General features: G+C 70.1%; 107 protein-coding genes and 1 riboswitch (2 of these 108 running past the window's edge). Of the genes, 63 read left to right on the top strand and 44 right to left on the bottom strand.

The features are described from left to right. Positions 1-375 carry the 3' end of an FAD-dependent oxidoreductase gene (locus ACQEU1_RS10185; protein ID WP_433198675.1) on the top strand. The gene continues 804 nt to the left of window position 1, outside the view, so only the last 375 of its 1179 coding nucleotides appear in the window; the start codon falls outside the window, past its left edge; it ends in the stop codon at positions 373-375. Here the strand turns inward: ACQEU1_RS10185 and ACQEU1_RS10180 are convergent. Then, positions 341-886: a TetR/AcrR family transcriptional regulator gene (locus ACQEU1_RS10180; protein ID WP_433198673.1), complete on the bottom strand. Its 546-nt coding sequence runs from the start codon at positions 884-886 to the stop codon at positions 341-343. The two genes, ACQEU1_RS10185 and ACQEU1_RS10180, sit on opposite strands and share 35 nt — an antisense overlap. 58 nt (positions 887-944) lie before the next feature. Between ACQEU1_RS10180 and ACQEU1_RS10175 the strand changes: the two genes are divergently transcribed. Next, the gene (locus tag ACQEU1_RS10175; RefSeq protein WP_433198671.1) at positions 945-1853 is read left to right on the top strand and encodes an NAD-dependent epimerase/dehydratase family protein; all 909 of its coding nucleotides are present in this window, start codon (positions 945-947) and stop codon (positions 1851-1853) included. Here ACQEU1_RS10175 and ACQEU1_RS10170 read toward each other — a convergent pair. Next, on the bottom strand, positions 1850-2218 hold the full coding sequence (locus ACQEU1_RS10170) for a winged helix-turn-helix transcriptional regulator (protein WP_433198669.1): 369 nt from the start codon (positions 2216-2218) through the stop codon (positions 1850-1852). The two genes, ACQEU1_RS10175 and ACQEU1_RS10170, sit on opposite strands and share 4 nt — an antisense overlap. Positions 2219-2304: 86 nt before the next feature. Here ACQEU1_RS10170 and ACQEU1_RS10165 point away from each other — a divergent pair, with 86 nt between their 5' ends. The 5 genes from ACQEU1_RS10165 to ACQEU1_RS10145 all read left to right on the top strand — a co-directional run bounded on the left by ACQEU1_RS10165 (position 2305) and on the right by ACQEU1_RS10145 (position 5707). Continuing rightward, the gene (locus ACQEU1_RS10165; protein ID WP_433198667.1) at positions 2305-2700 is read left to right on the top strand and encodes a nuclear transport factor 2 family protein; all 396 of its coding nucleotides are present in this window, start codon (positions 2305-2307) and stop codon (positions 2698-2700) included. A 52-nt stretch (positions 2701-2752) separates the two neighbouring features. Further along, positions 2753-3892 carry an AI-2E family transporter gene (locus ACQEU1_RS10160; RefSeq protein WP_433198665.1) on the top strand — a complete coding sequence of 380 codons (1140 nt, stop codon included), beginning with the start codon at positions 2753-2755 and terminating at the stop codon, positions 3890-3892. A gap of 25 nt (positions 3893-3917) precedes the next feature. Continuing rightward, on the top strand, positions 3918-4415 hold the full coding sequence (gene msrA, locus ACQEU1_RS10155; RefSeq protein WP_433198663.1) for a peptide-methionine (S)-S-oxide reductase MsrA: 498 nt from the start codon (positions 3918-3920) through the stop codon (positions 4413-4415). A gap of 122 nt (positions 4416-4537) precedes the next feature. Continuing rightward, positions 4538-4885 carry an MOSC domain-containing protein gene (locus ACQEU1_RS10150; protein ID WP_433198661.1) on the top strand — a complete coding sequence of 116 codons (348 nt, stop codon included), beginning with the start codon at positions 4538-4540 and terminating at the stop codon, positions 4883-4885. Positions 4886-4987: 102 nt separating this feature from the next. Then, positions 4988-5707 (top strand): polysaccharide deacetylase family protein, encoded by a 720-nt coding sequence (locus ACQEU1_RS10145; RefSeq protein WP_433198659.1) that lies wholly within the window; start codon positions 4988-4990, stop codon positions 5705-5707. On the opposite strand, the gene ACQEU1_RS10140 is transcribed toward ACQEU1_RS10145, so the two are convergent. Both ACQEU1_RS10140 and ACQEU1_RS10135 read right to left on the bottom strand, forming a co-directional pair. Beyond that, the gene (locus ACQEU1_RS10140; protein WP_433198657.1) at positions 5704-6576 is read right to left on the bottom strand and encodes an SDR family NAD(P)-dependent oxidoreductase; all 873 of its coding nucleotides are present in this window, start codon (positions 6574-6576) and stop codon (positions 5704-5706) included. The two genes, ACQEU1_RS10145 and ACQEU1_RS10140, sit on opposite strands and share 4 nt — an antisense overlap. Further along, on the bottom strand, positions 6576-7301 hold the full coding sequence (locus tag ACQEU1_RS10135) for an SDR family oxidoreductase (protein ID WP_433198655.1): 726 nt from the start codon (positions 7299-7301) through the stop codon (positions 6576-6578). Before ACQEU1_RS10135 ends, ACQEU1_RS10140 begins: the two co-directional genes overlap by 1 nt. Before the next feature lie 93 nt (positions 7302-7394). Between ACQEU1_RS10135 and ACQEU1_RS10130 the strand changes: the two genes are divergently transcribed. Continuing rightward, positions 7395-8066, top strand: a complete 672-nt coding sequence (locus tag ACQEU1_RS10130) for a TetR/AcrR family transcriptional regulator (protein WP_394620467.1) — start codon at positions 7395-7397, stop codon at positions 8064-8066. A gap of 1 nt (position 8067) precedes the next feature. Here the strand turns inward: ACQEU1_RS10130 and ACQEU1_RS10125 are convergent, their stop codons facing one another. From ACQEU1_RS10125 to ACQEU1_RS10115, 3 genes are all read right to left on the bottom strand, one after another. Then, positions 8068-8817, bottom strand: a complete 750-nt coding sequence (locus ACQEU1_RS10125) for an NPP1 family protein (RefSeq protein WP_433198653.1) — start codon at positions 8815-8817, stop codon at positions 8068-8070. 160 nt (positions 8818-8977) lie between these two features. Next, positions 8978-11203 carry a 5-methyltetrahydropteroyltriglutamate--homocysteine S-methyltransferase gene (gene metE, locus ACQEU1_RS10120; RefSeq protein ID WP_433198651.1) on the bottom strand — a complete coding sequence of 742 codons (2226 nt, stop codon included), beginning with the start codon at positions 11201-11203 and terminating at the stop codon, positions 8978-8980. 107 nt (positions 11204-11310) lie between these two features. Beyond that, positions 11311-11516: riboswitch (cobalamin riboswitch) on the bottom strand. Beyond that, complete coding sequence (locus ACQEU1_RS10115) at positions 11515-12084, bottom strand: TetR/AcrR family transcriptional regulator (RefSeq protein WP_433198649.1); 570 nt, start codon at positions 12082-12084, stop codon at positions 11515-11517. It overlaps the preceding riboswitch by 2 nt. Before the next feature lie 73 nt (positions 12085-12157). On the opposite strand from ACQEU1_RS10115, the gene ACQEU1_RS10110 reads away from it, so the two are divergent. From ACQEU1_RS10110 to ACQEU1_RS10090, 5 genes are read left to right on the top strand one after another with little or no spacing between them, the layout of a single operon-like run. Then, the gene (locus ACQEU1_RS10110) at positions 12158-12895 is read left to right on the top strand and encodes an enoyl-CoA hydratase/isomerase family protein (RefSeq protein ID WP_433198647.1); all 738 of its coding nucleotides are present in this window, start codon (positions 12158-12160) and stop codon (positions 12893-12895) included. Further along, positions 12888-14264 carry an AMP-binding protein gene (locus ACQEU1_RS10105; protein ID WP_433198645.1) on the top strand — a complete coding sequence of 459 codons (1377 nt, stop codon included), beginning with the start codon at positions 12888-12890 and terminating at the stop codon, positions 14262-14264. The genes ACQEU1_RS10110 and ACQEU1_RS10105 overlap by 8 nt, the downstream gene beginning before the upstream one ends. Further along, the gene (locus tag ACQEU1_RS10100) at positions 14261-14650 is read left to right on the top strand and encodes an acyl-CoA thioesterase (RefSeq protein WP_433198643.1); all 390 of its coding nucleotides are present in this window, start codon (positions 14261-14263) and stop codon (positions 14648-14650) included. Before ACQEU1_RS10105 ends, ACQEU1_RS10100 begins: the two co-directional genes overlap by 4 nt. After that, entirely contained in the window at positions 14647-16197 is a 1551-nt protein-coding gene (locus tag ACQEU1_RS10095) for an amidohydrolase (RefSeq protein WP_433198641.1), read from the top strand. The genes ACQEU1_RS10100 and ACQEU1_RS10095 overlap by 4 nt, the downstream gene beginning before the upstream one ends. Further along, the gene (locus ACQEU1_RS10090) at positions 16185-16790 is read left to right on the top strand and encodes a hypothetical protein (RefSeq protein WP_433198639.1); all 606 of its coding nucleotides are present in this window, start codon (positions 16185-16187) and stop codon (positions 16788-16790) included. The genes ACQEU1_RS10095 and ACQEU1_RS10090 overlap by 13 nt, the downstream gene beginning before the upstream one ends. Here the strand turns inward: ACQEU1_RS10090 and ACQEU1_RS10085 are convergent. Next, positions 16776-17597, bottom strand: coding sequence for a siderophore-interacting protein (locus ACQEU1_RS10085; protein WP_433198637.1), 822 nt, complete (start codon positions 17595-17597; stop codon positions 16776-16778). The genes ACQEU1_RS10090 and ACQEU1_RS10085 overlap by 15 nt on opposite strands. A gap of 77 nt (positions 17598-17674) precedes the next feature. Here ACQEU1_RS10085 and ACQEU1_RS10080 point away from each other — a divergent pair, with 77 nt between their 5' ends. Together ACQEU1_RS10080 and argG are read left to right on the top strand one after the other, a co-directional pair. Beyond that, a complete protein-coding gene (locus ACQEU1_RS10080; RefSeq protein ID WP_433198635.1) occupies positions 17675-18154 on the top strand; it encodes a hypothetical protein in 480 nt (159 codons plus the stop codon). Between the two features lie 91 nt (positions 18155-18245). After that, positions 18246-19691, top strand: coding sequence for an argininosuccinate synthase (gene argG, locus ACQEU1_RS10075; protein WP_433198633.1), 1446 nt, complete (start codon positions 18246-18248; stop codon positions 19689-19691). Positions 19692-19737: 46 nt separating this feature from the next. Here the strand turns inward: argG and ACQEU1_RS10070 are convergent, their stop codons facing one another. Continuing rightward, on the bottom strand, positions 19738-20205 hold the full coding sequence (locus tag ACQEU1_RS10070) for a hypothetical protein (RefSeq protein ID WP_433198631.1): 468 nt from the start codon (positions 20203-20205) through the stop codon (positions 19738-19740). Positions 20206-20259: 54 nt separating this feature from the next. Between ACQEU1_RS10070 and ACQEU1_RS10065 the strand changes: the two genes are divergently transcribed. Continuing rightward, a complete protein-coding gene (locus ACQEU1_RS10065; protein WP_433198629.1) occupies positions 20260-20910 on the top strand; it encodes a hypothetical protein in 651 nt (216 codons plus the stop codon). On the opposite strand, the gene ACQEU1_RS10060 is transcribed toward ACQEU1_RS10065, so the two are convergent. Next, positions 20879-22111 (bottom strand): MFS transporter, encoded by a 1233-nt coding sequence (locus ACQEU1_RS10060; RefSeq protein ID WP_433198627.1) that lies wholly within the window; start codon positions 22109-22111, stop codon positions 20879-20881. The two genes, ACQEU1_RS10065 and ACQEU1_RS10060, sit on opposite strands and share 32 nt — an antisense overlap. Positions 22112-22193: 82 nt before the next feature. On the opposite strand from ACQEU1_RS10060, the gene ACQEU1_RS10055 reads away from it, so the two are divergent. After that, entirely contained in the window at positions 22194-23096 is a 903-nt protein-coding gene (locus ACQEU1_RS10055; protein WP_433198625.1) for a LysR family transcriptional regulator, read from the top strand. On the opposite strand, the gene ACQEU1_RS10050 is transcribed toward ACQEU1_RS10055, so the two are convergent. Both ACQEU1_RS10050 and ACQEU1_RS10045 read right to left on the bottom strand, forming a co-directional pair. Further along, a complete protein-coding gene (locus ACQEU1_RS10050; protein ID WP_433198623.1) occupies positions 23056-24672 on the bottom strand; it encodes a tannase/feruloyl esterase family alpha/beta hydrolase in 1617 nt (538 codons plus the stop codon). The genes ACQEU1_RS10055 and ACQEU1_RS10050 overlap by 41 nt on opposite strands. A gap of 10 nt (positions 24673-24682) precedes the next feature. Next, entirely contained in the window at positions 24683-26038 is a 1356-nt protein-coding gene (locus tag ACQEU1_RS10045; protein ID WP_433198620.1) for an MFS transporter, read from the bottom strand. A 144-nt stretch (positions 26039-26182) separates the two neighbouring features. Between ACQEU1_RS10045 and ACQEU1_RS10040 the strand changes: the two genes are divergently transcribed. Next, a complete protein-coding gene (locus ACQEU1_RS10040; protein WP_433198618.1) occupies positions 26183-27847 on the top strand; it encodes a helix-turn-helix domain-containing protein in 1665 nt (554 codons plus the stop codon). On the opposite strand, the gene ACQEU1_RS10035 is transcribed toward ACQEU1_RS10040, so the two are convergent. Together ACQEU1_RS10035 and ACQEU1_RS10030 are read right to left on the bottom strand one after the other, a co-directional pair. Then, complete coding sequence (locus tag ACQEU1_RS10035) at positions 27830-29419, bottom strand: long-chain fatty acid--CoA ligase (RefSeq protein ID WP_433198616.1); 1590 nt, start codon at positions 29417-29419, stop codon at positions 27830-27832. The two genes, ACQEU1_RS10040 and ACQEU1_RS10035, sit on opposite strands and share 18 nt — an antisense overlap. An 80-nt stretch (positions 29420-29499) precedes the next feature. Next, complete coding sequence (locus ACQEU1_RS10030; protein ID WP_433198614.1) at positions 29500-30348, bottom strand: LysR family transcriptional regulator; 849 nt, start codon at positions 30346-30348, stop codon at positions 29500-29502. A 91-nt stretch (positions 30349-30439) separates the two neighbouring features. Here ACQEU1_RS10030 and ACQEU1_RS10025 point away from each other — a divergent pair, with 91 nt between their 5' ends. From ACQEU1_RS10025 to ACQEU1_RS10015, 3 genes are all read left to right on the top strand, one after another. Beyond that, positions 30440-31300: an EamA family transporter gene (locus ACQEU1_RS10025; protein ID WP_433198612.1), complete on the top strand. Its 861-nt coding sequence runs from the start codon at positions 30440-30442 to the stop codon at positions 31298-31300. Positions 31301-31325: 25 nt separating this feature from the next. Continuing rightward, entirely contained in the window at positions 31326-33326 is a 2001-nt protein-coding gene (locus tag ACQEU1_RS10020; RefSeq protein ID WP_433198610.1) for a neutral/alkaline ceramidase, read from the top strand. A 138-nt stretch (positions 33327-33464) separates the two neighbouring features. Beyond that, entirely contained in the window at positions 33465-34400 is a 936-nt protein-coding gene (locus tag ACQEU1_RS10015) for an alpha/beta hydrolase (RefSeq protein ID WP_433198608.1), read from the top strand. A 54-nt stretch (positions 34401-34454) separates the two neighbouring features. Here ACQEU1_RS10015 and ACQEU1_RS10010 read toward each other — a convergent pair whose 3' ends face one another. The 6 genes from ACQEU1_RS10010 to ACQEU1_RS09985 all read right to left on the bottom strand — a co-directional run bounded on the left by ACQEU1_RS10010 (position 34455) and on the right by ACQEU1_RS09985 (position 47629). Then, the gene (locus ACQEU1_RS10010; protein ID WP_433198606.1) at positions 34455-34883 is read right to left on the bottom strand and encodes a hypothetical protein; all 429 of its coding nucleotides are present in this window, start codon (positions 34881-34883) and stop codon (positions 34455-34457) included. Positions 34884-34890: 7 nt separating this feature from the next. Further along, positions 34891-35742, bottom strand: a complete 852-nt coding sequence (locus tag ACQEU1_RS10005) for a universal stress protein (RefSeq protein ID WP_433198604.1) — start codon at positions 35740-35742, stop codon at positions 34891-34893. Positions 35743-35803: 61 nt separating this feature from the next. Next, positions 35804-39133 (bottom strand): CARDB domain-containing protein, encoded by a 3330-nt coding sequence (locus ACQEU1_RS10000; protein WP_433198602.1) that lies wholly within the window; start codon positions 39131-39133, stop codon positions 35804-35806. Between the two features lie 27 nt (positions 39134-39160). Beyond that, a complete protein-coding gene (locus ACQEU1_RS09995) occupies positions 39161-42970 on the bottom strand; it encodes a discoidin domain-containing protein (protein WP_433198600.1) in 3810 nt (1269 codons plus the stop codon). A 317-nt stretch (positions 42971-43287) separates the two neighbouring features. Then, positions 43288-43911: an alpha/beta hydrolase family protein gene (locus ACQEU1_RS09990; protein ID WP_433198598.1), complete on the bottom strand. Its 624-nt coding sequence runs from the start codon at positions 43909-43911 to the stop codon at positions 43288-43290. Between the two features lie 796 nt (positions 43912-44707). Beyond that, the gene (locus ACQEU1_RS09985; RefSeq protein WP_433198596.1) at positions 44708-47629 is read right to left on the bottom strand and encodes a S8 family peptidase; all 2922 of its coding nucleotides are present in this window, start codon (positions 47627-47629) and stop codon (positions 44708-44710) included. A 282-nt stretch (positions 47630-47911) separates the two neighbouring features. Between ACQEU1_RS09985 and ACQEU1_RS09980 the strand changes: the two genes are divergently transcribed. Further along, positions 47912-48502, top strand: coding sequence for a TetR/AcrR family transcriptional regulator (locus ACQEU1_RS09980; protein ID WP_433198594.1), 591 nt, complete (start codon positions 47912-47914; stop codon positions 48500-48502). Here ACQEU1_RS09980 and ACQEU1_RS09975 read toward each other — a convergent pair. Together ACQEU1_RS09975 and ACQEU1_RS09970 are read right to left on the bottom strand one after the other, a co-directional pair. Further along, positions 48492-49733: a cytochrome P450 gene (locus ACQEU1_RS09975; RefSeq protein ID WP_433198592.1), complete on the bottom strand. Its 1242-nt coding sequence runs from the start codon at positions 49731-49733 to the stop codon at positions 48492-48494. The two genes, ACQEU1_RS09980 and ACQEU1_RS09975, sit on opposite strands and share 11 nt — an antisense overlap. A gap of 1018 nt (positions 49734-50751) precedes the next feature. Further along, on the bottom strand, positions 50752-51168 hold the full coding sequence (locus ACQEU1_RS09970) for a VOC family protein (RefSeq protein WP_433198590.1): 417 nt from the start codon (positions 51166-51168) through the stop codon (positions 50752-50754). A gap of 57 nt (positions 51169-51225) precedes the next feature. Here ACQEU1_RS09970 and ACQEU1_RS09965 point away from each other — a divergent pair, with 57 nt between their 5' ends. Next, positions 51226-51870 carry a GntR family transcriptional regulator gene (locus ACQEU1_RS09965; RefSeq protein WP_433198588.1) on the top strand — a complete coding sequence of 215 codons (645 nt, stop codon included), beginning with the start codon at positions 51226-51228 and terminating at the stop codon, positions 51868-51870. On the opposite strand, the gene ACQEU1_RS09960 is transcribed toward ACQEU1_RS09965, so the two are convergent. From ACQEU1_RS09960 to ACQEU1_RS09945, 4 genes are all read right to left on the bottom strand, one after another. Next, complete coding sequence (locus ACQEU1_RS09960) at positions 51867-52472, bottom strand: response regulator transcription factor (RefSeq protein WP_433198586.1); 606 nt, start codon at positions 52470-52472, stop codon at positions 51867-51869. The two genes, ACQEU1_RS09965 and ACQEU1_RS09960, sit on opposite strands and share 4 nt — an antisense overlap. Further along, positions 52469-53527 (bottom strand): sensor histidine kinase, encoded by a 1059-nt coding sequence (locus tag ACQEU1_RS09955; protein WP_433198584.1) that lies wholly within the window; start codon positions 53525-53527, stop codon positions 52469-52471. The genes ACQEU1_RS09960 and ACQEU1_RS09955 overlap by 4 nt, the downstream gene beginning before the upstream one ends. Before the next feature lie 5 nt (positions 53528-53532). Further along, positions 53533-54270: a hypothetical protein gene (locus ACQEU1_RS09950; RefSeq protein ID WP_433198582.1), complete on the bottom strand. Its 738-nt coding sequence runs from the start codon at positions 54268-54270 to the stop codon at positions 53533-53535. Positions 54271-54340: 70 nt separating this feature from the next. Beyond that, the gene (locus tag ACQEU1_RS09945) at positions 54341-54745 is read right to left on the bottom strand and encodes an ATP-binding protein (protein ID WP_433198580.1); all 405 of its coding nucleotides are present in this window, start codon (positions 54743-54745) and stop codon (positions 54341-54343) included. A gap of 91 nt (positions 54746-54836) precedes the next feature. Here ACQEU1_RS09945 and ACQEU1_RS09940 point away from each other — a divergent pair, with 91 nt between their 5' ends. The 4 genes from ACQEU1_RS09940 to ACQEU1_RS09925 all read left to right on the top strand — a co-directional run bounded on the left by ACQEU1_RS09940 (position 54837) and on the right by ACQEU1_RS09925 (position 62031). Beyond that, positions 54837-56132 (top strand): hemolysin family protein, encoded by a 1296-nt coding sequence (locus ACQEU1_RS09940; RefSeq protein WP_433198578.1) that lies wholly within the window; start codon positions 54837-54839, stop codon positions 56130-56132. A gap of 78 nt (positions 56133-56210) precedes the next feature. Beyond that, complete coding sequence (locus ACQEU1_RS09935; protein ID WP_433198576.1) at positions 56211-57152, top strand: sigma-70 family RNA polymerase sigma factor; 942 nt, start codon at positions 56211-56213, stop codon at positions 57150-57152. A gap of 164 nt (positions 57153-57316) precedes the next feature. After that, complete coding sequence (locus ACQEU1_RS09930) at positions 57317-59131, top strand: S8 family peptidase (protein WP_433198574.1); 1815 nt, start codon at positions 57317-57319, stop codon at positions 59129-59131. Between the two features lie 26 nt (positions 59132-59157). Further along, on the top strand, positions 59158-62031 hold the full coding sequence (locus tag ACQEU1_RS09925; protein WP_433198572.1) for an AAA domain-containing protein: 2874 nt from the start codon (positions 59158-59160) through the stop codon (positions 62029-62031). Positions 62032-62416: 385 nt separating this feature from the next. Here ACQEU1_RS09925 and ACQEU1_RS09920 read toward each other — a convergent pair whose 3' ends face one another. Continuing rightward, the gene (locus ACQEU1_RS09920) at positions 62417-63904 is read right to left on the bottom strand and encodes an alpha/beta hydrolase (protein ID WP_433198570.1); all 1488 of its coding nucleotides are present in this window, start codon (positions 63902-63904) and stop codon (positions 62417-62419) included. Positions 63905-63998: 94 nt separating this feature from the next. Next, entirely contained in the window at positions 63999-64133 is a 135-nt protein-coding gene (locus ACQEU1_RS09915; protein ID WP_433198568.1) for a hypothetical protein, read from the bottom strand. Positions 64134-64404: 271 nt separating this feature from the next. Here ACQEU1_RS09915 and ACQEU1_RS09910 point away from each other — a divergent pair, with 271 nt between their 5' ends. The 7 genes from ACQEU1_RS09910 to ACQEU1_RS09880 all read left to right on the top strand — a co-directional run bounded on the left by ACQEU1_RS09910 (position 64405) and on the right by ACQEU1_RS09880 (position 71244). Further along, the gene (locus ACQEU1_RS09910; RefSeq protein ID WP_433198566.1) at positions 64405-65388 is read left to right on the top strand and encodes a ribose-phosphate diphosphokinase; all 984 of its coding nucleotides are present in this window, start codon (positions 64405-64407) and stop codon (positions 65386-65388) included. A 39-nt stretch (positions 65389-65427) separates the two neighbouring features. Further along, positions 65428-66153, top strand: a complete 726-nt coding sequence (locus tag ACQEU1_RS09905; protein ID WP_433198564.1) for a DUF427 domain-containing protein — start codon at positions 65428-65430, stop codon at positions 66151-66153. 53 nt (positions 66154-66206) lie between these two features. Beyond that, positions 66207-66830: a TetR/AcrR family transcriptional regulator gene (locus ACQEU1_RS09900; protein ID WP_433198562.1), complete on the top strand. Its 624-nt coding sequence runs from the start codon at positions 66207-66209 to the stop codon at positions 66828-66830. Next, the gene (locus ACQEU1_RS09895) at positions 66827-68377 is read left to right on the top strand and encodes an MDR family MFS transporter (protein WP_433198560.1); all 1551 of its coding nucleotides are present in this window, start codon (positions 66827-66829) and stop codon (positions 68375-68377) included. Before ACQEU1_RS09900 ends, ACQEU1_RS09895 begins: the two co-directional genes overlap by 4 nt. A 166-nt stretch (positions 68378-68543) precedes the next feature. After that, positions 68544-69752 (top strand): serine hydrolase domain-containing protein, encoded by a 1209-nt coding sequence (locus ACQEU1_RS09890; RefSeq protein ID WP_433198558.1) that lies wholly within the window; start codon positions 68544-68546, stop codon positions 69750-69752. Beyond that, complete coding sequence (locus tag ACQEU1_RS09885) at positions 69749-70612, top strand: sensor histidine kinase (protein WP_433198556.1); 864 nt, start codon at positions 69749-69751, stop codon at positions 70610-70612. The genes ACQEU1_RS09890 and ACQEU1_RS09885 overlap by 4 nt, the downstream gene beginning before the upstream one ends. Beyond that, complete coding sequence (locus ACQEU1_RS09880; RefSeq protein WP_433198554.1) at positions 70609-71244, top strand: response regulator; 636 nt, start codon at positions 70609-70611, stop codon at positions 71242-71244. The genes ACQEU1_RS09885 and ACQEU1_RS09880 overlap by 4 nt, the downstream gene beginning before the upstream one ends. A gap of 44 nt (positions 71245-71288) precedes the next feature. On the opposite strand, the gene ACQEU1_RS09875 is transcribed toward ACQEU1_RS09880, so the two are convergent. Further along, complete coding sequence (locus tag ACQEU1_RS09875; protein ID WP_433198552.1) at positions 71289-72734, bottom strand: aldehyde dehydrogenase family protein; 1446 nt, start codon at positions 72732-72734, stop codon at positions 71289-71291. A gap of 29 nt (positions 72735-72763) precedes the next feature. Beyond that, on the bottom strand, positions 72764-73525 hold the full coding sequence (locus ACQEU1_RS09870; RefSeq protein ID WP_433198550.1) for an IclR family transcriptional regulator: 762 nt from the start codon (positions 73523-73525) through the stop codon (positions 72764-72766). 31 nt (positions 73526-73556) lie between these two features. Between ACQEU1_RS09870 and ACQEU1_RS09865 the strand changes: the two genes are divergently transcribed. Genes ACQEU1_RS09865 through ACQEU1_RS09850 form a run of 4 tightly spaced genes read left to right on the top strand, consistent with a single transcriptional unit; the run spans position 73557 to position 75683 of the window. Then, complete coding sequence (locus tag ACQEU1_RS09865; protein ID WP_433198548.1) at positions 73557-74282, top strand: aminoglycoside phosphotransferase family protein; 726 nt, start codon at positions 73557-73559, stop codon at positions 74280-74282. Between the two features lie 37 nt (positions 74283-74319). Further along, positions 74320-74472, top strand: a complete 153-nt coding sequence (locus tag ACQEU1_RS09860) for a hypothetical protein (protein ID WP_382444792.1) — start codon at positions 74320-74322, stop codon at positions 74470-74472. A 16-nt stretch (positions 74473-74488) separates the two neighbouring features. Next, the gene (locus ACQEU1_RS09855) at positions 74489-74665 is read left to right on the top strand and encodes a hypothetical protein (RefSeq protein ID WP_382444793.1); all 177 of its coding nucleotides are present in this window, start codon (positions 74489-74491) and stop codon (positions 74663-74665) included. Between the two features lie 22 nt (positions 74666-74687). Next, positions 74688-75683, top strand: coding sequence for a YdcF family protein (locus tag ACQEU1_RS09850; protein ID WP_433198545.1), 996 nt, complete (start codon positions 74688-74690; stop codon positions 75681-75683). Here ACQEU1_RS09850 and ACQEU1_RS09845 read toward each other — a convergent pair whose 3' ends face one another. Together ACQEU1_RS09845 and ACQEU1_RS09840 are read right to left on the bottom strand one after the other, a co-directional pair. Beyond that, positions 75684-76205, bottom strand: a complete 522-nt coding sequence (locus ACQEU1_RS09845) for a DUF305 domain-containing protein (protein WP_433198543.1) — start codon at positions 76203-76205, stop codon at positions 75684-75686. A 54-nt stretch (positions 76206-76259) separates the two neighbouring features. Next, entirely contained in the window at positions 76260-76586 is a 327-nt protein-coding gene (locus ACQEU1_RS09840; RefSeq protein WP_433198541.1) for a hypothetical protein, read from the bottom strand. An 82-nt stretch (positions 76587-76668) separates the two neighbouring features. On the opposite strand from ACQEU1_RS09840, the gene ACQEU1_RS09835 reads away from it, so the two are divergent. Continuing rightward, positions 76669-77121: a DUF4396 domain-containing protein gene (locus ACQEU1_RS09835; protein WP_433198539.1), complete on the top strand. Its 453-nt coding sequence runs from the start codon at positions 76669-76671 to the stop codon at positions 77119-77121. A gap of 7 nt (positions 77122-77128) precedes the next feature. On the opposite strand, the gene ACQEU1_RS09830 is transcribed toward ACQEU1_RS09835, so the two are convergent. Further along, positions 77129-77575: a hypothetical protein gene (locus ACQEU1_RS09830; RefSeq protein WP_433198537.1), complete on the bottom strand. Its 447-nt coding sequence runs from the start codon at positions 77573-77575 to the stop codon at positions 77129-77131. A 253-nt stretch (positions 77576-77828) separates the two neighbouring features. Between ACQEU1_RS09830 and ACQEU1_RS09825 the strand changes: the two genes are divergently transcribed. Genes ACQEU1_RS09825 through ACQEU1_RS09815 form a run of 3 tightly spaced genes read left to right on the top strand, consistent with a single transcriptional unit; the run spans position 77829 to position 81051 of the window. Further along, positions 77829-80144 carry a glycosyl hydrolase family 18 protein gene (locus ACQEU1_RS09825; RefSeq protein WP_433211416.1) on the top strand — a complete coding sequence of 772 codons (2316 nt, stop codon included), beginning with the start codon at positions 77829-77831 and terminating at the stop codon, positions 80142-80144. Between the two features lie 40 nt (positions 80145-80184). After that, a complete protein-coding gene (locus ACQEU1_RS09820) occupies positions 80185-80619 on the top strand; it encodes a helix-turn-helix transcriptional regulator (RefSeq protein ID WP_433198535.1) in 435 nt (144 codons plus the stop codon). Between the two features lie 9 nt (positions 80620-80628). Further along, positions 80629-81051: a VOC family protein gene (locus tag ACQEU1_RS09815; RefSeq protein ID WP_382444800.1), complete on the top strand. Its 423-nt coding sequence runs from the start codon at positions 80629-80631 to the stop codon at positions 81049-81051. Between the two features lie 42 nt (positions 81052-81093). Here the strand turns inward: ACQEU1_RS09815 and ACQEU1_RS09810 are convergent, their stop codons facing one another. Beyond that, positions 81094-82293 (bottom strand): ABC transporter substrate-binding protein, encoded by a 1200-nt coding sequence (locus tag ACQEU1_RS09810; RefSeq protein WP_433211413.1) that lies wholly within the window; start codon positions 82291-82293, stop codon positions 81094-81096. Between the two features lie 187 nt (positions 82294-82480). Between ACQEU1_RS09810 and ACQEU1_RS09805 the strand changes: the two genes are divergently transcribed. The 3 genes from ACQEU1_RS09805 (at position 82481) to ACQEU1_RS09795 (ending at position 85051) form a co-directional block, all read left to right on the top strand. After that, positions 82481-83746: a sensor histidine kinase gene (locus ACQEU1_RS09805; protein ID WP_433198533.1), complete on the top strand. Its 1266-nt coding sequence runs from the start codon at positions 82481-82483 to the stop codon at positions 83744-83746. Further along, on the top strand, positions 83743-84390 hold the full coding sequence (locus ACQEU1_RS09800) for a response regulator (protein WP_433198531.1): 648 nt from the start codon (positions 83743-83745) through the stop codon (positions 84388-84390). Before ACQEU1_RS09805 ends, ACQEU1_RS09800 begins: the two co-directional genes overlap by 4 nt. 112 nt (positions 84391-84502) lie before the next feature. Further along, positions 84503-85051 (top strand): hypothetical protein, encoded by a 549-nt coding sequence (locus tag ACQEU1_RS09795; RefSeq protein WP_433198529.1) that lies wholly within the window; start codon positions 84503-84505, stop codon positions 85049-85051. Here ACQEU1_RS09795 and ACQEU1_RS09790 read toward each other — a convergent pair. The 3 genes from ACQEU1_RS09790 to ACQEU1_RS09780 are packed head-to-tail and all read right to left on the bottom strand — an operon-like array spanning position 85001 to position 87365. Then, positions 85001-85840, bottom strand: coding sequence for an alpha/beta fold hydrolase (locus ACQEU1_RS09790; protein WP_433198527.1), 840 nt, complete (start codon positions 85838-85840; stop codon positions 85001-85003). The two genes, ACQEU1_RS09795 and ACQEU1_RS09790, sit on opposite strands and share 51 nt — an antisense overlap. Continuing rightward, positions 85840-86406, bottom strand: coding sequence for a GNAT family N-acetyltransferase (locus tag ACQEU1_RS09785; RefSeq protein WP_433198525.1), 567 nt, complete (start codon positions 86404-86406; stop codon positions 85840-85842). The genes ACQEU1_RS09790 and ACQEU1_RS09785 overlap by 1 nt, the downstream gene beginning before the upstream one ends. Then, positions 86403-87365, bottom strand: a complete 963-nt coding sequence (locus tag ACQEU1_RS09780; protein WP_433211410.1) for an RNA polymerase subunit sigma-70 — start codon at positions 87363-87365, stop codon at positions 86403-86405. The genes ACQEU1_RS09785 and ACQEU1_RS09780 overlap by 4 nt, the downstream gene beginning before the upstream one ends. A gap of 93 nt (positions 87366-87458) precedes the next feature. Here ACQEU1_RS09780 and ACQEU1_RS09775 point away from each other — a divergent pair, with 93 nt between their 5' ends. From ACQEU1_RS09775 to ACQEU1_RS09755, 5 genes are all read left to right on the top strand, one after another. Then, positions 87459-88394: an oxidoreductase gene (locus tag ACQEU1_RS09775; protein ID WP_433198523.1), complete on the top strand. Its 936-nt coding sequence runs from the start codon at positions 87459-87461 to the stop codon at positions 88392-88394. Between the two features lie 19 nt (positions 88395-88413). Further along, positions 88414-89802 (top strand): alpha/beta hydrolase fold domain-containing protein, encoded by a 1389-nt coding sequence (locus tag ACQEU1_RS09770; RefSeq protein ID WP_433198521.1) that lies wholly within the window; start codon positions 88414-88416, stop codon positions 89800-89802. 24 nt (positions 89803-89826) lie between these two features. Continuing rightward, the gene (locus ACQEU1_RS09765; protein ID WP_433198519.1) at positions 89827-90390 is read left to right on the top strand and encodes a TetR family transcriptional regulator; all 564 of its coding nucleotides are present in this window, start codon (positions 89827-89829) and stop codon (positions 90388-90390) included. A 137-nt stretch (positions 90391-90527) separates the two neighbouring features. Then, positions 90528-91262, top strand: coding sequence for a D-Ala-D-Ala carboxypeptidase family metallohydrolase (locus ACQEU1_RS09760; RefSeq protein ID WP_433198517.1), 735 nt, complete (start codon positions 90528-90530; stop codon positions 91260-91262). A gap of 256 nt (positions 91263-91518) precedes the next feature. Continuing rightward, positions 91519-92091, top strand: coding sequence for a hypothetical protein (locus ACQEU1_RS09755; protein WP_433198515.1), 573 nt, complete (start codon positions 91519-91521; stop codon positions 92089-92091). On the opposite strand, the gene ACQEU1_RS09750 is transcribed toward ACQEU1_RS09755, so the two are convergent. After that, positions 92033-92695 carry an HAD family hydrolase gene (locus ACQEU1_RS09750; RefSeq protein WP_433198513.1) on the bottom strand — a complete coding sequence of 221 codons (663 nt, stop codon included), beginning with the start codon at positions 92693-92695 and terminating at the stop codon, positions 92033-92035. The two genes, ACQEU1_RS09755 and ACQEU1_RS09750, sit on opposite strands and share 59 nt — an antisense overlap. Before the next feature lie 170 nt (positions 92696-92865). Between ACQEU1_RS09750 and ACQEU1_RS09745 the strand changes: the two genes are divergently transcribed. Then, a complete protein-coding gene (locus tag ACQEU1_RS09745) occupies positions 92866-93339 on the top strand; it encodes a COG4315 family predicted lipoprotein (protein ID WP_433198511.1) in 474 nt (157 codons plus the stop codon). Between the two features lie 3 nt (positions 93340-93342). Here the strand turns inward: ACQEU1_RS09745 and ACQEU1_RS09740 are convergent, their stop codons facing one another. From ACQEU1_RS09740 to ACQEU1_RS09725, 4 genes are all read right to left on the bottom strand, one after another. Beyond that, the gene (locus tag ACQEU1_RS09740; protein ID WP_433198509.1) at positions 93343-93837 is read right to left on the bottom strand and encodes a methyltransferase family protein; all 495 of its coding nucleotides are present in this window, start codon (positions 93835-93837) and stop codon (positions 93343-93345) included. Positions 93838-93920: 83 nt separating this feature from the next. After that, a complete protein-coding gene (locus ACQEU1_RS09735) occupies positions 93921-94376 on the bottom strand; it encodes a peroxiredoxin (protein WP_433198507.1) in 456 nt (151 codons plus the stop codon). A 45-nt stretch (positions 94377-94421) separates the two neighbouring features. Beyond that, complete coding sequence (gene trxA, locus ACQEU1_RS09730; RefSeq protein ID WP_433198505.1) at positions 94422-94742, bottom strand: thioredoxin; 321 nt, start codon at positions 94740-94742, stop codon at positions 94422-94424. A gap of 14 nt (positions 94743-94756) precedes the next feature. After that, positions 94757-96478 carry a cytochrome c biogenesis protein DipZ gene (locus tag ACQEU1_RS09725; protein ID WP_433198503.1) on the bottom strand — a complete coding sequence of 574 codons (1722 nt, stop codon included), beginning with the start codon at positions 96476-96478 and terminating at the stop codon, positions 94757-94759. 267 nt (positions 96479-96745) lie between these two features. On the opposite strand from ACQEU1_RS09725, the gene ACQEU1_RS09720 reads away from it, so the two are divergent. Together ACQEU1_RS09720 and ACQEU1_RS09715 are read left to right on the top strand one after the other, a co-directional pair. Further along, positions 96746-97396 (top strand): fasciclin domain-containing protein, encoded by a 651-nt coding sequence (locus tag ACQEU1_RS09720; protein ID WP_433198501.1) that lies wholly within the window; start codon positions 96746-96748, stop codon positions 97394-97396. Positions 97397-97496: 100 nt separating this feature from the next. After that, positions 97497-98075: a maleylpyruvate isomerase family mycothiol-dependent enzyme gene (locus tag ACQEU1_RS09715; RefSeq protein WP_433198499.1), complete on the top strand. Its 579-nt coding sequence runs from the start codon at positions 97497-97499 to the stop codon at positions 98073-98075. Here the strand turns inward: ACQEU1_RS09715 and ACQEU1_RS09710 are convergent. Continuing rightward, entirely contained in the window at positions 98068-98511 is a 444-nt protein-coding gene (locus ACQEU1_RS09710) for a MarR family winged helix-turn-helix transcriptional regulator (protein WP_433198497.1), read from the bottom strand. The genes ACQEU1_RS09715 and ACQEU1_RS09710 overlap by 8 nt on opposite strands. A gap of 55 nt (positions 98512-98566) precedes the next feature. Between ACQEU1_RS09710 and ACQEU1_RS09705 the strand changes: the two genes are divergently transcribed. The 7 genes from ACQEU1_RS09705 (at position 98567) to lysA (ending at position 106927) form a co-directional block, all read left to right on the top strand. Then, positions 98567-100540, top strand: coding sequence for an MMPL family transporter (locus tag ACQEU1_RS09705; RefSeq protein WP_433198495.1), 1974 nt, complete (start codon positions 98567-98569; stop codon positions 100538-100540). Then, positions 100541-101659 (top strand): winged helix DNA-binding domain-containing protein, encoded by a 1119-nt coding sequence (locus ACQEU1_RS09700; protein ID WP_433198493.1) that lies wholly within the window; start codon positions 100541-100543, stop codon positions 101657-101659. 69 nt (positions 101660-101728) lie between these two features. Continuing rightward, positions 101729-102691, top strand: a complete 963-nt coding sequence (locus ACQEU1_RS09695) for a zinc metalloprotease (RefSeq protein ID WP_433198491.1) — start codon at positions 101729-101731, stop codon at positions 102689-102691. Between the two features lie 262 nt (positions 102692-102953). Further along, complete coding sequence (locus ACQEU1_RS09690; protein WP_433198489.1) at positions 102954-103868, top strand: glycoside hydrolase family 16 protein; 915 nt, start codon at positions 102954-102956, stop codon at positions 103866-103868. 126 nt (positions 103869-103994) lie between these two features. Then, positions 103995-104288: a hypothetical protein gene (locus ACQEU1_RS09685; protein ID WP_433198487.1), complete on the top strand. Its 294-nt coding sequence runs from the start codon at positions 103995-103997 to the stop codon at positions 104286-104288. A 51-nt stretch (positions 104289-104339) separates the two neighbouring features. Next, positions 104340-105500 (top strand): amidohydrolase family protein, encoded by a 1161-nt coding sequence (locus tag ACQEU1_RS09680; RefSeq protein WP_433211407.1) that lies wholly within the window; start codon positions 104340-104342, stop codon positions 105498-105500. Between the two features lie 116 nt (positions 105501-105616). After that, positions 105617-106927: a diaminopimelate decarboxylase gene (gene lysA / locus ACQEU1_RS09675; protein ID WP_433198485.1), complete on the top strand. Its 1311-nt coding sequence runs from the start codon at positions 105617-105619 to the stop codon at positions 106925-106927. Here lysA and ACQEU1_RS09670 read toward each other — a convergent pair. Then, positions 106907-108328 (bottom strand): FAD-dependent monooxygenase, encoded by a 1422-nt coding sequence (locus ACQEU1_RS09670; RefSeq protein WP_433198483.1) that lies wholly within the window; start codon positions 108326-108328, stop codon positions 106907-106909. The genes lysA and ACQEU1_RS09670 overlap by 21 nt on opposite strands. A 103-nt stretch (positions 108329-108431) precedes the next feature. Here ACQEU1_RS09670 and ACQEU1_RS09665 point away from each other — a divergent pair, with 103 nt between their 5' ends. The 3 genes in view from ACQEU1_RS09665 to ACQEU1_RS09655 are tightly spaced (each overlapping or abutting the next) and all read left to right on the top strand, a layout consistent with a single transcriptional unit that may run on beyond the window. Next, complete coding sequence (locus ACQEU1_RS09665; RefSeq protein ID WP_433198481.1) at positions 108432-109712, top strand: SWIM zinc finger family protein; 1281 nt, start codon at positions 108432-108434, stop codon at positions 109710-109712. Further along, positions 109709-112117 (top strand): DUF6493 family protein, encoded by a 2409-nt coding sequence (locus tag ACQEU1_RS09660; protein ID WP_433198479.1) that lies wholly within the window; start codon positions 109709-109711, stop codon positions 112115-112117. The genes ACQEU1_RS09665 and ACQEU1_RS09660 overlap by 4 nt, the downstream gene beginning before the upstream one ends. Next, positions 112114-113669 carry the 5' portion of a DUF6493 family protein gene (locus ACQEU1_RS09655; protein ID WP_433198477.1) on the top strand. The gene runs 901 nt beyond the window's last position, so only the first 1556 of its 2457 coding nucleotides appear in the window; its start codon is at positions 112114-112116; its stop codon lies beyond the right edge, outside the window. The genes ACQEU1_RS09660 and ACQEU1_RS09655 overlap by 4 nt, the downstream gene beginning before the upstream one ends.

Genomic DNA, 113669 nt, shown 5'->3' with positions numbered 1-113669 from the left:
GACGTTCCGGTGTGGCATCGCGGCAAGGTCGTGCTCGTCGGGGACGCGTGCGGCGCGGTGTCGTTGTTCGCCGGGCACGGCGCGTCGCTCGCGATGACCGGCGCGCACGTGCTGGCGGAGGAGCTCGCGGCCGGGTTCGACGGGGCGTTCGACCGCTACCAGGCGCGGATGAAGCCCGTCGTCGAGCACACCCAGGAGTTCGGGCGGCGGTTCATCGGCTGGATGGCGCCGGCGTCGCGGTGGCGGATCTCCGTGCGGGACCTGGCGTTCCGGCTCTCGGGGCTGCCGGTCGTGCGCAACCTGATCCGCGGGTCGGTGACCCCGGACGTCGATGGCGTGCTCACACCTTCAGCACCCGCAGGCACAGCCGCCTGAGCACCTCGCGCAGCTCGTCGTCGCTCAGGTGGGGGAACGCGGCGATCACCGGGCCGACGTCGCTGACGGCGAACCACGCGGCCCGCTGGTCGTCGGTCGGTTCCGGGCCGTAGACCAGCTCGATCGCCCTGGCGGACAGGCGCGCGAGCTCGGCGTTGATCCGCTCGTTGCGGCGCACGCTCGGATCGGTCTGGCCGAGCGGCGACAACGCCCGGTTGCCGATCACCTGGTCCACGAACCCGTCGACCAGCCGCTCGGTGCGCGCCCGCTTGCCCCTGATCTTCGCGGCGTCCGCGATCAGCACCTCGAAGAACGCGAAATTGTTGTCCAGCAACGCTTCCAGGATCGCCGACTTGGTGCGGAAGTAGTAGTAGACGTTGGCCTTCGTCACGTTCATCTCGTCCGCGATCGTCTGCAACGACGTCGCGTCGTACCCGTGGGACGCGAACAGCTTCCGCGCTGTGACGAGGATCGTCGCACGGGTGCGTTCGGCTTGCGCTGCGCGGGTCATGCGGCGATGGTACAGTCAGTTTCGTTAGCCAAACGGCTAATGAAACTTTGGAGGAGTCATGACCGTCCTGGTGACCGGGGGCACGGGGTTCGTGGCCGGCTGGACCATCGCCGCGTTGCTGGAGCAGGGCCACGAGGTGCGCACGACCACGCGCGGGCGTCGTCCGGCCGTGCCGGGGAGGTACGAGGTCGTGAAGGCCGACCTGATGTCCGACGAGGGCTGGGCCGAAGCCATGGAGGGCGTCCAGCACGTGCTGCACGTCGCCTCGCCCATGACCGGCGGCGACGACCTGATCGGCCCGGCGCGCGACGGCACGTTGCGCGTGCTGAGGTTCGCCGTCGAGGCGGGCGTGGAGCGGGTGGTGATGACGTCGTCGTGCGCCGCCGCGACGCCGCCCGAGGGCTCGACCGGGTCGTTCGACGAGACGACGTGGACCGACCCGTCCGGCGTGAAGATCGACGAGTACCGCCGCTCGAAGCTGCTGGCCGAACAGGCGGCGTGGGAGTTCATGCGCGGCAAGAAGACGTCGCTGGTGACGGTGCTGCCGGGCGCGGTCTTCGGGCCGATCCAGACGCGCGACAACATGGGGTCCGTGCGAGTGATCGAACGCGTCATGGGCGGCATGCCGGGCGTGCCGCGGATCGGGCTCAACATCGTGGACGTGCGCGACGTCGCGGACCTGCACATCCGCGCGATGACGGCGCCGGACGCGGCGGGGGAGCGGTTCATCGCGGTCAGCGAGTTCATGTGGATGTCCGAGGTGGCGCGCACGCTCGACGCGCCGTCGCGGGAGATGCCGGACTTCGTGGTGCGCGCGGCCTCGGTGGTGGCCAAGGACATGCGGCAGCTGGTGCCCATGCTCGGCCGCAGCTACACCTACTCGCACGACAAGGCGTCGTCGATGCTCGGCTGGGCGCCGCGCCCGGCCCGCGACACCGTGCTGGAGTGCGCGGCGAGCCTGCGCTAACGGGCGTCGTACGCCTCGCGGTGGGTGAGCACCTCGGCGATGTGGTCCTCGGCCCAGCGGCACAGCGCGAGCAGCGGCTCGTGCAGCGTGAGTCCGAGTGCCGTCAGCTCGTACTCGACGCGCGGCGGCACCTCGGCGAACACGTGCCGGGTGACGAGCCCGTCGCGTTCGAGGTCCCGCAGCGTCTCGGTGAGCACCTTGCCGCTGATGCCGTCGAGCTGCGTCCTGAGGTCACCGAACCGGGTGCGGCCGTTGCCCAGCACCGAGACCGCCATCGCCGTCCACTTGTTCGCGATGCGCGCGAGGCTCGTGCGCGACGGGCAGGTCGCCGCGAGCACACTCCAGTCCGGCATGGTCTGTGACATGGCGCACATCCATCCATTAGTTACGTTGAGGTAATTGGTTACTTTTCGTGAGCATAGGTCAACCCCAACGAAATTGGAGAAGACCCATGACCACCCCGCTCGCCGTCGTCACCACCTACTTCGAGGCGCTCGAGTCCGGCGACTTCGCGACCGTCTCCGCCCAGTTCGCGGACGACGTCGTCTGGCACCAGCCCGGTGACAACCGGTTCTCCGGCGTGCACCGCGGCAGCCAGGCCGTCGGCGCCATGATCGGCGGGATGATGGAGGTGTCCGAGGGCACGTTCTCGTTGCGGCGCAACGCCCCGTTGATGGTGAACGGCGACACCGTGGCCGCGTCCGTGGCGTGGACGGCCAAGCGGTCCGGCGCCGAGATGGACGGCGTCGGCGTCGACCTGATGCGCGTCGCCGACGGCAAGGTCGTCGAGGTGCGGCTGTTCACCGCGGACCCTGCCGAGGAGGACTCGTTCTGGGGCCGGGGATGAATTCGGCGCGTCCCGCCACCCGAACGGGCTAGATCACGACACACTGTGCGTCGTGGAACGGGATCGCAGGTGGGCGGACAAGGGTGAGGCCATCGGGCACGGCGTGAGCTGGCTCGCGCGCTGGAGTCTGCGGACGGCACTGGCCGCCCTCGGCTTCTGGATGATCTTCTGGCTGATCGGGCAGCTGTGGGTGGTCGTCATGCCCGTGCTGCTCGGTCTGCTGATCACCACCGTGCTGTGGCCGCCGGCGCGGTGGATGATGTCGAAGGGCATGAACTCGGCGTTGTCGGCCACGATCGTGCTGGTCGTCGGCCTCGGCGTGCTCGGCGGCGTGATCGCGGCGATCTCGTCGTCGATCGCCTCCGGCGTGCCGGAGATCGCGCAGAGCGCGCAGAAGGCCGTCACGCAACTTCAGGACTGGGCCTCCGGGCCGCCCTTCAACCTGAAGGGCAGCGACCTCGACCGGCTGATCTCGCAGGGCGTCGACCAGATCAAGTCGAGCATCGGCTCGATCGCGGGCGGCCTGATCACCGGCGCGGGCGCCGTGACGTCCGGCGTGGTCACCGGCCTGGTGGCGCTGCTGCTGGCGTTCTTCTTCGTCAAGGACGGCATGCGCTTCACGCCGTGGCTGCGCGGCCTGATCGGCGAACGCGCGGGCGGCCACGTCACCACCGTGCTGGAGCGCGTCTGGGCCACGCTCGGCAGCTTCATCCGCAGCCAGGCCATCGTGTCGCTGATCGACGCGGTCTTCATCGGCCTCGGCCTGGTGATCCTCGGCGTGCCGCTCGCGATCCCGCTGGCCGCGCTGACGTTCCTCGGCGGCTTCATCCCGATCATCGGCGCGTTCATCGCGGGCGCCCTGGCCGTGCTGGTGGCGCTGGTCAGCAACGGCCTGACCACGGCCATCATCATGCTGGTGATCGTCATCGTGGTGCAGCAGGTCGAGGGCAACGTCCTGCAGCCCATCCTGCAGTCCCGCAGCCTCCGCCTGCACGCCGCCGTGGTGTTGCTCGTCGTCACGGCGGGTACCTCGTTGTACGGCATCGCGGGCGCGTTCTTCTCCGTCCCTGTGGCCGCGGCCGTGGCCGTCGTCATGCGCTACCTGGGCGAAGTGATCGAAGCCAGGTCCGTAATGGTTACGTCACAACCTGACGGGGATGAACCTGGGGAGACCGAACGTTCTCCTGAGTGAAGACCTGAGAAGAGGGAGTGTCACTGTGACGGAGAAGGCAGTTCTCGCGGGCGGCTGTTTCTGGGGCATGCAGGACCTGTTCCGCCGCCACCCCGGCGTCATCTCCACCCGCGTCGGCTACACCGGCGACCCCAGCACGCCGAACGCGACCTACCGCAACCACGGCACCCACGCCGAGGCGCTCGAAGTGGTGTTCGACCCGGCCCAGCTCAGCTACCGGCAGATCCTGGAGTTCTTCTTCCAGATCCACGACCCGTCGACCCGCAACCGGCAGGGCAACGACATCGGCGCCAGCTACCGGTCGGCCATCTTCTTCGTGGACGACGCGCAGAAGAAGGTCGCGGAGGAGACGATCGCGGCCGTGGACGCCTCCGGGAAGTGGCCGGGCAAGGTCGTGACGGAGGTCGTGCAGGAGTCCGACTTCTGGCTGGCCGAGCCGGAGCACCAGGACTACCTGGAGCGCTACCCCAACGGCTACACGTGCCACTACGTGAGGCCGGAATGGCAGCTCGGCGAGAGGTAGAGGTCGTCGGTCTGCACGTTGCCGCTGTGCACGCGTTCGAGGGTCGTCCGGTGGACGGCCCTCGAGCCGATTCCGGTCCTGTTTCGCGGTCTTGCGTCGAGGTGCGGGCCCGGCTCGGGATCGTGGGGGACCGGTACTTCAACCAGGCCGCGCACCGGAACGCGGCGGTCACGTTCATCTCGGCCGAGTCGTTGGAGCCCTGGGCGGTGGATCCGCTGGTGGCTCGGCGGAATGTTGTCGTGCGCGGGTTCGACGTGGACTCGTTGGCTCGGGGGACCGTGTTCAGCCTGGACTGCGGGGACGGGCCGGTTCGGTTCGAGGTCGGGCGGCCGGCGAACCCGTGTGCGTGGATGGACGTCGTGGTCGGGGTCGGGGCGTTTCGGGGGTTGCGGGGGAAGGGCGGGATTCGGTGCGTGCCGCTGGATTCCGGGGTGTTGAGGGTGGGGCCTGCGGGTCTTGTCGAGGGCTGACCGTTCCTGTTGTGGCGTTGCGGTCGCCTCGCGTTGGCGGCTGCGGTTGCGTGCCGCAGGGGTGGTGCGTACCGGGAAATCCACAGTGGTCATAGTGGGCGCATGAAGTGGTTGCGCCGCAAGCCAACGATCATCGTCGCGGTAAGCCTCGCCTTACTGCTGGTCGTCGCCGGCTCCCTGTGGAACATCGCCAGTTCCCGCACGTACCAGTTCTTCGGCAACCTCGTCGATCGCGTCGCGACCAACGACAAGATCGTGGCCCTGACCTTCGACGACGGGCCCGACCCCGCCGGGGCCGGGCCCGTGCTGGACCTGCTGAAGGCCGAGGCCGTCCCCGCCACGTTCTTCCTGATGGGCCGTGACCTCAGCCAGCACCCCGACCTCGGGCGGCAGATCGCCGAGGCCGGGCACGAGATCGGCAACCACACCTACCACCACCAGCGGATGATCGGTGTCAGCTCCGAGACCGTGGCGAAGGAGATCGAGGACACGGACGCGGAGATCCGCAGGACCGGGTACCAGGGGGCCATCAACTTCCGGCCGCCCAACGGCAAGAAGCTGTTCGCGTTGCCCCGGTACCTGGAGCAGCACGACCGGACGACGGTCATGTGGGACGTGGAGCCCGACTCCGAGGGCAGCCCGAGCGCACAGGAGATCGCCCAGCAGGCGCTGCGAGAGGTGAAGCCCGGCTCGATCATCCTGCTGCACCCCATGTACGCGGCGCGGGACCAGACGCGGCAGGCCCTCAAGCCGATCATCACCGGCCTCAAGGAGCGCGGGTACCGGTTCCTCACGGTGTCCGCGCTCCTCACCAACCGTTAGATCAGGTCCGCCAGCTCGACGCGGCGCAGGAACTCGCTGCGGACGCGGTCGGCCACCGCGTTCACGACCTCCGCGCCGTCCTGGGACGGGTCCACGTGCACCCGGAACGGGGGCTTCGGGGCGTCCACCACGGCCACGATCGCGTCGGCCACGGCGGTCACGTCCGCCCACGACGGCTCCAGTTCGGCGAGACGGGCTCCTACCTGGTCCATCAGGCCGGGGTAGAACTCCTCGTACTCGGCGGCGCGCGAGGTGTCGGACGGGGAGCCGCTGTGCGCGAAGTGGTTGGTGCCGTGGGTGAAGGCGCCGGGGACGACGATCGTGGTCTCGATGCCGAAGCGCAGCAGTTCGGCTCGGTACGAGACGGCGACGGCGTCCATCGCGGCCTTGGCGGCGAAGTACGGCGCGAGGTACGGGGGTGTGCCGCCGCGCGTCGAGCTGGAGCCGACCCAGACGACGTGGCCGGAGTGCCGGCCGCGCAGGTGGGGGAGTGCCGCGCGGTTCACGCGCTGGGTGCCCAGGACGTTGATGTCGTAGAGGTCGGCGTACTGGTCAGGGGTGAAGGCCTCGGCGGGGCCGGTGACCATGTGGCCCGCGTTGTGCACGACGACGTCGAGCCTGCCCTGTTCCAGGATGATCGAGCCGATCGCGGCGTCGGCGGACTCCTGCGACTGCACGTCGAGCTCGACGGCGTGCACGTCGGCCTTGTTGTCCACGCCGAACGCCCCGAGATCCGAGACGGCGGTTGCGTTGCGGCCAGCGGTGTCGCGCATGCCCGCGTAGACGGTGTGGCCCGCGAGGGCGAGCTTGCGGACCGCCAGCGCGCCGAAACCGCTGGACGCTCCCGTGACGACGATGACCTTGCCCATCAGATGATGCCTCCGTTCGCACGAATGGTCTGGCCGTTGACCCACCGGGCGGGGCCGGCCAGGAAGGAGATGACCTCGGCGATGTCCTCGCCCTGGCCCAGGCGCTCCAGGGGCGGCTGCTTCGCGAGGGTGTCGATCGTGGCCTGGTCCTTGCCGTTCAGGAACAGGTCGGTGGCCGTGGGGCCGGGGGCGACGGTGTTCACGGTGATGTCGCGGCCGCGCAGCTCGCGGGCGAGGATCAGGGTCAGCGCCTCGACGCCGCCCTTCGACATCGCGTAGGCGCCGTACTGCGGGAAGCGCAGGCCCACGACCGATGACGAGATGTTGATGATCGCGCCACCGTCGCGGAGCCGGCGGGCGGCCTGCTGGCCGATGATGAACGTGCCGCGGGCGTTGGTGCGCATGATCTTGTCGAACGTGTCGAGGTCCATGTCCGCGACGGTGCCGAGCGGCATGATGCCCGCCGAGTTCACCACGACGTCCACGCCGCCGAACGTGTCCTCGGCCAGCTGGAACGCGGCGGCCATGGCGTCCTCGTCGCCGACGTCACCCTGCTGGGCGACGGCCTGACCGCCCTTGGCCCTGATGCCGTCGACGACCTCGTCGGCGGCGGTCTTGTTGCCGGCGTACACGATGACGACGGCCTGTCCGTCGGCGGCGAGGCGTTCGGCGGCTGCCCGCCCGATGCCCCTGGATCCGCCGGTGACGATCGCAACGCGAGTCATGTCAGTGCTCCTAGCTGGTGTTTCCGCTGTTATGGGATAGACCGTAGCACTGATATCGAATCAGCGCTACCGCTGCTGTGTTATCGTCGTTACATGGACACGAGAGAGCGTCTGGTGAAGGCCGCCGCCGACCTGCTGATCGAGGGTGGCAAGGAAGCGGTCTCCACGCGCGCGGTGGCGGCCGCGGCCGGCGTGCAGGCGCCCACGCTGTACCGGCTGTTCGGGGACAAGGACGGGCTGCTCGACGCGGTCGCGGGGTACGGGTTCGCCGACTACCTGGCGTCGAAGCACGCGATGGGGGCGACCGGTGACCCGGTGGGCGACCTGAAGCGCGGCATGGAGCTGCACATCGGCTTCGGTCTCGCCATGCCGGCGTTCTACCTGCTGATGTACGGCGAGCCGCGCAAGCGGGAGGCGCGGCTGGAGGCGGACGCGATGCTCCGCGAGATCATCAGCCGCATCGCGTCGGCGGGCCGGCTGGCGGTCCCCGTCGAGCAGGCGGCGCAGTTCGTGCACGCGGCGGGCATGGGCGTCGTGCTGGCGCTGATCGCGACGCCGGAGGCGGAACGGGACCTGAGCCTGATCGCGTTCACGCAGGAGAAGGTGATCGGGGCGATCACGACGGACGCCGCGCCCGAGGAGTCGACGGACATCCCGAGCCGGGCGATCGCGTTGCGGACGGCGATGCAGGAGGACCCGCCCCAGATGCTGTCTCCAGCGGAGCGGGTCCTCTTGGCCGAGTGGCTCGACCGCGTCGCGAAATGACCTAGGCGTTCGGGTCGAACGGGATGCCCGCCGGCTTCGAGATGCTCAGGTTGTAGTTGAACGCGCTGTCCTTGATCGCCAGGGACGCGCTGCCGAAGTTCGCGTTCACGAGCTTGTCGCGCACCCCGGCCGGGAAGCGGTCCCAGCTCACCAGGTCGGGGTACTGGTAGACCCCGTAGTGGTTCTCCGCCTGCTCGCCCGAGTTCGCGAGCCGGAAGCAGTGCGTGCTGGCACCGTCCTTGTGGTAAATGATCTTCGGGTGGGTGCCTTCCCACTGCACGTTCGCGCGCGGGTGCACCTTGTACTTGCCGTGCTCCGAGGTCGCGACGAACTGCGCCACGTCGTTCTGCACCCACACGACCACGTGCTCGATGTCGTGGCGGTGGCCGCAGCAGTCCAGGAACGGAACGGCCTGGTCCTTCTCGAAGTACAGGTCGTACAGGTAGGCGCACCAGCCGTTGTTGCACTTGGAACGGCTGTAGGAGTTGGTGTTGTCCAGGTCTGCCTTGTCGTGGCAGTCACCCCACAGCTGGCCCGAGTTCTTCAGGCCGGGCGCGATGTCACCGTTGGGCGAGATCGCCGGCGTGGGGTAGCAGCCGTCGCCGTCGTAGTCGAACGCCGGCTGCCACTTGCCGTCGGCCTCCGCGTAGTTGGCGGGGATGGCCTGGGGCGGGGCGGCGAACGCGACGCCGGGCACCAGTGCGGTGAGCAGCAGGGCACCGGCGAGCGCGGACAGGAGCTTGTTCCTCAACAGAGGCCTCCGGGGATGCAGGGGGAGCGTGAGAGGCTTGCGAGGCAGACGGTGGTATATGAACCACCTTCACGTCTAGGTACTTCGCCAAATCTTTGCCGTACCGGGAAATTCACAGCCCTGGAACGGAATCGATCACGTCCCAGGGCTGCTCAGAGCGTTACCGCAGGTCGGCGCGCACCCGGTTGGCCGCGGCGACCAGGTTCCGCAACGCGGGCTCCACTTCGGCGTAACCACGCGTCTTCAGGCCGCAGTCGGGGTTGATCCACAAACGTTCACCTGGCACGGCCCGGACCGCCTCGGTGATCAGCGCGACGACGTCGTCCTCGGCCGGCACCAGCGGCGAGTGGATGTCGTAGACGCCGGGACCGATGCCGCGCGGGAAGTCCAGGCCCTCCAGGATCTCCATCTTGGACCGGGCCGCCTCGATCGTCGTGACGTCGGCGTCGAGGTCGGAGATCGCGCCGATCACCTCGCCGAACTCCGAGTAGCAGAGGTGCGTGTGGACCTGCGTGCCCGTCGCGGCACCCGCGGTGGCGAGCCGGAACGCGCCGACCGACCACTCCAGGTACGCCGCCTGGTCCTTGTGCCGCAACGGAAGCAGCTCGCGCAACGCCGGTTCGTCGACCTGGATGATCCGGATGCCGGCCGCCTCCAGGTCGCGGATCTCGTCCCGCAACGCCAGCGCGACCTGGGCCGCGGTGTCGGCGAGCGGCTGGTCGTCGCGCACGAACGACCACGCGAGGATCGTGACCGGACCGGTCAGCATGCCCTTGACCGGCTTGGCCGTCAGCGACTGCGCGTAGGTGCTCCACGCGACGGTCATCGGCTCCGGGCGGGAGACGTCGCCGTGGATGATCGGCGGCCGCACGCACCGCGAGCCGTACGACTGGACCCAGCCGAACTCCGTGCCGGTAAAGCCTTCCAGGTGCTCGGCGAAGTACTGGACCATGTCGTTGCGCTCGGGTTCGCCGTGCACCAGCACGTCCAGGCCGATGTCCTCCTGCAGGTCGATCACGCGGGCGATCTCGTCCCGCATCCGCTGCCCGTACTCGTCCTCGGTGATCTCGGCCCTGCGGACCGCGGCACGCGCCCTGCGGATGTCGCCGGTCTGCGGGAACGAGCCGATCGTCGTGGTCGCGAGCGGCGGCAGGCCGAGCCGTTCCTGCTGGGCCGCGGCACGTTCCGGGTACGGCGCGCGGCTGCGGTGTTCTGGCTTGAGCGACTCGACGCGCGCCCGGACGTCGTCGTCGCGGCGCGGCTGCGGGAGGTCGCGCCTGGCCTCGTCGGCCCAGGCGCCGTCGGCGCCGGTGCGCAGGGCCTGGCCCAGCAGCACGATCTCGCGGACCTTCTGCCGCGCGAACGCCAGCCGTGCCCGCACGTCCGGGTCGAGCGTCTCCGCCTCCAAGTCGTACGGCACGTGCAGCAGCGTGGAGGACGACGAGACGACGACCTCGCGCGCGGAACCCAGCAGTGACGCGGCTTTCGCCAGCGCGGCGTGCAGGTCGGCGCGCCAGACGTTGCGGCCGTCGACCAGGCCGGCGACGAGGATCTTGTCGCGCATCGCCGGGACGGTGACCGACGCGTCCGGCGCGCTGACGAGGTCGACGCCGATCGCCTCGACCTGCGACTCCGCCAGGATCCCGAACGCCTCGCCGAGGTCGCCGTAGTAGCCGGTGACCAGCAGCTTCGGCCGTCCCGGCAGGCCACCCAACGTCCGGTAGGCGCGGCGCAGCGCGTCGAGCTCGGCGGGGGAGCGGTCCGCGGCGAACGCCGGTTCGTCGATCTGCACCCACTCGACGCCCTCGACGCGCAACCTGCCGAGCAGCTCGACGTAGGCCTCCACCAGGCCGTCGAGCAACGCGATCGGCTCGAAGCCGGGGACCGTGCTCTTGGCCAGCAGCAGGTAGGTGACCGGGCCGAGCAGCACCGGCCTGGTCGGGACGCCGAGGCCGAGGGCCTCGCGGTACTCGGCGATCGGCTTGTCACCGGCCAGCCGGAACTCGGTGTCCGGGCCCAGTTCCGGCACCAGGTAGTGGTAGTTGGTGTCGAACCACTTGGTCAGTTCGAGTGCCGCAGCGCCGTCCCGGCCGCGGGCCGCCGCGAAGTAGGTGTCCAGTTCGGACAGTCCGAGGTCGCGGAACCGCTGGGGGACGGCGCCGAACAGCTGGGTGGTGTCGAGTACCTGGTCGTAGAACGAGAACGTGTTCGACGGGATCGAGTCCAGTTCGGACAGTTCGGCCCACGTCCGGGCGCGCAGTTCTCGTGCGGTCTGTTCCAGTGCGGCTTCGTCGATCTTGCCGGACCAGTACTGCTCGACGGCGCGCTTGAGCTCGCGCTTCGGGCCGATCCGTGGGTAGCCGAACACGGTGCTGCCGATGGTCACAGGCTCTCTCCTCGCGAGCGTGCGGAAGCACCGGAGTCGCTCGACGCGAGGCAGCACGAAGCCTGCCCGTCAGCCCGCCCGAGAGGCTCCGGAGCAGCGCGCACCGGGTGGCGCGCGCACCTGCGGCAGGTCTTCGGACTCGTGGGCTTGACGCACGTTCCTACCGGCCGTCGCTTCCCAGGTCGTGAGACCCAGTGCTGTGTTGACGGCTTTCGTTCCCACTCACCGCTGCGGGGCAGTCCCGGACTCGCACCGGGTTCCCTTTTGCTCCACCCGGGACGAGCCCGGGTGAACCGCTGGCGAGATCGACACTAGCGGGCCGCGCCCAGCATGCCCAGTGCCATGGAGCCGTACTGGATGGTGAGATCCCTCAACCCCAGCGGGCCGTCCGGCGAGTACCACCGCGACACCCCGCTGCACATCTCCAGCAACGCGAGCCGCGCGACGCTCGGTTCGGTGACCTTCAGCCGTCCGGCCTTGACGCCGTCGGCGATCGCGTCCTGCCACACCTGCTCGTAGCGGTCGCGCAACGCCACGATCTCCGCACGCCGTTCGCCCGTGAGCGCCCGCATCTCGCCGTCCACGACCGCGGTCTCGCGCGGCTTCTCGGCGTGCGCGCGGACGTGCATCTCGACCAGCGAGACGATCCGGGTCGTCTCGTCGGGCTCACCCTCGGCGATCGCTTCGGCCTGGGTGATCAGGTCGGTGAGGCTGGTGCGCATGATGCTGACCAGCAGGTCTTCCTTGGTGCCCATGTAGTGGTAGAGCGTCGCGGACGAGAGCCCGGCGGCCTGGGCGAGGTCGCGGATGCCGGTGCCGTGGAAGCCGCGTTCGGCGAACAACCGCACGGCGGCCTCGCGGACCCGTTCCTCCGTCGTCATCGGCTGCCTCCTCTTGACCGGCTGTTCGGCACGACTCTAGCGTGAGGCCCGATCGATCGATCGAAGGGGAGCGATGACCGTCGACTACGCGTGCCACGAGGGTGTGGCCGTGGTGCGCCTGAACCGTCCGGATCGGCTGAACGCCGTGGTCCCGGCACTGGTGGACGACCTGCTGGCGGCGTTCGCGCGGGCCCGTGCGGAGGCTCGGGTCGTCGTGCTGGCCGGGCGCGGGCGGGCGTTCTGCGCCGGGCACGACCTCAAGGAGCCGGTGCCGGCCGAGACCGTGCCGCAGACGCGGGCCCGGCTGGAACGCATCCAGGACGTGACGCGGGCCGTGCGGGACTTCCCCGGCGTCGTGATCGCGGCGGTGCACGGGTACGCGCTCGGGGCTGGCTGCGAGTTCGCGCTGGGGTGCGACCTGGTGGTGGCGCACGAGGACGCCCAGTTCGGGTTTCCCGAGGTCAGCGTGGGGTTGAGCGTGACCGGCGGGATCTCGGCGTTGCTGCCGCGGATGGTCGGGTTGCCGCGCGCCAAGGAGCTCTTGCTGCTGGGGGAACGGGTTTCGGCCGCGCGTGCGCACGAGCTGGGGCTGGTCAACCGGGTCACGTCCGACCACGAGAAGACGGCGCTGGAACTGGCCGCCGAACTGGCTTCGCGTCCGCCGATCGCGGTGTCACTGGCCAAGCGCGTGCTGGATCTCGGTGCGGACGCGTCGATGGAGGCCGCCCTCGCGACCGAGGTCGATCACGCGATCCTGACCAGCCTGTCCGGGGAGAACGAGGCGCCGCGCGAGGAGTTCGGCCGTGGCTGACCTCATCTCGGCGCTGCGCACGGCCGCGGTCAGGTGGCCGGACAAGATCGCGTGGACGTTCGACCCGGGAAGCTCGTTCACGTTCGCGGAGATCGACGCGCTGTCTAACGGGTACGCGCAGGCGTTGCGGGACAGGGGGATCCGAGCTGGGGACCGGGTCGCGATCGTGCTCCGCAACGTGCCGGAGTTCCCGCTGGTCTGGTTCGCGCTGGTCAAGCTCGGGGCGACGGCCGTGCCGCTGAACGTCAAGTACCGGTCGGCCGACGCCGGGCACGTGCTGCGGACCGCCGAGGTGGCCGCGGTGGTGAGCACCGAGGAGTTCCGGCCGTTGCTCGCCACGCAGGTCGTGCACTACGTCGAGGCGCTGGACCCCGTCGAGGGTTTCGTGCAGGGGCCGGTGTCCGCGCCGGTCAGCCTCCAGTTCACCTCGGGCACCAGCGGGAAACCGAAGGCGTGCGTGCTGTCGCACTCCTACTGGCTGACGCTCGCCGGCAGCCTGGTCGACTACTTCCCGAACCTCTCGTCCGACGACGTGATGCTGACCGCGCAACCGTTCCACTACGTCGACCCGCAGTGGAACGTCGTCGCCGCGTTGCTCGCCGGCGCGCGTCTCGTGGTGCTGGACGGCTTTCACCCGTCGTCGTTCTGGGCGAAGGTGCGCGAGCACGGCGTGACCTACTTCTACTGCCTCGGCGCGATGCCGGCGTTGCTGCTGCGCATGCCGCCGGATCCGTTGGACCGCGAGCATTCCGTGCGGGTCATCGAGGCGTCGGCGATCCCGCCCGCGTTGCACGCCGAGCTGGAGCAACGGTGGGGTGTCGGCTGGTTCGAGGCGTTCGGCATGACCGAGACCGGCGCGGACCTGCGGATCACCGCTGACGACCACGACAGGTTCGTCGGCACCGGCTGTCTCGGCCTGCCCGCCCCGCACCGCGAGGCCAAGATCGTCGACGGCGAGCTGTGGTTGCGCGGCCCCGGGATGATGGACGGCTACCTAGGCCTGCCCTCGCCGTTCGTCGACGGCTGGTTCCGCACCGGCGACCTCGCCAGGATGGAGGACGGCCGCGTCTACCACCTGGGCCGCAGCAAGGACATGATCCGGCGCAGCGGCGAGAACGTGGCGGCGCACGAGGTCGAGGAAGTCCTGATGGCGCACCCCTCCGTGCGTCTCGCGGCCGTGGTCGGCGTGCCGGACGACATCCGCGGTGAGGAGGTGAAGGCGTTCGTGGTCGGGGAGGTCACTGGTCAGGAGCTCGCCGAGTTCTGCGCGGAAAGGCTGGCGTCGTTCAAGGTTCCGCGGTACTGGGAGTTCCGCGAGGATCTACCGCGCACCCCTTCCGAACGCGTCGCCAAGGAGCAGCTGCGGTGAGCTTCCACTTCGAGAGCCCTGTCTACTTCGACGAGCTGGATCTCAACGGCACACTGCACAACTCGCGCTTCGCCCTGCACGTCGAACGCGCCCAGTCGGCGTTGTTCGAGTCGATGGGCTTCGGCTGGTCCACCTACGCCGACCGCGACCCCGACCTGAACTACGTGGTGAAGGAGCTGCACATCGAGTTCAACGCGGCCTTCACCGCCCCCGGCGTGTTACCGGTGGAGATCACCGCGGACCGCATCGGCACCACCAGCGCCCGCTACGGCTTCCGCTGCGGTCGCTACGCCTCCGGCTACCGCGTGATCGTCAAGGTGGGCGCCGACGGCCGTCCCGCGGCGTGGAGCGACTGGTACCGCATGGCCTTCGAAGGGCTCTCATGATCAAGGCAGACCTGCTGCTCACGAACGCCGAGTTCGTGACGCTCGACGGCCCGGCGTCCGCGCTCGCCGTCCTGGGTGACCGGATCGTGGCTCTGGAGGAGGTCCCGGCCCGCGAGGTGGTCGACCTCGGCGGCGCCGTCGTCACGCCGGGCTTCCACGACGCGCACAACCACATGGCGTGGTTCGGCCTCACACTGTCCGAAGTGGACTGCCGGGTGACGAGCCTGGACGCTTTGTACGCGGCGGTGGAGGCCGCGCCGGACGGCGAGTGGGTCGTCGGCTTCGGCTACGACCAGAACAAGTGCGGCGGCCACCCCACCCGCGAAGGCCTGGACCGCGTGGCCCGCGGCCGCAAGGTGTGGATCAAGCACACGTCCGGCCACATGTGCGTGGTCAACACGCCCGTCCTGGCAGCACTGGGCATCGCCGGCCAGACCGTCGAGGTCACCGGCGGAGTGGTGGACACCGAGACCGGCCTGCTGCAGGAGCAGGCCCAGCAGCTGGTGAACCCGCTGGTCCTGCCGTACCCCGTCGACACGCTGGTGGACGCGATCGACCGGGCGGGCCGCGTGTACCTGAGCGAGGGCGTGACGAGCTGCGTCGAGGCGGGCATCGGCGGCGGCTGGATCGGCAAGTCCCCGGTCGAGCTGGAGGCCTACCACCGTGCCCGCGAACAGGGCAGGCTGCACGTCCGGGTCGAGCTCATGGTCGCCGCGGACGCGTTGCACGAGATCACCGAACTGGGCCTCGGCCTGGACCTGGGCCTGCGCACCGGCTTCGGCGACGACTGGCTGCGCATCGGCCCGACCAAGATCTTCTCCGACGGCTCGCTGATCGGCCACACCGCCGCGATGTGCCACGACTTCGCCGACACCCCCGGCAACCACGGTTACCTCCAGGGCGACGCGGAGACGTTGCGAGCGCAGATCATCGCCGCCCACCGAGCAGGCTGGCGCGTCGCCACCCACGCCATCGGCGACGCCGCCATCGACCTGGTCCTCGATGCCTACGACGAAGCCCAGCGGTCGCACCCGCGCCCGGACGTCCGCCACCGCGTCGAACACTTCGGCGTCTCCCGCCCCGACCAGGTGCGGCGCGCCTTCGAGCTGGGCGTGATCCCCGTGCCGCAGGGCCGTTTCGTGAACGAGATCGGCGACGGCATGCTCCGCGCGCTGGGCCCCGGCCGTGCGGCGTGGGCCTACCGCCAGCGTTCCCTGCTCGACGCCGGCCTGGTCGTCCCCGGCAGCTCCGACCGCCCGGTGGTGAGCGGAGCGCCGTTGCTGGGCATGCACGACATGGTCAACCAGCTCACGTCGTCCGGCGCGCCGTTCACCCCGGCCGAAGCCGTCACGGGCCTGGAAGCGTTGCGCGCCTTCACCTCCGGCTCCGCCTACGCCAGCAAGCAGGAACACCTCAAGGGCACGCTGTCCGCCGGCAAGCTGGCAGACCTCGTCGTCCTCTCCGGCAACCCGGCGACAACCGACCGCATCAACGAGATCCAAGTGCTGCGCACGATGGTGGGAGGCCGGTTCCGGTGGAGCTCGTAGCCGCGTCGACCCTGACCCCGGCCGACCTGACCGCCGTCGAACAGATCTACCTCGACGGCTTCGAACCCCACCTCCGCGCGCCCTTCGACAACCTCCTGGCCGACACCGCCCTGGTCCTGGTGGACCGCAAACCGCTGGGCCTGGCCGTACTCCGCGTCCTCGGCGACACCGGCTGGGTCTACCTGCGCTACTTCACCGTGGGGGAGAAGGGCAAAGGCCTCGGCGAACACCTCTGGACCCACCTGCGCACCGCCATGACGAGCGCGGGCCACACCCGCATCGTCTACGACGTCGAAGACCCGGCCCAGCACGGCATCGACGCGGCGGAGGAACGGATCCGCCACCGCCGCATCACCTTCTACCGCCGCCTGGGCGCCGTCCTGCTGCCGGTCAACGGCTACCTGCCACCGCAGGGCAGCGCCGGCTACCCGATGCTGCTGATGGCCGCCGACTACGTGGACCAGACCCCGGCGGCCGCCGACGACCTCGAACGCATCGTGGTCGCCGTCTACGAACACCGCTACGGCGTGGCACCGACGGACCCGGTGGTGGAACGGACGCTGCGGCTCAGCGGCGTGTCACACGCGCGCTGACCCGACCTTCCAGTAGCCGCTGAACATGATCGCCTTCCGGTCCACCCCGCGCTCCTTCACCAGGTGCCGCCGCACCCCGGTGGCGAGCGCCGACTCCCCGCACGCCCACGCGTACTCCACAGTGGACAGAGCCTTGTCCTGGATCGCCTTCAGCACGGCCGATCCCGGCTCGCCGTCGCCGCGGTACACCCACTCCACGTCGAGGTCGACCCGGTACGACTCGTCCGGCACCTCGGCGAACACGTGCAGCGGCCGCGTCTCCACCTCCAGGATCGCGGCGAGCGCGGGCAGCGCCGTCTCGTCCGCGGCGAGCAGCACCGCGCCCTCGGCTGGTGGGCGGTAGGCCGAGCCGCCCGCGCGGAAGCCCGCCTGGTCGCCCGCGATCGCGCGGCGGGCCCACCTCGTCCCCGGCCCCGCGTCGCCGTGCACCACGAAGTCCACGTCGATCTCGGCTGCCTCCGGCCGGTGCGCGCGGACCGTGTACCAGCGCAGGTCGGGGCGGGTGTCCTCGGGCATGGCGCGCAGGGAGGTGCGGACGTTGATGCGGTCGTCGGGCGGCATGACGAGGTCGCGGCCGGTCGCCATCAGGAGGCCGAAGTACTCGTCGGGGCCGGTCACCGCGAACGAGGAGAACTCCGGCGCGTGGAAGGTGATCCGGCGCATGTGTTCGCTGAGCTCGGTCACGGTCGTGACGGTCATGACGAACTGGTCGAAGACCTCGCGGCGGTTCGCGGGGGCCATCACCATCTCGGCGGCCTTGCTGGCGGCCTTGAAGGTGAACCTCTCGAAGGCGGAGTAGCGCGACATGCGTGCAACGTACACCTTTGGTTAGGCTTACCTAAACCCATTGGGCGAGATCGTCATCGATGCCGCACACTGCGGACATGTTCCCCAGGACCGCGCAACAGCAGTGGTGGTTCGAAGCGCCCGAGAGCAAGAACCGCAGCCAGGCCGCCGGGCTGAGGCTCGCCATCGCCTACCACGACCGGGACGCCGACGCCGTCGCGCGCGCGTTGCCCGAGGACGAGGCCGAGGTGCGACTCGTCATGGGCGCGTTGGAGAACGGCCTGCTCGCGCTCAACCAGCTCTACCCGCCCGGCTCGCCGGAGGACGTGTGGGAGAGCGTCACGCCGATCCTCGACGCCTCCGCACCGCAAGGTGTCGCGGCCCGAGCGCGCGCGTTGCTCGCGGCGATGATGCACGCGATGTACGACCCGTTGCTCAACGAGGTCTACGAACGCAAGGAGCAGGACCCCTACGCGGGCGCGCACCTCTATGCGGCCCTTACTGCCATGCGCGCGTTCGGCGGCGAGGGTGACATCGAGTACATGCGAGCCAAAGCGGACGAGCTCGACCCGGCCTGAAAGGCCCGTGACCTGCGGCGACAGCAATGAGGGGTAGCTAACAGGGGTCTAGGGGGTGCATGGACATACACCTTCGTGCATAATTCTCTACGTGTCCAAGGTGCTCACTTCACTCCCAGCCGGCGAACGCGTCGGCATCGCCTTCTCCGGTGGTCTCGACACCTCCGTCGCGGTCGCGTGGATGCGTGAGAAGGGCGCTGTGCCCTGCACGTACACCGCGGACATCGGGCAGTACGACGAGCCCGAGATCGACACCGTCCCCGGCCGCGCCGGGACGTACGGTGCCGAGATCGCGCGGCTCGTCGACTGCCGTGCCGCGCTGGTCGAGGAAGGCCTCGCGGCGCTGGCCTGCGGCGCGTTCCACATCCGCTCCGGTGGCCGCGCGTACTTCAACACGACCCCGCTCGGGCGGGCCGTCACGGGCACCATGCTCGTGCGCGCCATGCTCGACGACGACGTCCAGATCTGGGGCGACGGCTCCACCTACAAGGGCAACGACATCGAGCGGTTCTACCGCTACGGCCTGCTCGCCAACCCCTCGCTGCGCATCTACAAGCCGTGGCTCGACGCCGCGTTCGTGAGCGAGCTCGGCGGCCGCAAGGAGATGTCCGAGTGGCTGCTGGAGCGTGACCTGCCCTACCGCTCGTCCGTCGAGAAGGCGTACTCGACCGACGCGAACATCTGGGGCGCCACCCACGAGGCCAAGTCGCTCGAGCTGCTCAACGAGGGCATCGAGATCGTCGAGCCGATCATGGGCGTCAAGTTCTGGGACCCGTCGGTCGAGATCGCGACCGAGGACGTCACCATCGGCTTCGACCAGGGCCGCCCGGTCACGATCAACGGCAAGGAGTTCCACGACGCCGTGGACCTCGTGCTGGAGGCGAACGCCATCGGCGGCCGCCACGGTCTCGGCATGTCCGACCAGATCGAGAACCGCATCATCGAGGCCAAGAGCCGCGGCATCTACGAGGCGCCCGGCATGGCGTTGCTCTACATCGCCTACGACCGCCTCGTGAACGCGATCCACAACGAGGACACCGTCGCGGCGTACCACAACGAGGGCCGCAAGCTCGGCCGGCTGCTGTACGAGGGCCGCTGGCTCGACCCGCAGTCGCTGATGCTGCGCGAGTCGCTGCAGCGCTGGGTCGGCGCCGCGGTCACCGGCGAGGTCACGCTGCGGCTGCGCAGGGGCGACGACTACTCGATCCTCGACACGTCCGGCCCGGCGTTCAGCTACCACCCGGACAAGCTGTCGATGGAACGCACCGAGGACTCGGCGTTCGGCCCGGTCGACCGCATCGGCCAGCTGACCATGCGCAACCTCGACATCGCGGACTCGCGCGCCAAGCTGGAGCTCTTCGCGGGCCTCGGCATGGTCGGCACCCGCCAGTCGGCGCTCATCTCCGCCCAGCCGGAGCCGACGCAGCTGATCGGCGAGGTCCCGGACGGCGGCGCCGAGGCCATCGCCTCGCGCGGTGAGGTGTCGGAGGCCGACGAGCTGCTCGACGCGGCCGCGATGGAGTTCGGCACGGACTAGTCCCGGCGAGAACGGGGTGGGAGCACGCGGCTCCCACCCCGTTTTCTCACGTCTGGGGCCACATCGAGTAGATGACGTTGTCCGCGTCCGCGCACACGACCTGCGGCATGATCCCCTCGGGGACCTGGTTGCACGACATCGGACCGATCTTCAGCGCCGGCAGCCCGGTCTTCGGGTCGGACCGCTGCGCGTAGTAGTCGAACAGCACCGCCCCGGCCTGGTCGCAGTTCAGGCGGCCCGCCGGCGTCTCCACCACGACCGCCAGCATCGGCTTGCCCAGCGCGCCGGCGAACGGCCTGTCGCAGTACTGCGACGGCATGCCCTCGTACTGGTCGGGCGGCACACCGTCCAAAGCGGTCTTCTCCGCCGCCTCGGTGGTGGTCGGCGCCTGCTCGGTCGTCGTCCGCTCAGTCGTTCGCTCGGTCGTCGGAACGGTGGACCCCGAACCGGACCCGGTGACCTCGGTGCTGCACCCGGCGGTGAGGACGGCGAGCAGCGCGATCAAGAACCTCATGCCACCGGGGTCGGTGCGAGGCGGGACATCGTTACCCCGCTAGCCTTCGGGCTTGTGCCGATCGACGCTGAGCGGGTCAGGCCCGCGGTGCTGCTCAACCCCCTGGCGGGCGACCCGACGGACGCCGACAGCCACATCGGCGGCCCGATGCTGTGGCCGATCGACGACCCGTGGCCGCACTGCGACGGCAGCGCCCACGACCCGAGCAGCGGCGGCGAGCCGTTCGTCGGCGCCGTGCAGCTCTACCGCCGCGATTTCCCCGAGCTGCCGTTCCCCGACGGCACCGACGTGCTCCAGGTCTTCCTGTGCACGCTGCACCACGACCTCCCGAACGGCTACGGCCCGGACGTGCGGCTGGTGTGGCGCGACTCCACGACGGTCTTCGAGCTGATCGAGGAGGAGCCCGAGCCGTCCGAGCAGGTGGAGCAGTACGTGCCGACGGTCAACGTGCTCGAGCCCATCCGGTTCGCCGAGCACGGCGACAAGGTCTCCGGCGGCACCAAGATCGGCGGCTGGACGGCGTGGAGCGGGCCGGTCGAGTTCCCCTGCGTGCGGTGCGGTGCCGTCCAACGCCAGACCCTGTCGCTCGCGACGCACGAACCGTCCGGTGAGGACGTCGAGTGGGAGTTCGGCGACGCGGGCAACCTGAACGTCCTCACCTGTCCCGAGGACGTCACGCACCCGGTCGCGGTGTACGTCGACTGAGCGCCGCCACCCCGGCGAGCAGCACCAGCAGGACCCCGGCGAACCAGGTCATCACGGTCGTCGGGGTGAGGTAGCGGGTCGCGAGACCGATCGACAGCGACGGCACGCTCAGCCCGAGGTAGGCGATGAAGAACAGCGTCGCCAGCGCCTCGCCGCGCCTGGCAGGGGCCGCCATCGCCGCGACCGCGCCGATCGACGACTTGAACTGCACGCCCGCGCCGATGCCCGCGACCGCCCCGCCGACCAGGAACAACGGGAAGCTCGTCGCGTGCATCCCGGCGACCACCAGCACCAGACCCAGCGCCTGACCGCCGAGCCCCAGCACGCGCCGGACACCGGCGGACAGCGAGCCGGTCACCGTCTGCGCCACGGCCGCGCCACCGAACACCAGGAACACCACGAGCCCGGCCAGCAGCCGTGACGGGTGGTGCAGCTCGCCCGCCACGAACCCCGGCGACACCGACGTGAACACGCCGAACACCGAGAACGCGGCGAACGCGCCGGCACCGGCGGCCAGGTAGCCGCGCCGGTCGCCGTGGTCGGCGGAGATCCGCTGCGGCCGGTAGGGCACGCGCCGGCGGTCGACGGTCTCCGGCGTCAGCGCGACCGCGGCCACCGACACGACGAGCAGCACGGCCAGCACGACGTACGGGGTGCTCAACGGCGCCGGCGCGTACTGGGCGAGCACGCCCGCGACCAGCGCGCCGACCCCGAGCCCGCCGATGTTCGCGGCCGTGGACACGATCTCGAACCGCCGCGGGGTGGCGCCGGGACGGTGCTTGGCGTGCAGGTCGTAGAGGTACGCGGTGGAGGTGGCGACGATCATGCCGATGCCCAGGCCGTTGACCACCCGCGCCACGATCAGCACGGACAGCGAGGTGCTGGTCAGGAACAGCAGCGCGGAGACGATCTCCAGCGTCAGCGCGGGGATGAGGATCGCCTTGCGGCCCACCCAGTCCGAGACGTGGCCCGCCAGCACCAGGCTGATCACCACGCCGACCGCGAACGCCGCGAACACCACGGTGATGTCGAACGTCGTGAAGCCCTCGCGCGCGACGTAGAGCGGGAACAGGGGAGCGGGCACGGTGGAGTAGGCGCTCGCGACGAGGAACGTGAGCGCGACGGCCCAGAAGCCGCGGCCGTGGTGCTTGCTCTCGGCGGGTCGTTCGGCGACCGGGGGCGAGTCGAGGACCAGAGACATGCCACCACTGTGCGGACCTGCAAGCATCACGTCCAACGAAAGTTGAAGCTAGCGATCATCAAAAGATGAGATACTCGCTGGTGTGGACCTGCGTCAGCTCGAGTACTTCGTCGCGGTCGCCGAGGAGGCGAGCTTCACCCGTGCCGCCGCGCGCGTGCACGTCGTGCAGTCCGCCGTCTCGGCCGCCATCAAGACGCTCGAACGCGAGCTCGGCGCGTCGCTGCTCGACCGCAACTCCAAACGCGTCCTGCTCACCGACGCGGGCGAGGCGTTGCTGCCCAGGGCGCAGGCCGTGCTGGACGCCGTCAGCGAGGCTCGGGACGCCGTCGCGCAGGCCCAGGGCGGGCTGACCGGCACGGTCCGGCTCGGCACGCTGACGTCGGTGACGCTGATCAACCTGCCGGAGCTGCTCGGCGAGTTCCACCGCCGCCACCCCGGCGTGCTGGTGCGCACGAACGCGGCGACGTCCGGGTCGCTCGGCCTCGTCGAGCAGCTGCTGGACCGCCGGCTCGACCTGTCGTTCGTGTCGCTGCCCGGCGAGGTGCCGGACGGGATCGTGCTCGACGAGCTGTCGCAGTCGGTGATGGACCTCGTCGTGCCGCTCGACCACCCGCTGGCCGCGCGGGACGAGGTGCCGATCACCGACCTCGCGGGGCTCGACTTCATCGACTCGCCGCTCGGCTACGGCAACCGGATGGTGGCCGACCGGGCGTTCGCCGCCTGCGCCGTGCCGCGCCGGGTGACCGTGGAGATGTCCGACATCTTCACGGGCGTCGACTTCGTGCGGCACGGGCTGGGCGTCGTGTTGCTGCCGGACTACATCATCGGGGCCGCGCCGGGCGTCAGGAAGCTGACCGTGACGGGCGCGGACCTGACCTGGCCGCTGGGTCTCGCCTGGCCTGCCGGGCGCAGGCCGAGCGCCGCGACCAGGGCGTTGATCGGTGTCATCCACGAGGTGTTCCGGCTCGGGGAGCCACGCAGCTGAAGCTCGCCGCGTCGTCCGGGTCGCCCGCGCGGTACCGGGGCCAGGCCGGGTACTCGCACAGCGGCCGGGTCCTGGCGCGGGTCAGGTCGGTGACGACCGGGGAGCGCGGTGCCCGTCCGCCCGAGACCCAGTGTTCGAGCGCGGTCAGCGAGTCCCAGCCCGCGGCGAACGCCGGGGTGCCGAAGTTCGCGTGGTTGGCGCCGGGCACCAGGTAGTACCGCAGGAACTCGTCCGTCGCCCTGGCGCCGAGCCGGTCGCGGACGCGTTCGTAGTAGTCGTTGGTCGAGCGGTGCGAGACGAGCTCGTCCGCGTTGCCGTGCATCAGGATCAGCTTGCCGCCGGACCGTGCGAACGGGCGCAGGTCGGTGTTGTTGCGGTCCTGGACCAACGACAGCTCGCTGATCCTGGCGAGCCACTTGCCCGGTTTGCGCGGGTCGAGATCGAGGGCGCTGAAGCCGGGGTCGCGGGTCAGGAAGTGCTTCACCCACTGGTCCCAGTACTGCAGGCCGTACCCGCTGGTGGCCGGCATCGGATTCGCCGGGGGCGTGGTGCCGAACCCGAGGAACGGCGTCCGCATGTCCGCGCCGGACAGGAACGGGAAGCCGGGGTAGTTCGTCTCGCCGCTCGCGACCCGGTACGGCCAGCGCAGCGGCGTGGACATGGCCGTCACCGCCTCGATCTGCGCGTCCGTCAGGCAAGCAGAGGTCTGCGGGCACCTCAGCGTGCGCGGGTCGAACCGGCAGGAGGGGTTCGAGACGACGCCGTCGCGCACCCCGTCCGCGCCGTCGCACGCGCTGATCACGCTGTCGTACAACAACGTCTGCTCGGCCGGCCCGGGGAACGCGCCGGGCCGCGCCAGCACCTGCGTCAGGTACCCGAGGTACAGGCCCTCGGCGAGGTTGTTCCACGCCGGGAAGCCGGAGATCACCCCGTCGAACGCGTCCGGCCACCGCTGGGCGACGACCAGCGCCTCCCTGCCGCCCGTGGACCCGCCGGCGAAGAAGGTCCGCGCCGGACCGCGCCCGTAAGCGCGCCTGGTGAGGAACATGCTCGCGTCGTAGGTCTTCTTCAACGCGTCCCCAGCGGCGAAGTTCCGCAGCGCCTCGTCGTTCACCCCGAACGACCCGTCGAGCGACGGCACCGTTCCCGGGGTCTGCTGATGACCCGAGTCGCTGGCGAACACCACGTACCTGCGGGCGAGCGGCGCGTCCCCGGCGGCGAACGGCACGGCGCCGGTCAACGCCGGAATCGTGCCGTTGTACCCGCCACCACCGAACATCAGCGCCTTGCGGTTCCAGTCAGAAGGCAACGCCACGCGCATCTTGATCGAGGGTGCCGACCGGTCGACCGGAAAGATGTCGGCGTCGACCTGGCAGTAGGCGATCGTTCGTCCACTCACGACACTCGACGTGGCGACGGCGGCGGTGACCTGGCCTCCGCGCGTCGGCAGGCTGATCACCGAGGCCGGGACCGCCACCCCGGCCAGCGCGGCGCAGGACGTGGAAGGTGTTGCGAGAGCAGGGGTTCCGCCGAGCAACAGGACCGCGGCGGCCAGCACGACAGGGGTTTTCACCACCGGTGTCCCTTCAACGGTAGAGGTGGGTGCCGGGCACGGCTTCGGGATCCTCACGGACCTCGGCGGGGTTCGTCTCGGGCAGGAACCACGCGCAGCCGAACGTGATCAGCCCCATGAGAGTGATGTAGGCGGCCACGGGCAGGGTGCTGCCGGTCTCCGCGATCAGAGCCGTCATCAGGAACGGCGTGCCACCGCTGATGACGATCGCGGACAGCTGGTAGGACAGCGACGCGCCGGAGTACCGGACGTTGGGCGCGAACAGCTCGCCGAGGAAGCTCGCGATCGGTCCGTACGTGAGGCTCTGGAAGACGAACCCGACCACCACGGCGACGAAGATCAGCGGCAGTGACGCGGTGTTGACCAGCCCGAAGTAGGGGAAGCCCCACAGCGCCACCCCGAGCCCGCCGACCAGGATCAGCGGACGCCGCCCGATCCGGTCGGAGAGGTGCCCCGACCACGGCAGGACCACGAGCATCGCGACGGAACTGAGCAGCACCACCGTGAGCAGCCCGTTGCGGTCGAGCTTCAACGACGTGGTGCCGTAGTTCAGCAGCCCGGCGATGCTGACGTAGAACAGGCTGTTGGTGGCGGAGAGGATCCCGCAGGCGAGCAGGATCGTGCCCCAGCGGGAGCGGATCACCTGCGCGAGCGGCGCCCTGACCACCGCGCGTTCCGGCCGGGCCACCTCGTTCTGCAACGCGCGGAACTCCGGCGTGTCCTCCACTTTGGACTGGACGTACAGGACCACGCCGAACATCACGATGCTGAGCAGGAACGGGATCCGCCAGCCCCAGCTGAGGAACGCGTCGTCCGGCATCAGCCCGCTGGCCGCCACGAAGATCAGGTTTGAGATGATCACCGCGACCGGCACGCTGGTCTGGCCGAACGTCCCGGCGAACCCGCGCCGCTTCGGGCTCGCGGACTCGGTCAGCAGCAACATGATCCCGCCCCACTGGCCGCCCGCCGCGAGCCCCTGCAGGAACCGCAGCGTCACCAGCAGGACCGGCGCCAGCGCGCCGACCGACGACGCGCTCGGCAGGCAGCCGATCAGGAACGTCGCCGCGCCCATCAGCGCGAGGCACGTGACGACGACCGGCTTGCGCCCGTACTTGTCGCCGAAGTGCCCGGCGAGCACCCCGCCGACCGGCCGCGCGACGAACCCCGCCCAGAACGTGCTGAACGCGAGCAGCGTGCCGGTGAGCGCCGACGACTGCGGGAAGAACACCTTCGGGAACACCAGCGCGGCCGCCGTGCCGTAGAGGAAGAAGTCGTACCACTCGATCGAGCTGCCGATCAGGCCCGCGGTGAGGAGCTTGCGGAAGCCGCGCCGCCGGGTCTGTTCCGGCTGGGCCACAGGGGTCGTCATACATGCCGCCTTCGTCGGTGAACCGGCAGGTGATGACGGCCAACGCTAGGGCGGAGGGCCCGGCGAGCCGAGGTGCGGATCACACACCGCGGACCTGGGTCTGGTGGACCTTTCCTCCACCGATTTCTGCGTGAGAATGGGGCGGTGACCGAAACGGACGAGCTGGTGCGCAGGCAACGGGAGCTGGCGTCGTTGTACGCGACGGCGAAGTCGCTGACCGCGCTGGGCGAGCTCGACGACGTGCTGCAGTCGATCGTCCGGCACGCCCACGACCTGATGGGCACGGACTTCACGTACCTCTCGCTGGTCGCGGACGGCAGGCTGTCGGCGAAGGCGGCGGAGGGGACGATCTCCGCGGCGTTCCTGAGCGCGACGATCCCGGCCGGGGTCGGGCTCGGCGGCAAGGTGATGGCCACCCGCCGTCCGCAGTGGGTGCGCAACTACGCCGCCTCGACGCACATCGACCACGACGCGGGCTTCGACCGGCTGGTCGGCACCGAGGACCTCGTCGCGCTGCTCGGCGTGCCGCTGGTGATCAGGGACGAGGTGGTGGGCGCGTTGTTCGCCGCGTACCGCTCCGAGCGGTCGTTCCACGCGGGCGAGATCGCGTTGCTCAGCGCGTTCGCCGACCACGCGGCCGTCGCGCTCGACAACGCCCGCCTCTACGAGGAGAGCCGGATCGCGTTGCGGGGCCTCAAGGAGCACGTCGCGTCCGTGGAACGGGCGCAGGCGATCCACGAGACGCTGACGGGAGTGGTGCTGGAGGGCGGCACCCCGGACGACGTCGCCCAGCTCCTCGCCGGGCAGCTCGGCGGCAGCGTGGTGGTGCTGGACCGGGCCGACGCCGCAGGCCACCGGTCCGGCCGGGTGACGACGTCGGTCGTCGACGGCATCGCGCACAGCGTGGCGCCGATCCGGGCGGGCGACAGCCACCTCGGCGCGTTGTCGTGGAGCCGGAAGGCCTTGCTGGAGCACGGTGTCTCCGACGACATGGACCTGCGCACCCTCGAACGCGCCACGCACATCCTGGGATTGCTGATCTTGAAGGAACGCGCGGTCGCCGACGCGAGCGAACGGCTGAGCGGCGAGCTGCTGACCGAGCTGATGGTCGGCAGCCCCGGCATCAGCGCCTCCCAGCGGTCCCGTGCCCACGCCCGCCACATCGACGCCGACCGGCTCGCCCTGGTCGTGGTCGCCGAGTCGGACGCGCCCGCGGACCTCGTGCGCCACCTGCACGACATCGCGCGGGAACGGTCGGGGCTCGCCGGCGAACACCTCGGCAAGGCGACGATGATCGTGCCGAGCACCGACGACGACCGCACCGTCGAGGAGGTCCACCGCCGCCTGAAGCGCGTGTGCGGTGGTCCGGTCGTGGTGGTGGGGGAGCGGGCAGTGGCTCACGACTGGGCGCGCGCGTACTCGTTGGCCGGGCGTTGCGGCACGGTGATGAGAGCACTCGGGCACACCGACCGTGGCGCCACCACTGGCCGTTATGCCTTGTACGCCTTGGTGTTCGACGTGGAGCGGGCCCACGACCTCGACCGCTTCCTCGCCACGTCGGTAGGACCGCTGGCGTCGTACGACGAACGCCGTGGCACCGATCTCGTCGGCACGCTCACCACCTACTACGACCACCGTGCGAACGTCGCGGCGACAGCGCGCGCGTTGCACGTGCACGTCAACACGTTGCTCAAACGGCTGGACCGCGTCGGCGAGGTGCTGGGCGGCGACTGGCGCACCGAGAACGACCTCGAACTGCGCCTCGGCCTCGAACTGCACCGGCTGCGGTCTTCAGGCGGACTCTCGTAGGGCGCTCTTCGACAGCTTGCCGGTGCCCGTCTTCGGCAGTGCGGCCCGGAAGAAGACCTCGTCGGGCAGCCACCACTTCGCGACCAGCGGGGTGATGTGCCGCAGCAGGTCCTCGCCCGTGGTGGCGCTGCCGTCGCGCAGCACGACGTAGGCGACCGGCCGTTCGACCCAGCGCGGATCGGGCCTGGCGACCACGGCGACCTCGACCACGTCGGCGTGCGAGGCGAGCGCGCTCTCCAGCTCGACCGAGGAGATCCACTCGCCGCCGGACTTGATCAGGTCCTTCATCCGGTCGACCAGCCTGACGTACCCGTGGGCGTCGATGGTGGCGAGGTCGCCGGTGCGCAGCCAGCCGTCCTCGGTGAACCGGTCGGCCGCGTCCACCAGGAAGTAACCGCCAGCGACCCACGGTCCCGCCACCTGCAGTTCGCCGATCGCCGTGCCGTCGCGCGGCAGTTCCGCGCCCGTCTCGACGTCCGCGACCCGCAGGTTCACCAGCGGCAACGGCTGTCCCTGAGCGGCCCGCACGGCCACCTGGTCGGCGTCGCGGTGCTGGGTCCGGGTGCCGCCGATCGTGCCGACCGGACTGATCTCCGTCATGCCCCAGGAGTGCGTGATGGGCACGCCGATCGCGGCGAGGTAGGTCTCCGACAGGGCGGGGGCGATCGCGGAGCCGCCGCCGAGCAGGAACCGGGTGGCGCTCAGGTCGTGCGAGCGCAGGCCGGGGACCAGGCTCGTCCAGACCGTCGGCACGGCACCGGCGACGGTGACCCGTTCGGTCTCCATGAGCTTCAGCAGGTGGTCCGGATTGGAAGACGGGCCGGGCAGCACCAACGACGCGCCGGCCATCATCGCGCCGTACGGCAGTCCCCACGCATTGGCGTGGAACATCGGCACGATCGGCATCACGACGTCGCTCTCGCACAGACCGATGAACCCGGCCGCGAGCGTGCCCAGGCAGTGCAGCACGGTCGACCGATGGCTGTAGAGCACGCCCTTCGGCGGGCCGGTCGTGCCGGAGGTGTAGCAGAGGCCGGACGCGAGGTGCTCGTCCGCGAGCGTGAACGCGTCCTCGAACGAACCTGCGAACGGCTCGGTGTCGACCAGGTCGTCGTATAGCAGCACGCGCGGGTCATCGGGGACGGGCACGCCGCTGTCGTCGGGCAGCACGACCCAGTACCGCACCGACGGCATTTCGCTGGCGCTCGGCCAGATCCGGGGGAGCAGCGCGCGGTCGACGAAGACGACGTCGTCCTGGGCGTGGTTGACGATGTAGGTGAGGTGCTCGGCGGAGAGCCGGATGTTCAGGGAGTGCAGCACCCGCTTGGTGATCGGCACCGCGAGGTAGAGCTCCAGGTGCCGCCGGGTGTTGGTGGCGAACGTGGCGACGCGCGCGCCGGCCGGGACTTTCAGGGAGTCGAGCGCGGTGGCGAGGCGCCTGGTCTGCGCCGCGACCTCGGCGTAGGTGACCCGCTCGCCCGCGGTCACGACCTGCTTGTGCGCGTAGAGGCGCTCGGCCCGCTCCAGCACGTGCGCGATGGTGAGCGGCCGGGGTTGCATCAGCCCGTCCATGGAACGTGACCCTAAGTGAGCTGGTGAGGGTGCGAGAGGGAGGAAACGTCCACTCATCCCCGTGCTGTGGCGGGGTTTTCTCACACCCGATAGACGTCGCACGCGAGCGTGATCAGGTCGGTGAGGTGCTGCGGCGGCTGGTCCTTCCACCACGCGAGCCACACGGCGATCGGTGGCGCGTCCACCACGGCCCGGTAGGCGACGCCGGGGCGTGGGTTGAGGCTCGCGGTGGCCTCCGAGGTCATGCCCACGGCCTGGCCGGCCGCGATCAGCGTGAGCCACTCGTCGACGCTGTGGGTGTTGCGCACGACGGCGGGTGCCTTGCCGGGTTGCCAGAGGTCCAAGGTGGTCGTACCGGTCCGGTCGTCCACCGCGATGCCGTACTTGGCGAGGTCGGCGAGCTTGAGCGAACGCTTGCGCGCCAACGGGTTGTCCGTCGCTACCACGCCGTAGCGGCGTTCGGTGCCGAGCAGGGCCGTCTCGAACCGCTGGTCGTCGAGCGGCGTGCGGACGACCGCGACGTCGGCCAGGCCCTCGGCGAGGCCGGAGGTCGGCGAGTTCGACTGGACGAACACCAGCGGCAGGCCCGCGTGGTGGTGCGCCCACGTCTTCTGCACGCGCCGGGTGTGCTTGCCCAGCGCTGACCACGCGTAACCGATGCGCAGCTCGGTGAGCGACTGGTTGGCGATCCGGTGCAGGTGCGCGACCTCGTCCAGCACGCGCCGGGCGCCCTCCAGCACCTGGGCTCCGGTCGTGGTGAGCGAGACGTGCCGGGGCGAGCGTTGCAGCAGGCGGGTCCCGAGCGTGGCCTCCAGGGCGGCGACCGACCGCGAGACGGACGCCTGGGTGAGGCCCAGTGCGGTGGCGGCGTCGGTGAACGTGCCGGCGTCCACCACGGCGACGAATGCCTTCAGGTGGCGCAGATCCATGCGCAGAGCGTAACCGATCTATACGCCGGACGTATGGTTCGGACGGGGTGTGAATTTCCCGTTTCGCCTGCGCGTGTTCAGGCTGGTCGGTATGAAGAGCCTCGGTGGATTCGCCACGATCACCGCCAGCGCGGCCAGCAGCCAGCTCGGCGCCGCGGTCGGCGCGCACGCGTTCGCCTCGATCGGACCGGCCGGGGTCGTGGCCGTGCGCCAGTTCGTGGCGGCGGCGGTGTTGCTGCCGGTCGCCCGCCCGGACCCGCGAAGATTCACCTGGGCGCAGTGGTGGCCGACGATCGCGCTCGGGCTGGTGTTCGCCACGATGAACCTCAGCCTCTACACCGCCGTCGACCGCATCGGGCTCGGGCTCGCCGTGACGCTGGAGGTCCTCGGGCCGCTGGGCGTGGCGCTGGCCGGTTCCCGGACGCGGCTGGACTTCCTGTTCGTGGTGATCGCGGCCGTCGGCGTGTACGTGCTGGTGCTGCCGGGGCCGTCCAGCGACTGGCTGGGCATCGGCGCCGGACTGCTGGCCGCGGCGAGCTGGGCCGCGTACATCCTGCTCAACCGCCTGGTCGGGCAACGGCTGCCGGGCCTGCAGGCGCCGGCCGCGGCGACGAGCGTGTCGGCGTTGCTCTACGTGCCGGTCGCGGTGTTCCTCGTGCTGAACGGCCAGTTCAACGGCATGGCGATCCTGTACGCGGTGGCGGCGGGCGTGTTCTGCAGCGTCGTGCCCTACGCGGCGGACGTGATCGCGTTGCGCAAGGTGCCCGCGCGGCTGTTCGGGCTGGTGTGCAGCGTGCACCCGGTGCTGGCCGCTCTGGCAGGGCTCCTGCTGCTCGGGGAGACCCTCGCACTCCACCATTGGGCTGGAATCTTGCTCGTGGTCACCGCGAATGCACTGGCCGTGACTTGCAGTCAGTGGTCCAGATCACCTAACGTGCAACCCGAAATGTGAATTCCATTCACTTAGCGGGGTGTTCATGCGGACGAAAGTCTTGACGGTGGTCGCCGCACTCGTCGGTGCGGCGCTGGTCAGCGGCCCGTTCGCGTGGGCGGAACCCGAGCCGTACCTGGTGGGCCGGGGCATCTCCGACGTCACCGGCCCCGCCGCCGAGAACGGCATGATGGGCTACTCGAAGTTCGACCAGAAGACGTCGGGCATCCACCAGCGGTTGCGGTCGCGGGCCTACGTCGTGGTCGACCGGGCCACCAACAAGCGCGTCGCGTACGTCAACGCCGACCTCGCGATGATCTTCCGCGCGGTCCAGGAGGGCGTGCTCGCGAAGCTGCAGACCAAGTACGGCAACACCTACACGCGCGAGAACCTGCTGCTGTCCGCCACGCACACGCACAGCGGTCCCGGCGGCCAGTCGCACAACATCGCGTACAACCTGTCGATCCTCGGCCTCCAGCCGCAGGCGCTCGCCGCCGTGGTCGACGGCATCACCGAGTCGATCGTCGAGGCGCACGAGGACGTGAAGCCGGGCTCGATCAGCCTCGGCGTCGGCGAGCTCACCACGGCCTCGGTCAACCGCTCGCGCGTCGCGTTCGACCGCAACCCCGACAGGGGCGCGTTCCCGGCCGGCATCGACCCGCAGATGACCGTGCTGAAGTTCCAGCAGGGCGGCACGAACGTCGGCGCGATCAACTGGTTCGCCACGCACAACACGTCGATCACCAACGCCAACACCCTGATCAGCCCGGACAACAAGGGCTACGCGTCGTACCAGTGGGAGCACGACGACGAGGGCGTGCGCTACCTCGACAACACCGCGGGCTTCGTGGCGGCGTTCCCGAACACCAACGCGGGCGACATGTCGCCGAACCTCAACCTGAAGCCCGGCTCCGGCCCCACCGAGAACGAGTGGGAGAACGCCCGGATCATCGGCGAGCGCCAGAACCGCAAGGCCCAGGAGATCTACCACGGTCCTCTCGCGCCGGTATCCGGTGGCGTGGACGCGCGCATGCGGTTCGTGGACATGTCCGCCGTGCAGGTCGACGGGCGCTTCACGAGCGACGGCAAGGCGGGCACGACGTGCTCCGGTGTCGTCGGCGCGTCGACCATCGCGGGCAGCGTCGAGGACGGCCCGGCGATCCCCGGTTTCGAGGAGGGCATGCAGTCGCCGTGGAAGAAGCTCTTCGAGCCGTTGCAGATGGAGGTCCCGCAGTGGCTGCGCGACTGCCAGTTCCCGAAGGCCTCCCTGGTGCCAACGGGTCTGATCGGCGCGACGCCGAACATCGTGCCGCTGCAGCTCGTCCGCATCGGTCAGCTGGTGCTGGCCGCCGTTCCCGGTGAGGTCACGATCACGGCGGGTCTGCGGATCCGCAAGTCGGTGGCCGCGGAGCTGGGCGTGCCGCTGCAGAACGTCCTGATCCAGGGCTACGCCAACGACTACAGCCAGTACGTCACCACGCCGGAGGAGTACGACTCGCAGCAGTACGAGGGCGGCTCCACCCTGTTCGGCCGCAACACCACCCCGGCCTACCAGCAGGAGTTCGGCAAGCTGGCCGCGTCGATGAAGGCCGGTTCCGCGCTGCCCGCCGGCCCGACGCCGGGCAAGCCGCCGTTCACCGAGATCAACCTGCAGACCGGCGTCGTGCTCGACGACAAGCCTCTCGACAAGAAGTACGGCGACGTCCTGATCGCGCCGAAGGCGACGTACGGGCGCGGTGAGACCGTCACGGCCGTGTTCGTCACCGGTCACCCGAAGAACAACCTGCACCGCAACGGAACCTTCCTGGAGGTGCAGCGGCAGGTGAACGGCTCCTGGGTGCGCGTGGCCGACGACGGCGACTGGTCCACGCGCTACCAGTGGGCACGCGTGGGCATCTCGTTCTCCAACGCCACGATCACCTGGCAGATCCCGGCGGACACCCCGGCCGGCACCTACCGGATCGTGCACCACGGCGACGAGAAGTCGGGCTGGACCGGCAAGATCAGCCCGTTCACCGGCGCCACCACCGGCTTCACCGTCGGCTGAGCCCGGTTTGCAACGGCCCCTCGTCCCGGCGAGGGGCCGTTCGTTATTCCCGCCGCCACTGAGGCCGTGATTACGTTGTGCACGATTTAATCGCACACTAGCTTTATGGCATCACCCCAGGAACGCCAGGAGGAAGCCATGAAGCGCCCCGTCCTCGAACCCGCCGCCGCCGAGTTCGCCGCCGCCACCGACCAGCCGCCGTTCCTGTTCCAGATCGCCCCGGAAGAGGGCCGCAAGGCCGTCGACGAGGTGCAGTCCGGCGCCGTCGACAAGCCGGAGATCGACGAGCAGTGGGTGGAACTGGACGGCTTCAAGGTGCGCGTCGTCAAGCCTCTGGGCGTGGAGGGCCCGCTCCCCGTCGTCCTCTACATCCACGGCGCGGGCTGGGTCTTCGGCAACGCCCACACCCACGACCGCCTGGTCCGCGAACTGGCGGCAGGCGCCGGCGCCGCGGTCGTCTTCCCCGACTACTCCCTCTCGCCAGAGGCCCGCTACCCGGTCGCGATCGACCAGAACTACGCCACCGCCCGGTGGATCCAGTCCGCCGGCGCCTCCCACGGCCTCGACACCACCCGGGTCGCCGTGGCCGGTGACTCGGTCGGTGGCAACATGGCGGCCGCGTTGACGTTGCAGGCCAAGGAACGCGGCGACATCGACCTGAAGGCCCAGGTCCTCTTCTACCCGGTCACCGACGCCTCCTTCGACACCGACTCGTACCTGCAGTTCGCCGAGGGCTACTTCCTGCGCCGCGACGGCATGCAGTGGTTCTGGGACCAGTACACGACGAGCGAGGCGGAGCGCGCCGAGATCACGGCCTCGCCACTGCGCGCTTCGGTGGAGCAGCTGGCAGGCCTGCCACAGGCGCTGGTGATCACGGCCGAGGCCGACGTGCTGCGCGACGAGGGCGAGGCCTACGCCGACAAGCTGCGTGCGGCCGGTGTGCCGGTGACGGCCGTGCGGTACGCGGGCGCCATCCACGACTTCGTGATGCTGAACGCGTTGCGCGGCACGCACGCCGCCGAGGCCGCGATCAGCCAGGCGAGCGCGTTCCTGCGCAAGGCTCTCAAGAAGTAGCCCGTGCCGTTGCCCGGCCCCGTTTCCCTCTGAGGGGAGCGGGGCCGAAACGTGTCAGCCGCGGCGAGTACTCGTGACGTGGAACGGCGTGCCCTGCTGGCACGTCGTCATCGCCCCGGGATCCGGCTTGCCGCTGACCTCGACCATCGCCCCGGCCACCGCGATCGCCGGATCGGCGCCGAGCAGCAGGTACTGCTCACCCGGCGCCGTCAGCAGCGTGCAGCCCGCCTCGACCCCCGCCGACACCGTTCCGCGCACCGTCTTCACGTCCGGGTCGAGCGCACGCGTAGGTGTCGGCAGGGTGGGCGGCAGCGGGGCCGAGGACGGCGGCAACGGCGGTGGCACGCTGGGTGTCGTGGTGATCGGTGCGACGGACGACGTGCTGGACGACTCACTGCTCGACGGGGACGAACCCGTCGGCGTCTGTGCAGCGCCGCACGAAGCCAAGACCACACACAGCAGTACGGCAGCTAACGCGCGCATGAAGCCGTCACCTCCGATGGACCACGGCTACCGGGCACGGCGCGTGGTGGAGCACAGCGTGGCTCACTGAGCCCAGGATTGCACGCGTCACGGCGCCACGGCCGTGACTGCCCACGGCGATCAACGCGGCGCCATCGGCTGCTTGGAGCAGCGCGCGCGCCGGTGCGTCGAACGCCACCTCCGACGCGACGTGCACGTCAGGCCACTGGGCGATGTGCGGTGCTAGCTGTTCTTCGAGGAGTTTGGCGAGGTCTGCGCGGACGTGGTCGAAGTCCTGTTCGGGCAGCTCGGCAAAGCCCACGTCGTTCCACGCGTGGATGGCGAGCAGCTCGCGGCCGTGGCGGGCGGCGTACTCGAAGGCGAACGCGATCGCGTCCGTGGAGGTGTCGGAGCCGTCTACGCCGACGACCACACGTCCGTCAACAGGTCCGGACCTCGTCACGATCACCGGGCGGCCGGCGACGGACACCAGTTCTACGGCGGTGGAGCCGAGGAACATCTCGGCGATGCCGGTGCGACCGGACGAGCCGAGCACGAGCAGGTCGCCCGGTTCGGCGGCGAGGACGTCCACCGGCCGGCCGATGCGGACGTGGGTGGCGATCTCCAGGTCCGGCCAGCTCTGCTTGAGCTCCTCGGCCAGTTCGGCGAGGTGGTCCTCCGCGGCTCGCGACATCGTCTCCTCGGTGACGAACTCCGGCACCGGGACGGACATCGGCGTGAACACGGGCTCGGGCAGCGGGGCTCGCACGGCGTGCACTACCTGCAGGGCGGCGCCTCGGCGGGAAGCTTCCTCCGCACCGAACCGCACGGCTCGGCGGGCCAGGTCGGAACCGTCGAACCCGACAACGACCGTAGACATGAAAAACCACCTCCGACCGGGGCGTACCCGATCGGAGGTGGTTCTAAATGTGATCTACGAGCTAGTTGATGACGAACTGCGATCCGGGTTCGATCGTGATGTTGCCGTCACGCGAGTTGGTGATCGTGACGTTCGTCAGGCGTGCCGAACCGCGGGCCTGGGCCATCGCGAGGATGCCAGAGCCGTTGTTGGAGCCGTCGATGCGGACGTTGGTGATGGCCACGTCCGGCATGCCGCTGCCGCCTCCCTTGAACTGGATGCCGTCGTAGGTGGAGTCCAGGATCTCGGTGTCGCGGATGACGACGCCGGGGATCGGCAGGTTCTGCGAGAACAGCGTGATGGCGCCGAACTCCTGCGCCTCACCCCAGAACGCGCCGCCGGTGCGGTACAGGGCGTTGTTGGCGAGCAACGTGGTCCCGCCGAACGGCAGCGGGTCGTGGTCGGTCGCCAGCATGATGCCCGGGTAGTTGGCGGTGTCGGAGATGACGTTGTTCTCCGCGCGGTTGTTCGAGCCGCCGTAGATCGCGATGCCGTTGGCACGCCAGGGAAGCGCGATCGTGTTGTTGAGGAACGCGTTGCCGCTGCCGACGTCGACGTTCTGGTCCTTCACGTACTTCGACGCCCACACGGCCAGTGCGTCGTCGCCCGTGGTGCGGAACGACGAGTTGAAGACCGTGGAGTTGCGGGTGCCGTTGGTGAAGTTGATGCCGTCGGCGTAGGTGTCGCGGATGCGCATGCCGCTGAACTGCAGGCCGTCGCCGGGGTTCCAGCGGTCCGGCAGGTTGGTGTAGTCGCGGCCGACCCAGACACCGACGTTGGCGTGCTCGATCCACACGTTGGTGACCTTGGTGTTCTTGCCGAACCGGCCGTTCAGTCCGACGCCGCCCTCGGCACCGCCGTCACCGCCGCGGATTCGGCCGGAACCGAAGATCGCGATGTCGGAGATCTGGGTGTTGTCGTCGATGTCGAACCCGAAGTTGCCCTCGTGCGGGTGGTTGATCGTGCCCGCGTCCTGCGGCTGGATCAGCGAGAACAGCTGCGAGCGCCACATGCCGGCGCCGCGGATCGTGACGTTGCGGATGCCGACCTGGTTGTCGCCACCGCTGTTGAACACGGTGAGGATCTTCTTCTCCTGGCGGAACTTGCCCTCCGGGATCCAGACGCAGGGGATCTCCCCGTTCTGGTCGGCCGTCACGGCGCGCTGGATGGCGTCCGTGTCGTCCGTCTGGTCGTTCGCCGTGGCACCGTACTGCGTGATCGACACGCACTCGGACGGCTTGGAGGCGGCCGGGGCGACCTGCTCCAGGTCGATCAGGTCGATGACGTAGAACTGGGCGTTGTCACCGGAGTCGCGCTGGAGCTTGAACTTCGTGCCGGCCGGGTAGCTCGAGGCCAGCAGCTGCGAGGTCTCGTCGAACAGCCTGCGGGCGTCGCCGCCGGGACGGTTCGTGAGGCCCTCGGGGTCGTCCGTGGTGCCGTAGAGCCAGCTGTGGCGCGACGAGAACGTCAGCTTCTGCACGAACTGGTCGTTCGCGTAGAGGCTGATCGTCGCCTCCTGGCCACCACCCGCGGCGGCGTCCGGGATGGAGTTGCGCACGACGATCGAGTTGGTGCTGACCGTCGAGGTGATCTCCACGAACTGGCCCTGCGCGTCGAGGCGCACCGACTTGCGGCCAGAGGACTCGGAACCGAAGTTGGTGTGCCCGAACGTGCGCTTCGCGTCGGCCTGCAGCAGCGTGCCGGTGTAGCGGCCCGCTTCGGCCTCATACGAGGTGAACGGCACCGACGCGCCGCGTCCGACCACAATGGACTGGGTCGCGGTGTTGTTGTTCTCGTTGGTCTCCGCCACGACGTTCGTCGCGTCGGCGGTCGCGGTGGCCGTGGCGCCGCCGTTGGTGGCGGTCCAGGAGCCGACGTTGACCGTGACGGTCTGACCGGCGTTGATGGCACCCGTGTTGGCGTTCAACGTGCTGCCGCCGATGGCCACGCGGGTCACCGAAGCGCCCGCCGCCGACGTGCCGCGGTTGTTGACCTGCACCGCGAACGTCACTGCCTGGCCCGCCGCCGGGGACGACGGGTTCGGCGTCACGCCGAGGATCTGCAGGTCCGGTCCCGGAGCCTGGCCGACGACCAGGGGAGAGCCGGAGGTGAAGGTGTTGTTGCCCTCGTTGGTCTCCGCGACCTGGTTGGCCGGGTCCACCGTGGCCGCGGCCGCGTAGGACCCGGCACCCCGACGGCCCGCGTCGACGTTGACGGTGGCCGTGGCTCCAGGGGCGAGCGCACCCACTGCGGCGCTGCCCACGACGGTGCCGCCGAGCGTGGCGTTGAGAGTCGTGGCGGTGGAGGCCACGGTGCCGCCGTTGCGCACGGTGGCGGTGAGCCTGATCGCGTCGGCCTCGGACGGGCTGGCCGGCGTCCACGTCAGGTTCGTGACGGTCAGGTCGGGAGCCGGTGCGGACGCCCCGAACACCTGGAACTCGGCGACCTGGCCGCCGGGCGCGCCGGTGTTCGAGTAGAAGTGCAGCCGCACGTCGGAAGCTCGCCCGGTCAGCGGGATGGTGACGGTGTTGCCGGTGGCCGGGTCGAACCGGTAGTCGGCGCGCGCCTTCAGGGTCGCGAACGCGGAAGCGCTCGCCTCCTTGCCCAGCACCTCGAAGTTCTGGGTCCGAGCTCCCCACGCGGTGTCGGGGTTGAGCTTCACGACGACGGACGTGATGTCGGCGTTCGAGCCCAGCTTCGCGGTCAGGTGACCCGGGAAGCCGTTGGACTCCCAGTACGTGCCGGTGTTGCCGTCCACGGCGTTCGCGGCCACGAAGTTGTGCACGTGGCCGGACTCCTCGACCGGCTTGCCTGCCGCCAGGTTGTCCCCGGCGGGCGGCGGGTCGACCGGACCGGACTCGCCGTGCACCTCGAACTCGCTGAGCTGGCCCGCGGACCAGCCGGAGTTCGCGGTGATCGAGACGCGCACGTACCGGGCGTTGGTGGCGGCGAAGTCCAGCGTCACCGTGTTGTTCGAGCCGGGGGAGAAGACCCGCGCGCCAGAGCCGACGATGTCGGTGAACTGCGAGCCGTTCGCACTTCCTTGCACAGCAAGCGTTTGCGTGCGCTGTTCCCAAGTGGACGGCAGGCGCAGCACGACCTTGCTGACGCTCCGGGAGGAGCCGAGGTCGGCCTGGAGCCACTGCGGGAACACGCCGTTGGCGCTCTCCCAGTAGCTGCCCTGGTTGCCGTCACCGGCGTTGCCGGCGCCGTACGGGCCGTTGCTGCTGGACGCGGTCAGGTTCGCGGACAGCCGGACAACCGCTGCTCCTGCCGCGGGGGTCAATCCGAACAGTGCGAGGGCGCTGACGACGGCAGCACTCACCGCACGCTTCAGTAGCGTGTTTCTCATTTTGAATTGTCCTTCGTGGCAGGGGTATCAGTTGTTGATATTGATCTTGAAGGTGGTCGTGGTGTTCCTGATGTCCTGGAAGTTGTTGGCGAACCTCAGGTCGTTGAACGTGACCTCGCCGACGGCGGGACCCTGACCGGGCTCCGGCATCTCGTTGGCCCACAACCCGAATCCGGACTTGGCGTCGAACGCGTCACCGGACTTGCGCGCACCCGAGATGCTCACGTTGGACAGCACCGTGTCCTGGAAGACGTTCTCGGCGGCACCGTTGTACTTGGTCTGGAACATGATTCCGCTGTACGTCGGGTCGATGATCTCGACGTCGCTCACCCGGATGCCCGTGTACTTCTTGGAGGCGGAGAACATCCAGATCGCGCCGAACGTCTGCTGACCCCAGAAATGGCCGCCGGAGCGCACCAGGGTGAGGCCGCTGAACGTTGTCGGCTCCGGTCCGAAGTCCTCCATCGGGTACCCGAAGTCGAGCGAGCTGATCGTCACCGCGGAGTAGGTGAGCGTGTCCGCGATGTAGATGTTGCGGAAGATGTTGTTCTTGCCGCCGTACACCGCGAGACCGGCCGCGCGCCACGGAGTGGTCACGCTCAGGTTCTCGAAGACGTTGTTCTGCTGGCCGCTGCCGCCGTTGTCGGTGGCGGCGAACAACGCGAACGCGTCGTCACCGGTCGAGCGGGCCTCGATGTTGGCGATCCGGTTGCCCGCGGAGCCGTTCGTCATGTTGAGGCCGTCCGCGTACATGTTGCGGATGCGGCTGTCCTTGATGACGTTGTTGTCGACGTTGTTGCCCCAGAACAGGCACATCATGTGCTCGACCCAGATGTTCTCGATGGTCATGTTCTGGACGCCGGCGAAGTCGAACACCTTGCCGGGGCCGTCGTTGCGCTGCGTGTAGTTGCCGAACACGGCGAACCCGCTGAACGTCGAGCCGCTCGCGGACGACTGCGCGCTGAAGCCGAGGTCGGTGTTCTCCTGGGTGAGCGGGGCCTGGAACCGGGTGAACCAGGGACCGGCGCCGACCACGCGGACGGCCTTGCCGTAGACGTTGAACTTCTGCTGCGTCTGGTAGGTGCCCGCGGGCAGGTAGACGCCGACCAGGTTCCCCGTGGTGTCCATGCGGACGCGGTCGAGCGCGTTCTGCACGTCCTGGTGGGTGAACCCGGCGGGCACGGCATAGCGTGCCGCGTCAGGGTTTCCGGCGGCCTGCACCTGTTCGAAGTTCACGAAGTCGATCGCGTAGTTCGTGGTGTTGGCCGCGTCCTTCTGCAGCTTGATCTTCGTGCCCGCCGGGAACGTCGAGTTGAGCATCACGTTCGCCTCGTCGTAGATGTGGCGCGGCCCGCCCGACCCCGGGGAGTTGTTCGGGGACGCTTCGTTGCCGTAGAGCCACATGTACTTCGACGTCAGGTCGATGGCCTTGTGGAACTGGCCGTTGACGTAGATGTTGAGGTTGCTCGTGATGCCGCCGCCACCGGAGCTGTCCGGGATGGAGAAGCGGGTGACGAGGGTGTTGGTCGGTGCGCTGGTCGTGAACTCGACCGACTGGCCGGTGCCGTTCAGCGTGACGGCGCGGCGGCCGGACGCCTCACCGGCGAGGTCGCCGATCGTCCTGTTCGGGCTGAGGACCTGCGCGCCACCGCCGACGGTCGCGTCCTCGGCCTCGACGTGCTGCCACGGAACGCTGGCGCCGCGGCCGATGAACAGCGACTGCTCGCTGGTGTTGTTGCCCTGCTTGGCCGGGATCTCGTTGCCGTCGTTGGCGATGGTGGTTCTCACCGTGTAGCGGCCGTCGGCGGCGGGCCACGTGCCGACGTTGACCGCGGCGGTGGTCGCCCCCGCGTTGATCACGCCGTTGTGGCTGCCGGTCAGCGTGCGGACGGTCTGGCCGCTGCTGTTCAGGATCGTCACGGTGATGCCGTGGGCGCCGGACGCGCTGTTGGTCGAGCCCTGGTTCTTGATCGCGACGGAGAACGTCGTGGTCTGGCCGTTGCTCGGGTTGCTGGGAGCCCAGGTCGGTACCGCGACCAGGTCGGAGCTCGGGACCGGGGTCACGACGAGCGGCGACGGGTGGACGCGGGCGTTGTTGGTCTCGTTCTGCTCCGCGACCTTCTTGGTCTCGTCGACCTTCGCCGTGTACTCGTAGGAACCCTCCGGGCGCGCCGGGATCGTCGTGCTGACGTTCGCCTGCGCACCGGCCGCGAGCGCGCCGACGTTCGCCGTGCCCACCGCGGTGGTGCCGAGGAAGAACGTGACGTCGGTGGCTCCCGACGCCGCCGTGCCCGCGTTGCGGACGGTGGCGTTCAGCGTGATCTGGTCGGTCTCCACGGGAGCGGCCGGCGTGAACGACGTGGCCGTGACGGTGAGGTCGGGGTTCGGGGCAGGGGTGCCGAACACCTGGATCTCCGCCACCTGCGTGCCGGGCGCGCCGGTGTTGGACGTGCCGCGCACCTGGAGGTCGGCGACGCGCCCGGAGGCGTTGATGGTGACGCTGTTGCCGGTCGCGGGGTCGAAGCGGTAGTCGCGGCCGGGGGTCAGGCTGGTGAAGCTCGTCGCGTTCTGCTCGCGGCCGAGGACCTCGATGTTCTGCGTGCGGGCACCCCACGCGTTGTCCGGGTTGAGCTTGAGCGCGACGGAGCTGACGTCCGCGTTCGCTCCCAACTGGACGGTCAGGGTGCCGGGGAGGCCGTTGGACTCCCAGTAGGTCTGCACGTTGCCGTCGTTGGCGTTGGCGGCGACGAAGTTGTGCACGTTGTTGTTCGCCGTGACGGGCTTGCCCTGCGCCAGGTTCGTGCCGGTGGCGCCCTCGCGGGTGACCGTGTTGCTGGCGGGCGACTGGTTGCCTGCGGCGTCCTTGGCGATCACGTGGTAGCTGACGCGCAGGCCGTCGGGCTGGCTGTCGGTGAAGTTCGTCGCGGTGACGGTCGTGCGCAGCGTGCCGTTGGCGTAGACGTCGTAGCCGGTGACGCCGACGTTGTCCGTGCTCGCGTTCCAGGTCAGCCGGATCTGCCCGGCCTGGGGCTGGGTGAAGGCGAGGTTGCCGGGGGCGCTGGGCGCTTGGGTGTCACCGCCGGTCGGGCCCTGCACCTCGAACTCGCTGATCTGGCCCGCCGGCCAGCCGGTGTTCGCGGTGATCCGCAGCCGGACGTACCGGGTGGTGGCGGCGGTGAAGTCGATGGTCGCGGTGCTGTTGGAGGCGGGGTTGAAGTCGTAGCCCTTGCTGGGCACGAGATCCGTGAAGTTGGTGCCGTCCGTGCTGCCCTGGACCGCGAGGGTCTGGGTGCGCGCGCCCCATCCGCCCGTCGGCAGCTTCAGCACGACCCGGTCGGCCTTGACCGCCGCGCCGAGGTCGGCCTGGAGCCACTGCGGGAAGGCGTTGTTCGCGCTCTCCCAGTAGGTCGACTGGTTGCCGTCGCCCGCGTTGCCCGGACCGTAGTTCTGGTTGGTGCTGCTGGCCGAGTACGACGCCTGGAGCTTGACGCTCGCCTCGGCCTCCTGCACCGCCAGCTTCGCCGTGGTGCTGGTGGCGCGGACGTGCTTGACCAGCGTCGGGTCGACCTTGAAGGTGACCTTGCCGTTCTGGAACGTGTGCGGTCGTTCCGCGACCAGCGTCGACCAGCCTCTGCCGTCGAGGCTCGTCTGGACGGCGAACGTCTCGGTGGCGTTCTTCCCGCTGGTCAGGGTGACCTCGCTGATGCGGGTCTGCCGTGCGAGGTCGAGGCTGACCGGCGCGGCCTGGGCGGCAGGGACGAAGGTCAGGGTCGCCGCTGCGGTGATCAGTGCTGTTGCCGGGGCTAGCAGGGAGCGAGCGCGTGTCGTCAGTGACATGGCGTGCTTGGCCCTTCTCGGTGGGGACGCGAGGGGGTGTGGCGCGCCTCACCGTAGAAGTGACCAGCAGATTACCGCAATATCTCGACGTGATTGCGCAAATTTGCGACAGAGCCCTCTGAACAGGAAAGACCCCGGTTCGTTCACGTGTCCGAACAGTGTCCCAGCGTGCGCAAGGGCGATCACCAGCGGCTGGACAGAGGGGTTTGCGGTCGGTTCGGACCCGAACCTGCCCCGAAAATTGATTTGATCTCGATACGCGCGCTTGCACGGGCTTGCTCTGGGCTTGCCGCCGTTGCGTAAGACTTGCGCAAACTTCAGAGCTTCGCGAACAACCTTCTGGTTCGGTTCAGCAGATCCAGCCTGTGCTCACGCTGGCGGAGCGAGTGCCCTTCGCCGGGGTAGAGCACGAGTTCGGAGTGCTTCACCGCCGCGTGCAACAGCTCGGCTTGCTCCACCGGCACGTTGGTGTCCTCGGCGCCGTGCACGATCAACATCGGCGTCGTGATCTCGTGGGCGTACGTGATCGGGCTTCGCTCCGGGGTGTCGGCGAGCGCGGCTTCGAACGCGCCCCACTCGCCGTCGCGCACCTGCCGCGGCCAGTCCGAAATGCCCGCGCCCACCAGGGCCGCCTTGAACCTGTCGGTCCTGGTGGTGGCCCAGGCGGCCATGAACCCGCCGTGGCTCCAGCCGGCGATGCCGAGCCGGTCCGGGTCCGCGACTCCTTCGGAGACCAGCAGGTCGAGGCCGTTCTCGATGTCGTGCCACTCCTCGAGCCCGACCCGGCCGCCGACGGCTTCGGCGAACTCGTGCCCGTGGCCCAGGCCGCCGCGCGGGTTGGGCAGGAAGGTCGCGATCCCCTGGTGGGCGAACCACTGCGCCGACGGCACCCAGTGCAGCTGCAGGTTGTCGGTGAACCGGTCGTACGGCCCGCCGTGCACGATCGTGACGAGCGGAACGGCCCGCTGCGGCGCGCCTCGCCGAGCGGGAGGGCGAGCAGTCCGTCCGGGCCGAGGCCGTTGTGGGTCCGGTGGATCAGGTGTTCCTGCGCGCCCAGGGCGGTGCCGCGGAGGCCAGTTGTGGGGTGGCAGCAGGTGCGATCAGGGGACGCGCCCGAGGAGGGTGCCATCGAGGCGGCGGAGCTCGGTGTTCTGTCCCCGCCACCACCGCGCGTACCCGTTTCCTGGACCGCGCCGACCCGAGGCCGCCGTACGCCGGCCGCGTTGTCGCCGAGTGCTTCGTCCGAACACGGCGTTCGCTGCCTGCCGAGCCTCGGTCCGGTGTCCGCCCTGCCGCATTCCTGCTGCCGCCCTCCCGCCCTTCCGCTTGCGGGGCGAAGATGACCATGGTTTCCGGACATCTACTAGAGGGCGTCAGGCGTGGATCAGGACGAGGTTCACTCGTCCGGGTGGCGGATAGGTGATCGCGGCAGGTCAGCCGTGCCGGTGCCGGGCGACGTGCCGGCCGGGGACGCTCACCCCGGTCGGCGCGGGCTTCGGTGGCTGAGGCCGGTGGGACACGACGATCTCGTCGGTCAGCTCGCGCACGCTCGCTCCTTCGCCTTGATCTCCACCTGGCCACAGGTCCTGCGGTCGGCGCCATGACGATTCTCGTGGCAGGTGCGTGCGCTCACCAGGAACGCGGCGACCGCGCGGCTTCCGGGTGAGGTCGAGGACGTGCTGGAGAGGCCCGCGCGCTCCTTCGCCTCGTGGGCTCGGGAGCGCGCGGGCGCCTTTCTCAGCGGAGCAGGTACGCGTTGACGATGGTCTGCTCCACGGTCTGGTCGTTGCCGTACGCCTTGGCGCGCAAGGAGACCGACTTGGCGTCCTTCGGGTGGGCCAGCAGCACGCGGTTGCCGGTGATCTGCGTGCGCTTCCACGTCGTGCCGCCGTCGTAGGAGACCTCGACGGACGTGACGCGGACCGAGCCCACCTGCGACTGGGTGGAGATCGGCACGGCGAGCATCTGGCCGGCGCGGCCGTAGCCGTCGTCGTCCAGCTGCGGGGTGAAGCGGATGACGGACAGCGGCAGGGCGGTCTGGCTCTTGGTGGTGTCGCTGCGGAACGTCCATGCGCCGGACACGGTGGTGCTCAGCGGGCCCGGCCGGGTGGCGGTGGCCACGAGGCGGTAGTTCGCGGCGCCCGGCTGGACGTCGGCGAGGCCCCAGCCCGGCTGGTTCGAGTCGATGACCTTCACGTTGTCGCGGTAGAGGACGGTCTGGGCCGCGGTGACGGGGGAGTAGCCCTCGTTGCCCGCGTTGTCGCCGTAGAGCGGGACCGTGATGCGGACGAAGTCACCCGCGCGGAACGAGTGCGGGACGTCGCGCGACTCGGGCAGCGCCGGGCCGAACACCGCGCGGTTGAACGGTTCCACGTAGGAGCGGCCCGGCTTGTAGTGGCGCAGCGGCGTGCTCAGCGAGCCCAGGTTGCCGGTCTCGTCGAACAGGTTGAAGCGGCGGGACCAGTCGCCGCCGTCGCCGCCGTAGTACTCGGTGCGCGGGCCGGGGACGAAGTTGTCCAGCGAGCCGTACGTCCAGTCGGCGCGGCCCTCGGGGGACGAGGTGTGGCCGATCGAGGCGGTCTGGCCCGGCTTCAGCGCCGGCATGTCGACGCGCACGGACGCGAGGTCCTTGCGCGCGACGGTCTTCGTCAGGCCGTTCGGCGCGGATCCCTTGCTGTACCAGGCGAGTCCGTAGAAGTCGGAGCCCGCCGTCCAGAACGTCGCGATCTTGCCGGTGACCTCCTTCGAGTCGGGGCCGATGCTCGCCACGCCGAGGTGGTCGACGACGCCGCCGACCGAGAAGTTGCCGATGGTGTAGGCGGTTCCGTCGACGACGCGCTCGAAACCGGTCTGCAGCAACGAGAGCTGCGCGGTGACCGGCAGGGTCACCTTGACCGGCTTGGCCTTGCGCGCGTCCAGTTCGACCGTCGTGTCGCCGGTGACGGTCAGGTTCGGGTAGTTGATCACGTCGTGCGTGTACGCGCCGGACGACGACATCACGCTGCCGCTCAGGATGTAGCGGCCCTTGGCGACGCGCGCCACGCCCGTGGACGTGTTCGGCCAGACGCGGGCGCCGGTGTCGACGTTGATCATGCTGGCGAACGTCGACGTCGTCGTGGCGCCGGAACGCTCGACGCCCACCACCTTGACGTCGTAGCTCTCGACCTCGAGGTCCGCGACGACGGCGGTGCGCAGGCCGCTCGCCACGACCGCGCCGCCGAAGACGCCGCCCGCCGGCTGCTTCGCGATGTCCGCGGTGACGGTGGCCTTCGCGGTGCCGCCGGCCGGGACCGTCAGGCGCGCGGGGGAGACGCTGAACAACGCGCCGGTCGTGTCCGCCGACAGGTCGAGCGTCACGGCCTCGGAACCCGCGTTGGAGTAGGTGATCTCACGGGTCAGCGCGGCCTCGCCGGTGTGCGGCCACTGGTGCGCGCCGAAGTCGACGCTGGTCGGGTTCGAGGTGACGTTCTGCTTGATCAGCTTCGCCACGTCCACCCGGCCGGTGCCCTGCTCGAACGGCGTCAGCCCGGACGTCGGCGTGGCGGTGCCGGTGAGCCGCGCCTTCAGCTCCGCGCCGCTGAGGCCGGGGTGCTGCTGGCTCAGCAGGGCCGCGGCGCCCGCGACGTGCGGGGTCGCCATCGACGTGCCGTCGAGCGCGGTGTAGCCCTCGACGACGGGCGCGCCGATCCTGCCCGCCGCGTGCAGGGCGGCGACGATGCCGACGCCCGGCGCGGTGAGGTCGGGCTTGAGGGTGCCGGACTGCGACGGGCCGCGCGCCGAGAACTCCGCGATCCTGTCGTCGCGGTCGACGGCGCCGACGGTCAGCGCGGACGTGGCGCTGCCGGGCGAGCCGATCGTGCGGGCGGACGGGCCGAGGTTGCCCGCGGCGACGACGAACAGCGCGCCCTTCTCGTCGGTGAGGCGGTTGACGGCCTCTTCGAGGGGGTCGAGTTCGGGGGTGTCGTAGCCGCCGAGGCTCATGTTGATGATCTGGGCGCCCTGCTCGACCGCCCACTCCATGCCGGCGATGATCCCGCTGTCGTTGCCGGAACCGTTGTCCCCCAGCACCTTCACGTCGAGGATCTTGGCCTCGGGTGCGACGCCGTGGTACTTGCCGCCGCTCTTCGCGCCGGTGCCCGCGACGATGGACGCGACGTGCGTGCCGTGGCCGTAGCGGTCGACGTTGTCCGCCGACGACGAGAAGTTGCGCTCGCCGATCTCGCGGTCCGCGAGGTCCGGGTGGGTGTTGTCGACGCCCGTGTCGAGCACGGCGACCGTGACACCCTTGCCCGTCAAGCCCGCGGCGTACGCGGCGGGGGCGTTGATCTGCGCGACGCTGCGGTCGAGGTTCGCCTGGCGCCTGGCGTCGAGCCAGATCTTCTCGGCACCGGAGGCCGTCAGCGACTGGCCGCCGGCCAGCGGGGTCCTGGCGGCGTCGAACGCCACGCCGTTGATGCTGCGCAGCTGGAGGCCGGGCTGCGCCTGCGCGGTCAGGGTTCCGCGCGGGTAGGTCGCGATGACCGGCAGGGCACCGTCGTAGGTGGCCAGTTCGGTGACGTCGAAGAGGCGTTCGTCGAGGCGGCCGTCCGCGATCATCGGGATGGCGTCGTGGGGAACGACGTACTCGTGGCCCTTGACGTTGTAGGTGGAGAAGAGCACGCGTTCGCGGCCGGGTGCCGGTTTGATCGCTCTTTGTCCGATCAGGACTTGGTCACCGGTGACCAACGTGACCGGGCGGGTCGGTTTTGGCGACGTTTCCGCAGGTGAGGGCGAGGCTTGGGCGTGACCGGCTGTGAGCAGGGCACCGGCCAGTACGACGACTCCGAGTAGGCGCACCCGGTCCTCCGTGATGTCGTGGGAGCGATCTCACGGACCGTAGTGACGTGCTCACCTGGCGGACAAGGTCTACACCAATTTCCGGTACGCTTTACTCTTTCTGCCGTGACGGGCCTGCGTGAACGCAAGAAGGCGGCGACCAGGGAAGCCCTGGGCGACGCCGCCTGGAGCCTGTGCGTGGAGCACGGCCTCGACCGGGTGACGGTGGATCAGATCGCGCGGGCGGCCGGCGTCTCGCTGCGGACGTTCTTCAACTACTTCTCGTCCAAGGAGGAGGCGGTCGTCGCCGGCGACACGGCCACCGCGCTCGCGTTCGTGGAGGAGTTCGCCGCCCGCCCGGCCGAGGAGCCGGTGCTCGTGGCGTTGCGCGAGGCCGTCGACTCGATCTACCCGAGCCACGTGGACCTCGAACGGCTGCGGCAGCTGCGCGAACTGCGGCGCCACCCCGCGTTGCTGCCGCACGTGTTCGCCGCCTACTCGGCCCGCGAACAGGCGCTGACGGCGGCTATCGCGGCGCGCTGCGGCGTGGACCCCCTCGTGGACCCGTACCCGGCGGTGACGGCCTCGACGATCCTCGCGTCAATGCGCGCGGTCGTGCAGTGGTGGCTCGACACGCCCCAGGCCGCCGAGCGCTACACGGCGGCCGAGCTGGTCGGCAGGATGATCGACCAGCTCGGCGCCGGGTTCACCAGGTGACCGGGAGCGAGTGCACGCCGTAGATCGACATGTCGGTCCGCAGCGGCACCTCGTCGGCGGGCACGGCGAGCTTGAGCGCGGGGAGCCGCTTGAGCAGCTCCGTGAAGCCGACCACCATCTCGACCCGCGCGAGCTGCTGGCCGAGGCACTGGTGGATGCCGTGCCCGAACGCCACGTGGTGCCCGCGCGGCCGGTCGACCAGCAACGCGTGCGGGTCGTCGTACTGGCTGTCGTCCCGGTTCACCGCGGGCACCGACACGACCACCGTGTCCCCGGCCCGGATGGTGACGCCGCCGATCACGACGTCCTCCTTGGCGTGCCGCGACACCCCGGAACTGATGATCGACAGGTAGCGCAGCAGCTCCTCGACCGCGTTGTCGACCAGCTCGGGGTTGTCGCGCAGCTTCGCCCACTGGTCGGGGTGCTCCAGCAACGCGAACGTGCCCAGCGCCAACATGTTCGCCGTCGTCTCGTGCCCCGCGATCAGCAACAGGTTCGCGATGCCCGTCAGCTCGTCGTCGGTGAGGTCGGTGTCCTTCACGAGCCCGGACAGCAGGTCGTCGCCGGGGTTGGCGCGTTTGGCGAGCACGAGGCTCTTCATGAACGCGCGCATCTCGGTGGTGTTCTTGATCTGCTCGTCCACCGTGGTGTTGAGGTTCAGGAGCTTGGACGTGCGCTTCTGGAACTCGTCCCGGTCGCCGTAGTCGACGCCCAGCAGCTCGCAGATCACCAGCGACGGCACCGGCAACGCGAAGTCGTGCACGAGGTCCGCAGGCGCGCCCTTCGCGAGCATCGCGTCGAGCTGAGCCGTGACGATCTCGTGGATGCGCGGCGTCAGGTCCCGCATCCGGCGCACGGTGAACTGCCCGGTGAGCAGCCGGCGGAAGCGCGTGTGCTCCGGCGCGTCCATGAAGATGAACGACCCGGCCCGCCGCTCCGGCGGGAACATCTCGGCGTGCAACTCGGGCGACAGCATCGCCCTGGCACGCGGGCTGTTGATGCGGTCCGAACTCATCTGCGGCGCCGCCAGCACCGCCCGCGCCTCGTCGTGACCGGTGACGAGCCAGACGTTGTCGCCGTTGTGCTCGATCCGGTGGACCCGCCCGCGCTCGCTCAACTCGGTCAGCCCGGCGCTGGGGTCGAACGGGCACCCGCCCCGGTTGACGAGTTCCTCGGGCAGCTGGGGGCGGAAGAGCTCCTGCGCCTTGCGCTGCCGCTCGGCCGTGGTCATGGGGTTCCCCCTTTGTCTGACCCGGTGTGACCGGGTCGTGGCTCGGCGTCACCTCCACGCTACCGAAACTTGCGCAACGTGCAAGAATTTTGCCTGTGCTTTAACGGGGTGGGGGCTGGGGGAGGGCGCGAGATCAGGGGAGGGGCCGGCCGCGGGCGAGACCGGGTGGGGCGAGACCGGACGGGTGGGCTGGCCGGGCGGGTGGAGAGGCTGGGCGGGTGGAGAGGCTGGGCGGGTGGAGAGGCTGGGCGGGTGGAGAGGCAAGGCGGGGCAAGGCGGGGCGGAGGGCAGAGCGCCGTGAGGCGGGGTGGCGCGAGGCGGGGCGGGCTGTGCGGGGCGGCAGGGCGGAGTGGGCGAGACAGGGCAAGGCGGGTGGCAGGCCGATCGCTGCGAAGCAGCGCGGGACAGGCGGCGCGGGGCAGGGCGGCGCGGGGCAGGGCAGGGCGGCGCGGGGCAGGGCAGGGTGGCGCGGGGCAAGGCGGGGCGGGCGGCAGGCAGGGCGGGCCGAAACAGGGACGAGGCGGGCCGCGCGGGGCAAGGCAGGGCGGGCGAAGCTGGGTGAGAGGTAGGGCGACTGAAGCTGGGGTGTGGGGCGGGCGGGGCGGGTGAAGCTGGGGCGAGAGGCAGAGCGAGACAGGCAGCGCGCGGGCAGGCGCGGGATCAGGGCGGACGAGGTTGGAGAGGTGAGGGCGGCCGCCGAATGACAGGCCGCGCGGGGTGCGGGAGGCGCGGCGGGGACAGTGTGGGCTGCGGGAGGTACTGGCGCGCCAGGTCCGGGCGGAGCGGCGGGGGCCTCACGGCTTAGGTGGTGCCGCGCGGCCTGAGTGGCGGCGAACAGCCTGGACTGCGGCCGGCGGGGTGGCGCGAGCAGCTTCGGGTCGATGTCAGGCGGGGTGGGGCGGCAGCGGGCGTGAGTGGCGGTGAGCAGCCTGGGCCGCAGTCAGGCGGGGCTGGGTGGCGGGCGGTGGGGCGGCGCCTCGTTGCCGGTGCCGCCCGCCACTCCTGAGGCGTTCCGGTTTCAGACTGCGAACACCTGGGCGTCGTCTGCGAACGCCTTGAATTCGAGGGCGTTGCCTGCTGGGTCCAGGAGGAACATCGTCCACTGTTCGCCCGGCTCGCCCCTGAAGCGCACGTAGGGCTCGATGACGAACTTCGTGTTGGCGGCGCGGAGTTTGTCCGCCAGTTCCTGGAAGGCGTCGACTGTCAGGACCAGGCCGAAGTGGGGGACTGGGACGTCGTGGCCGTCCACCGGGTTGCTGACCCGCTCGGTCCTCGGGGCCAGGTGCGTGACGAACTGGTGGCCGTGCAGGTTCCAGTCGATCCACGTGTCGGAGCTGCGGCCCTGGGGCAGGCCGAGGGTGTCGCCATAGAAGGTGCGGGCGGCGGCCAGGTCGTCTACCGGCATGGCCAGGTGGAAGCGTGGGATGGTGGGCATGTAGGAATGTTAACAAGATGACAAGCGGGTGGCATGTTGTCTTGTTAACATCGCTACATGGCATTGGGGCCGGCTCGGCGTCGGGGGTTGGGGACCGAGGTCGCGGACGTCATCCGCGAGGCGATCTTCGAGGGCACCTACGCGCCGGGTGCCGCGTTGCGCGAGGTCGAGTTGGCTGAGGTGCTCGAAGTCAGTCGCGGGCCTGTGCGGGACGCGCTGAAGGAGTTGGAGCGCGAAGGGCTTGTGCACACCGAGTGGCACAAGGGGTCCACGGTCGCGCAACTGAGCGCGAAGGACGTCGCCGAGCTCGACAGCTTGCGCGGGGCGTTGGAGGTGCTGGCGGTCGAGCGGGTCGTGGCCATCGACGCGTCGTTGGACGGGATCGCGCTGGCCGCGGAGAAGATGGAACGCGCCGAGACGCCGCACGAGATGGTGCGGTGCGACATCGCGTTCCACGACGCCGTGTACGCCGCCGCCGGCCACAGCAGGCTCGCGCAGGCCTGGGACGCGATCCGGTCGCAGGTGCACCTGTTCCTGATCACCCGCGTGCAGCTCAGCTCCGACGGCTACCTCGAGCAGATTCGCGACGAGCACCGCGACCTCGTGGCGGCGCTGCGGCTCGGCAACGCCGAAGGGGCGCTGAAGCTGTTCGCCGAGCACCGCAAGCACGCGTTCGACGTGCTCCGGGCGAAGACCGACTAGAGCCAGCCGTGCTCGTGCGCCACGGCGAACGCCTCCGAACGGTGCGCGACCCCCAGCTTCGCCACCGCCGCCGAGAGGTGGTTGCGCACGGTCCCAGGGGACAGCGAGGTCCGCGAGGCGATCTCCGCGACCGGCGTGCCGAACTCGCTGAGCCGCAACACCTCCAGCTCCCGCTGCGTCAGCGGGCACGGCGGCGCGGCCAGGGCGTCGGCTGCCAGGGCCGGGTCCACCCAGCGGCCACCGGCGTGCACGCGGCGGATCACGTCGGCGAGCGTGCCGCCCGGCGAGCCCTTCGGCAGGAAGCCCCGCGCGCCCGCGTGCAGGGCCTGTTGCAGGTGCGGCGGGCGGCCGCGGCCCGTCAGGATCACCACGGCGCACGACGGCAGCACGCGCGCCAGCTCCTCGGTGACCTCCAGGCCGTCCAGCGACGGCATCTGCAGGTCCACCACGGCCACGTCGGGGCGATGTGCCCGTGCGGCCTCCACGGCGGCACGGCCGTCGCCGGCGCGCGCCACCACTTCGAGGTCCGGCTCGAGATCGAGCAAAGCCGCCAGAGCGTCGCGGATCAGCTCCTCGTCGTCGGCCAGCAGCACTCTGATCACGTGGGCACCACGACCTGCAACGTGAACACGTCCCCCGACTTCTCCGCCGACACCTGACCACCCACCGCCACGACCCGCTCCCGCACCCCGCGAATCCCGTTGCCCTCGGCCAAGGGCTTGAACGTGCCGTCGTTCGTCACGGTCATCCGCACCTCCGAGCCGGCCGAGACGTCGATCATGCACCACGTCGCGTGGCTGTGCCGCAACACGTTGGTGCACGCCTCCCGCAACGCCAGCGCGAGCTGCGTGGCGCGCTCACCGGCAACATCGGCCGACGTGACCGTGCACCGGATTCCGGCTTCCTGCAAGACGTTCCGCACGGCCTCGATCTGCCCCGCGAGATCCACGGCGCGATAGCCGTGCACGGCGTCACGCACCTCCTCCAACGCCGACGACGCCAGCCGCTGCGCCTCGAACGCCTCCGAAGAAGCCCGGGCAGGGTCGGACGAAGCCAGCCGCCCGGCCAGCTCCGCCTTCAGCGCGATCACCGTCAGCCGGTGCCCCAGCAGGTCGTGCACGTCGCGGGCGAACCGCAGCCGTTCCTCGCTGACGGCCAGCTCCGCCTGCGCCTCCCGGCCCGCCCGCGCCTGCCCGAGCAGCCCGGCGAACCACATCGGCAGCCCGGCCATCGCGATGATCGTCACCCCGACCGACGCCGAGATCATCTGGTACGCCGTGTGGTCGCGCGTCACGAAGAACCCGACCAGCCCGGAGACCACCACACCGCCGATGGCCGCGAGCCACCGCCACGGACCGGTGAGCAGCAATGGCGCGAACCCCGCCGCCGCGCCCCCGATCCACGCCCACGTCGACAGCGAGTCCGGCCCCACCGGCGCCACCAGCGGGATCGACACCGCCACCGCGGCCACCAGCACCCACAGCGGCCCGCCCCGCAACGTCACCGCGAACGCCACGGCCACCACCAGCAGCCCCAGCACGCCGAGCCAGCGCAACGCGGACGGCTCGCGCAACACCGACACCAGCGGGACGATCAGCGAGCTCACCCACAGCAGGTGCAGGGCCCCGCGCAACGCGGTGTGCGGAAGGTCGTTCATCGCCATCAGACTAGGACCACCAGCATCGTCACGGCGATGACCAGGTCGAACACCCCGCAGAACTCCGACCACCAGCGCGCCACGACGGCGTCGCGCACGTGGTGCACCAGGTCCCACACGGCGTGCGCGCCCCAACCGAGCGCGATCAGCAACGCCCCGGTCCACGGCGACACCAGCAGCACGGCGGCGGCCAGCAGCACGTACAGCCCGAACACCACGAGCTGCCCGAGCGTCCGGCCCCGGACCAGGTAGATCGCCTGGATCAGCAGCAGGGTCCACACCGGAGGCACCACCGGCGCTGCCCAGAAGTCGAAGGTGAGCGCCAGCGCGATCACCGCCGGCCACCGGTCGCCCAGGAACCGGATCACGGGGTTCGCGCTCGGCGTCCCGTGCTCGTGCCGGTACCTGACCAGCACGAACGCCATCGCGGGCAGCATCAGCAGGTGCCCGCCCATCTCCACGACGCCGGCGGACACGAGCCCGGCCCAGTGGGGCACCAGCACCACGGCGTACGGCACGACCATGGCCGCGCACATCTCGAAGATCCGCCCGTGGCCGCGATAGCGCATCCACAACGCCATCGGCACCGACATCGACGCCGCCATCCACAGGGCCGCGAGCTCGACCCGTTCCGGCGTCCACAGGGGCCCGAGCAGGGCCATCCCGACGAGCATCGCCACGAGCATCTCGGCGCCGTGGCGCACGACCGGCGACCGCAGCGCCGGCAGGACCGTTGTTGTCATACGACGAGACTCGAACGATCCCGGTGCAAGTCCTATCCGTGCCGTGTCACGAGTCGCCTGGGCGAAACGCCTAGACGACCTGTGAGTCGATCTCGGCCCAGATCGTCTTCCCGCCGGTGAACTCACGGGTGCCCCAGCACCGCGAGAGCTTGGCGATCAACGTCAGACCTCGCCCGCGGGAGTCACCGAGCCGTGACTTCCCCAGTTGCGGCAGTTCGGCCGGGGTGTGGTCGTCGACCTCCACCCGGACGAAGCCGGTATGTCGTTGCACCCGCACGGCACGTGGTCCTTCGGCGTGCTCGTACGCGTTGCTGGCAAGCTCCGTGCACACGAGGAGAACGTCGAGCCGGACGTCCTCCGACAGGTCCCTCAGCAAGGTCCCGATCCACACACGCATCGCGGCGAGATCGGGCTCACCCTCCGGCAGGGTGTGCACGGTCCTCGCGGAAGTGCTCAGCACTTCTGGGGTGTCCATCTCCATCCCACCTCGTTCGCGCTGGGCCCTCCTGGCTGCTCAAGACGGCCGTCAGGGTGCGAAATACCACCGTGCGTGCTACCCCAAACGCGTGGACGGTTATGGCTTCGACATCGCGCTGGTCGCGGTCCTGGTGTTGCTCAACGCGGCGTTCGCCGGCAGCGAGATGGCTTTCGTGTCGTTGCGCGAAGGTCAGCTCCGGTCGCTGGAACGGGAGGGACATCGCAGGCTCGTCCGGCTCGCCCGCGATCCGAACAGGTACTTCGCGACGATCCAGATCGGCATCACGCTGTCCGGGTTCCTCGCCTCGGCGACCGCGGCCGTGTCGCTCGCGGCCCCGATCGTGCCGCTGCTGAGCTTCCTCGGAGGAGCCGCGAACGGGGTCGCGATCGCGCTCGTCACCGTGGTCCTGACGTTCGTCACACTCGTCTTCGGCGAGCTCGCCCCCAAACGCCTCGCGATGCAGTACGCCGTGCGGTGGACGAAGATCGTCGCCCGCACGCTCGACTTCCTCTCGACGATCTCGCGCCCCGCCGTGTGGTTGCTCTCGAAGTCGACCGACGTCGTGGTGCGCGTCTTCGGTGGCGACCCGAACGCCGACGAGGAGCAGATGTCACCGGAGGAACTGCGTGATCTCGTTGAGGTGCAACAACATCTGAACCAGGAACAACGCACGATCATGACCGGCGCGCTGGAGATCCACGAACGCCGGCTGCGCGAGGTCCTCGTGCCGCGCAGGCAGGTGACGATCATCGAATCAGGTTTGGGCACCGCCACCGCGCGGGAAGTCCTTGCGAGGTCCGGACATTCACGGGCGCCGGTGACCAAGGACGGTCACCTCGACGACGTGCTGGGCGTGGTGCACCTGCGTGACCTGCTCGACGACACCGCGGTGCTCGCCGACGTCGCCCGCGCGCCGATGGTGCTGCCGGACTCCGTGCGCGTCACGGACGCGTTGCGGCGCATGAAGGCCGAGCACGAGCAGATGGCGCTCGTGGTGGACGAGCACGGTGCGGTGGACGGCATCGTGACGCTGGAGGACCTGCTGGAGGAGATCGTCGGTGAGATCTACGACGAGACGGACTCCGACGTGGTCGCGGTCAGGACGGGGGCGGACGGGTCGCTGGAGCTGCCCGGCACGTTCCCGGTGCACGACCTGATCGACGTCGGTGTGGAGTTGCGCGACGCGCCCGCCGGGCAGTACGCGACCGTCGCCGGACTGGTGCTGCTGATCCTGGGCCGCATTCCAGAAGAACCAGGCGACGTGGTCGAGGTGTCAGGATGGAGCATCGAGGTCCTGCGGGTCGAACACCACGCCATCACCGAGGTCAGGCTGCGGCGAACGCAGTCGAGTGAGGTTGAGGTCACAGGCGAAACCGCGGAATGACCAGGGCCTCTTAACCGTTACACATCAGTGCAGCCACTTCCGGCTGTCACTCCTGCCAACGGACAAGGGGGATTTGTCATGCCCGCAGATCTGAAGAACCGCGCGTCCGGACAGCAGGACGGGGACTCGGTCGGCCAGTACCTGCGCGACGTGGGCCGCACTCCGCTGCTCACGGCCGCGGAGGAGGTCGACCTGTCGCGGCGCATCGAGGCCGGTGTCTACGCGGCACATCTGCTCGAGACCGGCGAGATCGGCAAGCGCGAGCCGCGCCTGCTGCGCCGGCTCGTCGCCGAGGGCGAGCGCGCCAAGGACCACATGATCCGCGCGAACCTGCGCCTGGTCGTGTCCGTCGCGAAGAAGCACTCGTTCCGCGGCCTGCCGTTCGGCGACGTGGTGCAGGAGGGCAACCTCGGCCTGATCCGCGCGGTCGAGAAGTTCGACTACGCCAAGGGCTACAAGTTCTCCACCTACGCCATGTGGTGGATCCGCCAGGCGATCGAGCGCGGCCTGGCCGAGCAGACCCGCACCGTGCGGCTGCCCGTGCACGTGGTCGAAGAAGTCAACAAGCTGAAGAAGATCGGGCAGAAGCTGTCCGCGGCGCTCGGGCGCGAGGCGACGGTCGAGGAGATCGCCGCCGAGGCCAAGTGCTCGCCGCAACGCGTGCAGGACCTGCGCGACGCGGCCCGCACGTGCGTGTCGCTGGAGACGCCGGTCGGCGACGAGGGCGACTCGGTCCTGGGCGACCTCATCCAGGACACCGATGGCATGTCGGCGCCCGATCTCGTGGAGCAGCAGGAGTTCACCGAGGGCGTCAGGTCCCTGTTGGACGTCCTGCCCGAACGGCAGGGCCGCATCATGCGCCTGCGCTACGGCCTGGAGGACGGGCGTGCCCGCACCCTGCAGGAGGTCGCGGAGGAGCTCGGCCTCACCCGTGAGCGGATCCGCCAGCTCGAGAAGCAGTCCCTCGCCCAGCTCAAGCAGTCGGGCGACCGGGACGATCTTTTCGCGCTCGCCGGCTGACAACCGTACGAAAGTCGCTTGTCCTGCTCCTTGTCGCAACTAAAGACTCATCACGTCCGATAACGGACTAACGCTGTTTCGCAACCGCGTGTGACCGCAACGCAGTAGGGCCGTCGAGGGCCGGCCCGCGGTCGCACGCGGTTCCCTGCGATAGAGGAGCAGTGATGAGACAACGCACCCTGCGCACGCTCGGGGTGGCGGCCGTCGCCGTCGCCACCACCGTGCTGGCGCTTCCCCAGGCTGTGGCCGCACAGCCCGAGGGCCCGATCGTCGCCGAGAGCGCGCCCAACGCGGTCCCGGACAACTACATCGTGGTGCTGAAGGACAACCTGACCCGGTCCGAGGTGGCCGGTCGCGCCGGTGGGCTCGCCGCCCAGTACGGCGCGAAGCTCGGCTTCACGTACAAGGCCGCGTTCAAGGGCTTCTCGGCCACGCTGTCGAAGCAGCAGGCCAAGCGCCTCGCCGCCGACCCGTCCGTGGCCTACGTCGAGCAGGACCGGACCGTGCAGGTCCTGACCGACCAGCTCAACCCGCCGTCGTGGGGCATTGACCGCGTCGACCAGGCGAACCTGCCGCTCGACGCCAAGTACAGCTACAGCACGGGCGCGTCGAACGTGACGGCGTACGTGATCGACACCGGCATCAACTACGACCACGCCGACTTCGGCGGGCGCGCGTCGTTCGGCTTCGACGCGTTCACCGACGGCCGCAACGGCAAGGACTGCCAGGGCCACGGCACGCACGTGTCCGGCACGGTGGGCGGCGCGACTTACGGCGTCGCGAAGAACGTCAAGCTCAAGGCCGTCCGCGTGCTCAACTGCGCCGGTGGCGGCTCCGTCGCCACCGAGGCGGCCGGCGTCGACTGGGTCACCGCGAACGCCGTCCTGCCGGCCGTCGCGAACATGAGCCTCTACACCGGCACGGCGAACGAGCCGAGCCGCGTGCTCGACGACGCCGTCCGCGCGTCCATCCGCGGTGGCGTCACCTACGTCGTCGCGGCGGGCAACTTCAACGACGACAGCTGCAAGTACTCGCCGCAGCGCGTCACCGAGACGATCAACGTCATGGCGACGGGCCGCACCGACGCCCGTGCGTCGTTCTCCTCCTACGGCACGTGCAGCGACCTGTTCGCGCCCGGCGAGAACATCATCTCCGCGTCGTACAGCAACAACACCGGCTCGGCCACGATGAGCGGCACGTCCATGGCGTCCCCGCACGTCGCGGGCGCGGCGGCGCTGTACCTCGCCGACAACCCCAGCAAGACCCCGGCCGAGGTGCACGCGGCGATCCTCGCCCAGGCCACCCCGAACAAGGTCACCAACCCCGGCGCCAACTCGGCGAACCTGTTGCTGCGCACCAACGTCGGCGGCGTGCCGGGCGTCTCGGTCACCAACCCGGGCAACCAGACGACCGCGCTCAACGGCACGGCGAACCTGACGCTGTCGGCGTCCGGCGGCACCGCGCCGTACACGTGGTCGGCGACCGGTCTCCCGACCGGCCTCGCGATCAACTCGTCGACGGGCGTCATCTCCGGCACCGCGACCGTGGCGGGCACCTACAACGTGACGGCCACGGCCACCGCGTCCGCCGGTGGTTCGGGCAGCACGTCGTTCACCTGGACGGTCGGCGCGGCGACCTGCGCCCCGCAGACCAACGGCACCGACGTCGCGATCCCGGACAACACGACCGTGACGTCGACCGTGGTGTTCAGCGGCTGCACCGGCACCGCCTCGGCCAGCAGCAAGGTCGAGGTGCACATCAAGCACACCTACAAGGGCGACCTCGTGGTGGACCTGGTGGCGCCGGACGGCTCCGTCTACAACCTGCACAACCGCGCGGGCGGCAGCGCCGACAACATCGACCAGACCTACACGGTCAACCTGTCGTCGGAGAACCGCAACGGCACCTGGACGCTTCGGGTTCGTGACGCGGCCACGGCCGACGTCGGCACCATCGACACCTGGACTCTCACGCTCTGAGGGGTTTCTAGTGTCGTTGTGAGGTAATGCATCGAGAGCTCCGCGTCCTGCGACTGTTCGTGCGGGGCGCGGAGCTTTTCGCTGAACCGGGCGAGACCGGCGAGGCCGCCGGCCCGGATGGCACGATGACGTGCGTGCACCCCTCCGCCGTCCTGCGCACCCTCGCCCGCCTGAGCGCGGCCGAGCAGCCGCAGAAGCTCCAGCTCGACCTCAGCAAGGCGGCGGGGCTGCTGTGGCTCGGCGACCACGAGCCGTCGTGGCGGGCGATCACGCTGGAGCAGGACGGTCCGCACTGGACACCGGTGTCGTGGACCGCGCCCAGGCAGGCGCGGGCCGAGGTCGCGCACCTTGCCGCGTACGACGCGTTGCACCAGGAGGACCGGCTGCTGCGGCTGGGCTGGGCGTTCCTGGCGGGGCCTGCGCAGATCGGCGGGCAACGGCGGCGCGTGTGCCTGCCTCTGGTGTCACGGCCCGTGCGGCTGCATCACGGGCTCGGGCTCGGTTACGCCTTCCACGTCGCCGGTGACGCCGGGGTGTTCCCGTTGATCGACGACTGGGCGCAGGCCGCGGAACGGGAGGCCGCGCTCGCGCCGACCGAGGAGTGGATCGCCGAGACGCTGCGGCTGGCCGGGTTCGGGGACGTGCCGATCGTGACCGACGACCCCAGGTCGTTGATCTCCGGCAGCGAGCTCAAGGTCGCCGTGGGAGCCGGGCTGCACGCCGGTGAGCCGGTCGTGAAGACCGAGCACGGCACGGCGTTGGTCGACTGGTCGGGCAAGAAGGGGCTGGACGGCACGGCGTTCGCGGCGCTGTACGGGGCCGCGAGCGAGCCGGACGAGCGCGACGAGCCGGTCAGTTCGGCGTTGCCGCTCAGCCACAGCCAGATGCGCGCGGTCGAGCACGCGCGGCGGGCGCGGATCACCGTCGTGGGCGGGCCGCCGGGCGCGGGCAAGACGCACACGCTCGCCGCGCTGGCGCTGGACGCCGTGGCGGCGGGGAGGTCCGTGCTGCTGGCGAGCCGCACCCGCAACGCCGCCGACGTGCTGGGGGCCGCGTTGCGCAGGGCTGGCGGGCCGGTGCCGGTGTTGTTCGGCGACTCCGAACTGCGGCAGGAGATGGCGCGCGAGCTGAGCGACGGGCTGTCCGCCACGAGCGATCCGGGCAAGCTGGCCGACCTGGATCAGCAGCGGCTCAAGGCTTCCGCCGCCGTTGCCCGGATCGAACGCGCGGTCGGCACCACGCTCACCGACGAACGGCTGGCCGCCGAGGCGCGCAAGCACCAGGCGTTGATGGCGGCACACCGAGCGGTGGCGCCGAAAGCGTTCGCGGCGGGCGTCGACTTCGCCGAGCTGCAAGGACTTCTGGCACCGCGCACCGGTTTCCTCGGCAGCCTCCGGACGAGCCGGGCGCTGGGCAGGGCCCGCAGGCTCACCGGCGCCGGTGAGGTGTCCACAGTGGACCTCGCGGCGGCCGTCGAGGCGGCGGAGCAGACCGCGGCGGCCGTCCGGATCGCCACGAACGGCACGACGTTCGGTGAGCTGCGGCCGTTGCTGGCCGAGAACGACGCGCACAGCCGGGCCGCGACGGCCGCGTGGCTCAAGGAGCTCTCGGTCAGCCGCAGGGGAACGGGCGCGCGCAGGGCCGTGGCGGCGCTCGCGAAGGCGTTGCGGTCAGGACGGGCCGCGCGCCGGCGGGGACTCGCCGAGATCGACAGCGCGGACCTGGTGGCGGCGCTGCCGTTGTGGGTCGGCACGCTGTCCGACGTGGAGGACATCCTCCCGCCCGTGCCCGGCATGTTCGACCTGGTGATCATCGACGAGGCGAGCCACGTCGACCAGCCGCTCGCCGCGCCCGCGTTGCTGCGCGGCAGGTCCGCGGTCATCGGCGGCGATCCCCGCCAGCTGCGGCACGTGTCGTTCGTCAGCGACCAGGCCGTGCAGGCCGCCGTCGACGCCGAGGGCACCCAGGCCCTGCGCGACCGCCTGGACGTGCCGAAGGTGAGCCTGTTCGACGCGGGCGCGGCCACGGCCGGCGTGCACTGGCTCGACGAGCACCACCGTTGCGCGCCGCACCTGATCGGGTTCGCCGCGACCCGGTTCTACGACGGCCGGATCGCCCTGCTGACCACCCATCCGTCGATCGCCGACGTCGACTGCATCGACACCGAACGCGTCGAGGGCGAGCGCACCACCAAGGGCGCCAACCAGGCCGAGGTGGACGCCGTGCTCGCCCACGTCCGCAAGCGGATCGCGGCGGGCGTGCGGTCGATCGGCGTGGTGACGCCGTTCCGCGCGCAGGCCGACGCCGTCGAGGAGGCGCTGCTCGGCGAGCTCTCGCTGGACGAGATCACCACCGGCGGCGTCCGCGCGGGCACCGTGCACGGCGTGCAGGGCAGCGAGTTCGACGAGGTCGTGATCAGCCTCGCCGCCGACGCCAAGCCGGGCGCGTGGCGGTTCGTGAACGACCGCAACCTGCTCGCGGTGCTCACCACCCGCGCCCGTCGCCAGGTGCACGTGATCACGTCGGTGCCGCAGCCGCCCGGCCTGGTCGGCGAGTACCTGGCGCACGCCGACGTGGCGCCGACCGAGACCGCAGGCGAGGAGCCGGAGGACGCCTGGACTTCGAGCCTGGCCCGCGAGTTGCGGACGGCCGGGCTGACCGTGCGGACCGGGTACCCGGTGGGGCGGTGGCGGGTCGACCTGGTGGTGGGGGAGAAGGAGAACGCCGTCGCGGTCGAGACGCGCCCGCACCCGGCGGGGACGCAGGCGCACCTCGCTCGCTGGCGCGCGCTCACCCACGCGGGGTGGCGGGTGCACGACGCGTTCGGGAGCCGGTTCGGTGACGACCCGGCGCGGGGTGCGGTGGAGCTCGCGCAGGAGTTGGCGATGGGGCAAGGGTGAGGCGTCGCGGGGGTGCTGGGCCACGGGTCGAGGCGTGGCGGGGGTGCTGCGGCACGGGTGGGGCGTGGCGGTAGTGCTGGGGCGCGGGGTGAGGCGTGGCGGGGTGCTGGGGCACCGGTGAGGCGTGGCGGGGTGCTGGGGCACCGGTGACGCGTGGCGGGGGTGCTGGGGCACGAGTGACGCGTGGTGGAGGTGCGGGGGCACGGGTGAGGCGTCGCGGGGCGCTGGGACACCGGTGACGCGTGGCGGGGGTGCTGGGGCACGAGAGAGGCGTCGCGGGGGTGCTGGGGCACGGGTGGGCGTGGCGAGGGTGCTGGAGCGCGGGGTGAGGCGTGGCGGGGGTGCGGTGGCCACGTGGCCGCCGCACCCCCGCCCGCCGTCCCCACTACCTCCTGGTCGGCTTGAACAGCGGTTCCGCCGCCGCCACCGACGGCAGGAACGGGTTCGGGTTCGCCGGGCACACCGTCCCCGCCGCGGGCAGCTTCCCGTCCAGCAGGTAGGCGTTCGTGTGGTCGGTGGCGCACTGGCTGATCCCGTACGCCGTGTGCCCCCAGCCCGCGTACGCGAGCAACCGGCTGCCGGCGATCTGCCGGTTCACGGCCTGCGCGCCCCGGAAGTCCGTCACGCCGTCGAAGTAGTTGCCCACCACCAGGACCGGCGCGTTCGTGCGGGTGCGCCACGGCCCGGTGAAGCGGTCCTCGTTGACGGGCCAGTTCGCGCACGCCGCGTTGCCCCACCACCAGTACGGGCCGAACTCGGAACCCGCTGCCGCGTAACGGGAGGTCGCCTTGTACGACTCGAAGGCGCGCGGGAACTCGATGTCCGCGCACACGTTGCCGTTGTAGGCGTCGAAGTCGTTGGGGTAGTCCGCTTCCGCCGCGACGGAGAGCGAGCCCGCCGCGTCCGACAGCCGGTCGAACAGCGCGGCGGCGTCCGGCCAGTCGGACGGCGAGTACATCGCGCCGGCCGCGGCACCGATGACGGCGTCGTAGGTGTAGACCTCGTCGCCGAGCTGGATCGGCTTGGCGCGCACCGACTTCAGCAACGCGTCCCAGCGCTGCTCCGGCTTCGGCCCGAACACGCAGGCCGCCTCGTCGCAGGTGCGCAGGAACTCGCGGAACTCCTCCTTGGTGGCGATGCGGTCCGACTCGATCTGGCGGCCGCTCGACCACAGCTCGGGGTTCAGCACGCCGTCGATCACGAGCGCGCGGATGTTGTCCGGGAAGAGGTTCGCGTAGGTCGCGCCGAGGAACGACCCGTAGGAGAAGCCGAGGTAGCTGAGCTTGCGGTCACCGACGGCGCGGCGCAGCAGGTCGAGGTCGCGGGCCACGTCGGCGGTGCTCATGTGGCGAGCGATGCGCTGGTCGTCGCGGCACTCGGGGCCGAGCGAGCGGTAGCGGTCGTAGTACGGCCGTTCCTGCGCCGCCTGGTACGGGAAGCCGGGGACGCCCTCGAAGAACGCCTCCAGGTCGGCCTCGCTCGCGAAGCAGTGCAGCGGGTCGGACCTCCCGATGCCGCGCGGGTCGAACCCGACGATGTCGAACCGGCCCTTCAGGTTCGCCGACAGGGTGTTGCCCGCGCCGAGCGCGAAGTCCACACCGGACCCGCCGGGTCCGCCGGGGTTGAGGAACAGCGACCCGATCCGGCGCGCCTTGTCCGTCGCGGGTTTGCGCGCCAACGCGACAGTCGTCGTCGCGCCGCGCGGGTCGTCGTAGTCGAGCGGCACCCGCACGGAGGCGCACTCGAAGCCGGGGTGTTCCGGGCCGCACGAGGCCCAGTTGACGCGCGGAACGGCCACGTCGCCCGACGCCTGCACGGCAGGAGTGCCGGTGATCATGAGCGCGGCCGCGGCGGCCAGCACGGTGAGACGCATCGACGAGGTCCCCTCTTGTCCGCGGAGGGGCTCTTCCTATCGGCTCACCGACGGGCACGTCGACCGCCGAAAGTCGTGACCGGGCGCCGGGTGGTCAGTCCGGCTGCCGGTGCTTCTGGCGCACGCCGAGGCGGTCGGCGATCTGGTCGTGGATGGGCGTGCTCATCACGACCGGGCTCGTCGGCGGCGCCTGGACCGTTGTTCCAGGTGTGTCCGGGTTTTCCTGCATGGAGGGGAGCGTAGGGATGGTCATTGACCCCTCAACGACGCTGATCAAGAAATCACTCTGGCTCTACCCCAAGAGGTGAATCGGATTCCCCCGATCTATACCGAGCGTGCCCGGCCAGAGCTGGTATCGGACCGCTTGTGGGTGCCCCCGATCGGGTTAACTCGAATTGCGCAGCGACGTGGAATCTCAGCGGTCGGACGCGCGGATTGCGGGACGGCGACGAGATGCTGAACGATCGGGTGCGAGGACGGACGAGCGTGGAGCGTGGGAGATGGTCAGCGGCAAGCCGGGTGTGGCGAAGCGACAGCTCATCCTCCTCACCGGCAGAGCCCACCCCGAGCTCGCCGAGGCCGTCGCCAAGGACCTGGGCGTCTCGATCACCCCGCAGGCCGCCTACGACTTCGCGAGCGGCGAGATCTTCGTCCGGTTCGAGGAGTCGGTGCGCGGCGCGGACGCGTTCGTCATGCAGAGCCACTGCGCGCCGATCAACGACTGGTTGATGGAGCAGCTGCTCATGGTCGACGCGTTGAAGCGCGCCTCGGCCAAGCGCATCACGGCCGTGGTGCCGTCGTACCCGTACGCGCGGCAGGACCGCAAGTACGCCGGACGGGAACCGGTGTCGGCGCGGCTGGTCGCGGACATGTTCAAGACCGCGGGCGCCGACCGGATCGTGACGGTCGACCTGCACACCGCCCAGGCGCAGGGCTTCTTCGACGGCCCGGTCGACCACCTGCACGCGATGTGGCTGCTGAGCGACCACGTGGGCGCCCGCTACCGGGGCGAGGACCTCACGATCGTCTCCCCGGACGCCGGCCGCACGCGGCTCGCCGAGAAGTGGGCCGACCTGCTCGGCGGTTGCCCGATCGCGTTCATCCACAAGACCCGCGACCCGTTGCGCCCCAACGAGATCATGGCCAACCGCGTCGTCGGTGACGTCGAGGGCCGCACCTGCGTCGTGGTCGACGACATGATCGACACCGCGATGACGAGCACGTCGGCCGCGCGGCAGCTGCTGGAGCAGGGCGCGAAGGACGTGATCCTCGTGGCGACGCACGGCGTGCTGTCCGGCGAGGCCTACGACCGGCTGATCGCGAGCAAGGCGCGCGAGGTGATCCTCACCGACACCCTGCTGATCCCGCACGAGAAGCGCTTCCCGGGCCTGACGGTGCTGAGCATCGCGCCGCTGCTCGCGCGGGCGATCCAGGAGGTCTTCGAGGACGGCTCGGTGACGAGCCTCTTCGACGGCAACGCGTAGCCGGGAAGCACTCGCGCCCGGTTCGTGTTCGCATGTGACATGGGCGACTTGAGGGTGGAGCTTTCGGCGAAACGGGTCCGGGCGTACTTCGGCGGCGAACTGGTCGCGGACACGACCGCGCCACGCCTGGTCTGGGAGATCCCGCACTACCCGCAGTACTACGTGCCGCGGTCCTCCGTGCGCGCGGAGCTGAAGCCGACGGACGAGGCCGGGGTCCACGACGTCGTCACGCGCGGCGGCACGGCCGCCGGTGCGGCGCGGACGTTCCCGGACTCCGAGGAGCTGCGCGACCTGGTCCGGTTCGAGTTCGGGGCGATGGACGAGTGGCTGGAGGAGGACGAGCCGATCTACGTCCACCCGCGTGACCCGTACAAGCGCGTCGACGTCCTGGCCAGCTCACGGCACGTGCGGGTGGCGTTGAACGGGGTGACCCTGGCGGCCTCCTCGCAGCCGCGGATCCTGTTCGAGACGAGCCTTCCACCGCGCTACTACCTGCCGTTGAGCGACGTCCGGTTCGATCTGCTCAGGCCTTCCGCGACCAGGACGCAGTGCCCGTACAAGGGGACCGCCGACTACTGGTCCGTCGAGGTGGGCGGCGTGCTGCACGAGGACCTGGTGTGGATCTACCGGTCGCCGCTGCCGGAGAGCCAGAAGGTCGCGGGCATGGCCTGCTTCTACAGCGAGAAGGTCGACCTCCTCGTCGACGGCGAGCTCCAGGCGAAGCCGGAAACCCCCTGGTCAAAGCTCACGGACAGCGAGGCATAGTTCACACACTGCAAACTTGCAGTGACTGCAAAAAGGTCCGTATCGTTGCCCCCGTGAACCAGCCGGGGGAGAGCCTGCGCGACCGCAAGAAGCGACGGACGCGTACCGCGCTCGAGCGGGCGACCGTGCGTCTCGCCGCCGAGAGGGGCTACGACCACGTCACCGTGGAGGAGATCGCCGCCGAGGCCGACGTGTCGGTGCGGACGTTCTTCAACTACTTCGCGAGCAAGGACGAGGCGCTCATCGGCGCGGACCCCGAAGCGGGGCCGCGGATGGCCGAGCGCATCACGTCGGCCGCGGACGAGGTCCCGCCGTTCGAGGCGTACCGGTCGTCGGTGCTCGCCGAGATCACCGAGGAGCTGAACAACGCACGCGACCTGTGGCTGCTGCGCAAGGAAGTCCTGATGCAGCGGCCGGACCTGCTGGTCCGCGCGTTCGCCAACAGCGCCGAGTCCGAACAGCTGCTCAGCGCGGCCGTCGCCGCACGGGCCGGGCTTCCCGAGTCCGACCTGTACCCGCGGCTGATCGTGCACGCGGGCAGCGCCGCGTTCCGGTGCGCCGTGACGCGCTGGGCCCACGACGACAGCCTCTCGCTGGGGGCTCTCGTCGCGGAGGCGTTCGACCTGTTCGGCACCGGGCTGGCTCACGTACCGAGTCGTTCCGAAGGGGGATCATGAGCACCGAAGCAGAAGTGACACCGGTTCACAGCAAACGCGAGGTCGTCCAGGCCATGTGGGGCCTGATGCTCGGCATGTTCGTGGCCATCCTCGCCGGCACCGTCGTGTCGAACGCGCTGCCGCGCATCGTCGCCGAGCTGCAGGGCTCGCAGTCGGTGTTCGCGTGGATCGTCACGACCGAGCTGCTCGCGATGACCGCCACCGTGCCGTTGTGGGGCAAGCTCGCCGACCTCTACAGCCGCAAGCTGCTGATCCAGGCGTCGCTCAGCCTGTTCGTCGTCGGTTCGCTGATCGCGGGCTTCTCGCAGAACATCGAGATGCTCATCATCAGCCGCGTCGTGCAGGGCCTCGGCGCCGGCGGCGTCACGGCCCTCGCGACGATCGTGATGGCCGCCATGATCCCGCCGCGCGAGCTGGGCAAGTACTCGGGCATGTTCGGCGCCGTCTTCGGCGTCGGCACGGTCGCGGGCCCGCTGATCGGCGGCGTCCTGGTCGACACCTCGTGGCTCGGCTGGCGCTGGTGCTTCTTCATCGGCATCCCGTTCACCCTGGCCGCGATCTACATGCTCCAGCGCACCCTGCACCTCCCGGTCGTGCGCAAGGAGGAGACGAAGATCGACTACCTGGGCGCGTTCCTCATCGTGTCCGGTGTGTCGACGCTGCTGATCTGGTCGTCGCTGGCGGGCCAGAAGTTCGAGTGGGCGTCCGGCTGGACCGCGGGCCTCGTGTCGCTGGGCGTGCTGCTGCTCGTGGCCGCCGTCCGGGTCGAGGCCACCGCTCACGACCCGATCGTGCCGCTGTCGATCTTCCGCAACCGCACGGTGGCGCTGACCACGGTCGCGAGTGCGCTGGTCGGTGTGGCGATGTTCGGCGGCACGGTGTTCCTGTCGCAGTACTTCCAGCTCTCACTGGGCAAGACGCCGACCCAGGCCGGCCTGCTCGGCCTGCCGCTGATCTTCGGCCTGCTCGTCTCGTCCACCGTGGCCGGTCAGCTGATCACGAAGTTCGGCAGGTGGAAGGCGTTCCTGGTCTCCGGCGGCGTGTTCATGGTCGGCGGCATGCTGCTGCTGTCCACGATCACCGCCCAGACCACGGTGTTCATGGTGTCCGTGCACATGTTCGTGCTCGGCATCGGCGTCGGCATGATGATGCAGAACCTCGTGCTGGCGGCCCAGAACGACGTGCCGGCCAAGGACCTCGGCGCGACCACCTCCACGCTGACGTTCTTCCGCTCGCTGGGCGGCGCGATCGGCGTCTCGGCGCTGGGTGCCGTGCTGGCCAACAAGGTCTCGTCGCTGGCCGCCGAGAAGTTCGGTGACATGGGCGGCGGGTCGGCCGGGCACCAGGTGCCGGACCTGTCCGTGCTGCCGCCCGAGATCAGGGCCGTGATCGCCGACATCTACGCGACGGCGACCGCGGAGATCTTCCTGGTGGGCGCGCCGTTCGCGGTGCTCGCGCTGCTCGCGGTGGTGTTCATCAAGGAGAAGCCGCTCAAGGAGACGAGCGGGGACGACCGGCTGGCGGCGGAGATGGCCGCCGGTCACTGAGCCACTGCTCGTGCCGATGCCCCTGACCCGCGCGGTCGGGGGCATCGGTGCGTTCAGCCGGTGCTTCTCCGCCCACACCGCCACCCGTGATCCCTGACTTTGGTCAGGGGCCGGCCCTGCCCTTCGGGTCGGGTCTCGCGAGGCGGTGATCCATACCGTCGGTCCCATGATCTCCTGGGGTGCGGCGCTCACGCTGCTGGTGACCACGTACATGGGCGAGGCCTCGATACCGGGCATGGCCGTCGCCGTCACCAAAGACGACCAGATCGTCTCTGTGCAGGGCTACGGCCACGACTCGACCGGCGCGCTGGTCACCGGCAGGACGAAGATGGCCATCGCGTCGGTCAGCAAGTCCTTCACCGCGTTGGCCGTGCGGCAGCTCGCCGACGAGGGCGAGGTGGACCTCGACGCCCCGGTGTTCGGCTCCAAGGTCACGGTGCGGAACCTGCTCAACCACAAGTCCGGCATCAGCGACAAGACGTTGAAGGAGAAGAGCCTCCCGCAGCCGAACAGTCCTCAAGAGGCCGTGGAACGAGCCGCGGAAGTGCTCAGGACCGCCGTGCCCGACGGCCGGTTCCGGTACACCAACACCAACTACCACCTGCTCGCCCGCGTCGTAGAGGAGGCGTCGGGCGAGAACTTCAACGCCTACCTGAAGAAGCACGTCTTCGAACCGCTCGGCATGCGCGACACGACCGCGATCGACGTGACTCCGCGCGACCTGCCGCCGGACTTCCCCAAGGGGTTCGGTCACGCCTACGGGGTCGACGTCGCGCTGACCGAGCCCGACCGGTTCGTCGCGGGCTCGGATGGCGTGATCACCACGGGCGACGACATGGCGAAGTGGCTGGCCGCGCAGCCGAGGCTCACCCCGCAGGGCGGCATGGGCTGGGAGGAGGACGACCAGGGACGGTTGCGGCACAACGGGATCTGGTTCACCGGCACGGCGGGGCAGCTGCTCACGAAGGACGGCTACGGCATCGCGGTGCTGTCCAACAGCGGGCTGACGCTCGGCAACGACGGCACCTTCCTGCTGGAGAACGGGATCGCGGACGTCGTCGCCGGCCGGACGCCGCCGGAGCCCTCGTCGTACCGGCTGCTGATCGATCTGGTGCTGGCCGCGCTCACGCTCACCTCCGTCGGTCTCACCGTCAGGGCGTTGCGCAGGCCGCGCCGGTTTCCCAAGGCGTGGCAGGTGTTGCGGTTCGTGCCGCTCGTGGTGTTGTTGACGATGCCGTCGATCATCGGTGTGCTGTACGGCGGGCGGGACATCACGTTCTTCCAGCTGGTGCACTACTCGCTGCCGCTCGTGGTGTGGTTGGGCGTGTCGAGCGTGATGAACCTGAGCGTGGCGGTGGTGAGGTGGAGGCAGTGAGGACGGCGGCGCTCGCCGGGTGCGTGGCGGCGGTGGTCGCGACCTCGTTCGCGATGGACGGCGGCGTTCCGCCGTGGACGGCCGCGGTGTGGGTGCCGGTGTTCGCGGTCTCGTTCCTGCTCGGGCGCCGCACCACCTCCTCCTGGCCGGCGCTGGTGTTCGCGGGCGGGGTGGTCGGCGGGGCGACCGGGCTCGTGCTGACCGGGCTGGTGGTGGCCGTGCCGTGGTTCCTCGGGCGGGTGGCGCAGCAGCAGGCGGTGCTGGCGAGGACCGAGGTCGAGGCCGCTCACCTGCGCGAACGCACCCGCATCGCGCACGAGGTGCACGACTCGCTCGGCCACGAGCTCAGCCTGCTCGCGCTGCAGGCGGGGGCGTTGGAGATGACGTTGCCCGCCGAGCACCAGCGGGCGGCGGCCCAGCTCCGCGAGACCGCGTCGAACGTCACCGAACGCCTCGCGGCCCTGGTCTTCCTGCTCCGCGACGGCGAACCGCCCGCGCTGACGAACCTGCGCGACCTCGTCGACCGCGCGACGGCGGCGGGTCTGCGGGTCGAGTTCACCGCGGACGGCGAGGCACCCTCCACAGTGGAACGAACCGTGCACCGGATCGTCCAGGAAGGACTGACGAACGCGGCCAAGCACGCGCCGGGGTCGGAGGTCCGGGTCAAGGTCACGTCGGCCGGGGGCAGCACGGTCGTGGAGATCGGCAACGACGCCGGCGGACGCAGGGGAGCGGGCAGCGGGCTCGGCCTCGTCGCGCTGACCGAACGGGTGCGGATCGCCGGCGGTACGCTCCGCACCAGCAGGCACGACGGCAGGTTCGAACTGGTCGCGACCGTGCCGCACACGGGGGAGCTGTGATCCGGGTACTGCTCGCGGACGACGAGGCGATGGTGCGCGCGGGCGTGCGCGCCATCCTCGGCTCGGACCAGGCCATCGAGGTCGTCGCCGAGGCGCAGGACGGCCGCGAGGCCATCGAGAAGGCCCTGCAGCACCGTCCCGACGTGACGTTGCTCGACGTCCGCATGCCCCGCCTCGACGGCCTGGACGCCGCGGCGGAGCTCGCGAAGCTCGGCTTCGCGGTGGCGATCCTGACGACGTTCAACGACGACGGCTACCTCGAACGAGCGCTCGGCGGCGGCGCCAAGGGGTTCCTGCTGAAGTCGGGCGACCCGCGCGAGCTGATCGCGGGCGTGCACGCGCTCGCGTCCGGCGGTGCCTACCTCGCCCCGAAGGTGGCGGCGCGGATGATCGCCGGCTTCCGCGGCGGCCGGACCAGCCAGGCCCGCACGCAGGTGGAAGCGCTGACCGCCCGCGAACGGGACGTGCTGAAGCTCCTCGGACAGGGCCTGTCGAACGCGCAGATCGCGCGGCGGCTCGACCTGGTCGAGGGCACGGTGAAGGGGCACGTGAGCGCGATCCTGAGCCGCCTGGGCGCGGAGAACCGGGTCCAGGCGGCCATCGTCGCCCACGAGGCGGGGCTGGCCGGGTAGCCGGGAACGGCGCCGCGGTCGCCCACGACGTCGCCGCTGGGCCGCTAGAAGGGGAAGTGGCCGTGCTCGGAAGCCACGGTCACCCACCGCGTCGCCGAGAACGCCTCCAGCCCCCACCGGCCGCCGAACCTGCCGTACCCGCTCGACTTCACCCCGCCGAACGGCGCCTGCGGCTCGTCGTCCACCGTCTGGTTGCCGACGTGCACGATGCCGGTGCGGATCCGTTGCGCCAGGCCGAGTCCGCGCCGCGAGTCCTCGGTCATGATCCCCGCCGTGAGCCCGTGCTCGGTGTCGTTGGCGATCGCCACGGCCTCGTCGTCGTCGGCCACCGGCACGACCACCACGGCCGGTCCGAAGATCTCGTCGCGGAACACCCGCATCGCGGGCGTGACCTCGTCCAGCACCGTCGCGCCACCGTCACCGCCTGCCCGCACCCGTGCCCCGGCGGCCACGGCCTCGTCGACCAGCGAGGCCACCCGCGCCGCAGCACGCGGGTTGATCACCGGTCCGATCACGGTGCCGGCGTCGGCGGGGTCGCCGTGCGGCAGCGAGGAGACCTTCGCGGCGAGCTTCGCCGTGAACTCCTCGGCCACGGACCGGTGCACCAGGATGCGGTCGGTCGACATGCAGATCTGGCCGGCGTTGTGGAACGCCCCGAACGTCGCCGCGTCCACCGCGTGGTCGAGGTCGGCGTCGTCCAGCACCAGCAACGAGTTCTTGCCGCCGAGCTCCAGCACGGCGGGCTTGAGGTGCTGCGCCGCAAGGGTTCCGACGATCCGGCCGACCTCGGTCGAGCCGGTGAAGTTCACCGCCCGCACCCGAGGATCGGTGATCAGCGCTTCCGCCACCGCGGCGGCGTCGGCGGGCGCGTTCGTCACGACGTTGAGCACGCCGGCGGGCAGTCCTGCCTCGTGCAGGACGTCCGCGATGAACAGCCCGGCCGCGATCGGCGCGTCCTCACTGGGTTTCAGCACCACGGTGTTCCCTGCGGCCAGCGGCGCGGCCACGGCGCGGGTGCTGAGGATGACCGGCGCGTTCCACGGCGCGAACGCCGCCACGACGCCGAGCGGTTCCCGGACCGCCAGCGACAGCTGGCCGGGCACCTCGGTCGTGAGGACCTCGCCCACGGGCTGCGTGACGGCGGCGGCCGCCTCGCGCAGGATGTTGGCCGCCAGCATCACGTTGAACCCTGCCCAGCCGCCGACGCCACCGACCTCGGCGGCCATCAGCGCGACGACCTCGGCCGTCCGCGCCTCCAGCCCGTCGGCCGCGCGCAGCAGGACGCCGCGTTTCACCGACGGCGAGGTCGCGGCCCAGCCGTCGAAAGCCGCCTGAGCCGCGTCCACGGCCCGCGTCACGTCGGCGGGACCGCCCGCGGCGACGACGGCGTGGACCTCGCCGGTGAACGGGTTGAGGTCGTCGGTGGTGCGGCCGTCCAGCGCGGGAACGCTGTCGCCGCCGATGAAGAGCTCACGAGTTTCGCCTGCCACGGCACGGATTCAAGCGGCCAGGTGGTCGCTCAGCCAACCCCGGCTTCCGGTGGGTGGAAACTGGGCTCCAGCATCCGCGCGATGCCGCGGGACGCCACCTGCAGTGCCGCGACCAGCCGGGCACGCACGTTGCGCAGGTCCGGCACCACGATCCCGAGAGCCGCCACGACGTGCCCGTCCACCTCGACCGGCACCGCCACGCTGCACGCCCCGAGCGTCATCTCCTCGAACGTCTGCGCGTACCCGTCCCGTCGGATCCGGTGCAGCTGCGCGCGCATCCGTCCCGGTTCCGTGACCGTGAACGCCGTGATGCGCGTCAGGCCGTGCGCGAGCACCTCCTCCTGCACCTCCGCCGGGGCGTGCGCGAGCAACACCTTCCCGACCCCCGTGGAGTGCAACGGCAAGCGGCTGCCGGTGGTGCTCACGATCGGCACCGACGCGTGCCCCGACACCCGGTCGAGGTACAGCACCTGCGCCCCTTCGCGCACGGCCAGGTGCACCACCGCGCGCGTGGCGGCGTGGATGTCGTGCAGGAACGGCTCCGCGACCCGGCTCAGGTCCACCTCGCCCGCCGCCAGCAGCCCGAGCCGCCAGATCCGCCGCCCGATCACGTACTCGCCGGACTCCAGCCGCCGCACCGCGCCCCACTCGGTGAGCTCGGCCAGCAGCCGGTGCGTGGTGCTGATCGGCAGGCCGCAGCGCCGCGCGATGCCGCTCAGGGTCTGGCGGCGGTGCCTGCTGTCGAACGTGCCGAGCAGCGACAGCAGCTTCGAGGACACGGTGGCGGCCATCCCCGGATTCTGCACCGTTCACACTGGACACGTGACTTTTCTCGGTGAGGGCTGGGACAGCACCGCCGTCCTCGTGGACGGGCGCTGGGTGGAGCGGCGGCCGCGCCGTGCGGAGATCGGGCCGCAGCTCGTCCGCGAGAGCGTGGTCATGCCGTGGCTCGCGCCGATGCTGCCGCTGCCCGTTCCCGTGCCGGTGCTCGTGTCGGACGATCCGGTGGTCGTGCGCCACGAGCTCGTGCCGGGGGAGGAGATCACCTCCCTCACCGCCACGCAGGGCCGCCAGCTGGGGGAGTTCCTGAAGGCGCTGCACGCCGTTCCCGCGAACCAGGCGCGCGAACGCGGCGTCGGCCCGATGCCGTTGCCCGTCGACCGGTTCCGCACCGAGGTTCAGGTGCCCGGCGGCGACGAGCTGCTGGCCAAGATCGACGGCCTGCCCGCCGACACGCTCGTGCACGGCGACCTCGGCCCCGAACACGTGCTGGGCCGCGACGGCGTGCTGACCGGCGTGATCGACTTCGGTGACCTGCACGTCGGGGACGCGGCGATCGACCTCGCGTGGGCGCTGCACGCGACACCGCCGGAGTTCGCCGCCGCGCTCGCCGAGGTCTACGGCGTCACACCCGCGTTGAGGGAGCGGGCGCTGGTCTGGCATCAACTGGGGCCGTGGCACGAAGTCCTCCACGGACACGACACCGGCGACGCCGAGACGGTGGAAGTTGGTCTGGCTGGAGTACTCGACCGGTTGAAACGCGGGTAACCGGAGGCGGACAAGCCATTCCCCCGAGGAGGACGAGATGCCCTGGGTTCGCCGACACCGCCGCAGCCGTCCCTACAGCTGGTTCGGTTCCACCACGGTCCGCAGCCACTACCGCAGGCCCGCCAACTCGAAGTGGATCCTGCTGGCGGTCGCGATCGCCGTGATCGTGCTGCTCATCGCGTTGTTCTGAGGGTAGTGTCGGGGCCATGGGACAGTTGGGTGAGTTGTTCCCGGGCCCCAAGGTCCGGCGCGAGGCGACGGACGCGGGCACCGGCGAGGACTACGAGGAGACCGGCCCGCTCGACCTCACGGCGGGCGCCGTGACGTTGCGGCCCCGGCCGAAGCCCGCGCCGAAACCGGAGCAGACCGACAGCACCGAGTGATCATCGGTACTACTCTGGGCCGGTGCTCGCCGGCCTGCTGTTCCTCATCCCCGCCACGTTCTTCGTCATCGGGGTCGTGCGCGACCGCCGGAGGCTGAGCAACGCCGTCTGGCTCGGCATCTCGCTGGTGATGCTCCTGCTGTCGTTCGCCGAGGCGGGGCGCGACAACCCGGTGCTGAGCCTGCCGCTGCTCCTCGCGTTCATGATCGCGGTGGTGGGGCTCTTCCTGCTGCCGCTCGCGTTGCTGGCCAACGGCGTGGTGATGCTGCGCCGAGAGGGCCGGTCGCTCGGCAACCTGCTCTCGTTGCTCGCGGGCCTCGCCCTGCTCGGCGAGATGGTCTACTTCGCGTGGGGGATCCTGCAGCCCAACGACTGGATCCGTGGCTCCGCGATCGGGTTGTTCCTGGTGTCGGCCTACATCGCGTTCCTGTTCGTGAGCCTGCTGTTGTACTCGGTGGTCTACGGCCGCACCGGCCGCAGGCACGGGTTCGACGGCATCGTGGTGCTCGGCGCGGGCCTGATCGGCGACCGCGTGCCGAAGCTGCTCGCGAACCGCCTCGACCGCGCCATGCGGCTGTACTGGCGCGACCGCGAGTCCGGCCGCGAACCCGTGATCGTCGTGACCGGCGGGCAGGGCGCGGACGAAGAGGTGTCCGAGGCGTACGCGATGCGGCGGTACCTGCTCGAACGCGGCGTGCCCGACACCGACGTGGTGATGGAGGACCAGGCGACCACGACCGAGGAGAACCTCCGCTACAGCAAGGCGTTGCTCGCCGAGCGGGGTCTCCACGGCCGGGTCGTCGCGGTCACGAACAACTACCACGTGTTCCGCACCGCCGTGCTCTCCCGCAACCAGGGCCTGCGGTTGCAGGTCATCGGCGCGCCCACGGCGTGGTACTTCGTGCCGAGCGCGTTCCTGCGGGAGTTCGTGGCGCTGCTGGTGCGCAACCCCGTCATGCACGGCCTGGCGTGCGCCGTGCTGATGGCGGGCGGGCTCGCGCTCACGCAGATCAACTAGCTACTTCAGGAGTTCCTTCATCTCGGTGATCTCCTGCTGCTGACCGTCGATGACGGCCTGGGCGAGCTTCCTGGCGTTCTCGTCCTTGCCGTCGGCCAGTTCCTTCTTCGCCATCTCGACCGCGCCTTCGTGGTGCTTGATCATCATCGCGAGCCACATCCGGTCGAACTCGGCGCCGCCGGCCTTCTCCAGCTCGCCCATGTCCTCGTCGCTCATCATCCCGGACATGTCGTGGCCTTCGTGGCCTTTGGCTTCCGCGCCCCACTCCTTCAGCCACTGGTTGAGCTGGGTGATCTCGGGGCCCTGGGCCTTCTCGACGCGCTGAGCGAGGTCGCGGACCTTCGCGTCACTGCTGCGCGACGGCACGAGCTTCGCCATCGCGAGCGCCTGCTCGTGGTGCGGGACCATCTGCTGCGCGAACGTGACGTCCGCGTCGTTGTTCTGGGCAGCGTTGTTCGCGGGACCACCGCAGGCAGCTAGCACGAGCATGCCGACGACAGCCCCGATGAGGGACTTCTTCACTGGGTTCTTCTTCTCTCCGCGTTTGTGGACAGTGCTGAGTGGACTGAGGCGAACTCAGTTCCGCAGCACGCAGAGAGTCGTGAGGAGCTGTCTTCCGCCCGGTGGCGGACGTTGCGGGGTGCTCAGCGGCGCCTCGGTGCGGGGCGCGGCGAGGCGGGGGAGTGCCGTCCTGACCAGGAACCAGCCGAGCAGCACGACCGCGGCCGCGACCAGCACCGCGAGGCACAGGTGCAGCAGGTCGTGCTCGTGGGGCTGTTCCTGCTGGTGGGAGACCGCGTGTTCGGCGTGCGGAGTTTCCGCTGCCGCGACATGGTGCATACCGACGACGGCGAGGACGAGCGCGCCCAGCAACACCCACTGGGTGAGCCGGCGCGTCGTCATGTGACACACCCTACGGGGGTATGCCTTGATACGGATACCCCCTAGGGGTACCGTTCCGCTCGGCTTCGAGATGGAGGACGACATGGACCACGCACCCGCGAGCCTGACCAGGCAGGCGATCTCCGCGACGCTGCACTGCCTCACCGGCTGCGCCATCGGCGAGGTGCTCGGCATGGTCATCGGCACGGCGCTGGGCTGGGGCAACCTCGCCACGGTCGTGCTGTCCGTGGTGCTCGCGTTCGTGTTCGGCTACTCGCTGACGATCCGCCCGGTGCTGCGGTCGGGCCTCGCGTTCAGGGCGGCGATCGGCGTCGCACTCGCCGCGGACACCGTGTCGATCGCGGTCATGGAGATCGTCGACAACGGCGTGATGCTGCTGGTACCCGGCGCGATGAACGCGGGCCTCGGCAACTGGGTGTTCTGGACGGCGCTGGTGTTCTCGCTGGCCATCGCGTTCGTCGTGACGGTGCCGGTGAACCGGTGGATGATCGCGCGCGGCAAGGGCCACGCGGTCGTTCACCAGCACCACCACTGACGTGCGGTCAGGCGCGGCTGAAGGTCATCACCCAGTTCTCGGCCCAGGTCGCGCCGCCGTCGTAGGAGAACTGCTGCCGCCACGTCGGCGAGGCGCCGGTCGTCCAGTCGAACCTGACCTTCACCTCGTGCCCGCCGACGACGTCGTCGCCGAAGAACACGCCGTGCCCGTCGGTGAACCGGCCCTCCAGTGGCGGGTCGAGGTGGCCGGGTGCACGGGTGGAGGCCCACCAGATGCGCCACACGTCGGCGGCCGGGTCGTACTGGCGCAGGGTCATGCCCTCCCAGCCGGGGGCGGTGATGGTGTCGATGATGCCGGCGCCGCCCAGCAGCGGCCTGGCATCGCACTCCGCCTCGAACTCGACCCAGGCGGTGCCGCGCCCCGGGATGTCGTCGATCTTGCGGTTGGCCACGTGCCACCGGCCGTGGAAGAAGTCGAAGTCGCTCGCACTCATGCCGCCGACGCTAGGGCGAATCACTGACAATGAGTGTCAGTGATGGCGAATTTCGCAGGTAGGAGCCCTCGGTACCGGTTGCGGACCGGATGAACGTCCCATAACGGGTCAACGTTGTCGTGTGATCAACTGTTGACCTAAAGGTCTGGACCATTTTACCGTTCCCGGCAGTGGCCGCCGCCCTAGCCAGGAGGTCCTTCCCTTGCGACTGCTCGCCAGAGTGGTCCCGGTGCTAGCCCTGCTAGCCGGGACCGTGATAGCCGTGACCAACGCTCCGACCGCAGCCGCGGCCCATGAGGACTGCCGGCCGGACGGGCTCTACAAGACCGCGGGCGTCGACGTGCCGTACTGCACGGCCTACGACACCGCCGGACGCGAGAAGATGGGGGACAAGTCCAGACGCGTCATCGGGTACTTCACGAGCTGGCGGACCGGCAAGAACGGTCAGCCGGGGTACCTGGCCAAGGACATCCCCTGGAACAAGGTCACGCACCTGAACTACGCGTTCGCGCACATCGACGCCCAGAACAAGATCTCGGTGGGCGCCAACGACGCGAACAACCCGTCCACCGGCATGGAGTGGCCCGGTGTGGCCGGTTCCGAGATGGACCCGTCGCTGCCCTACAAGGGGCACTTCAACCAGCTCACCAAGTTCAAGAAGGCGAACCCGAACGTCAAGACGCTGATCTCGGTCGGCGGCTGGGCGGAGACCGGTGGCTTCTTCAACGCCGACGGCACGCGCAACGCGTCGGGCGGCTTCTACAAGCTCGGCCAGAACCAGGCCGCGATCGACACGTTCGCCGACAGCACCGTGGAGTTCCTGCGCAAGTACGGCTTCAACGGCGCTGACATCGACTACGAGTACGCGACGTCGAACAACCACGCCGGCAACCCGGACGACTTCTGGATCTCCAACGCCAACCGCGGCACGCTGTGGGCGGGCTACGAGAAGATCATGAAGACGCTGCGCGAGAAGCTCGACCGCGCCGGTGCCGCCGACGGCAAGCACTACCTGCTGACCGCCGCCGTGCCCGCGTCGGGCTGGCTGCTGCGCGGTCAGGAGGCCTACCAGGTCACCCGGTACCTCGACTACCTCAACGTCATGAGCTACGACCTGCACGGGTCGTGGAACCAGTTCGTGGGCCCGAACGCCGCGCTCTACGACGACGGCAAGGACGCGGAGCTCGCGGCCGGCGGCGTCTACGGCGCCGGGCAGTACGAGGGCATGGGCTACCTGAACACCGACTGGGCGTACCACTACTTCCGCGGCGCGATGCAGGCCGGGCGCATCAACATCGGCGTGCCGTTCTACTCGCGCGGCTGGCAGGGCGTCACCGGTGGCACGAACGGGTTGTGGGGCAAGGCCCCGCTGCCGAACCAGTCGCAGTGCCCGCCCGGTACCGGGTCGTCGGTCGGCTCGACCACGCCGTGCGGCAACGGCGCGGTCGGCATCGACAACGTCTGGCACGACGTCACGGCCGGCAGCGCAGAGGTGCCGTCGGGTGCGAACCCGTTGTGGCACACCAAGAACCTGGAAGCCAAGATCACGCCGTCGTACCTCGGTCAGTACGGCCTCGACCCGGTCAACGACCCGACCGACCGGCTCACCGGCACGTACACGCCGTACTACGACTCGACGCTGAAGTCGCCGTGGCTGTGGAACAACGACAAGAAGGTGTTCCTCTCCACCGAGACCGAGCAGTCGATCGCGGAGAAGGCCAAGTACGTCAAGGACAAGGGCCTCGGCGGCATCATGATCTGGGAGCTCGCCGGCGACTACCGGTTCAACTCCGCGAAGAACGAGTGGTTCATGGGCGACACGCTGCTGTCGACCATCAACACCGGCCTGAACGGCGCCGCGCCCTACGGCAACCTGAAGGCGTCGGCGCAGCAGACCCAGGTGCTCGCCGTGGACGTCGACGTGTACGGCTTCGCGCTGGGAGACAACAACTACCCGATCACGCCGAAGATCAAGTTCACGAACCGGTCGAACGTCACCGTCCCCGGTGGCACGAAGATCGCGTTCGACTACGGCACCAGCGCGCCCGGCAGCATGGCCGACCAGTCGGGGTTCGGCTTGAAGATCGTCTCGAAGGGACACAGCGGGCCGAACGTCGGCGGGCTGAAGGGCGACTTCCAGAAGGCGGAGCTCACGCTGCCGTCGTGGCAGTCGCTCGCACCGGGCGCGTCGATCGAGGTGACCGTCAGCTACCAGCTGCCGATCGCGTCGCCGTCGAACTTCGTCTTCACCTTCGGCGGCCAGTCGTACGCGATCAGCGCCGACTACCCGCGCATCGGTGGTGGTACGACGCCGACCTCGACGTCCACCACCACGACGACCCCGACCTCCACCACGACCACGACGACGACCACCACCACGACCACCACTACGACGACGACCACGCCTCAGACGTGTGCGTTGCCGGCGTGGGACCGCGGCAAGGTCTACGTGGGCGGCAACGAGGTGTCGCACAAGGGCCGCAAGTGGCGGGCCCAGTGGTGGACGACGGGCGAGGAGCCCGGCACCACCGGCGAGTGGGGCGTCTGGCGTGACCAGGGTGCCTGCTAGTTCGTAGCTCTTGTCAGGCGCGGGCCTTAGGCTGTCGATCGTGACCGCCCAAGACCCGCGCCTGCAGGAACTCCTCCTGCTCCGCAAGGTCCGCGACCGGATCGACCGCGAGTACCGCCAGCCGTTGGACGTGGCGGCGCTCGCTCGTGGCGTGCACCTGTCGGCGGGCCATCTCTCCCGTGCGTTCCGCACGGCGTTCGGCGAGTCCCCGTACAGCTACCTGATGACCCGCCGGATCGAACGGGCCATGACGTTGTTGCGCCGCGGCGACATGTCGGTCACCGACGTCTGCTTCGAGGTCGGCTGCACGTCGCTCGGCACGTTCAGCACCCGCTTCTCCGAACTGGTCGGCATGTCGCCGAGCCAGTACCGCAAGACCGCCTCCGAGGACGGTCAGGGCATCCCGAACTGCCTGGCCAAGGCCGTGATGAGGCCGATCAGGAATCGAGAAGCGGGGACCGGTCCGTCCGATTAGGTTGGCCGCATGTCAGTCATCATCGCCGCGGCCTTCCTGCCCGCAGACGACCCCGAGAAGTCGCTCGGCTTCTTCCGCGACGCGCTCGGCTTCGAGGTTCGCCAGGACGTCGGCCAGGGCACCATGCGCTGGATCACCGTGGGGCCGCCCGACCAGCCGGAGACCGGCATCGTCCTGCACCCGCCCGCCGCCGACCCCGGCGTGAGCGACGAGGAACGCCGCACGATCGCCGTGCTCATGGCGAAAGGCGTCTACACGGCGTTGTCGCTGGCGTCCAAGGACCTGCAGGGCACGTTCGACAAGGCCCGCACGTGGGTCGAGCAGACCGGGTTCGGCGAGGTCCTGCAGGAGCCGGAGGACCAGCCGTGGGGCGTGCGCGACTGCTCGTTCCGCGACCCGGCGGGCAACCTCGTTCGCATCAACCAGCTCTGACGGTGGGTGGTCCGAGGCCACGCGGCCTCGGACCACCGCCGGTCACCGCGCCCGCGTGCCCTTGAGCTTCACGAGCTCGGACTCGTACAGGTTCTCCTCCACCTTCAGCGTCCCCGGGACCGCGCCGTCCGGCCTGCTCATGTACGACTGGGTCGCGGACGGCCGTCCCACCAGCGAGAACCGCAGCTGCCCCGTCAGGCCGGCCGTGTTGAGGGCGCTGGTGTCGTGGAACGCGCGCAGCACGCCGTCGCGGGTCAGGTCCTTCTTCTCGCAGGCCTTCTCCAGCACGGCCACGTACGCCATCGCGACCGTGAAGCCGTGCACGGTGTTGAGCGACCCCGGTTCGCCCGGCCAGCGGGCCTGGTAGCTGTCGCGCAGTTGCCGCACACCGTCGGCGTCGGCGCTCCACGGCGCGACCGGCGAGGTCAGCAGCACCTGCCTGGCGAACACGGGCGCGACCGGTGACTGCATCATCACCGGGTCGTAGCTGACCGCGCTCGACAGGATCGGCACGGCCCAGTTCAGCTGCGCGGCGATGCCTGCGGCGGCGGCCGTCTGCGGTGGAGTCAGGCTCAGCACCAGGACCTTCGCGCCCGCGGCCTTCAGCGCGGTCATCTGCTCGGTCAGGTTCGCCGTCGCCTCGGTGACGGCCTGCTCCGCCACCTTCATCTGCCAGTTCTCGCCGACGAACCGGGTGCCTTCGAGCGCGTTGTCGCCGAAGCTGCCGCGCAGGTGCAGGTGGCCGATCGTGTCGCCGGTGGTGAGCGCGCCCTGACGCTTGTAGAAGTCGAGGCCGTTGATGACGTCCAGGTCGTAGGTGGTGCCGACGATCATCATGTGCGGGTTGCCGAGCAGCGACGCCGCCCACGAGCCGGGGACGGTCAGCGCGCGGGTCTGCATCAGGTCCGGTTCGATGGCGGCGGTCATCGGCTGACCGGTCACGTCGATGAAACCGAGCACCTGCGGTTCCAGGTCGAAATAGGCGTCCAGTGCTTTCTGGACGTCGTAGGCGTGGTCCTGCTGCTTCAGTTCGATGCGCCGTCCGCACACGCCGCCGCGTTTGTTGACCTGATCCAGATAGAGTTCATAACCGCGAATTCTGAGCACCGAGGTCCCTTTGAAGGGGCCGGTCATGTCGGTGAGCACGCCGAGCGAAATCGATTCAGCGGACACGCCGGGACCAGTGCGAACAGCCCCGGGCTCGGCGGTGGAGGAGCCGCAGGCCGTGACCGCGCCGAGCATCAGGACGGCGGACAAGAATAGGTGACGAATTGACATTCCAGGCCCTGTCGCAGATGAATTCGGTCGGCGGTGAGGCGCAGTATTGATCAGCGGGTCAGCGTTCGTCCAATTTTGTGGTCCGGAACACCCCCGGCTCGCGAACAGCTTCGATTACCGATGAAATGCGGGTGCCGGGTACCTTGATCCGGTGCAGGAAGAACCCGTGTGGGACGAATGGCGCAGGCCCGGTCCGACGCTCCGGCAACGGCAGCGCGACATCGGCATCGCCGTCATCGTCCTGCTGTGCGCCATCGAGGTCACCGTGCTGGTCAACAGCATGGGCGCCTTCATGTACCGCAACCCGCCGAGCCTGCTCGTCCAGCTCGTCTGGGTGGTCGCCCTGTCCGTGCCGCTGGTCGTGCGCCGCCGGTACCCGATGACGGTCATGCTCGCCGTGTCGGTGCTGTTCATCGCCGCGCAGATGAACCGCGTCGGCGACAACCTGGTGCCGTCCGCGATCCTCTTCTGTGCGATCTTCACCGTCGGCGCCTGGGGCCAGGACCGGCTGCGCGCGCGGTGGTCCCGCATCGGCGTGATCGTCGCGATGTTCCTGTGGCTGGGCTTCAACCTCGTCCGCGCGCTGCTCGGCCCCAAGGGCGAGTTCAAGGACGCCGCGGGCCCGATGGACCCGGTGCTCGCGTCCGTCGTTTATGGACTCGAGTTCAACGTCTTCTTCTTCATGTTCGCCTACGTGGTGGGGGAGATGGCGTGGTCCGGCGCCCGCCGCCGCGCCCAGCTGGAGTTCCAGGCCGAGGAACTGCGCCGCTCGCAGGAGCAGAACACCCGTGGCGCCATCGCCGCCGAACGCATGCGCATCGCCCGCGACCTGCACGACGTGGTGGCGCACCACGTCTCCGTGATGGGCATCCAGGCAGGCGCCGCCCGCCGCGTGCTCGACACCGACCCGGTGATGGCCCGCGACGCCCTGCAGACCGTCGAACAGACGGCCCGCACGGCCATCAGCGAACTGCGCGGCCTGCTGGGGGTGTTGCGCGCCGACGCCGAGCCCGACCTCAAAGCCGCCCCAGGCCTGGGGGACCTGCCCGAACTCTTCGACAGCGCACGCGCGGCAGGCCTGGAGGTCTCGCACAACGTGTACGGCGACGCGCGCGAGGTGCCGTCCGGTGTCGCGTTGTCGGCGTATCGCGTCGTGCAGGAAGCACTCACGAACGTGGTGAAGCACGCCGACGCACACCGTGTGGACGTGCGGATGCGTTTCCTGGAAAGCGCACTGGAGCTGGAGATCACCGATGACGGCCGTGGACGTGCCACGTCCAACAGCCCCGGTTTCGGCTTGGTAGGCATGCGCGAACGTCTGGCCGTGCACGGCGGTTCGCTGGAAGCAGGCCCACGGCGTGAAGCGGGCTATCTGGTCCGTGCGTCACTGCCGACGGCGTTGGAGGAGAAGGCGTGAGCCTGCGAGTAGTGCTGGCCGACGACCAGGACCTGGTCCGCGCCGGCTTCCGGGTCATCCTCGGCACCGAACCCGGCATCGAGGTCGTGGGCGAGGCGGGCGATGGCGCCCAGGCCGTGGACCTGGTCGCCGAACTGCGCCCCGACGTCGTGCTGATGGACGTCCAGATGCCGCGCATGGACGGCCTCGAAGCCACCCGGCGAATCCTCTCGGCGGGCCACGGCACGCGCGTCGTCATCCTGACCACGTTCGACCGCGAGGACTACCTCTTCGAGGCCTTGCAGGCGGGCGCGAGCGGCTTCCTGCTCAAGAACGCCTCCCCGGAAGACCTGGTGGAGTCCGTACGCGTAGTGGCGCGCGGCGACGCGTTGCTCTCACCCGAGGTCACCCGCCGTGTCATTGCGCGCTTCAGCACGGCAGCACGCGAACGCACGCGCCCACCGGAGCTGACCGACCGTGAGTTCGAGGTGCTGGTGGAACTCGCCAAGGGCGCGTCGAACGCGGAGATCGCCGCGACCCTGTTCCTGGGGGAGACGACGGTGAAGACGCACGTGTCGCGGGTGCTGACGAAGCTCAACCTGCGCGACCGCACGCACGCCGTGGTGTTCGCCTACGAGAGAGGGATCGTCACACCAGGCGGCTAGCAGACGCGTACGCAATCTGACGTACGCGAAATCAGAACGTGGGCGGATGATGCACGCCCTCGTGGTGACGAGAGTAAGACGCGACACCACGAGAGAAGGAGAGTGCATCGCGATGGCTACCACCACCCGCAAGCTCAGTGGCCGCGCCCGCAAGGCCGTGCTGCTCGTGCACGTCCTGTCGGCGGCGGCGTGGCTCGGCATCGACCTCGCTCTGGGCATCCTGGTCGTGGTGGCGCTGTCCACAGCGGACACCGGTACGGCGGGCATCGCGATCCAGGCGGTCGACCTGTTCGCGATCTGGCCGATGTTCGGCGCCAGCGTCGTGTGCATGCTCTCCGGTGTCGTGCTCGGCGTGGGCAGCAAGTACGGCCTGGTCAGGTACTGGTGGGTCGCCATCAAGCTGGTGCTGAACGTCGGCATGTCGCTGCTGATCGCGTTCGCGCTGCGGCCCGGCGTGGCCGAAGCCGCCCGCATCGGTGAGCGGATGCTCGCCGGTGACCCGACCGCGGTCATCCCCTCCGGCATCCTGCACCCGGTGGTCGTCGCGCCGACCCTGCTGCTCTTCGCCTACGTGCTGTCGGTGTTCAAGCCGTGGGGGCGCGTCCGCAGGTCAGCGGAACCAGTCCAGCGCCAGCGCCGCGACCTCGTCGGGGCTGTCTAGCTGCAGGAAGTGCCCGCCCGCCACGATCTCGACCCGCGAACCGGGCGCGAGAGCCGTGGCGGCGCCGGCGTAGTTGTCGGGCGTGATGCACCCGTCCTCCGCGCCTGCCAGCACCAGCAGCGGCACCTCGGCCGGCTGCTCGGACACCGCGCCGAGCTCGGCCAGCTCCGGATCGTGCAGCGACCTGTCGAAGTTGGCCCGGTAGAGCTTCAGCGAGTTGGCCCGCACCGCAGGGTCCGCGTACAGATCGCGCACGTGCGGCGGCACCTCGCGTCCTGGCGACCAGGTCCGCCACAGGTACTCGATCAACGAGTCGTTCAGCAACGCCTCGCCCACCCCGGGCACCTGGAACAGGAACAGGTAGAAGAACCGTTGCTGCTGCGCGGGTTCGTCGAAGATGCTCCGCAGCGCCGCGGGCGGCGGCACCGACATCGTCACCACCCGCCGCACCAGATCCGGGCGCAGCGCCGCGAGCCTGCCGGCCACCCCGGCCCCGATGTCGTGCCCGATCACGTCGACCGGTCCGCCCAGCGCCTCGTTGAGCGCGGCGGCGTCGGCGGCCAGCGTCAGCCCGTCCCCGAACGGCAGCAGGTCGGCCGTCGACGGGTGGTGCCCCCGCAGGAAGGGCGCCACCACGCGCCGTCCGGCGGCCACCAGCCGTTCCGCGAGCGGCCCGAACGACGCCGGATGGTCGGGAAAACCGTGCCAGCACACGACGACCGGCCCGTCGCCTGCCACCAACGCCGGCACGTCGGCGCGGGCAGTGGGAATGACGACCTCGGAGAACATCAGAAGTCCACCCTCATCACGAACCGCCGTTTGGTCGGGTGCGTGACCTGCACGAACCCGGCCTCCTCGAACACCTGCCGAGCCCCCACGTGCAGCTCGCCCCACGTGACGGCCTTCCCGGGATCGGCGAGCATCGGATAGGCCTCCACGGCCCGTGCCCCGCGCGACCGCGCGTGCTCCACCGTCGCCGCCGCCAGCTCGTAGGTGAGCCCCTGCCGCCGATAACCCTTGCGCACCACGAAACAGGTCACCGCCCAGACGTCCGGGTCGTCCTTGTCCTCGGCCCGCCCCTTCCACGGAATCGGCATGTCGAGCAGCTTCGCGTAGCCGTTCCGAGGCTCGACGGCGACCCATCCGGCAGGCTCACCGTCCACATAGGCCAGCAGTCCGCTGCCCAGTGCGGCCTGCGAACACTGCGCCTCGTAGCGCTCGTCGAAGGTGGAGTCCCGCCACATCCACCCCTCGACCTTGTACCGCTGGCACCGGCACTTCCGAGGCTCGGACCCGTCGAAGACCGCCTCGACGTCCTCCCAGGGCACCTCCTCGGACGGCACGATCTCGATCACTCGCCCTCCCCGAACAACGGCAGGAACTCCTCCACGTTCAGGAACGTGGTGATCCCCGCGACCGCCCCGTCCCGGACGTCCAGGAACACCAACCCGAACGGCTGCTCCATCCCGGGCCGCATCTGCCAGAACGCGGGAGACCCGTTGGCGCGCACGGGCACCAGCCAAGCTCCGGCGCAGGAAGCACCGGGATCGCGCAACGCGAGCGACAGCGACTCGCGCCCGCGCAACCACCAGCCGAACGGCGGCATCGACATGGTCGCGTCCTCGTGCAACAACGACACCATCGTCTCCACGTCGTGCCGTTCGAAGGCCTCGCAGTACCGGCTGAGCAACGACTTCTGCGCCGGGTCGACGGGATCGACGGCGTCACCCGCGTCCACCAGCCGCAACGTGGCGCGGGCCCGCTGCAACGCGCTGTTCGCCGACGCCACCGAGATCTCCAGCAACGAGGCCACCTCGGCGGCCTGCCAGGCCAGCACGTCCCGCAGGATCAACACCACCCGCTGCCGGGCCGGCAGGTGCTGCAACGCCGCCACGAACGCCAGCCGCACGGTCTCCCGCAGAATCGCCCGATCCTCCGGCAGCACCAGCGCGTCCGGCACCGGCTGCACGAACACGTTCTCCAGCAACGGCGCGCCGATCTCCCCGCCGGACGGCCCGAGGTCGACCGCGAGGGCCCGCCGCTGGGCGCTGCGCAGCATGTCCACGCAGATGTTCGTGGCGATCCGGTAGAGCCAGGTCCGCAACGACGCCCGCGCGGAGTCGTAGCTGTCGTACGCCTTCCACGCGCGCACGAGCGTCTCCTGCACGGCGTCCTCGGCCTCCGAACCAGAGCCGAGCACGCGGTAGCAGTAGCCGGTCAGCTCGACCCGGAACGGCTCCAGCGTCTCGATCACGCGCCTGACCCTACGCGGATCCGCCGAGCGGGGCCGCCGTTCCGGCCGGGTTCTCGGCAGTGATCGCGACCTACTACTGAATGAACGTTCATTTGACAGCCGGGACGCGTCGTGTCATCTTCTAACTGAATGAACGTTCATTAGGAGGCAGGCATGAACCGCACCGCATCGACCAGGTCCCAGGCGAGGTGGACCCCTGACAGCATCGGCGACCTGCGCGGCCGCACCGCGTTGATCACCGGCGCCAACAGCGGCGTCGGCCTGGAGACGGCGCGTGTCCTCGCAGGTCACGGCGCACGGGTGATCCTCGCGGGCCGCAGCCGGGAGAAGCTGGGCACGGCGGTGGACGCACTGCGCGCGGACCGGCCGGACGCACGGCTGGAGACGCTGGTGCTCGACCTGGGGTCGCTGGCCTCGATCGCCGAGGCGGCCGCCGCGCTGGCCGAGCGCGAGACGATCGACCTGCTGGTCAACAACGCCGGCGTGATGAACGTGCCCGACCGCCGCACCACCGCCGACGGGTTCGAGCTCACCTTCGGCACCAACCACCTCGGGCACTTCGCGTTCACCGCCGGCGTGCTGCCCACCCTGCGCCGCGCGGAGACCGCGCGGGTGGTGACGGTCAGCGCGCTGGCCGCCGCCTGGCCGAGCGGTGCGTTGACCGATCTGCAGAGCGAGCAGCGCTACGGGTCGATGAGCGCGTACGCGAAGTCCAAGCGCGCCAACGTGGTGTTCACGCAGGAGCTCGCTCGCCGGGTGGAGGGCACCACCATGTCGGCGGTCGCGGTGCACCCCGGCTCGGCCGTCACCAACCTGCAACGGCACAGCCAGGGCGTGGTCGCCAGGATGGCGATCGCGGTGCTGCGCCGGGCCGTCATGGGCTCGCCAGAGGGCGCGGCCTGGCCGTCGCTGTACGCGGCGACCAGCCCGGACGTCGTGAACGGCGGCTACTACGGCCCGGCGGGCACCGACCAGACCTCCGGCACGCCGAAGCCCGCCAAGCTGCCGCGCGGCGCGACCGATCCGGCCGAGGGCGCTCGCCTGTGGAGAGAGAGCGAACGACTCACCGGCGTCCAGTTCACCGTCTGATCCCGAAAGGACTTCCTCCATGCCCACCAACGGACCACGCGTGGACGGCATCGACCCCGCCGTCCTCGAAGCGCAACGCGCCTTCAACGCGGCGATCGCGCAGATGCCCCACCCGGACGTGCGCACGCCGGACGGTCTCGCCGAACTGCGCGCCGCCACCGCGAACAACCCGGGAACGCCGCTGCTGACGCCCACCGACCGTCACATCACCACTTCCTCCGGCACGATCCGTCTGCGCGTGTTCGTCCCGGAACGGCCGCGCGCGGTGCTGTACCGCGTCCACGGCGGGGGATGGGCGGCCGGCGCGCCCGAGGACGACGACGTGCTCAACGCGCTCATCGCCCAGGGCACCGGGACCGTCGTGGTGAGCCCCGACTACCGGCTGGCACCGGAAGTGACTGCCGTGGACCAGATCCAGGACGTGGTCGACGGCGCTCGGTGGCTCGATCGGCACGCCCGAGCCGAGTTCGGCACGGACACCCTGCTCCTCGGCGGCATCTCCGCGGGCGCCCACCTCGCGGTGGCGGCCCTGCTCGCCTTGCGGGACAACGACGATCCGGCGTTCGGGAAGTTCGCCGGCGTGCTGCTCGACTCGGGCCCCTACGACCTGGGCCTGTCGCCCAGCGCGGCGGCCGCGACCGAGCAGACGCTGGTGCTGACCCGGTCCTGGCTGGACGGTCTGCTCGACCTCGCGCTGCCCGGCCACACCACGGCGCAGCGCCGCATCCCCGCACTGTCACCGGTACTGGCCGATCTCACCGGCCTGCCGCCGACCCTGCTCACCGTCGGCGAGCTCGACCCGCTGCTCGACGACTCGATCCTGTTCGCCGCCCGTCTTCGCCTGGCAGGAGCCGAAGCCGACCTCGACGTGTGGCCGGAGGGCGCGCACGCGTTCACCAACATGGCGACACCGCTCAGCGAGCTCGCCGCCGGCCGCACCACCGCGTGGATCAACGCCGTCCTCGCCCGCGTGCCGCAGGACGACCCCGCGAGCGTGGTGCACGGCTTCGTGGAGGAGGTCCTCAACGGCGGTGACATCGACGCCGTCGACCGGTTCTGGCACCAGGACCTGCGGTGGCACGCCGGAAGTCTCGGCGAGCTGCACGGCGTCGAGGACTACCGGGCGGCGCTGCGGGCCGCGGCCGGCGGCGCGTTCACGGGCATGCACCTGACGGTCCACGACACGCTGGTCGACGGCGGCACCGTCGTGCTGCGGTTCACCAACAGCGGCACGCACGACGGCCCGTTCCTGGGTGTCGAGGCGACGGGCAAGCACGCCGCGTGGGACGGGATCGGCATCTACGAGGTGCGCGACGGCAAGATCGCCGAAGCGTGGTTCGGCGAGGACGTCCTGGGCATGCTGCTGCAGCTCGGCGCGGTCTCGCTGCCCGGCGGGTTTGTCGAATGAACGTTCACTAGGGATAGTGGTGCCGTGCGGACCCGCGACCCCGAACGCAAACGGCAGCAGCTCCTCGAAGGCGCGCTCGCCGAGTTCGCCGAGCACGGCATCGGCGGCGCGCGCGTGGACCGCATCGCGACCAGGGCGGGCGTGAGCGCGGGTCTCGTCTACTCGTTCTACGAGAACAAGGAGGGCCTGTTCGAGGCCGTCTACGACGCCATCGCCGAGCAGGCCGTGTCCGAGATCCCGATCGACGCCGACAACCTCCCGGAGTACGCGGGCGCCCTGTACGACGCCGGTCTGCGCCACCCCGAGGTGATGCGGTTCGTCGCCTGGTACACCCTCGAACGCGCGGGCTCCGGTCAGCCGGCCCGCCCGGTCGTCACCAAGTCCATGGCGGACAAGGCCGCGGCCATCGAGGAGGCGCAACGCCGCGGCGTCGTGACCGCGGACCGGACCGCCGCCGAGCTGCTCGCCCTCGTGCTCAGCCTCGCGAACATGTGGCAGCTGCAAGGCGAGGACGTGCGCGATCTGGTGCCGGTGGGCGAGCGCCGCCGGGTCGTCGTCGACGCGGTACGGCAACTGGTCACGCCCTGACCCAGGCAGGGTTCGGCCCGGCGGCTGTCCGGGTGGTTTCTCCTCGCCCAACCAGGCGCTGGGTTGGTTGCCCATTGACAGACCTCGATCGGCCTCGACAGGCTGCACCTCCCTGTGATCGGAAGGTGGCGCTTGTCGTGAAACTCCGTTTCGTCCTACCGGTGCTCTCCCTGCTGCTCGGTGTCGTGGCCGCCCCGGCCGCGGCGCAGGCCGACCCCTCGGCGGCCGATGCCTGCTACACCTGGGGGCGCACGCTGTCGCAAGGCTCGTCGGGCGAGGACGTCCGGCAGCTGCAGATCCGCGTGGCCGGCTATCCCGGCTACGGTGCCGTGCTCGCCATCGACGGGCAGTTCGGGGCCGGTACGAAGGCGGCGGTGACGCGGTTCCAGCAGGCGTACGGTCTCGGCGCGGACGGCATCGCAGGGCCCGCCACGTTCTCGAAGCTGTACGCGTTGCAGGACAACGACTGCACGCCGGTCAACTTCTCCTACGACGAGCTGAACAACTGCAACTCCGACTGGTCGGGCGGCAACGTCTCGGCTGCGACGGCGCGCGCCAACGCCCTGGTGTCCATGTGGAAGCTGCAGGCCATGCGGCACGCCATGGGAGACAGGCCGATCGACGTCAACGGCGGCTTCCGCAGCGTCTCGTGCAACAACGCCGTCGGCGGCGCCGCCGGCAGTCGTCACCTGTACGGCGACGCCGTGGACCTGGGGGCCGGGCCGCAGGGGTTCTGCGCGCTCGCGAAGCAGGCTCGCAACCACGGCTTCAACGAGATCCTCGGGCCGGGGTACACCGGTCACAACGACCACGTGCACGTCGCGCACAAGTCGTCGCGCTTCTGGTCGGCGCCCAGCTGCGGCGTGTCCTGACCGGCGCGGTGCGGGGCCGTGGTGATCGCGGCCCCGCACCGACGGCGACCATTGGCGAAGAAACTCCGCAATAGTGGACAGAGCGAGGCCTGTTTGTGGTCGCGTGCCGTTCGTCCCAGCACAAAGATCGGATTCACTGAAAAGGCCTAGTGATCTCGCTCCTGACGGCAAGTACAGTGCTTTACCTGCGATTGCGGGGGAAGCCATGCAGGGGTGGTTACCGGTTTTGGCCAGTGCTCTGGCTGCGATTGCCTCGATGGCATCGGCCGCCACGGCGTTGTTCGTCGCGCGAATGCAGCGGCGCAAGAGCACGGCGGACGCGTTCCTGCACCTGTCGGCACGTTTTGAGCTGCCGGAGTTCCGCCGGTACCGGGTGACGATCTACCGGCTCGACCGCGAGCGGTATGACAGCTGGGCGGAGGAAGAGAAAGAGGCGGTGGACGCCTGGTGCGCTCACATCGACCTCATCGCGGTGCTGACGCTGGCGGGTCAGCTCGACCGGCTGTCGCTGCTCAACATGTACGGCGACGTCATCATGCGCACGCTCTACCAGATCGCGCCGTACTGCAACGCGCAGATCAAGCATCGCGGCGGGCAGTTCCTGCTGCCCGCTCGGCAGTTCACGTCCGAGATGGTGCTGCTCTGGCGGCGGCAGGCCGCGAAGAAGCGGTACCCGCTGACCATCGGGTTCCCGTCGCAACCCATGATCAAAGCCAATCCGGACCTGTTCGACAGCGACGACCACATCGCCGATTTCCGGATCGACGGCGTCACCCAGCGGTCAGGGCGTGCCCAAGCGAGCTGGGTTGGACCTCGGCGAGGCTTGTGACCACTCGGTCGGCGTGCCGCAGTGCCGCCGAGGCGTGGGTCGAGGTCACCGCGATGCAGCGCATGCCCGCGGCTCTCGCGGCGGCCACCCCGCTGGGCGAGTCCTCGATCACCACGCACTCGCGGGGTGGACGGCCGAGCAGGTCGGCGGCGAGCAGGAACGGCTCCGGCGACGGCTTGCCCTCGACGACGTCCTCACTGGTGACGATGACGTCGAACGCCTCGTTCAGCTCGAGGTGCTTCAGCGCGAGCTCGACCTCGCCGCGGCTCGAACTCGTGACCAGGGCGAGCGCGTGTCCCGTCGAGCGCAGCGTGCGCACGAGCGCTACCGCCACCTCGTAGCCCTGCAGGTTCGTGTCCGCCAGCAGGCGGTACGTCTGAGCCTTGACGGTCAGCAGCTGATCGGGCGTGGCGGTCGTGCCGGCGTGCTCCCGCAGGTAGCCCGTGAATCCGGCAAGGTCGGTCTTGCCGGCGAAGTGGCGCAGGTACGTGCCGTGATCGAGCGGCAGCCGCCACTGGGCCAATGCCGTGCGAAAGGCCTCCTCGTGCAACGCTTCGTCGTCGACCAGCACGCCGTTCATGTCGAAGAGCACCGCCAATTTCACGGTGCGATTTTACCTCATCGGTCAATTTGATGTCCTGCGCGCATTGTTCGATCGAATGGGCGTCCATTTTCGTGCGCGGCGCCGGTGGGCGGCGGACGTGACGCTTGAACGGGATCGCCGTCGAGTCCGTAGGTCTTGATGGAGAGCGTGAAAGAACAGGAGGAGGTCCGGTGCCGGGACGAAGTGCTGCCGTGCTCGTCGTGCTCCTGCTCGTGGGCGCCTGCACGGCGAGCCCGGAGACCACACCCGAGCCCGCCGGGTTCGCCGACGCCCTGCCGGGACCGAAGATGGAGCTCCAGGTCGTGGAGGCGCCGGGCCTCGGCGAGGTCCTCGCCGACCACCAGCAGTTCACCCTGTACCGCTACGAGCAGGACGAGACCGACCCGCCGCGGTCCACCTGCGTCGCGCTGGACTGCACGCTGAAGTGGGTGCCGCTGATGGCGGCCGAGGTGCAGCGGACGACGGGCTTCGACGCCGGTCTGCTCGGCATCGTCGACCGGCCGGAGGGCACGAAGCAGGTGACGCTGAACGGGCACCCGCTCTACCGCTACGTCGACGACGAGCAGGCGGGCGACGCGAAGGGCGACGGCCTGGGCGGGGTGTGGTTCGCCGTCGGTCCTCGCGGGGAGAAGGCGCGGGGCTGAGTCTCAGTCGCCGGACCAGGGGCGCGGCCGGGGCAGCCAGCCGGGGACGGCGGCCCGGTAGCGTTCGTACTGGGCGCCGAAGTCGCGCAGCAGCACGGGTTCCTCGTGCCAGCGGACCATCGCGGCGAACGCGAGGGTCACCACCGCCGCGTACCCGAGCAGGATCCACTGGCCGAAGAGCAGCGCCTGTCCCAGGATCAGCGACAACACGGCCAGGTACATGGGGTTGCGCACGTACCGGTAGAGGCCGCCGACCACCAGCCGGTCCGGTGGGGCGATCGGCGCGGGCGTGCCGAAGCCCTCCGAGACGAACCGGGCGAACGCCGAGACCAGCACGACGAGCGCCGCCGCCAGCAGCACCACGCCTGCCACGCGCGCCGGGAGCCAGAACGGCTCGAAGCGCCAGCGCGTGAGCAGCCACGGGATCAGCCCCGCCACCCCGCCCGGAGCGATCACGAAGAACGCCGCCGAGCCCAACGCCGCCTTCTCGGTCTGCATGCCGCATGGCTTACCCCGCGAAAACCACCGCCGGTAGGCCTGGCGGTGGTTTCGGCGCGACTCTCACCTGGACGGACGAACGGCTACGCGGCCCGGCTCCGCAGGACGGTGAGCGCCTGGTCGGCGTGGACGTCGAACTTCAGCTCGCCGGTGACCACGTCGAGGATCCGGCGGTCGGTGTCGATGACGAACGTGCGTCGCTTGGCGTGCAGCGGGCTGAAGCGCCGCCACACGTCGAACTGCTTGGCCACGGCACCGTCCACGTCGGACAGCAGCGGGTAGTCGAAGGCGTTGGCGGTGGCGAACGCCCGTTGCTTGCTCACGGAGTCGGGGCTGATGCCGACCCGGTGGGCGCCGACCTCGGCGAACTCCTCCGCCAGGTCGCGGAAGTGGCAGCTCTCCTGGGTGCAGCCGCCGGAGGACGCCATCGGGTAGAAGAACAGCACGACCGGGCCGGTCTCCAGGAAGCCGGACAGCGTGCGGGGGTTGCCGTCGTGGTCGGGCAGCGTGAAGTCCGGAGCGGTGTCGCCTCGTTTCATGGTGGTGGTTCGGAGCCGGGGGGCCGGGCGGATTGGCGCCGGTGTTCAGAGCCACGAGCCGAGCGCCTTCAGGATGGTGGCGCGGTTGCGGGGCGCGGTGAGGGTGGCGACGGGCTCGCCGCCGGAGAACAGGATCAGCGTGGGGATGCTGAGGACCTGGTAGCGGACGGCGATGTCGGGGTTGGCGTCGATGTCGACCTTCACGACCGAGATCTTGTCCTGGTGTTCCTCGGCCAGGCTCGTGACGACCGGGCTGAGTTGCTTGCAGGGGCCGCACCAGGGCGCCCAGAAGTCGACCAGGACGGGCTTGTCCGCGGCCAGGACGGTGGTGTCGAAGGAGTCCGCGGTGACGTCGGTGAGCTGCATGGTGGTGTTCCTGATCAGCCGAAGGTGAAGGAGAAGGCCTGGACGCCGGAGCTCACGGTCGCGGTGAGCGAGCCGCCCTGGATCGTCGGCGTGGAGATGAGCTGGTAGGAGTTCGGGGTGCCGTCGACCTGGATGGTCGTGGTCTTGCCGTAGTCCTGGATCGTGACGGTTCCCTTGCCGGACAACACCATCCGCACTTCCTTGGCGCGGTAGTTGAGCTTGATCCGCCCGGACTCGCCGGTGGGCGTGATGGACTGGGTGTCGAGCTTCCAGGTGCCGTCCAGTGCGAAGCTGTCGGTGGCCTGGTTCTCGGGGAACTGGAAGGACTTCTCGCCGCTGGTGTACTCCTCGGTGCCGGCGAAGTTCACGCGCTTGGTGGAGCCGAGGTAGGTCTCCCGCGTGATGTCGGCGACGACCGGGGTGTCGTCCTGCAGTTCGGTGGCGGCCGGGAGCTGGACGCCGGGCTTGGCGTCGTTCAGCAACTGCCGGATGAGCTTCTCGGTGACCTTGTAGTCGCCCTCGCCGAACTTGATGTGCCGCACGGTTCCGGACGCGTCGATCAGGTAGTGGGCGGGCCAGTAGCGGTTGCGGTAGTTGGTCCAGGTGCCGAGGTTGTTGTCCAGGGCGACCGGGTAGGTGATGCCGAAGTTCTTGGCGGCCGCCTCGACGTTCGCGGGTTCCTTCTCGAACGCGTACTCGGGGGAGTGGACGCCGATGACCTGGAGCCCTGCGTCGCGGTAGGCCTTGTCCCAGGCGACGATGTGCGGGATGGAGCGCTGGCAGTTGATGCAGGAGTAGGCCCAGAAGTCGATCATCACGACCTTGCCCTGAAGGCCCTTCAGCTCCAGCGGCTGCGAGTTGACCCACTGCTGGATGCCGGTGAGATCCGGTGCGGTGCCACAGCTTTCCAGCTCGGGGGCGCCGTCGGAGCACTTGTCCAGGTCCTTGTTCTGGTCGTTGACCAGGCCGCCCAGGTTGAGCGCCCTCTTGACCTGCTCGGAGTTGTTCACCTTGTCCTGCAACGAAGCCGTGTAGTCGGGGATCGCGCGCTGGAGCAGCTGCGGCAGGTTGAACACCAGGCCGATCGCGAGCGCGATCATCACCACGCCCGCGGTGATGCGGATGCCGCGCTGGCGCTTGCGGAAGGCCTGCACCCGTTCGGCGACCCTGCGACCCGCGAGGGCGAAGATCAGCAGCGGGATCGCGGCACCGACGGCGAAGGTGAGGGTGAGCACGACGGTCTCGGTGCCGATGCGGCCGGTGGACCCGGCGACGGTGATGGCGGCGAGCACCGGGCCGGCGCACGGCACGTAGACGGCGCCGAGGGCGAGGCCGAGGGTGAAGCCGCCGCGGCTGGCGTCCGGGTTGCGTTGCGGGATCCAGGTGAAGGGCTTCTCCAGCAACTGCTCGAAGCGCGGCACGATCAGGCCGACGCCGATCAGCACGAGCACGACGATCCCGGCGTAGCGCAGCACGTCCTGCGGCAGGTTCAGGACCGACAGCAGGAGTGAGCCGAAGAGGGTGACGAGGCTGAAGCTGACGACGAGCCCCGCGATCACCAGGTAGGGCCGGCTGCGCGAGGCGGGTTTGGTCGCCAGCGCCACACCTGACCCCGTGTCCGTGCGGGCGCTTTGCGTGCCGCCGGAGAAGAAGATGACGGGAAGGACGGGGAGGATGCACGGCGAGATGCCGGTGACCAGACCGCCGATCAGACCGATCAGTGCGAGGGTCAGCATGGGGAGGCCCTACTCGGGTTGACGGAAGTGCGTGATGCCTGTGCTTCGGGGCCCGAGTCGTGGCGGATTGCCCACGTCGAAGAAGTTGTTGTCACGCGGACGGGTGAACGAGCGTTGCTGTCCATTGTGGACTTCGGGTCGTTCGCGCTGGTGGCGCTAGGTTCGCGAGCTCTTTGGTAACGGGTCGATAACCGCACCCATCCGTTCGGCGAGGGGTGGCGAATCACCGGCAGCAACTGCTCGATCACCCCTTGGAGATGTCCCGTCATGAACAAGTCCGTCCGCAACACCGTCCTGGCCATCGGCGCCGCCTCGCTCGCCCTGTTCGGCGCGGCGTGCGGCTCGGCTGACACGGCCAGCAGCGGCAGCTCCAGCACCGCCGCCGCACCGACCACCACGTCGTCGTCCGCCGCCATGGCCGACCCGGCCAAGGACCTCGTCGGCCCCGGTTGTGCCGACTACGCGAAGCAGGTTCCGTCCGGCGCCGGCTCGGTCGCGGGCATGGCCGCCGACCCGGTCGCCGTGGCGGCGAGCAACAACCCGCTGCTCAAGACCCTGGTCGACGCCGTCTCCGGCAAGCTCAACCCGAAGGTCAACCTCGTCTCGACGCTGAACGGCGCCGAGTTCACCGTCTTCGCACCGGTGGACTCCGCCTTCGCCAAGATCGACGCCGCGACGATCGAGAAGCTCAAGACCGACGACGCCCTGCTGACCAAGATCCTGACCTACCACGTCGTCCCCGGCCAGATCTCGCCCGACAAGATCGCCGGCGACCAGAAGACCGTCGAGACCGGCGTCGTCAAGGTCACCGGTTCCGGCAACGCGCTCAAGGTGAACGACGCGAACGTGATCTGCGGCGGCGTGCACACCGCCAACGCCACCGTCTACCTCATCGACTCGGTCCTGCTCCCCGCCTGACATCTCCCGGGAGGCAGTACCGCGACTCCGGGAACCGCGCCTCGCGTGCGGTTCCCGGAGTTTTCGATGAGTTTCCGGCGTTCGATCCGTACACACCGGCATGACCGAAGAAATCCGTGCCGCCATCGCGGCGGAACGTCGTGACCAGGCAGAGCTCCTCAGCGGGCTGACCGAGGAGCAGTGGCGGGCGCCGAGCCTGTGCGAAGGGTGGACGGTGAAGCACGTCGTCGCCCACACGACGCTGCCGTTCCGCTCGTCCGGCAAGCGGGTGCTGTGGGAGATGCTCAAGTCGGCCGGGCGCTTCAACCACGCCTCCGACCGCATGGCCCGCGCGGACGCGCTGCTGTCCACGAGCGAGTTGCTGGCCTCGCTGAAGAACAACGCCGACCACCCGTGGACGCCGCCCGGTGGCGGTCCGGCGGGCGCGCTCAGCCACGACGTCATCCACGGCCTCGACATCACCGTCGCGCTGGGACTCGGCCGGGTGGTGCCGCACGACCGGCTCGGCATGGTGCTCGCCGGCATGAAGCCCGCCAACGTCAGGTACTTCGGCGCCGACCTCGACGGCAAGCGGCTGGAGGCGACGGACCTGGACTGGGCGTTCGGCGACGGCGCGACGGTCGTCAGGGCGCCAGCGCAGGAGCTGCTCCTGCTGGTCTGCGGGCGGAGGCTCAGCTGACCGAGGCGCGCACCTGGGACGTCGCCTCGATCGTGGCCGCCAGGAAACGGGCGACCACGGCTCGTTCCTGCGCGGTCATCGAACCCCAGGCCGCCGCGTAGCCGCGGGCCAGCGGCGCGAAGAAGTGCGCGGCCAGTTCGGTGGCGGCGGTGAGGACGTGCAGCTCCACCCGGCGGCGGTCGTCCGGTGCCCGTTCGCGCACCACGTGACCCGCGCGTTCCAGCCGGTCGAGGACCGAGGTGGTGGCCGAGGCGCTCAGGTTCAGCGCCTTGGCCAGCGTGCCGGGGGTCATGGGTTCGGTCATGATGAGGTTCAGCGCTGTCATGTCGGTGGGATGCAACTCGTGGGCCGCGCTGAAGATCTCCAGGAACCGGTTCGACTCCATCACCAGCTCGCGCAGCATCATGCTCAGGTCGTGGTCGGTTGCATCGCTCACGATCACAGCTTACTGTTTCGACCATCGAAACGTTCGACGATCGAAGGAATGGCTGATGCGCGTCCTCGCCGGGGTACTGCTCGTCGTCTGGCTGGCCCTGGGTGGCTTCACCGGGCCGTACGCGGGCAAGTTGTCGCAGGTGGCGGAGAACGACAGCAGTGCGTTCCTGCCCAACTCGGCCGAGTCCACCCAGGTCGCCGAGCTGCAGAAGAAGTTCCAGCGGGAGAACGCGATCCCGGCGATCGTCGTGGTCGAACGGTCCGGGGGACTGACCGAAGAGGACCGGAAGTACCTCGCCGACCAGGCGAAGGGGTTCCAGGCCTCACCGGTGATCCCGGCGCCGGACGGCAACGAGGCAGCGCAGCTCGTGGTGCTGCTGGACCCGGCCAAGGACGTCAAGGACTCGGTGTTCCAGCTCCGGGACTCGACGCGCGGCGCTCCGCAGGGGCTGACCGTGCTGGTCACGGGGCCGGCGGCGCAGGTCGCGGACCTCGTGGAGGCGTTCGGCGGGATCGACGGGCTGCTGCTGATCGTCGCGGGCGCCGTGGTCGCGTTGATCCTGCTGGTGGTCTACCGGAGCCCGCTGCTGCCGGTCGTGGTGCTGGTGTCGGCGGTGTTCGCGCTCGGGCTCGCCAGCTTCGTGGTGTACCTGTTGGCGGACAACGACATCCTGGCGTTGAACGGGCAGAGTCAGGGCATCCTGTCGATCCTCGTGTTCGGCGCCGCCACGGACTACGCGCTGCTGCTCGTGTCCCGGTTCCGCGAGGAGCTGCGGGACACCCAGGACAAGTTCGCGTCCATCCGCACGGCCTGGCGCGGCACGATCGAACCCATCGGGGCGTCGGCCGGCACGGTCATCCTGGGCGTGCTGTGCCTGCTGTTCAGCGACCTCGACTCCAACAAGGGCCTCGGGCCCGTCGCGGCCATCGGCATCGGCGCCGCGCTGCTGACCACCATGACGTTCCTGCCCGCTGTGCTCGCGCTGCTGGGACGCGCGGCGTTCTGGCCGTTCGCGCCGAAGTTCGGGTCCCCGCACCCCGAGACCAGCGGGCTGTGGGGCCGGGTCGCGACGTTCGTGCGCACCAAGCCGCGGGCGATCTGGATCGTCACGACCATCGTGCTGCTCGTCGGGGCCGCGTTCCTGCCGCAGCTCAAGGCGTCCGGCACGGCCCAGTCCGACGTGTTCCTCACCGACGTCGAGTCCGTTGCGGGACAGGAGGTCCTGTCGCGGCACTTCCCCGGCGGCACCGGGTCGCCGACCGTGATCATCGCCGCCGAGGGCAAGAGCGCCGAGGTCGTGCAGAGGGCCAAGGTGGACGGTGTCGCGGACGTGCGGCCGTCCGGTACCGCTGACGGGCTGGTGCGCATCGAGGCCACGCTGGAGGACGCGCCCGACTCCGACGCCGCCGTCGAGACGGTGCACCGGATCCGGGACGCCGTGCACCCGCTCGACGCCCAGGTCGGCGGGCAGACGGCGACGTTGCTCGACACCAGGACGACGTCCGAGCACGACCGGATGCTGATCATCCCGATCGTGCTGGTGGTGATCTTCCTGATCCTCGCGCTGCTGCTGCGGTCGTTGCTGGCGCCGTTGTTGCTGATCGGGACCGTGGTGCTGTCGTTCGCGGCGACGATGGGCGTGTCGGCGCTGGTGTTCAACCACGTCTTCGACTTCCCTGGCGCCGATCCCGTGGTGCCGTTGTTCGGGTTCGTGTTCCTGGTGGCGTTGGGCATCGACTACAACATCTTCCTGATGACTCGCGTACGTGAGGAGACACAACAACTCGGCACAGTGGAGGGAACGCTGCGAGGGCTCAGCCTCACCGGTGGCGTGATCACGTCCGCGGGTGTGGTGCTGGCGGCGACGTTCGCGGCGCTCGCGGTGCTGCCGATCCTGTTCCTCACGCAGATCGCGTTCATCGTGGCGTTCGGTGTCCTGCTCGACACGTTGCTGGTGCGGTCGTTGCTCGTGCCCGCGCTGTCGGTGGACATCGGCGGGCGCATCTGGTGGCCGTCCAAGCTGCGGTGAGTGAAGATTCCGGTCATGACCTACACGGCACGTCAGCTCAACCGCGCCACGCTCGACCGGCAGATGCTGCTCGGGCGTGAGCCGGTCGACCTGCTGACGGCCGTGGACCGGATCGTCGCGATCCAGGCGCAGGAACCGGCGTCGCCGTACCTCGCGCTGTGGAACCGGATCGAGGGCTTCGACCCCGCCGATCTGGACGAGGCGTTCGCGTCCGGGGTGGTCCGCAAGGCGTCGCTGATGCGGATCACCCTGCACGCCGTCGCGGCCGCCGACCACGAGGTGTTCCACCACGCGATGCTGCCCGCGCTGAGGGCGTCGCGGCTGTACGACAAGCGGTTCAAGTCCATGAACATCACGATCGAGCAGGCCGACGCGCTGCTCGAACATCTGCTGGAGTTCGCCGCCACGCCCCGGCAGAAGGCCGAGATCGAGGAGTTGCTGCACTCGCACGTCGGGGACGTCGGCGAGCCTGGGGTCTGGTGGGCGTTGCGGACCTACGGCGGGCTCGTGCACGCGCCGACGGGCGGGCCGTGGGCGTTCGGGCTGCGGCCCTCCTACCGGTCCGTCGTGACCGAGCCGCGCGAACGGATGGCGGCCGTCGCCGAGATGCTGCGGCGCTACCTCACCGGCTTCGGCCCGGCGACCGTGCTCGACATGAACCAGTTCAGCATGCTGCCGCGCACGACGATCCGCGAAGCGCTGGAGTTGCTGGACGTGGTGCGGAACGGCGACCACTACGACGTGCCGAACCGGACAATCCCGGACGAGGAGACGCCAGCGCCGCCGCGCCTGATGGCCATGTGGGACAGCACGTTGCTCGCCTACGCCGACCGGAGCCGGATCATCCCGGACGAATACCGCAAGGTCGTCATCCGCAACAACGGCGACACGCTGCCGACACTCCTGGTCGACGGCCACGTGGCCGGGGTGTGGCGCCCGACCGAGGCCGGAGACGTTGAGGTGACGGCGTTCCACGCCCTGGACGAGGAACAATGGGCGGGGATCGCGCTGGAGGCGACCGCTCTGCGCAAGCTGCTCGGCGAGCGCGAGCCGCAGGTGTACCGGCGCTATTCCCGGTGGTGGAGCGGCCTTCCGGCCCACGCCGTTCGTACTGTGTGAAAACGTCAAGATCCACAAAGGACCTGTGCGTGAGTCACTATTCCTCCACCCTGCATGGAGGAAAGTTCAATGTCTCTCACGAGAAAGCGCGTGCTGCCGGCGTTCGCCGCCGGTCTGCTCGCGGCCGGCGCGATCACCCTGCTCGGCGGTTCGCCCGCCGCGACCGCCGTCGGCTCCGTCGAATGCGCTGACACCCACGCCGACGAGCACTCGGCGGCGCGCGGTCGTCCTGGCAGCTCCGGCCACGACCGCAACGAGATCTCCGACGCCCAGGCCGCGCAGATGAACGCCGACCTGCGTGCGAAGGTCGTGGAGGCCAACCAGCGCGGCGGCGTCGCCGCACTGGCCGCCGGCGGCACGATCAACGTCGTCTGGCACGTCGTCACCACGACGTCGGGCAAGGGCGCGATCTCCGACGCCACCATCGCCAAGCAGCTCAAGGTCCTGAACGACGGGTTCGCGGGCGCCGAGTCGAGCGCCGCGGCGAACACCGGCTTCAAGTTCGTGACCCAGCAGACCAAGCGCTACACGAACAACACCTGGTTCAACGGCGGTGCGGACAACGCGACGACCGAGCGCCAGATGAAGACCCAGACCCGCGTCGGCACGGCCGCGACGCTCAACGTCTGGTTCGCGGACATCGACGGCTTCGGCTTCGCCACGTTCCCCAGCTGGTACAAGGGCGACCCGAAGATGGACGGCGTGGTCGTCGACTACGCCACCGTGCCCGGCGGCTCCGAGGTGAACTTCAACCTCGGCAAGACGGTCACGCACGAGGTCGGCCACTGGATGGGCCTCTGGCACACCTTCCAGGGCGGCTGCACGGCGACCAACGACGAGGTCGCCGACACCCCGGCGCAGACCAGCTCGACCTCGGGCTGCCCGGAAGGCCGTGACTCGTGCTCGCGGGCTGGTCTGGACCCGATCCACAACTACATGGACTACTCGTACGACGACTGCTACAACCAGTTCACGCCGGGCCAGAACACCCGGATCCAGAGCGCGTGGACGGCCTACCGCGCGGGCAAGTGAGCCGCGACTGAGCGGGCCCGATCCAGTTCCCGCCGACAACGGCCGGGGTTGGCGTCAGCGAGTTTCCTCGTGCAGTGCGAGGGACTCGCTGATCGCCGCCCCGGCTTTGTCGTCCGCGGTGCGCGAGCCGGCACCGGGAGGGGAGGCGTGCTCGATCGGCCGCCTCGTCCACGTGTTCGGTACCGCGGAGTTGACGAGCGGGGCGTGAGAGCGCTTCCATGGAGGTCCGCTGCCGCACGATCGTGACAGAGAGGTCATCGTCGTGGCTCGAAAACTCACGCGCGCCCTGCTCGGACTGGTGCTCGTGGTGCCGCTGAGCGGCATCGCCCAGGCAGCCGTCCCGCCCACCCCGCCAGGCTGGTCCCTGGCCTGGTCGGACGACTTCACCGGCGCGAACAACAGCGCCCCGAACAGCAACAACTGGATCGTCGACACCGGGCACGGCTACCCCGGCGGCCCCGGCAACTGGGGCACCGGCGAGATCCAGCGCTACACCAACGACCGCGCCAACCTCGCGCTCGACGGCTCCGGCAACCTGCGCATCACGCCGTTGCGGTCCGGGTCGGGCGAGTGGACGTCGGCCCGCATCGAGACCCGCCGCGCCAACTTCAAGGCGCCCGCCGGCGGTGTTCTGCGCATCGAGGGCCGCATCCAGATGCCGAACATCACCGGCACGCCCGCGCTCGGCTACTGGCCCGCGTTCTGGGCGTTGGGCGCGCCGTACCGCGGCAACTACTGGAACTGGCCGAGCATCGGCGAGTTCGACGTGATGGAGAACGTCAACGGCGTCAACTCCGTCTGGGGTGTGCTGCACTGCGGGGTCAACCCCGGCGGCCCGTGCAACGAGACCAACGGCCTCGGCGCGTCGCGGGCGTGTCCCGGCAGCAGCTGCCAGTCGGCGTTCCACACCTACCGCTTCGAGTGGGACCGCTCGGTCAGCCCGAACCAGCTGCGGTGGTACGTCGACGGCCAGCAGTTCCACACCGTGCGGCAGAACCAGATGGACGCCACGTCGTGGAACAACATGACCTCGCACCAGGGCTACTTCATCCTGCTGAACGTGGCGATGGGCGGCGCGTTCCCCAACGGCGTGGCGGGACGGACGACTCCCACCGCGCAGACCACGCCCGGCAGGCCGATGCTGGTGGACTACGTGGCGGTGTGGACCCGGCCGTAGGTGGCCGGGCTCGCGCCACGCCGCTGCGCCCCGAGATCGCACGCCGCTGAACCTTCCGGCTGGCCCTACTGCGCCACTGCCTCGACGTCGCTAGCGTGGAAGTGACTTCGGGGGAAGGGTGGCGCAGTGGGGGATCTGGCACGCCGGGAAATGCTTTCGTGGCTGGGAAAGGGGGCGTTGGGGGCAGCGGCGCTCACCGCGACCGGGCAGTCGGCCTGGGCTGCGGCGGGAGATGCGGTGGCCGGCGTGATCGCGTTGCGCGGCGCGACGCTCATCGACGGCACCGGCCGTCCACCCGTGCCCGACTCCACCGTCGTGCTGGCGGGAGATCGCGTCCTGGCCGCCGGACGGCTCCGTGACCTGCCGCGCGGTATCACCGTCATCGACCTGCCCGGCAAGTACGTCATCCCCGGTCTGTAGGACCTGCACACCCACGCCACCTTCTTCGAGACCACGGTCGCGCCGTTGCACGTGGTCCAGGGCGTCACGGGCATCCGCGAGATGTGGGGCATGCCCGAGACGCACGACACCCGCCGCCGCATCGAGTCCGGCGAGATCGTCGGCCCCCGCATGGTCGTGGCCAGCGCGATCGTCGACGGCCCCGGCGCCATCTGGCCCGGCGCCGACGTCGTCAGCACCCCGGCGGAGGCACGGGCCGCCGTGCGCAGGGCGAAGGACGGGGGAGCGGACTTCGTCAAGGTCTACTCGTTCCTCTCGCCCGAGTGCCACGCCGCCATCGCCGACGAGGCGCGCAGGCTGCGCATCCCGTTCGCCGGCCACGTACCGGCCCGCGTGCCGGTGCAGCATGCACTCGACCAGCACACGCACGAACACCTCTACAACCTCTTCACGTCCACTTCGGACAACGCCGACGCCCTGTACGCGCAGCTGAACGCGTTGCCGGACGACCCGGCAGACCCGAACTGGTGGGGCCGCCAGTCGGGCCGGATCGAACGGGCCGCGCTCGCCACGCACTCCGGGCGCCGGGCCCGGAAGTTGTTCGCGGACATGGTGAAGCGCGGCACGTGGCAGTCGCCGACGTTGTTCGTCGAACGGAACATGTCCCGCTCGCCCGAGGCCGTCGTGAACGACCCCAAGGCCCTCGAACGCCTGCGCTACGTCCCGGTCGACCTGCGCGCGCAGTGGGACCAGATCATGTCCGGCCGGCCGCCCCGCACCCCGGAGGAAGTGGCCGAGCTCGAGAAGTTCGGCGACGCCCGGATGCGGTTGCTCAAGCAGATGCACGACGCGGGAGTCGGCGTCGTGGCGGGCACGGACGCCGGGTTCGCGTACGTCTTCCCCGGCTTCTCGCTGCACGACGAGCTCGCGCTGCTGGTGCGAGCCGGGCTCACCGAGGCCGAGGCGCTGAAGGCCGCCACCGCCGACGCCGCCCGCTGCCTGGGCAAGGAGCACGAGAGCGGCACGGTCACGCCGGGCAAGCAGGCGGACCTGGTCGTGCTCGACGCGAACCCGTTGCGGGACATCACGAACGTGAGCCGCGTCCACGCCGTCGTCAGCCGAGGCCGCTACCTGGGGCCGCAGGACCGGACCCGCCTGCTGAAGGACATCGAGGAAGCCTCGAAGGTCCCCGTCGAGGCGCCGAGGACGCCGATGGGTTGCTGCGCGCACTAGAACCGCTGTGGCGCCCGCCACCGGCGCCGTCAGGATCGCGTCAAAGCGGCGCCCGTCCGTGTCAGGGTCCCGTCCGGGACCTGGGCACGGGCCCGCGCCGGGCGTGTGCTGGTCGCATGACACTCGCCGAGTTGTTGCCCAGCATCGGATGCTCCACCGAACCGGTGCTGGAAGAGGGTCTCTGGCCGGACGGCACCAGCCTGAACGACCAGGGCCTGATCATCGGTGGACTCCCCGCCGCGCAGCTCGCGGCACGCTTCGGCACCCCGTGCCAGATCCTCGACGAGGCGACCGTCCGCGCCAGGGCACGCGCCTTCACCACGGCGCTGCCCCGGGCCGAGGTCGTGTTCGCGGGCAAGTCGATGCCCTGCCCCGAGGTCTACCGGTGGACGCGGCAGGAGGGCCTGTCCCTCGACGTCTCCTCGGCCGGCGAGCTCGCGCTGGCCAAGGCGGCGAACGTCGAACCGGGCCGGATCATCATGCACGGCAACGTGAAGACCGCCGAGGACCTCAAGGCGGCGCTGGAGTACGGGGTCGGCCGGATCGTCGTCGACTCGCTGGACGAGATCGCCCAGCTCGGCGCGTTGGCGACGCACGGCCAGGAGGTCATGATCCGGGTGACCCCCGGCGTCGACGCGCACACCCACGCCAAGATCGCGACTGGCGTCGAGGGCCAGAAGTTCGGCTTCTCACTGGCGTCCGGTGCCGCGCTGGAGGCGATCCTCCGGGTCGTCGAACAGCCGTCGCTCAAGCTCGTCGGCCTGCACTGCCACATCGGGTCTCAGGTCAGACACGTTGCCAGCTACGAGGAAACCGTGCGCAGGATGGTCGGCCTGATCGCCTCCTGCGGCACCAGGATCGAGCAGCTCGACCTCGGTGGCGGCTTCTGCGCGCCGTACCTGCAGGGCGAGGCGGGCTTCGACCTCGCGGGGTTCGCCCACCGGATCACGGGCGCGCTCAACTACGAGTGCGCGGTGCACCGCGTGCCGCCGCCGCGCCTGCTCATCGAGCCCGGACGGTCGATCGTCGCGAACGCCGGCGTGACGCTCTACCGGGTGTGCGCGGTCAAACGCTCCACCAGGACGTTCGTCGCCGTCGACGGCGGCATGAGCGACAACCCCCGCCCCGCCCTGTACGGCGCGAGGTACGCGGTCAGGCTGGTCGGCCGCGGCGGCAGGCCCGAGCCCGTCACGGTCGTCGGCAGGCACTGCGAGGCCGGTGACGTGCTCGCCGAGAACGTCCTGCTCCCGCACGACGTCCACGCCGGTGACCTGCTCGCCGTGCCCGCCACCGGCGCCTACCACCACGCCCTGGCCTCCAACTACAACCAGGTCGGCCGCCCGCCCGTCATCGCCGTCCGCGACGGCGTCGCGCGCCCGATCGTGCGCCGCGAGACCGAGGAGGACCTACTGCGCCGCTACCTCTGAGGGCCCGAACCAGCGGGCGAGTGCCGTCTCCAGCGGACCGTCACCGGCCCACGCGACGTAGCCGTCCGGCCGCAGCAGCACGGCCGGACCGTCAACGGCGTCCGCGATGACGTCCACCCGGTCCGCCCAGCCGCCGACGGACAGCAGCCCGCCGGGATCGAGCAACGTTCCGCGTCCGTGCCGCAGCCGGTCGTACAGCGTGCCCTTGGTCAGCTCGACGTCCGGCATCCGGCGCCCGACCAGGTCGGTGGCGGAGCCGAAGTCGTAGCGGACGCCGATCGCGGTGATCTTCTCGATCAGGAACCGGTTCGCCTCGTCGAGGTCCATGAGCTCGGTGAGCAGCCTGCGCACGGCCCGCGCGCCCGGTTCGGCGGACGCCAGCAGCACCTGGGCGCGGGTGTTGTTCAGGACGTCCTCGGCGACCGGGCGCCGTTCGGTCTCGTAGGTGTCGAGCAACGCCTCCGAACCCCAGCCCGCCAGCAGTCCCGCGAGCTTCCAGCCGAGGTTGACCGCGTCCTGCACGCCCAGGTTGAGGCCCTGGCCACCGGCCGGCGGGTGGATGTGCGCGGCGTCGCCCGCGAGCAGCACCCGGCCGTCCCGGTAGCGCTCGGCCAGCCGGGTCGCGTCCCCGAACCGCGACAGCCAGCGCGGCGAGTGCACGCCGAAGTCCGTGCCCGCGATGGCCTGCAGCGCCTGCTTGAAGTCGTCCAAAGTGGCCTCGCGGTCCTCGCTGACCCCCACGGCCGGTACGACGACGCGACAGGTCTCGCCGAACGGGCTCACGCTGAACCACGGCATGGTCGCGCGGATCTCGGCGGTGCGGGCGGCGACCTCCTCGTGCGGCACCCCGACTTCCAGCTCGCCCATCAACGTGTCGTTGCGCGAGGGCTCACCGACGAACCCGACACCGAGCGCTTTCCGGACGGTGCTTCGCGCTCCGTCGCACCCGACGAGGTAGTGCGACCGCACCGAGGAACCGTCCGACAGCTCCACCACGACGGAGTCGCCCTGGGTGAACCCGGCGACCGCGCAGCCGCGCCGCACCTCCGCGCCCAGCGAGATCGCGTGTTCTTCGAGCACACCGTCCACCACGGGCTGGGGAATCCCCAGCAGGTACGCGGACTCCAGGCCGGCAGGCGCGGGCGTGGGGATCGCGGCGAACACCCCGCCGACCGGGCGCCGCCTGCCGAGGGCGAGCAGCCGGTCCAGCAGACCGCGCATCGCCATCAGCTCCAGGCTGCGCACGTGCAGGCTCACCAGCCGCACCAGCGACGGCGGCGGCTCGGTCTGGCGTTCCACGACGAGCACCCGCACGTCGTGCAGTCGAAGTTCCGCGGCGAGCACGGCGCCGGTCGGCCCGCACCCCGCGATGATCACGTCGAAATCCACAGATTCAGGCATCGGCCGCGAAGTGTGATCCTGCCGCGCGCACCCCGCAAACGATATTCCGAACAGGTTGATCAAACGGGCTCGGCCTCGAACATCTGTTCTCTACAGTGGCGCAATGCACTCGTACGCGTACGTCGCCGACTCCCGGCTGGACGAGCAGCGCCGCGCCCTGGGCCTCCAGACCTCCGGCGGCCGGGCCCCGAACCCGCGGTTCTTCACCGGGTTCCTCGGCGACTCGCAGCAGGCGGCCACGGCGTTGCTGGCCATCGCGAAGATCGCGGGCACCCGGTACTTCCAGCCCACCACCGAACGCCTGCGCGACCCCGTCGTCACGTGCAACGGCGACCGGCTGCGGTTCGAGTCGTTCTCCGGCTGCTGCGGCGTCTACGCGCGGCTGGACGTCCTCGGTGACGCCCTCGACGGCGAGGTGCACGACCGGGGCACCACGAACGTCGACGTCAACGAGCCGCTGCGGCGCGCGCTGGCCAGGGTCACCAAGGGCGACCCGCTGCACCTCACCGTGGGTCCCGACCAGGTCGAGGTCGGCACGCTCGACGGCGCGGTCGTGGAGAAGAAGGTGCCGCTGCCGCCGCGCTGGCTGCGCGGGTTCGCCGAGACCCAGGTGCTGACGTCGAAGTTCGACCTGCGCGCGGAGCTCTCGCCGATGGACGCGCAGCGGTTCCTCAAGACGCTGCCGAAGGGCCGGGCCGCGGTCTGGGCGGTGCCGTCCGGGAAGTCGTTGCGGCTCAGCGGAACCGCGTCCGCGAACGCCGTGTGCCTCGCCGGGCCGAACCGGCTGGAGACGCTGATCCCGTTGCTGCGCTTCGCGAAGGCCGTCCGGCTGTACGGCCCGCCGACCGACGGCAAGCCCGTCGCGAGCGGCTGGGAGGTCGATGTCGGCTCGCAACGGCTGACGCTCGTCCTGTCGCCGGAGGTGACCCGCGGCCTGTCCGGCGAGGGCGCCGTCCTCGACGGACTGGCCGCCGGCGACGCCGACACCGACGCCGAGCTGATCGGCGCGCTGCTCGACTTCGAGCCCCGCGTGGACATCGCGGATCTCGCCGACCGCTCCGGCCTCACCCCGGCACGGGTCAAGGACGCGCTGGCGCAGCTCGGCACGTCCGGGCGGGTGGGCTACGACCTCGCCGAGGCCTCGTACTTCCACCGCGAGCTCCCGTACGGCGGCGTCGACGTCCAGGCCATGAACCCCAGGCTGCGCAACGCGCGGGCGCTCGTCGAGCAGAACGCCGTCAGCTGGGACGGCGACACCGCCGTCGTCGGCGCGTACCGCGTGAACGGCGACGCCTGCACCTGCCTGTGGTGGGCCGAGTACCGCGGCGGCCGCGGCAAGTGCAAGCACGTGCTGGCGGCGGACATCGTCAGGAGCAGAGCGTGAGCTTCGCGAAGATCCAGGCGCTGATCGAGTCCGACGACCCGCGCGCACTCGGTGACGCGCTGATCGCGTTGAGCGCCGACGAACGCAAGGCGTACGCGAAAGAGCTGGTGGCGTACGAGAAGGAACACCGCAGGGGCAGCCGCCGCTGGGACGACGCGGAGCAGCTCTCGATCGCCGGCGCGGGCCTGCTGCCCAGCGCCTCCGCACTCGCGCCGTGGCTGCTGCGCTACACGATCTTCCTGCACCACGAGTTCGAGTCCGATCCCGGTGCCCTCACGCTGATCGAGGTGCTGCGGCGGCGCGACCTGCCGTGGATGCCGGACCTGATCGCGAGGCTGGCGGCCAAGATCCCGGCGCGCGAGCGGTGGCGGCAGGACCTCACGCGCGTGATCGTGGAGTTCTGCGGCGACGAACCACCTCGGACCGACGGCTTCCTGTTGCACCTCATGGACCTGGGCGTGCGGCACTGGAAGCCCGCCTACGACCCGCTGATCCCGCGGATGCTGGAGGCGGTGGGCGCCGGGGTGGTGCTCGACGTCGTGCGGCGCGGGTGGGTCGGGATGCTGGTGCACCAGGCCGATCGGCAGGCCGTGCTCGACGTGTGCCTCGCCCGGTTGCAGCAGGGCGGTTCGGCGGGCGAGATGGACGGGTTCCTCGGCCTGCACGCGGCGTTGCGGGTCACCGAGGACGAGACCCGCGCCCACGTGCGCGACTACCTCGCGATGCTGCCGGACTCGCGGTCGACGGTCGCCGGTCTCGCGCAGGAGCGGCTGAGGTCGTTGGACGACCTGGACTTCGACCTGCTGCTCGACGCGAGCCGCTGGGTGTTCGGCCGCACCGAGAAGAAGCTCGTCCGCGCGCAGCTCACGTGGCTCGGCAAGCACGCGAAGGCCCGTCCGGACGAGGTGGTGCTGACGGTCGCGGAGCTGTTCGCGCACGAGTCCGCGGACCTGCGCGGCCAGGCCGTGAAGCTGATCGTGAAGCACCTCGGCAACGCCCGTGACGAGACGCAGGTGTCGGTTCGCGCGCTGGCCGAGCAGTTGCCGGACGACCTGGCGAGGGAGTTCGGGGTCGTCGCCGAGCAGGACTCCGCGGCTGTTCTGACCGCGTTCGAGCCGCGGCCGTTCCCGGCCCTGATCGGGAGCCTGGACGAGCTGACCGGCGAGCTGATGGCCGCGTTCGCCCGCGACCGCTTCGAACCGTCCACGGCGGAACGGATCATCGAGGCGATCGTCCGGTTCGCCTGGCAGGACAGGGAAGCGCTCGGCCGCGCCCTCCAGCCCGTGTTCGACAAGCACTCCTGGCTCGGCTACCGCGAGCAGCACCCCGGCTGGAACGACGACGGCGAGTGCACCCCGCGGTCGGAGTTCGCCGAGGTCGTGCTGGCCGCCCGCGCGCAGCCGAAGAAGCTCAGGAAGCCCGTCAGCGAGGGCATCGACCTCGCCCGCAACTGGCGCACGACGCAGGAGGGCAACGGCGAGATCGCCGACGGGCTCGCCCGGCGGCTGCACGAGATCGCGAAGGGGCTCCTCTACCTGCCGAAGCCCGCGCTGGTGTCGACGCCGACCGAGGCGTCCGGCCTGATCGACCCCGCCGTGCTGGCGGAGAGGCTCGCCCGCGCGGAGGCCGAGGGCTGGCAGCCGTGGCCACGAGACCTGAGGCAGGCGCTCGAACGGCTGCCGTCGTTCGAGACCGGTGCCGTGATCGCGCTGGCGGAGCGGACGTTCGCCTACGAGGGCTACGAGGTCAAGGACACCGGCCTGTACGCGACGGTCACGCCGGGGCTGGAGGAGCCGGAGAACCAGCTGCGCCACTGGGACGAGAGCGGCGCGATGATGGAGTGGTGGCCGTCGCTGCTGCCGACGCAGCGCGACGTCGTCGCCGCGCACCTGGTGCCGCACCTGCGGGCGCGCACGGCGACGAAGGGCGGCGACGGACCGCTGCTGCCGATGCTCGCCGAGTCCCACGGTCCCGCAGGACCGGCGATGCACCTGGCCCTGACCTACGGCCTGGGTGCCGAGCTCGTGCTGAACCGCGCTCACGCCGTGGACGCGATCCTGGTCCTCGCCGCCCGCGACCAGCTCGACGGGGCGTTGCTCGGCGATCTGGCCGGACAGGTGCTGGAACGCGGTGACGTGGTGCTGGGCCGGGTGCTGCCGGGCCTGCGCGACGCGGCCCGTTCCGGTGCGGCACAGCAGATCTGGGCCGCGCTCGCCGCGTTGCTCCCACGGCTGTGGTCCCACCACAGGGTGTCCGACGTCCTGGAGCTGGCCGTCGAGCTCGCCCAGCAGCTCAGGCCCGGCGGTGACGTCGAGGGGCTAGCGGAGGTGGCCGCGCGCAAGGGTTCGAGCAAGACCGCGGTGCAGGCCAAGCGACTCGTGAGTGCCCTGGGAGAGCAGCCGTGACGTTCGACAGGATCCAGGCGCTGATCGAGTCCGACCAGCTGCTCGCGCTCGGCGAGGTGCTGAAGGCGCTGACGCCGGACGAGCGCAAGGCGTGCGCCAAAGACCTGGTGGCGTACGAGAAGCAGCACCGCGCCGGCCGGCAGGGCTGGCAGCACCACGGGGCGCTGCACATCGCCGGCTGCGGGTTGCTGCCGAACGCGTCCACGCTGACGCCGTGGCTCGTGCGGTACCAGATCTGGTGGCACCGCATGAGGGAGGACAACGGGGTGCCCGTGGCGCTCGACGTGCTGCGGCACCGCGACCTCCCGTGGCTGCCGGACCTCGTCACGCGGCTCGCGGCCCGGATGCCGAGCCGGCAGCGGCGGCGGCAGGACCTGCTGCGGATCGTGCTGGAGTTCTGCGGCGACACCCCGCCGGACTCCGACGGTTTCCTGTTGCACTTCATGGACTTCGGCGGCCACACCCGCTGGCGGCCGGCGTTCGACGCGCTGATCCCGCGCGTGCTGGAGGTCGTCGGCAGCGGCGCGATCATCGCGAACACCCGGCAGTGGCGGGAGTTCCTGCGCGACCGGGCGGACCGGACCGTGCTGCTCGACGGCGTGCTCGCCCGGCTCCAGCAGGGCGGTGCCGCGCACGAGATGGACGGTTTCCTCGCCCTGCACGAGGTTCTCCAGGTGAACCTGGACGAGACGGTCGCGCACGCACGGGACTACGTCGCGATGCTGCCCGACTCGCGCTCGACCGTCGCCACCCTCGCGCAGCAGGAGCTGAAGCGGGCCGACGAGGCGGGCAGGCTCGACTTCGAGCTGCTCGCCGACGCCAGCCGGTGGGTGTTCGGCCGCACGGAGAAGAAGCTCGTCCGCACCCAGCTAGCCTGGCTCGGCAAGCACGCGAAGTCCACTCCGGACGGTGTGGCGCTGGCCGCCGCCGACCTGTTCGCGCACGAGTCGGACGACCTGCGCGGCCAGGCCGTGAAGCTGATCGCGAAGACGACCGTGAGCGCCGCGACCCGCGCCGAACTGCTGGCGCCGGCCGAGCAGCTGCCACCCGACCTCGCCGCCCAGCTCGGCGTCGAGACCGAGGCGGACGAGGTCGTCGCGCTCGCCCCGCACGCGGCGGGGCCGTGGCCCGGCCCGATCGCCACCCTCGACGAGCTGACCGGCGAGGTGCGGGCGCTGTTCGGTCGTTCCACCGCCTACCTCGACCCGGTCGTGGTGGAGCGGATCGTGGAGGCCGTCGTGCGGTTCGCCTGGCAGGACGGGGAAGCGGCCGCGCGGGCGCTCGACCCGGTCCTCGACCAGTACTCGTGGCTCAGGAACCGCCTCGACCTGCAGGTGTACCTCGACCGCCCGGTGCCCGACGCCCGGTCGATGCTCTACGCGATCTTCGCCGCCGTGTCCGCGCCGGCGGAGTTCGACCAGAACGCCGTGCTCGGGAGGACCGGCGCGGAAAGCCCTGCCCGGCACCTCGCCAAGAGGCTGCGCGAGATCGCCCGGGGTCTCGTCCGGTCCCCGCGCCCGTTGCTGGTGTCGACGCCCACCGACCTGTCGTG

The organism is Lentzea sp. CA-135723, from assembly GCF_050936595.1.
GTDB lineage: Bacteria > Actinomycetota > Actinomycetes > Mycobacteriales > Pseudonocardiaceae > Lentzea.
This window is presented reverse-complemented; position numbering and strand designations above follow the sequence as displayed.

Bases quoted from the DNA above. Each gene is read 5' to 3' on its own strand.
- ACQEU1_RS09835 (WP_433198539.1), top strand. From the start codon at position 76,669: ATGGACCACGCACCCGCGAGCCTGACCAGGCAGGCGATCTCCGCGACG.
- ACQEU1_RS10005 (WP_433198604.1), bottom strand. From the start codon at position 35,742: ATGTCTACGGTCGTTGTCGGGTTCGACGGTTCCGACCTGGCCCGCCGA.
- ACQEU1_RS09810 (WP_433211413.1), bottom strand. From the start codon at position 82,293: ATGCTCGGCGCGGTCACGGCCTGCGGCTCCTCCACCGCCGAGCCCGGG.
- ACQEU1_RS09670 (WP_433198483.1), bottom strand. From the start codon at position 108,328: ATGCCTGAATCTGTGGATTTCGACGTGATCATCGCGGGGTGCGGGCCG.
- ACQEU1_RS10000 (WP_433198602.1), bottom strand. From the start codon at position 39,133: ATGAGAAACACGCTACTGAAGCGTGCGGTGAGTGCTGCCGTCGTCAGC.
- ACQEU1_RS10145 (WP_433198659.1), top strand. From the start codon at position 4,988: ATGAAGTGGTTGCGCCGCAAGCCAACGATCATCGTCGCGGTAAGCCTC.
- ACQEU1_RS09975 (WP_433198592.1), bottom strand. From the start codon at position 49,733: ATGACCACGGCCGAGCGGCAGCGCAAGGCGCAGGAGCTCTTCCGCCCC.
- lysA (WP_433198485.1), top strand. From the start codon at position 105,617: ATGACACTCGCCGAGTTGTTGCCCAGCATCGGATGCTCCACCGAACCG.
- ACQEU1_RS09720 (WP_433198501.1), top strand. From the start codon at position 96,746: ATGAACAAGTCCGTCCGCAACACCGTCCTGGCCATCGGCGCCGCCTCG.
- ACQEU1_RS10025 (WP_433198612.1), top strand. From the start codon at position 30,440: ATGAAGAGCCTCGGTGGATTCGCCACGATCACCGCCAGCGCGGCCAGC.
- ACQEU1_RS09725 (WP_433198503.1), bottom strand. From the start codon at position 96,478: ATGCTGACCCTCGCACTGATCGGTCTGATCGGCGGTCTGGTCACCGGC.
- ACQEU1_RS09815 (WP_382444800.1), top strand. From the start codon at position 80,629: ATGTCAGTCATCATCGCCGCGGCCTTCCTGCCCGCAGACGACCCCGAG.
- ACQEU1_RS09920 (WP_433198570.1), bottom strand. From the start codon at position 63,904: ATGCGTCTCACCGTGCTGGCCGCCGCGGCCGCGCTCATGATCACCGGC.
- ACQEU1_RS09930 (WP_433198574.1), top strand. From the start codon at position 57,317: ATGAGACAACGCACCCTGCGCACGCTCGGGGTGGCGGCCGTCGCCGTC.
- ACQEU1_RS09965 (WP_433198588.1), top strand. From the start codon at position 51,226: ATGGCATTGGGGCCGGCTCGGCGTCGGGGGTTGGGGACCGAGGTCGCG.
- ACQEU1_RS09695 (WP_433198491.1), top strand. From the start codon at position 101,729: ATGTCTCTCACGAGAAAGCGCGTGCTGCCGGCGTTCGCCGCCGGTCTG.
- ACQEU1_RS10165 (WP_433198667.1), top strand. From the start codon at position 2,305: ATGACCACCCCGCTCGCCGTCGTCACCACCTACTTCGAGGCGCTCGAG.
- ACQEU1_RS09755 (WP_433198515.1), top strand. From the start codon at position 91,519: ATGGCATCGGCCGCCACGGCGTTGTTCGTCGCGCGAATGCAGCGGCGC.
- ACQEU1_RS09945 (WP_433198580.1), bottom strand. From the start codon at position 54,745: ATGGACACCCCAGAAGTGCTGAGCACTTCCGCGAGGACCGTGCACACC.
- ACQEU1_RS09895 (WP_433198560.1), top strand. From the start codon at position 66,827: ATGAGCACCGAAGCAGAAGTGACACCGGTTCACAGCAAACGCGAGGTC.
- ACQEU1_RS09795 (WP_433198529.1), top strand. From the start codon at position 84,503: ATGGCTACCACCACCCGCAAGCTCAGTGGCCGCGCCCGCAAGGCCGTG.
- ACQEU1_RS09770 (WP_433198521.1), top strand. From the start codon at position 88,414: ATGCCCACCAACGGACCACGCGTGGACGGCATCGACCCCGCCGTCCTC.
- ACQEU1_RS10070 (WP_433198631.1), bottom strand. From the start codon at position 20,205: ATGAGGTTCTTGATCGCGCTGCTCGCCGTCCTCACCGCCGGGTGCAGC.
- ACQEU1_RS10085 (WP_433198637.1), bottom strand. From the start codon at position 17,597: ATGTCGCGCTACTCCGCCTTCGAGAGGTTCACCTTCAAGGCCGCCAGC.
- ACQEU1_RS09665 (WP_433198481.1), top strand. From the start codon at position 108,432: ATGCACTCGTACGCGTACGTCGCCGACTCCCGGCTGGACGAGCAGCGC.
- ACQEU1_RS09995 (WP_433198600.1), bottom strand. From the start codon at position 42,970: ATGTCACTGACGACACGCGCTCGCTCCCTGCTAGCCCCGGCAACAGCA.
- ACQEU1_RS09715 (WP_433198499.1), top strand. From the start codon at position 97,497: ATGACCGAAGAAATCCGTGCCGCCATCGCGGCGGAACGTCGTGACCAG.
- ACQEU1_RS10035 (WP_433198616.1), bottom strand. From the start codon at position 29,419: ATGGACGGGCTGATGCAACCCCGGCCGCTCACCATCGCGCACGTGCTG.
- ACQEU1_RS10130 (WP_394620467.1), top strand. From the start codon at position 7,395: ATGGACACGAGAGAGCGTCTGGTGAAGGCCGCCGCCGACCTGCTGATC.
- ACQEU1_RS10140 (WP_433198657.1), bottom strand. From the start codon at position 6,576: ATGGGCAAGGTCATCGTCGTCACGGGAGCGTCCAGCGGTTTCGGCGCG.
- ACQEU1_RS09860 (WP_382444792.1), top strand. From the start codon at position 74,320: ATGCCCTGGGTTCGCCGACACCGCCGCAGCCGTCCCTACAGCTGGTTC.
- ACQEU1_RS09790 (WP_433198527.1), bottom strand. From the start codon at position 85,840: ATGTTCTCCGAGGTCGTCATTCCCACTGCCCGCGCCGACGTGCCGGCG.
- ACQEU1_RS09740 (WP_433198509.1), bottom strand. From the start codon at position 93,837: ATGCAGACCGAGAAGGCGGCGTTGGGCTCGGCGGCGTTCTTCGTGATC.
- ACQEU1_RS09915 (WP_433198568.1), bottom strand. From the start codon at position 64,133: ATGCAGGAAAACCCGGACACACCTGGAACAACGGTCCAGGCGCCGCCG.
- ACQEU1_RS09910 (WP_433198566.1), top strand. From the start codon at position 64,405: ATGGTCAGCGGCAAGCCGGGTGTGGCGAAGCGACAGCTCATCCTCCTC.
- ACQEU1_RS10110 (WP_433198647.1), top strand. From the start codon at position 12,158: ATGACCGTCGACTACGCGTGCCACGAGGGTGTGGCCGTGGTGCGCCTG.
- ACQEU1_RS09955 (WP_433198584.1), bottom strand. From the start codon at position 53,527: ATGAACGACCTTCCGCACACCGCGTTGCGCGGGGCCCTGCACCTGCTG.
- ACQEU1_RS10045 (WP_433198620.1), bottom strand. From the start codon at position 26,038: ATGACGACCCCTGTGGCCCAGCCGGAACAGACCCGGCGGCGCGGCTTC.
- ACQEU1_RS10175 (WP_433198671.1), top strand. From the start codon at position 945: ATGACCGTCCTGGTGACCGGGGGCACGGGGTTCGTGGCCGGCTGGACC.
- ACQEU1_RS10060 (WP_433198627.1), bottom strand. From the start codon at position 22,111: ATGTCTCTGGTCCTCGACTCGCCCCCGGTCGCCGAACGACCCGCCGAG.
- ACQEU1_RS10135 (WP_433198655.1), bottom strand. From the start codon at position 7,301: ATGACTCGCGTTGCGATCGTCACCGGCGGATCCAGGGGCATCGGGCGG.
- ACQEU1_RS09870 (WP_433198550.1), bottom strand. From the start codon at position 73,525: ATGGCCGCCACCGTGTCCTCGAAGCTGCTGTCGCTGCTCGGCACGTTC.
- ACQEU1_RS10010 (WP_433198606.1), bottom strand. From the start codon at position 34,883: ATGCGCGCGTTAGCTGCCGTACTGCTGTGTGTGGTCTTGGCTTCGTGC.
- ACQEU1_RS09840 (WP_433198541.1), bottom strand. From the start codon at position 76,586: ATGACGACGCGCCGGCTCACCCAGTGGGTGTTGCTGGGCGCGCTCGTC.
- ACQEU1_RS09735 (WP_433198507.1), bottom strand. From the start codon at position 94,376: ATGAAACGAGGCGACACCGCTCCGGACTTCACGCTGCCCGACCACGAC.
- ACQEU1_RS09830 (WP_433198537.1), bottom strand. From the start codon at position 77,575: ATGAGTGCGAGCGACTTCGACTTCTTCCACGGCCGGTGGCACGTGGCC.
- ACQEU1_RS10095 (WP_433198641.1), top strand. From the start codon at position 14,647: ATGATCAAGGCAGACCTGCTGCTCACGAACGCCGAGTTCGTGACGCTC.
- ACQEU1_RS09925 (WP_433198572.1), top strand. From the start codon at position 59,158: ATGCATCGAGAGCTCCGCGTCCTGCGACTGTTCGTGCGGGGCGCGGAG.
- ACQEU1_RS10015 (WP_433198608.1), top strand. From the start codon at position 33,465: ATGAAGCGCCCCGTCCTCGAACCCGCCGCCGCCGAGTTCGCCGCCGCC.
- ACQEU1_RS09970 (WP_433198590.1), bottom strand. From the start codon at position 51,168: ATGCCCACCATCCCACGCTTCCACCTGGCCATGCCGGTAGACGACCTG.
- ACQEU1_RS09775 (WP_433198523.1), top strand. From the start codon at position 87,459: ATGAACCGCACCGCATCGACCAGGTCCCAGGCGAGGTGGACCCCTGAC.
- ACQEU1_RS09705 (WP_433198495.1), top strand. From the start codon at position 98,567: ATGCGCGTCCTCGCCGGGGTACTGCTCGTCGTCTGGCTGGCCCTGGGT.
- ACQEU1_RS10115 (WP_433198649.1), bottom strand. From the start codon at position 12,084: ATGACGACGGAGGAACGGGTCCGCGAGGCCGCCGTGCGGTTGTTCGCC.
- ACQEU1_RS10180 (WP_433198673.1), bottom strand. From the start codon at position 886: ATGACCCGCGCAGCGCAAGCCGAACGCACCCGTGCGACGATCCTCGTC.
- ACQEU1_RS10030 (WP_433198614.1), bottom strand. From the start codon at position 30,348: ATGGATCTGCGCCACCTGAAGGCATTCGTCGCCGTGGTGGACGCCGGC.
- trxA (WP_433198505.1), bottom strand. From the start codon at position 94,742: ATGCAGCTCACCGACGTCACCGCGGACTCCTTCGACACCACCGTCCTG.
- ACQEU1_RS10080 (WP_433198635.1), top strand. From the start codon at position 17,675: ATGTTCCCCAGGACCGCGCAACAGCAGTGGTGGTTCGAAGCGCCCGAG.
- ACQEU1_RS09950 (WP_433198582.1), bottom strand. From the start codon at position 54,270: ATGACAACAACGGTCCTGCCGGCGCTGCGGTCGCCGGTCGTGCGCCAC.
- ACQEU1_RS09855 (WP_382444793.1), top strand. From the start codon at position 74,489: ATGGGACAGTTGGGTGAGTTGTTCCCGGGCCCCAAGGTCCGGCGCGAG.
- ACQEU1_RS10020 (WP_433198610.1), top strand. From the start codon at position 31,326: ATGCGGACGAAAGTCTTGACGGTGGTCGCCGCACTCGTCGGTGCGGCG.
- ACQEU1_RS09890 (WP_433198558.1), top strand. From the start codon at position 68,544: ATGATCTCCTGGGGTGCGGCGCTCACGCTGCTGGTGACCACGTACATG.
- ACQEU1_RS09905 (WP_433198564.1), top strand. From the start codon at position 65,428: ATGGGCGACTTGAGGGTGGAGCTTTCGGCGAAACGGGTCCGGGCGTAC.
- ACQEU1_RS10170 (WP_433198669.1), bottom strand. From the start codon at position 2,218: ATGTCACAGACCATGCCGGACTGGAGTGTGCTCGCGGCGACCTGCCCG.
- ACQEU1_RS09935 (WP_433198576.1), top strand. From the start codon at position 56,211: ATGCCCGCAGATCTGAAGAACCGCGCGTCCGGACAGCAGGACGGGGAC.